General features: G+C 56.2%; 101 protein-coding genes and 1 pseudogene (2 of these 102 cut by a window edge). 46 read left to right on the top strand and 56 right to left on the bottom strand.

Features of this window, described 5'->3' with window-relative positions; all coding sequences use genetic code 11:
* The 3 genes from V6L79_RS06625 to V6L79_RS06615 all read left to right on the top strand — a co-directional run.
* Positions 1–2,328, top strand: partial view of an EAL domain-containing protein gene (locus tag V6L79_RS06625; RefSeq protein ID WP_338579973.1) — the 3' portion only. Its footprint begins 1,518 nt before the window's first position; 2,328 of the gene's 3,846 nt are visible here — the last part of the coding sequence; its start codon lies beyond the left edge, outside the window; it ends in the stop codon at positions 2,326–2,328.
* Between the two features lie 118 nt (positions 2,329–2,446).
* Positions 2,447–3,700: a serine hydroxymethyltransferase gene (gene glyA / locus V6L79_RS06620; protein ID WP_019824044.1), complete on the top strand. Its 1,254-nt coding sequence runs from the start codon at positions 2,447–2,449 to the stop codon at positions 3,698–3,700.
* A 143-nt stretch (positions 3,701–3,843) separates the two neighbouring features.
* Positions 3,844–4,398 (top strand): hypothetical protein, encoded by a 555-nt coding sequence (locus V6L79_RS06615; RefSeq protein ID WP_338579972.1) that lies wholly within the window; start codon positions 3,844–3,846, stop codon positions 4,396–4,398.
* A gap of 124 nt (positions 4,399–4,522) precedes the next feature.
* On the opposite strand, the gene V6L79_RS06610 is transcribed toward V6L79_RS06615, so the two are convergent.
* The 7 genes from V6L79_RS06610 to katB form a co-directional block, all read right to left on the bottom strand.
* A complete protein-coding gene (locus V6L79_RS06610) occupies positions 4,523–4,792 on the bottom strand; it encodes a short-chain dehydrogenase (RefSeq protein WP_321835803.1) in 270 nt (89 codons plus the stop codon).
* Positions 4,793–5,093: 301 nt separating this feature from the next.
* Entirely contained in the window at positions 5,094–6,086 is a 993-nt protein-coding gene (gene yjiA / locus V6L79_RS06605) for a GTPase (RefSeq protein ID WP_338579971.1), read from the bottom strand.
* 150 nt (positions 6,087–6,236) lie between these two features.
* On the bottom strand, positions 6,237–6,434 hold the full coding sequence (locus V6L79_RS06600; RefSeq protein ID WP_003443968.1) for a YbdD/YjiX family protein: 198 nt from the start codon (positions 6,432–6,434) through the stop codon (positions 6,237–6,239).
* A 15-nt stretch (positions 6,435–6,449) separates the two neighbouring features.
* On the bottom strand, positions 6,450–8,516 hold the full coding sequence (locus V6L79_RS06595) for a carbon starvation CstA family protein (RefSeq protein ID WP_261740888.1): 2,067 nt from the start codon (positions 8,514–8,516) through the stop codon (positions 6,450–6,452).
* Between the two features lie 214 nt (positions 8,517–8,730).
* Positions 8,731–10,098 (bottom strand): DNA repair protein RadA, encoded by a 1,368-nt coding sequence (gene radA, locus V6L79_RS06590; RefSeq protein WP_261740887.1) that lies wholly within the window; start codon positions 10,096–10,098, stop codon positions 8,731–8,733.
* Positions 10,099–10,143: 45 nt separating this feature from the next.
* Positions 10,144–10,641: an ankyrin repeat domain-containing protein gene (locus V6L79_RS06585; RefSeq protein ID WP_405046643.1), complete on the bottom strand. Its 498-nt coding sequence runs from the start codon at positions 10,639–10,641 to the stop codon at positions 10,144–10,146.
* Between the two features lie 182 nt (positions 10,642–10,823).
* Positions 10,824–12,365 carry a catalase KatB gene (gene katB / locus V6L79_RS06580; protein WP_338579969.1) on the bottom strand — a complete coding sequence of 514 codons (1,542 nt, stop codon included), beginning with the start codon at positions 12,363–12,365 and terminating at the stop codon, positions 10,824–10,826.
* 278 nt (positions 12,366–12,643) lie between these two features.
* On the opposite strand from katB, the gene mscL reads away from it, so the two are divergent.
* Complete coding sequence (mscL, locus tag V6L79_RS06575) at positions 12,644–13,057, top strand: large-conductance mechanosensitive channel protein MscL (protein ID WP_048359302.1); 414 nt, start codon at positions 12,644–12,646, stop codon at positions 13,055–13,057.
* Between the two features lie 70 nt (positions 13,058–13,127).
* On the opposite strand, the gene V6L79_RS06570 is transcribed toward mscL, so the two are convergent.
* Entirely contained in the window at positions 13,128–13,904 is a 777-nt protein-coding gene (locus V6L79_RS06570) for a ferredoxin--NADP reductase (protein ID WP_338579968.1), read from the bottom strand.
* A 375-nt stretch (positions 13,905–14,279) separates the two neighbouring features.
* Here V6L79_RS06570 and V6L79_RS06565 point away from each other — a divergent pair, with 375 nt between their 5' ends.
* Together V6L79_RS06565 and V6L79_RS06560 are read left to right on the top strand one after the other, a co-directional pair.
* Positions 14,280–14,993 carry a LuxR family transcriptional regulator gene (locus V6L79_RS06565; protein ID WP_261740883.1) on the top strand — a complete coding sequence of 238 codons (714 nt, stop codon included), beginning with the start codon at positions 14,280–14,282 and terminating at the stop codon, positions 14,991–14,993.
* 152 nt (positions 14,994–15,145) lie between these two features.
* Entirely contained in the window at positions 15,146–16,270 is a 1,125-nt protein-coding gene (locus tag V6L79_RS06560; protein ID WP_338579967.1) for a class I SAM-dependent methyltransferase, read from the top strand.
* 138 nt (positions 16,271–16,408) lie between these two features.
* Here the strand turns inward: V6L79_RS06560 and V6L79_RS06555 are convergent, their stop codons facing one another.
* Genes V6L79_RS06555 through V6L79_RS06545 form a run of 3 tightly spaced genes read right to left on the bottom strand, consistent with a single transcriptional unit; the run spans position 16,409 to position 19,081 of the window.
* A complete protein-coding gene (locus V6L79_RS06555) occupies positions 16,409–16,576 on the bottom strand; it encodes a DUF2474 domain-containing protein (RefSeq protein WP_261740881.1) in 168 nt (55 codons plus the stop codon).
* 54 nt (positions 16,577–16,630) lie between these two features.
* Entirely contained in the window at positions 16,631–17,638 is a 1,008-nt protein-coding gene (gene cydB, locus V6L79_RS06550; protein ID WP_261740880.1) for a cytochrome d ubiquinol oxidase subunit II, read from the bottom strand.
* A 3-nt stretch (positions 17,639–17,641) separates the two neighbouring features.
* Complete coding sequence (locus V6L79_RS06545) at positions 17,642–19,081, bottom strand: cytochrome ubiquinol oxidase subunit I (protein WP_261740879.1); 1,440 nt, start codon at positions 19,079–19,081, stop codon at positions 17,642–17,644.
* Positions 19,082–19,483: 402 nt separating this feature from the next.
* Between V6L79_RS06545 and V6L79_RS06540 the strand changes: the two genes are divergently transcribed.
* Complete coding sequence (locus V6L79_RS06540) at positions 19,484–20,707, top strand: MFS transporter (protein WP_261740878.1); 1,224 nt, start codon at positions 19,484–19,486, stop codon at positions 20,705–20,707.
* A gap of 174 nt (positions 20,708–20,881) precedes the next feature.
* On the opposite strand, the gene V6L79_RS06535 is transcribed toward V6L79_RS06540, so the two are convergent.
* A complete protein-coding gene (locus tag V6L79_RS06535) occupies positions 20,882–21,319 on the bottom strand; it encodes a DUF4879 domain-containing protein (protein ID WP_338579966.1) in 438 nt (145 codons plus the stop codon).
* Between the two features lie 210 nt (positions 21,320–21,529).
* Between V6L79_RS06535 and V6L79_RS06530 the strand changes: the two genes are divergently transcribed.
* Both V6L79_RS06530 and trmA read left to right on the top strand, forming a co-directional pair.
* Complete coding sequence (locus V6L79_RS06530; protein ID WP_261740876.1) at positions 21,530–22,825, top strand: NCS2 family permease; 1,296 nt, start codon at positions 21,530–21,532, stop codon at positions 22,823–22,825.
* Positions 22,822–23,910 carry a tRNA (uridine(54)-C5)-methyltransferase TrmA gene (trmA, locus tag V6L79_RS06525; protein ID WP_338579965.1) on the top strand — a complete coding sequence of 363 codons (1,089 nt, stop codon included), beginning with the start codon at positions 22,822–22,824 and terminating at the stop codon, positions 23,908–23,910. Before V6L79_RS06530 ends, trmA begins: the two co-directional genes overlap by 4 nt.
* 114 nt (positions 23,911–24,024) lie before the next feature.
* On the opposite strand, the gene V6L79_RS06520 is transcribed toward trmA, so the two are convergent.
* From V6L79_RS06520 to quiC, 9 genes are all read right to left on the bottom strand, one after another.
* Positions 24,025–25,314: a TolC family outer membrane protein gene (locus V6L79_RS06520; protein ID WP_405046642.1), complete on the bottom strand. Its 1,290-nt coding sequence runs from the start codon at positions 25,312–25,314 to the stop codon at positions 24,025–24,027.
* A 29-nt stretch (positions 25,315–25,343) separates the two neighbouring features.
* The gene (locus V6L79_RS06515; RefSeq protein WP_338579963.1) at positions 25,344–26,672 is read right to left on the bottom strand and encodes an HlyD family type I secretion periplasmic adaptor subunit; all 1,329 of its coding nucleotides are present in this window, start codon (positions 26,670–26,672) and stop codon (positions 25,344–25,346) included.
* Positions 26,669–28,414: a type I secretion system permease/ATPase gene (locus tag V6L79_RS06510; RefSeq protein ID WP_338579962.1), complete on the bottom strand. Its 1,746-nt coding sequence runs from the start codon at positions 28,412–28,414 to the stop codon at positions 26,669–26,671. The genes V6L79_RS06515 and V6L79_RS06510 overlap by 4 nt, the downstream gene beginning before the upstream one ends.
* Positions 28,415–28,566: 152 nt before the next feature.
* Positions 28,567–29,196 carry a heme acquisition protein HasA gene (locus V6L79_RS06505; protein WP_338579961.1) on the bottom strand — a complete coding sequence of 210 codons (630 nt, stop codon included), beginning with the start codon at positions 29,194–29,196 and terminating at the stop codon, positions 28,567–28,569.
* A gap of 102 nt (positions 29,197–29,298) precedes the next feature.
* On the bottom strand, positions 29,299–32,070 hold the full coding sequence (locus V6L79_RS06500) for a TonB-dependent hemoglobin/transferrin/lactoferrin family receptor (RefSeq protein WP_321835795.1): 2,772 nt from the start codon (positions 32,068–32,070) through the stop codon (positions 29,299–29,301).
* A 240-nt stretch (positions 32,071–32,310) separates the two neighbouring features.
* Positions 32,311–33,312, bottom strand: a complete 1,002-nt coding sequence (locus tag V6L79_RS06495) for a FecR family protein (RefSeq protein WP_261740869.1) — start codon at positions 33,310–33,312, stop codon at positions 32,311–32,313.
* Positions 33,313–33,398: 86 nt separating this feature from the next.
* Positions 33,399–33,905, bottom strand: coding sequence for an RNA polymerase sigma factor (locus tag V6L79_RS06490; protein WP_261740868.1), 507 nt, complete (start codon positions 33,903–33,905; stop codon positions 33,399–33,401).
* A gap of 96 nt (positions 33,906–34,001) precedes the next feature.
* Positions 34,002–34,679, bottom strand: a complete 678-nt coding sequence (locus V6L79_RS06485) for a TetR/AcrR family transcriptional regulator (RefSeq protein WP_261740867.1) — start codon at positions 34,677–34,679, stop codon at positions 34,002–34,004.
* 66 nt (positions 34,680–34,745) lie between these two features.
* Positions 34,746–36,656 carry a 3-dehydroshikimate dehydratase QuiC gene (gene quiC / locus V6L79_RS06480; RefSeq protein ID WP_261740866.1) on the bottom strand — a complete coding sequence of 637 codons (1,911 nt, stop codon included), beginning with the start codon at positions 36,654–36,656 and terminating at the stop codon, positions 34,746–34,748.
* Positions 36,657–36,900: 244 nt separating this feature from the next.
* Between quiC and V6L79_RS06475 the strand changes: the two genes are divergently transcribed.
* Together V6L79_RS06475 and V6L79_RS06470 are read left to right on the top strand one after the other, a co-directional pair.
* Positions 36,901–38,229: an MFS transporter gene (locus tag V6L79_RS06475; RefSeq protein ID WP_261740865.1), complete on the top strand. Its 1,329-nt coding sequence runs from the start codon at positions 36,901–36,903 to the stop codon at positions 38,227–38,229.
* 24 nt (positions 38,230–38,253) lie between these two features.
* Positions 38,254–39,138, top strand: coding sequence for a DMT family transporter (locus V6L79_RS06470; RefSeq protein ID WP_261740864.1), 885 nt, complete (start codon positions 38,254–38,256; stop codon positions 39,136–39,138).
* Between the two features lie 67 nt (positions 39,139–39,205).
* Here V6L79_RS06470 and pcaG read toward each other — a convergent pair whose 3' ends face one another.
* The 4 genes from pcaG to V6L79_RS06450 all read right to left on the bottom strand — a co-directional run bounded on the left by pcaG (position 39,206) and on the right by V6L79_RS06450 (position 42,592).
* Positions 39,206–39,811 carry a protocatechuate 3,4-dioxygenase subunit alpha gene (pcaG, locus tag V6L79_RS06465; protein WP_338579960.1) on the bottom strand — a complete coding sequence of 202 codons (606 nt, stop codon included), beginning with the start codon at positions 39,809–39,811 and terminating at the stop codon, positions 39,206–39,208.
* A gap of 11 nt (positions 39,812–39,822) precedes the next feature.
* On the bottom strand, positions 39,823–40,542 hold the full coding sequence (gene pcaH / locus V6L79_RS06460; RefSeq protein WP_261740862.1) for a protocatechuate 3,4-dioxygenase subunit beta: 720 nt from the start codon (positions 40,540–40,542) through the stop codon (positions 39,823–39,825).
* A gap of 98 nt (positions 40,543–40,640) precedes the next feature.
* Positions 40,641–41,570 (bottom strand): pca operon transcription factor PcaQ, encoded by a 930-nt coding sequence (pcaQ, locus tag V6L79_RS06455; RefSeq protein ID WP_261740861.1) that lies wholly within the window; start codon positions 41,568–41,570, stop codon positions 40,641–40,643.
* A 35-nt stretch (positions 41,571–41,605) separates the two neighbouring features.
* The gene (locus V6L79_RS06450; RefSeq protein ID WP_405046641.1) at positions 41,606–42,592 is read right to left on the bottom strand and encodes a YhcG family protein; all 987 of its coding nucleotides are present in this window, start codon (positions 42,590–42,592) and stop codon (positions 41,606–41,608) included.
* Positions 42,593–42,867: 275 nt separating this feature from the next.
* Here V6L79_RS06450 and V6L79_RS06445 point away from each other — a divergent pair, with 275 nt between their 5' ends.
* On the top strand, positions 42,868–43,758 hold the full coding sequence (locus V6L79_RS06445) for a neutral zinc metallopeptidase (RefSeq protein WP_338579959.1): 891 nt from the start codon (positions 42,868–42,870) through the stop codon (positions 43,756–43,758).
* Positions 43,759–44,745: an alpha/beta hydrolase gene (locus V6L79_RS06440; protein WP_261740858.1), complete on the top strand. Its 987-nt coding sequence runs from the start codon at positions 43,759–43,761 to the stop codon at positions 44,743–44,745.
* Positions 44,746–44,908: 163 nt separating this feature from the next.
* Here V6L79_RS06440 and V6L79_RS06435 read toward each other — a convergent pair whose 3' ends face one another.
* The 3 genes from V6L79_RS06435 to V6L79_RS06425 all read right to left on the bottom strand — a co-directional run bounded on the left by V6L79_RS06435 (position 44,909) and on the right by V6L79_RS06425 (position 47,022).
* Positions 44,909–45,499, bottom strand: coding sequence for an HAD family hydrolase (locus tag V6L79_RS06435; RefSeq protein ID WP_261740857.1), 591 nt, complete (start codon positions 45,497–45,499; stop codon positions 44,909–44,911).
* Positions 45,496–46,365 carry an acyl-CoA thioesterase II gene (gene tesB, locus V6L79_RS06430; RefSeq protein WP_261740856.1) on the bottom strand — a complete coding sequence of 290 codons (870 nt, stop codon included), beginning with the start codon at positions 46,363–46,365 and terminating at the stop codon, positions 45,496–45,498. Before tesB ends, V6L79_RS06435 begins: the two co-directional genes overlap by 4 nt.
* 87 nt (positions 46,366–46,452) lie before the next feature.
* Positions 46,453–47,022 (bottom strand): GNAT family N-acetyltransferase, encoded by a 570-nt coding sequence (locus V6L79_RS06425; protein WP_261740855.1) that lies wholly within the window; start codon positions 47,020–47,022, stop codon positions 46,453–46,455.
* An 86-nt stretch (positions 47,023–47,108) separates the two neighbouring features.
* Between V6L79_RS06425 and V6L79_RS06420 the strand changes: the two genes are divergently transcribed.
* A complete protein-coding gene (locus V6L79_RS06420; RefSeq protein WP_261740854.1) occupies positions 47,109–48,029 on the top strand; it encodes a histone deacetylase in 921 nt (306 codons plus the stop codon).
* A 336-nt stretch (positions 48,030–48,365) separates the two neighbouring features.
* Positions 48,366–49,607, top strand: coding sequence for a TIGR03862 family flavoprotein (locus V6L79_RS06415; RefSeq protein WP_338579958.1), 1,242 nt, complete (start codon positions 48,366–48,368; stop codon positions 49,605–49,607).
* Positions 49,608–49,706: 99 nt separating this feature from the next.
* Here the strand turns inward: V6L79_RS06415 and V6L79_RS06410 are convergent, their stop codons facing one another.
* The 5 genes from V6L79_RS06410 to V6L79_RS06390 all read right to left on the bottom strand — a co-directional run bounded on the left by V6L79_RS06410 (position 49,707) and on the right by V6L79_RS06390 (position 54,227).
* Positions 49,707–51,044, bottom strand: coding sequence for a DEAD/DEAH box helicase (locus V6L79_RS06410; protein WP_261740852.1), 1,338 nt, complete (start codon positions 51,042–51,044; stop codon positions 49,707–49,709).
* Between the two features lie 67 nt (positions 51,045–51,111).
* The gene (yedA, locus tag V6L79_RS06405; RefSeq protein ID WP_261740851.1) at positions 51,112–52,002 is read right to left on the bottom strand and encodes a drug/metabolite exporter YedA; all 891 of its coding nucleotides are present in this window, start codon (positions 52,000–52,002) and stop codon (positions 51,112–51,114) included.
* 320 nt (positions 52,003–52,322) lie between these two features.
* Positions 52,323–52,934 carry a PolC-type DNA polymerase III gene (locus tag V6L79_RS06400; RefSeq protein WP_261740850.1) on the bottom strand — a complete coding sequence of 204 codons (612 nt, stop codon included), beginning with the start codon at positions 52,932–52,934 and terminating at the stop codon, positions 52,323–52,325.
* A 28-nt stretch (positions 52,935–52,962) separates the two neighbouring features.
* On the bottom strand, positions 52,963–53,439 hold the full coding sequence (locus V6L79_RS06395) for an NYN domain-containing protein (protein WP_261740849.1): 477 nt from the start codon (positions 53,437–53,439) through the stop codon (positions 52,963–52,965).
* 125 nt (positions 53,440–53,564) lie between these two features.
* A complete protein-coding gene (locus V6L79_RS06390) occupies positions 53,565–54,227 on the bottom strand; it encodes a DUF2076 domain-containing protein (protein WP_338579957.1) in 663 nt (220 codons plus the stop codon).
* Positions 54,228–54,403: 176 nt separating this feature from the next.
* On the opposite strand from V6L79_RS06390, the gene V6L79_RS06385 reads away from it, so the two are divergent.
* The 3 genes from V6L79_RS06385 (at position 54,404) to V6L79_RS06375 (ending at position 57,055) form a co-directional block, all read left to right on the top strand.
* On the top strand, positions 54,404–55,063 hold the full coding sequence (locus V6L79_RS06385; protein ID WP_261740847.1) for a YciC family protein: 660 nt from the start codon (positions 54,404–54,406) through the stop codon (positions 55,061–55,063).
* Between the two features lie 89 nt (positions 55,064–55,152).
* Positions 55,153–56,235: an endonuclease/exonuclease/phosphatase family protein gene (locus tag V6L79_RS06380; RefSeq protein ID WP_261740846.1), complete on the top strand. Its 1,083-nt coding sequence runs from the start codon at positions 55,153–55,155 to the stop codon at positions 56,233–56,235.
* Between the two features lie 154 nt (positions 56,236–56,389).
* The gene (locus V6L79_RS06375) at positions 56,390–57,055 is read left to right on the top strand and encodes a M24 family metallopeptidase (protein WP_321835783.1); all 666 of its coding nucleotides are present in this window, start codon (positions 56,390–56,392) and stop codon (positions 57,053–57,055) included.
* A gap of 66 nt (positions 57,056–57,121) precedes the next feature.
* Here the strand turns inward: V6L79_RS06375 and V6L79_RS06370 are convergent, their stop codons facing one another.
* Positions 57,122–57,745, bottom strand: coding sequence for a hypothetical protein (locus V6L79_RS06370; RefSeq protein WP_338579956.1), 624 nt, complete (start codon positions 57,743–57,745; stop codon positions 57,122–57,124).
* Positions 57,746–57,994: 249 nt separating this feature from the next.
* On the opposite strand from V6L79_RS06370, the gene V6L79_RS06365 reads away from it, so the two are divergent.
* The 5 genes from V6L79_RS06365 (at position 57,995) to V6L79_RS06345 (ending at position 62,399) form a co-directional block, all read left to right on the top strand.
* The gene (locus V6L79_RS06365; RefSeq protein WP_338579955.1) at positions 57,995–59,197 is read left to right on the top strand and encodes a pyridoxal phosphate-dependent aminotransferase; all 1,203 of its coding nucleotides are present in this window, start codon (positions 57,995–57,997) and stop codon (positions 59,195–59,197) included.
* Between the two features lie 54 nt (positions 59,198–59,251).
* Complete coding sequence (locus V6L79_RS06360; RefSeq protein WP_338579954.1) at positions 59,252–60,148, top strand: transporter substrate-binding domain-containing protein; 897 nt, start codon at positions 59,252–59,254, stop codon at positions 60,146–60,148.
* A gap of 108 nt (positions 60,149–60,256) precedes the next feature.
* Positions 60,257–60,985, top strand: coding sequence for an amino acid ABC transporter permease (locus V6L79_RS06355; RefSeq protein WP_321835774.1), 729 nt, complete (start codon positions 60,257–60,259; stop codon positions 60,983–60,985).
* Between the two features lie 2 nt (positions 60,986–60,987).
* Positions 60,988–61,674 carry an amino acid ABC transporter permease gene (locus tag V6L79_RS06350; RefSeq protein ID WP_261740838.1) on the top strand — a complete coding sequence of 229 codons (687 nt, stop codon included), beginning with the start codon at positions 60,988–60,990 and terminating at the stop codon, positions 61,672–61,674.
* On the top strand, positions 61,671–62,399 hold the full coding sequence (locus tag V6L79_RS06345) for an amino acid ABC transporter ATP-binding protein (RefSeq protein ID WP_261740837.1): 729 nt from the start codon (positions 61,671–61,673) through the stop codon (positions 62,397–62,399). The genes V6L79_RS06350 and V6L79_RS06345 overlap by 4 nt, the downstream gene beginning before the upstream one ends.
* Before the next feature lie 507 nt (positions 62,400–62,906).
* Here V6L79_RS06345 and V6L79_RS06340 read toward each other — a convergent pair.
* The 5 genes from V6L79_RS06340 to V6L79_RS06320 all read right to left on the bottom strand — a co-directional run bounded on the left by V6L79_RS06340 (position 62,907) and on the right by V6L79_RS06320 (position 69,431).
* Positions 62,907–63,230 (bottom strand): DUF2790 domain-containing protein, encoded by a 324-nt coding sequence (locus V6L79_RS06340; protein WP_261740836.1) that lies wholly within the window; start codon positions 63,228–63,230, stop codon positions 62,907–62,909.
* A gap of 144 nt (positions 63,231–63,374) precedes the next feature.
* Positions 63,375–63,569 (bottom strand): co-regulatory protein PtrA N-terminal domain-containing protein, encoded by a 195-nt coding sequence (locus V6L79_RS06335; RefSeq protein ID WP_338579952.1) that lies wholly within the window; start codon positions 63,567–63,569, stop codon positions 63,375–63,377.
* A gap of 139 nt (positions 63,570–63,708) precedes the next feature.
* Positions 63,709–66,876 carry a CusA/CzcA family heavy metal efflux RND transporter gene (locus tag V6L79_RS06330; protein WP_338579951.1) on the bottom strand — a complete coding sequence of 1,056 codons (3,168 nt, stop codon included), beginning with the start codon at positions 66,874–66,876 and terminating at the stop codon, positions 63,709–63,711.
* Positions 66,877–66,902: 26 nt separating this feature from the next.
* Positions 66,903–68,126: an efflux RND transporter periplasmic adaptor subunit gene (locus tag V6L79_RS06325; RefSeq protein ID WP_338579950.1), complete on the bottom strand. Its 1,224-nt coding sequence runs from the start codon at positions 68,124–68,126 to the stop codon at positions 66,903–66,905.
* A gap of 87 nt (positions 68,127–68,213) precedes the next feature.
* Positions 68,214–69,431 carry a TolC family protein gene (locus tag V6L79_RS06320; protein ID WP_338580298.1) on the bottom strand — a complete coding sequence of 406 codons (1,218 nt, stop codon included), beginning with the start codon at positions 69,429–69,431 and terminating at the stop codon, positions 68,214–68,216.
* Between the two features lie 547 nt (positions 69,432–69,978).
* On the opposite strand from V6L79_RS06320, the gene V6L79_RS06315 reads away from it, so the two are divergent.
* Positions 69,979–70,653, top strand: a complete 675-nt coding sequence (locus V6L79_RS06315) for a heavy metal response regulator transcription factor (RefSeq protein ID WP_261740832.1) — start codon at positions 69,979–69,981, stop codon at positions 70,651–70,653.
* Positions 70,650–72,086: a heavy metal sensor histidine kinase gene (locus V6L79_RS06310; RefSeq protein ID WP_261740831.1), complete on the top strand. Its 1,437-nt coding sequence runs from the start codon at positions 70,650–70,652 to the stop codon at positions 72,084–72,086. Before V6L79_RS06315 ends, V6L79_RS06310 begins: the two co-directional genes overlap by 4 nt.
* Before the next feature lie 46 nt (positions 72,087–72,132).
* Here the strand turns inward: V6L79_RS06310 and hrpB (V6L79_RS06305) are convergent.
* Positions 72,133–74,103 (bottom strand): annotated as a pseudogene (hrpB, locus tag V6L79_RS06305) (ATP-dependent helicase HrpB); the annotation flags it as partial.
* A gap of 27 nt (positions 74,104–74,130) precedes the next feature.
* On the opposite strand from hrpB (V6L79_RS06305), the gene V6L79_RS06300 reads away from it, so the two are divergent.
* From V6L79_RS06300 to V6L79_RS06275, 6 genes are all read left to right on the top strand, one after another.
* Positions 74,131–76,068, top strand: a complete 1,938-nt coding sequence (locus V6L79_RS06300; protein WP_338579948.1) for a hypothetical protein — start codon at positions 74,131–74,133, stop codon at positions 76,066–76,068.
* Positions 76,055–76,975, top strand: coding sequence for a hypothetical protein (locus V6L79_RS06295; RefSeq protein WP_338579947.1), 921 nt, complete (start codon positions 76,055–76,057; stop codon positions 76,973–76,975). The genes V6L79_RS06300 and V6L79_RS06295 overlap by 14 nt, the downstream gene beginning before the upstream one ends.
* Positions 76,962–78,158, top strand: a complete 1,197-nt coding sequence (locus V6L79_RS06290; protein ID WP_338579946.1) for a hypothetical protein — start codon at positions 76,962–76,964, stop codon at positions 78,156–78,158. Before V6L79_RS06295 ends, V6L79_RS06290 begins: the two co-directional genes overlap by 14 nt.
* Complete coding sequence (locus V6L79_RS06285) at positions 78,145–78,750, top strand: hypothetical protein (protein WP_338579945.1); 606 nt, start codon at positions 78,145–78,147, stop codon at positions 78,748–78,750. The genes V6L79_RS06290 and V6L79_RS06285 overlap by 14 nt, the downstream gene beginning before the upstream one ends.
* Entirely contained in the window at positions 78,747–80,165 is a 1,419-nt protein-coding gene (locus V6L79_RS06280) for a tyrosine-type recombinase/integrase (protein ID WP_338579944.1), read from the top strand. The genes V6L79_RS06285 and V6L79_RS06280 overlap by 4 nt, the downstream gene beginning before the upstream one ends.
* A 259-nt stretch (positions 80,166–80,424) precedes the next feature.
* Complete coding sequence (locus V6L79_RS06275; protein WP_338579943.1) at positions 80,425–80,619, top strand: AbrB/MazE/SpoVT family DNA-binding domain-containing protein; 195 nt, start codon at positions 80,425–80,427, stop codon at positions 80,617–80,619.
* Positions 80,620–80,743: 124 nt separating this feature from the next.
* On the opposite strand, the gene V6L79_RS06270 is transcribed toward V6L79_RS06275, so the two are convergent.
* On the bottom strand, positions 80,744–82,948 hold the full coding sequence (locus V6L79_RS06270) for a hypothetical protein (protein WP_338579942.1): 2,205 nt from the start codon (positions 82,946–82,948) through the stop codon (positions 80,744–80,746).
* A 950-nt stretch (positions 82,949–83,898) separates the two neighbouring features.
* Between V6L79_RS06270 and V6L79_RS06265 the strand changes: the two genes are divergently transcribed.
* Entirely contained in the window at positions 83,899–84,258 is a 360-nt protein-coding gene (locus V6L79_RS06265) for a 3'-5' exonuclease (protein WP_338579941.1), read from the top strand.
* 190 nt (positions 84,259–84,448) lie between these two features.
* Positions 84,449–84,913: a helix-turn-helix domain-containing protein gene (locus V6L79_RS06260; RefSeq protein ID WP_338579940.1), complete on the top strand. Its 465-nt coding sequence runs from the start codon at positions 84,449–84,451 to the stop codon at positions 84,911–84,913.
* 112 nt (positions 84,914–85,025) lie between these two features.
* Here V6L79_RS06260 and hrpB (V6L79_RS06255) read toward each other — a convergent pair whose 3' ends face one another.
* From hrpB (V6L79_RS06255) to V6L79_RS06230, 6 genes are all read right to left on the bottom strand, one after another.
* The gene (gene hrpB / locus V6L79_RS06255) at positions 85,026–87,560 is read right to left on the bottom strand and encodes an ATP-dependent helicase HrpB (RefSeq protein WP_338579939.1); all 2,535 of its coding nucleotides are present in this window, start codon (positions 87,558–87,560) and stop codon (positions 85,026–85,028) included.
* Positions 87,561–87,659: 99 nt separating this feature from the next.
* Positions 87,660–88,082: a hypothetical protein gene (locus V6L79_RS06250; protein WP_029611212.1), complete on the bottom strand. Its 423-nt coding sequence runs from the start codon at positions 88,080–88,082 to the stop codon at positions 87,660–87,662.
* Between the two features lie 177 nt (positions 88,083–88,259).
* A complete protein-coding gene (qatC, locus tag V6L79_RS06245) occupies positions 88,260–89,528 on the bottom strand; it encodes a Qat anti-phage system QueC-like protein QatC (RefSeq protein ID WP_016779301.1) in 1,269 nt (422 codons plus the stop codon).
* Positions 89,525–90,418, bottom strand: coding sequence for a Qat anti-phage system associated protein QatB (gene qatB, locus V6L79_RS06240; RefSeq protein WP_338579938.1), 894 nt, complete (start codon positions 90,416–90,418; stop codon positions 89,525–89,527). The genes qatC and qatB overlap by 4 nt, the downstream gene beginning before the upstream one ends.
* Positions 90,399–92,270 carry a P-loop NTPase fold protein gene (locus V6L79_RS06235; protein ID WP_338579937.1) on the bottom strand — a complete coding sequence of 624 codons (1,872 nt, stop codon included), beginning with the start codon at positions 92,268–92,270 and terminating at the stop codon, positions 90,399–90,401. The genes qatB and V6L79_RS06235 overlap by 20 nt, the downstream gene beginning before the upstream one ends.
* A gap of 526 nt (positions 92,271–92,796) precedes the next feature.
* A complete protein-coding gene (locus V6L79_RS06230) occupies positions 92,797–93,246 on the bottom strand; it encodes a DEAD/DEAH box helicase (RefSeq protein WP_405046611.1) in 450 nt (149 codons plus the stop codon).
* Positions 93,247–93,344: 98 nt separating this feature from the next.
* Between V6L79_RS06230 and V6L79_RS06225 the strand changes: the two genes are divergently transcribed.
* Entirely contained in the window at positions 93,345–93,764 is a 420-nt protein-coding gene (locus V6L79_RS06225; RefSeq protein ID WP_261740829.1) for a polyribonucleotide nucleotidyltransferase, read from the top strand.
* Positions 93,765–93,793: 29 nt separating this feature from the next.
* A complete protein-coding gene (locus V6L79_RS06220) occupies positions 93,794–94,693 on the top strand; it encodes a cation diffusion facilitator family transporter (RefSeq protein ID WP_338579936.1) in 900 nt (299 codons plus the stop codon).
* Here V6L79_RS06220 and V6L79_RS06215 read toward each other — a convergent pair.
* Positions 94,687–95,778 (bottom strand): DUF6515 family protein, encoded by a 1,092-nt coding sequence (locus tag V6L79_RS06215; RefSeq protein ID WP_261740827.1) that lies wholly within the window; start codon positions 95,776–95,778, stop codon positions 94,687–94,689. The genes V6L79_RS06220 and V6L79_RS06215 overlap by 7 nt on opposite strands.
* A 406-nt stretch (positions 95,779–96,184) precedes the next feature.
* Between V6L79_RS06215 and V6L79_RS06210 the strand changes: the two genes are divergently transcribed.
* Positions 96,185–96,682 (top strand): Lrp/AsnC family transcriptional regulator, encoded by a 498-nt coding sequence (locus V6L79_RS06210; RefSeq protein ID WP_261740826.1) that lies wholly within the window; start codon positions 96,185–96,187, stop codon positions 96,680–96,682.
* Positions 96,683–96,934: 252 nt separating this feature from the next.
* Positions 96,935–97,144: a DUF2788 domain-containing protein gene (locus V6L79_RS06205; protein WP_261740825.1), complete on the top strand. Its 210-nt coding sequence runs from the start codon at positions 96,935–96,937 to the stop codon at positions 97,142–97,144.
* Here V6L79_RS06205 and V6L79_RS06200 read toward each other — a convergent pair.
* The 4 genes from V6L79_RS06200 to V6L79_RS06185 form a co-directional block, all read right to left on the bottom strand.
* Complete coding sequence (locus V6L79_RS06200) at positions 97,139–97,705, bottom strand: pseudouridine synthase (RefSeq protein WP_261742364.1); 567 nt, start codon at positions 97,703–97,705, stop codon at positions 97,139–97,141. The genes V6L79_RS06205 and V6L79_RS06200 overlap by 6 nt on opposite strands.
* Positions 97,706–97,848: 143 nt before the next feature.
* A complete protein-coding gene (gene amn, locus V6L79_RS06195) occupies positions 97,849–99,321 on the bottom strand; it encodes an AMP nucleosidase (RefSeq protein ID WP_261740824.1) in 1,473 nt (490 codons plus the stop codon).
* Positions 99,322–99,561: 240 nt separating this feature from the next.
* Positions 99,562–101,211, bottom strand: coding sequence for an acyl-CoA dehydrogenase family protein (locus V6L79_RS06190; RefSeq protein ID WP_261740823.1), 1,650 nt, complete (start codon positions 101,209–101,211; stop codon positions 99,562–99,564).
* 74 nt (positions 101,212–101,285) lie between these two features.
* Positions 101,286–103,673, bottom strand: coding sequence for a 7TM diverse intracellular signaling domain-containing protein (locus V6L79_RS06185; protein ID WP_338579935.1), 2,388 nt, complete (start codon positions 103,671–103,673; stop codon positions 101,286–101,288).
* Positions 103,674–103,959: 286 nt separating this feature from the next.
* Between V6L79_RS06185 and V6L79_RS06180 the strand changes: the two genes are divergently transcribed.
* From V6L79_RS06180 to V6L79_RS06165, 4 genes are all read left to right on the top strand, one after another.
* A complete protein-coding gene (locus tag V6L79_RS06180) occupies positions 103,960–104,757 on the top strand; it encodes a hydroxymethylpyrimidine/phosphomethylpyrimidine kinase (RefSeq protein ID WP_261740821.1) in 798 nt (265 codons plus the stop codon).
* A gap of 17 nt (positions 104,758–104,774) precedes the next feature.
* Positions 104,775–105,398 carry a thiamine phosphate synthase gene (gene thiE, locus V6L79_RS06175; protein ID WP_261740820.1) on the top strand — a complete coding sequence of 208 codons (624 nt, stop codon included), beginning with the start codon at positions 104,775–104,777 and terminating at the stop codon, positions 105,396–105,398.
* A 31-nt stretch (positions 105,399–105,429) separates the two neighbouring features.
* Positions 105,430–106,713 (top strand): glutamate-1-semialdehyde 2,1-aminomutase, encoded by a 1,284-nt coding sequence (hemL, locus tag V6L79_RS06170; protein ID WP_261740819.1) that lies wholly within the window; start codon positions 105,430–105,432, stop codon positions 106,711–106,713.
* A 223-nt stretch (positions 106,714–106,936) separates the two neighbouring features.
* Entirely contained in the window at positions 106,937–107,485 is a 549-nt protein-coding gene (locus V6L79_RS06165) for a tetratricopeptide repeat protein (RefSeq protein ID WP_261740818.1), read from the top strand.
* 2 nt (positions 107,486–107,487) lie between these two features.
* Here the strand turns inward: V6L79_RS06165 and V6L79_RS06160 are convergent, their stop codons facing one another.
* From V6L79_RS06160 to V6L79_RS06145, 4 genes are all read right to left on the bottom strand, one after another.
* Positions 107,488–108,747, bottom strand: coding sequence for a hypothetical protein (locus tag V6L79_RS06160; protein ID WP_338579934.1), 1,260 nt, complete (start codon positions 108,745–108,747; stop codon positions 107,488–107,490).
* A gap of 7 nt (positions 108,748–108,754) precedes the next feature.
* Positions 108,755–109,027 carry a hypothetical protein gene (locus tag V6L79_RS06155; protein ID WP_338579933.1) on the bottom strand — a complete coding sequence of 91 codons (273 nt, stop codon included), beginning with the start codon at positions 109,025–109,027 and terminating at the stop codon, positions 108,755–108,757.
* Between the two features lie 41 nt (positions 109,028–109,068).
* Positions 109,069–109,251 (bottom strand): hypothetical protein, encoded by a 183-nt coding sequence (locus V6L79_RS06150; RefSeq protein WP_338579932.1) that lies wholly within the window; start codon positions 109,249–109,251, stop codon positions 109,069–109,071.
* A 492-nt stretch (positions 109,252–109,743) separates the two neighbouring features.
* Positions 109,744–110,070 (bottom strand): DUF1820 family protein, encoded by a 327-nt coding sequence (locus V6L79_RS06145; RefSeq protein WP_019411970.1) that lies wholly within the window; start codon positions 110,068–110,070, stop codon positions 109,744–109,746.
* A gap of 132 nt (positions 110,071–110,202) precedes the next feature.
* On the opposite strand from V6L79_RS06145, the gene miaB reads away from it, so the two are divergent.
* From miaB to lnt, 5 genes are all read left to right on the top strand, one after another.
* Positions 110,203–111,531 (top strand): tRNA (N6-isopentenyl adenosine(37)-C2)-methylthiotransferase MiaB, encoded by a 1,329-nt coding sequence (miaB, locus tag V6L79_RS06140; RefSeq protein ID WP_261740815.1) that lies wholly within the window; start codon positions 110,203–110,205, stop codon positions 111,529–111,531.
* A 190-nt stretch (positions 111,532–111,721) separates the two neighbouring features.
* The gene (locus tag V6L79_RS06135; protein WP_261740814.1) at positions 111,722–112,741 is read left to right on the top strand and encodes a PhoH family protein; all 1,020 of its coding nucleotides are present in this window, start codon (positions 111,722–111,724) and stop codon (positions 112,739–112,741) included.
* Positions 112,734–113,192, top strand: coding sequence for an rRNA maturation RNase YbeY (ybeY, locus tag V6L79_RS06130; protein ID WP_261740813.1), 459 nt, complete (start codon positions 112,734–112,736; stop codon positions 113,190–113,192). The genes V6L79_RS06135 and ybeY overlap by 8 nt, the downstream gene beginning before the upstream one ends.
* Positions 113,193–113,232: 40 nt before the next feature.
* Positions 113,233–114,072 carry an HlyC/CorC family transporter gene (locus V6L79_RS06125; protein WP_169873169.1) on the top strand — a complete coding sequence of 280 codons (840 nt, stop codon included), beginning with the start codon at positions 113,233–113,235 and terminating at the stop codon, positions 114,070–114,072.
* 21 nt (positions 114,073–114,093) lie between these two features.
* Positions 114,094–115,343 carry the 5' portion of an apolipoprotein N-acyltransferase gene (gene lnt / locus V6L79_RS06120; RefSeq protein WP_261740812.1) on the top strand. Its footprint extends 274 nt past the window's final position, so 1,250 of the gene's 1,524 nt are visible here — the first part of the coding sequence; it begins with the start codon at positions 114,094–114,096; the stop codon falls past the right edge of the window.

Below are 115,343 nucleotides of genomic sequence, written 5' to 3'. Positions count from 1 at the left end.
CCCGAAGACGCCGAGCGTTATCACCAGTTACGCCAAGAACAACGGGACAACGGCTACAAAAACCTGATGCAGTGCCAACTGAGATTTCGCCATCACCAGGGCACTTGGCGGCGCTTCGACATCCGCGAGCAAGCCTTCGCCCGGGACACGGGAGATCAAGTCACACGTGTTGTGGGGGTGGCCAAAGACATCACTGACCAGATTGAAGCCAGCGAGTCATTGCGCGACAGCGAACAACGTTATCGGATGCTGGCCGAAAGCATCAGCGACGTTATTTTCTCTACCGACAGCACGTTACGCATGAACTACCTCAGCCCCTCGATACAGACCGTACTGGGGTACGAGGCACAATGGGTGTTCGACAATGGCTGGCAATCGATTATCGCCACCCCACAACAGCTGGAGGGTATTTTCAGCCTGATCAAGCGCGTCAGTAACGCGCTCGACAAGCCCCAGCAACTGTCGGCCCTGCGATCCCAGATGCAAACCCAGGTATTCCTGCTCGATTGCTTGCGTGCCGACGGGCATACCGTCCCGATCGAACTGCGCCTGGTACTGGTGTGGGATGAAAACGATACCTTCGAAGGCATCCTGGGTGTTGGCCGTGATATCAGTCAGCAGCGGCGTGCAGAAAAAGATCTGCGCATGGCTGCCACGGTATTCGAACACTCCACCTCGGCCATCCTGATTACGGATCCCGCGGGCTATATCGTGCAAGCCAACGAAGCATTCAGCCGGGTCAGCGGTTATGCCGTATCACAGGTGCTCGACCAATTGCCGAGCATGCTGACCGTTGATGCCCAGCAGCGCGCGCACCTCACCTATGTGCTCAAACAACTGAATCAGCACGGCACCTGGGAAGGTGAAGTCTGGCTCAAGCGCCTCAACGGCGAACACTACCCGGCCTGGGTCGGCATTACGGCCGTGTTCGACGACGAGGGTGATCTGGCCAGCTATGTATGCTTTTTCAGTGACATCAGTGAACGCAAGGCCAGCGAGCAGCGTATCCACCGCCTGGCCTATTACGATGCCCTGACCCACCTGCCCAACCGCACCCTGTTTCAGGATCGTCTGCACACCGCACTGCAACAGGCCGAACGTAACAAGTCGTGGGTTGTGCTGATGTTCCTCGATCTTGACCGTTTCAAGCCGATCAACGATTCCTTGGGCCACGCGGCAGGCGACCGCATGCTCAAGGACATGGCCATTCGCTTGCTGGCCTGCGTCGGCGACGACGATACCGTGGCCCGCATGGGTGGCGATGAGTTCACCTTGCTGTTGCAGTCACGCGTCACTCGCGAACTGGCCTTGAACCGCGCAATCAGCGTGGCCGAGCACATCCTTGCCAGCCTGGTAAAACCCTTCGTACTCGAAAGCCGCGAGTTCTTCGTCACGGCCAGTATTGGCATCGCCCTGAGCCCGCAAGACGGCAACGAACTCAGCCAACTGATGAAAAACGCCGACACCGCGATGTACCACGCCAAGGAACGCGGCAAAAACAACTTCCAGTTCTATCAGGCGGACATGAACGCCAGCGCCCTGGAGCGTCTTGAACTTGAAAGCGACTTGCGCCACGCGCTGGAACAGCAGGAGTTCATCCTTTATTACCAGCCGCAATTCAGCGGCGACGGCAAACGCCTGACCGGGGTCGAGGCGCTGCTGCGCTGGAACCACTCAAGGCGCGGCCTGGTACCACCCGGCGACTTTATCCCGGTTCTCGAAGAACTGGGGCTGGTGGTCGAGGTGGGTGACTGGGTACTGGCCGAAGCCTGTCGCCAGCTCAAGCTCTGGCACCAGGCCAAAGTGCGTGTGCCCAAAGTCTCGGTCAATATCTCGGCGCGCCAGTTCTCCGATGGCCAACTGGGCACACGCATTGCCAATATCCTCAAGGAAACCGGCCTGTCGCCTGCCTGCCTGGAGCTTGAGCTGACCGAAAGCATCCTGATGCGTGAAGTCAGCGAGGCCCTGCATATTCTCGCCAGCCTGAAAAACCTCGGCCTGAGCATTGCCGTGGACGACTTTGGCACCGGTTACTCGTCGCTCAACTACCTCAAACAGTTCCCCATCGACGTGTTGAAAATCGACCGTACCTTTGTCGATGGCCTGCCCGCAGGCGAGCAAGACGCACAGATAGCCCGTGCAATCATTGCGATGGCCCACAGCCTCAACCTTGCGGTAATCGCTGAAGGCGTGGAGACCCACGAACAGCTGGATTTCCTGCGCGAGCACGGCTGCGATGAGGTCCAGGGCTACCTGTTTGGCCGACCGATGCCGGCACACCTGCTGGTCAAGCAGCTGCGAGCGGCAAGTGATGAACTTCAAGCTTGAAGCTTGAAGCTTGCAGCTTGCAGCTTGCAACTGACGACCATGAATCGCATTCATATGCCAGATAAAACCCTTTGAGTTAGAATGCCTTCCTTTTCTGCCCCGATCCTTGAGGACCGCCATGTTCAGCCGTGATTTGACACTTGCCAAGTTCGACGCCGACCTTTTTGCCGCCATGGAGCAAGAAGCTCAGCGCCAGGAAGAACATATTGAGCTGATCGCTTCGGAAAACTACACCAGCCCAGCGGTGATGGAAGCTCAAGGCTCGGTATTGACCAACAAATACGCCGAAGGCTACCCGGGTAAGCGCTACTACGGCGGCTGCGAATACGTCGACGTAGTTGAGCAACTGGCTATCGACCGTGCAAAAGAACTGTTCGGCGCCGATTACGCCAACGTTCAGCCGCACGCCGGTTCCCAGGCCAACAGCGCTGTTTACCTGGCCCTTTTGTCGGCTGGCGACACCATCCTGGGCATGAGCCTGGCCCACGGCGGTCACTTGACCCACGGCGCCAGCGTTTCGTCCTCGGGCAAGCTGTACAACGCCATCCAGTACGGTATCGATGCCAACGGTCTGATCGACTACGACGAAGTTGAGCGCCTGGCCGTTGAACACAAGCCAAAAATGATCGTGGCTGGTTTCTCTGCTTACTCGCAGATCCTCGACTTCCCACGTTTCCGTGCAATCGCTGACAAGGTTGGCGCCTACCTGTTCGTGGACATGGCTCACGTAGCCGGTCTGGTTGCAGCGGGTGTTTACCCGAACCCGGTTCCATTTGCGGACGTAGTGACCACCACTACCCACAAAACCCTGCGCGGTCCACGTGGCGGCCTGATCCTGGCCAAAGCCAACGCCGACATCGAGAAGAAGCTGAACTCTGCTGTTTTCCCAGGTTCGCAAGGCGGCCCGCTGGAGCACGTTATCGCCGCCAAGGCCGTGTGCTTCAAAGAAGCTCTGCAACCAGAGTTCAAGGCTTACCAGCAACAAGTCGTGAAAAACGCTCAGGCCATGGCTTCGGTATTTATCGAACGTGGTTTTGACGTGGTATCGGGCGGTACTGAAAACCACCTATTCCTGCTGTCGCTGATCAAGCAGGACATCTCCGGTAAAGACGCTGACGCCGCACTGGGCAAAGCCTTCATCACCGTAAACAAAAACTCCGTACCGAACGATCCGCGCTCCCCGTTCGTGACCTCGGGTCTGCGTTTCGGTACTCCAGCAGTTACCACTCGCGGCTTCAAAGTAGAAGAATGCCGTGAACTGGCTACCTGGATCTGCGACATCCTGGCTGATATCAACAACGAAGCCGTTATCGACGCCGTTCGCGAGAAAGTCAAAGCCATTTGCGCCAAGCTGCCGGTCTACGGCAACTGAGTGTAAATAGCTAAACAAGAAGCCCGGCTTATTAGCCGGGCTTTTTATGGCGTCGGTTATTTTGAAACATATAGCGCAGCGCACCTGCACAATAACAACCTAGTCTGAACTTTATGCTTTTCATCCATTGCAGAGTTCAGACCATGACTAACGACACTCAAAAATCCTTTATCGCCACCTTACAAGTACCGAACTACAACCTTGATCTACTGGGCACACTTTACGGCCAGCCGGTAATGGTCACAGACTTGCTGGGCAGTGGCGGCGTCTTCTCCGGCCGACCGCAGACCCGCGACGACTCGGGCGCCATCGGCATACAGCCGCATGCCAACGGCGGGGTCAAGGCGCCACTCAAGCTTTACTTCCGCCATACTGCCAAGGGCTATGAAATACATATTAAACACACTGAGAAGTATGATCACCACCGGCTGGCTAAAAATCATTTAGACAATATCTATGCGAGAAGTCCGACATTAAAAGACCCTCTTGCCTTCACACTACTTAGTCAACAAAACGCCACCGTTACGGGGGACACTTTGCTTGAACGTCATACACTCATTACGTTAAAGACCCACAACAACAGGTCTATCGGCATAAAGAAAGTTAAAGGTTCCCCTTACCACTATTTAGCCGAGACAGACGAAAGAAACAAAATGGTATTTCTGTTAACTATTCTCGAAAGAAACGTGCCTTATTAATTATCAACTTATTCTTCTGTGGGAGCTGGCCTGCCAGCGATGGTTTCGACCTGGTTTATCTGAAAGACCGCATTGCCTGAATCGCGAGCAGGCTCGCTCCCACAAAATGTAGTCCGTGACATGTTTACTTAGGCTGCAAACGCCAGCCCAATACATTCAACAGGTCACAGCCGTCACGAAGCAATAGTGCCGCAGTGATGGCCAGATGCTTGATATCAACGGAGTCTGCCTGCAACAGATCGCGGCTGGAAAAGGTTTCCATCATCTGGGTGACGGCCTGAACGCGAGCAACGGCGTTGGCATGCAACACATCCAGTGGGGCGTTGCGGTCGATCAATAATGCGGGGATTGTGCAGTCGATGGCAGTTAGCGGTATGTACGGAGAATCAGTCATAAAGGGTGCTCCCATGCTTAAGGTTTGGGCCATTGATTCTCGTCGCCAAACGAAAACAGGTGGCCGCTATACGCGGGTTGGCGAACCGGTAACCTCAAGCAAAACCCGGCAGATCCGAAGATCTCCCACGCATAGCTGCCATAAAGCACAGCGAGCAAAATACACGCTCGCCCATAGATAGCAATAAGGCATTGCATTGAAGTGTTTCCAGGTCGCCAAACCCGGTCGCCTTTAGGGCGATCGCTGACTATAGGCATCGAGCTCGTGGCGCAGCAATTGGCAAAGCTGTGCGAAAAATCTGCTATTTCCGTGAGGCGAGAAAATCAAAAGCCCCTAGCTGCGCAAACCCCTCGCGAATCTTTGCCTCAGGCAAGTCATCGGCAATAAACACCATCACGCTTTCACGCGCTTCACCTTCGGCCCACTCGGTGTCCCAATCAAAGCCATACAACTTGAGCACACCCTGAAACACCAACCGGCGATCTTCGCCAGCAATGCTCAGCACGCCCTTGTAGCGCAGCAACTGCGTGCCGTGATCTTCCAGCAGTTCGTTCATAAATGCGCTAAGGCTGTCGATATCCAGCGGTTTATCGGTGCGCAACACCACACTGGAGATACGGTCGATGGACGCCGCAGGCTGCACCGGGCGCAAGCTCAGGCCACCGCCCAGGTCTGCGTTCAGGTTAAACCCGCGCACATCCAGCAACTCGGCCAGATCAATCTTGCCGTGCTCGACCACGCGAATCGGCGCTCGACGGTTGATGCGGGTCAGGCGCTCACTCAGGGCAGCAAAGGTGGCGTCATCCACCAGGTCGCGCTTGCTTACCAGCAGGCGGTCAGCAAAGCCTATTTGCGCTTGGGCAATGGTCTGGCTCAGGTGTACATCGGCGTGGGCGGCGTCCACCAGGGTGATGATGCCGTCCAGCAGGTAACGCTCGCGCAGTTCTTCGTCAATAAAGAAGGTTTGCGCCACCGGCGCCGGATCGGCCAGGCCGGTGCATTCGATCACCAGTCGGTCGAAGGCGATTTCACCGCTGTCCAGGCGTTCAAGCAGCAGATACAGCGCTTTGGTCAGGTCGGTGTGGATGGTGCAGCACACGCAGCCATTGGCCAAGGTCATCACTTGCACCGGCTCGTCGCCCAGCAACTGGGTATCGATCCCGGCATCGCTGAATTCGTTCTCGATCACGGCGATTTTCAGGCCGTGCTCGGCCTTGAGCAGGTAGCGCAACAACGTGGTTTTACCGGCCCCCAAAAAACCGCTGAGGATGGTGACGGGGATGGGAGAGGACATGCAGAGTCTCCTGAAAAATACAGCCAAAAACAAATATGGGAGCGAGCCTGCACGCGATTCAAGCAACGCGGTGTAACTAATACACCGCAGCGCCCTTCTCGCGAGCAGGCTCGCTCCCACATTAATTAAATACAGCTCACCCTTGGCGGGTTAACAGCACTTGGGCCCGCCCTTGCCGCCGTAACGAGCCTCCTGGCGTTCGCGAAAGAACGCTTCGTAGGTCATGACCGGCTTGTCCGGGTGTTTGGTTTGCATATGCTCGACGTAGTTGTCGTAGTCGGGCATGCCGACCATCAGGCGTGCGGCCTGACCGAGGTATTTACCGAGGCGACTCAGGTCATTGAACATGGTTGCAACCCTCTGTTAAGCATCCGGCATGGCTTGGTACGGCGACTCTTTATCCGTACGTTCTTTGCTGCCCCATGCAGCTATACCCACTTTGATCGCAAAGAACAGAATACTGAACACCACGAACAGAAACAGCACGGTCAAACCGGCGTTGGTGTAGGCGTTGATGATCACGTGTTGCATCTGGTCGATGTTTTTCGCCGGGGCAATCACTTGGCCTGCGTCCAGTGCAGTGCTGTATTTCTTGGCCAAGGCCAGGAAACCAACCGCCGGGTTGGCGTCGAACAATTTGATAAAGCCCGCGACGGTGGTGCAGATCAGCAGCCAGATCGCTGGCAGCATGGTTACCCAAATGTAGCGCTGGCGCTTCATTTTGATCAGCACAACGGTTGCCAGCATCAGCGCGATACCCGCCAGCATCTGGTTAGAGATACCGAACAGCGGCCACAGGGTGTTGATGCCGCCCAATGGATCGATCACGCCCTGATACAGCAGGTAGCCCCACATCGCCACACACAGGCCGGTTGCCAGCAGGTTGGCGCCCCAGGACTCGGTGCGCTTGAGTGCCGGGACAAAGCTGCCGAGCAGGTCTTGCAGCATAAAGCGACCGGCACGTGTACCGGCGTCAACCGCAGTCAGAATGAACAGTGCTTCAAACAAAATAGCGAAGTGATACCAGAACGCCATGGTGTTTTCGCCCGGCAACACGTTGTGCAGGATCTGAGCGATACCTACAGCCAGTGTCGGTGCACCGCCAGCACGGGCCAACACAGTGGTTTCACCGATGTCCTTGGCCAGCGCGGTCAGCGCATCCGGAGTAATTGCAAAACCCCAGCTGCTAACGGTCTGGGCCACAGTCACCACGTCACCGCCGACGATAGCCGCCGGGCTGTTCATGGCGAAGTACACACCCGGCTCGATCACCGAAGCAGCAACCATCGCCATAATGGCCACGAAGGATTCCATCAACATCGCGCCATAACCGATGTAACGAGCGTTGCTTTCGTTATCCAGCAGCTTGGGTGTCGTACCCGAGGCAATCAGCGCGTGGAAACCCGATACCGCGCCGCAGGCAATGGTGATGAACAGGAACGGGAACAGGCCGCCTTTCCAGACTGGGCCAGTGCCATCGGTGAACTGGGTCAGCGCGGGCATTTTCAGCTCGGGCATGGTAACCAGAATGCCGATTGCCAAGGCCACGATGGTGCCGATTTTAAGGAACGTCGACAGGTAGTCACGCGGAGCCAGAACCAGCCACACCGGCAATACCGCCGCGACAAAACCATAACCGATCAGCATCCAGGTGATTTGCGTACCGGTGAAGGTAAACACCGGAGCCCACTCCGGGCTGGCCGCAATTTGGCCCCCCAGCCAGATCGAACCGAGCAACAGCAGTACACCGACAACCGAGATTTCACCGATGCGGCCCGGGCGGATGTAGCGCATGTAAATGCCCATGAACATCGCGATCGGGATGGTCGCCATCACCGTGAACATGCCCCACGGGCTCTCGGCCAAGGCCTTGACCACGATCAGCGCCAGCACCGCGAGGATGATGATCATGATCAGGAAGCAGCCAAACAGCGCGATGGTGCCAGGCACCTTGCCCATTTCCTCGCGCACCATGTCGCCCAAGGAGCGACCGTTGCGGCGAGTGGACATGAACAGGACCATAAAGTCCTGCACCGCGCCTGCCAGTACGACACCGGCGATCAGCCAAAGCGTGCCCGGCAGGTAGCCCATTTGTGCGGCCAATACGGGACCGACCAAGGGGCCAGCGCCAGCGATCGCAGCAAAGTGGTGACCAAAAAGAATGTGTTTGTTGGTCGGCACATAGTCCAGACCATCATTGTTGAGCACCGCAGGCGTCGCGCGACCAGAGTCGAGCTGCATTACCTTGGTAGCGATAAACAAACTGTAATAGCGATAAGCAACCAGATAGATGGCAACCGCTGCCACTACGATCCACAAGGCGTTGATCGCCTCCCCTCGACGCAATGCCACTACGCCAAGGGCGCAGGCTCCTACTATTGCCAGCACCAGCCACGGAATGTGGCGTAGCAGGCTATTTTTATTATTCATTTTTAAATTCCGGCCAGTTGGACAAGAAAGACTGCTTCCGGAGTTTAGCGCTCTTGGCCCTAAAGACCAGCCCCTGACATTGATCTAGAGCCTTCTTTTGCGGATTTGTGCTGGGCGGCGCTGCACATTTTGTCCATGCAACGCCGCTGTCTGCCCCGGCCAGTTGAGCAGACACTGCGATCACCCCTTGCAGGTTTTTTTACCAATTTGAACCCTACTCGAACAACGCATCCAGCGCCTGTTCCAGACGGGTCACGCCAATCACTTTCAGGCCCGGCGGGGACTCTTTGGGGGCGTTGCCCTTGGGCACGATGGCGCGTTTGAAGCCGTGCTTGGCCGCTTCCTTAAGCCGCTCCTGACCGCTGGGCACCGGCCGCACTTCGCCCGACAGACCGACTTCACCAAACACCAGCAGGTCGTGAGGCAGTGGACGATTGCGCAGGCTGGACATCACGGCGGCCATCAGTGCCAGGTCGGAGGCGGTTTCCAGCACCTTGACCCCGCCCACCACGTTAAGGAATACATCCTGATCATGGGTGGGAATACCGCCGTGGCGATGCAAGACCGCAAGCAACATAGCCAGACGGTTCTGATCCAGGCCCAGGGTCACCCGGCGCGGGTTGGACATGTGGCTGTCGTCAACCAGCGCCTGCACTTCAACCAGCATCGGGCGGGTGCCTTCCCAGGTAGCCATAACCACACTGCCCGGGACTTCTTCCTGCGCGCGGGTAAGGAAAATCGCCGATGGGTTGGAGACTTCTTTCAGGCCCTTGTCGGTCATGCCGAACACACCCAACTCATTGACCGCGCCAAAACGGTTTTTCACTGCCCGCAGCAAACGCAAGCGACCGTCAGACTCACCCTCGAAATACAACACGGTATCGACCATGTGCTCCAGCACTCGCGGCCCGGCCAACGCGCCTTCTTTGGTCACGTGGCCCACCAGGAAAATCGCCGTACCGCTGGACTTGGCATAGCGCACCAGCAACGCCGCACTCTCGCGCACTTGCGACACGCCACCCGGTGCTGATTGCAGCTGTTCGGTGAAGATGGTCTGGATCGAGTCGATTACCATGACCTTGGGCTTCTCGACCTTGGCGGTGGCGATGATGTTTTCGATACAGGTTTCAGTCATCACTTTGAGCTGGTCCTGCGGCAACCCTAAACGCCGGGCGCGCATGGCCACTTGCTGCTGGGACTCTTCGCCGGTGACATACAACGCGGGCATGCGCGTCGCCATCTGACACAAGGTTTGCAGGAGAATGGTGGATTTGCCGATACCGGGATCACCGCCGATCAATACCACCGAGCCATCTACCAGACCGCCACCGAGCACTCGATCCAGTTCGCCGGAGGCGGTGGAAAAGCGCGGAATTTCGGCAATGCTGACTTCGGCCAGGGTTTTGATCTGGGCTTGTTGCCCGGTCCAGCCGGTGCGGCCGCTGGGTGGTGCGGCAGCCCCGCTTTCAACAATGGTTTCCACCAGGGTGTTCCAGACGCCGCACTCGCCGCACTGCCCGGCCCACTTGGGAAAGGTTGCGCCGCACTCGGTGCAGCCGTAAATGCGCTTGGGCTTGGCCATCTGAACTCCACGGAAAAACCGCGATGATAGCCCACTGAGCCTTGATCAGCGCGCAACCGGCATGCGGATTTCGCCATTGGCCAGCCGAGCGGCACTGTTGCCCAGTGCATCTTCGGCATTCAGGTCGGCGCCTTTACGTGACAAGTCGTTGAGCAGCTCGACCCGTTTAAACAGGCCCGCGTACATCGCGGCAGTCTGCCCCGCGCCATTGCGCTGATCGGGATTGCAGGCGGTCGCCATCAAGCGATGGGCGATCTTGAGTTCGCCTTTGAAAATAGCGCCCATCAGGGCGGTGTTGCCACGCTTGTCTTGCACACAGGCATTGGCACCTGCCTTGAGCAAATGTTCAACCGCCTCTGACTGGCCGTTATAGGCCGCGAGAATCAGCGCGGTGTAGCCTTTGCTGTCTTGAGTATCGAGGGCGTAACCGGACTCGATAAAGGTATCGAGTATCGCCACATCCCCGCGCCGTGCGGCGTCGAAATAGTAGCCCTGAAGCTGGCCCCCAACATTGGACTCATCGGCCAGCGCCATTGCACTCATCAGCAGCAAGGCAACAGATATAAAAATACGCATGATTACAGTTCCCCTGAATGCCACTGCACCCTGTGGGAGCGGCGGTGCGACGACTCGACGTGCTCGCGATGCAGGCGCTGCGGTCTGGCGGGCAGACTGCAGTGATGTCATCGCGAGCAAGCCCGCTCCCACAAAAGCACAGTTTTCGGTTAATCCACCAATTTGGCAGCCAGTGCCTTGACCCGACTCAGATCGCCCTTGGCGACCTTGGTCACGCCGGTGCCGTACTCGGGATCAGCCTTGTAAAGGAACGACAGGATGATGTGTTTGCTTTCGTCATCGGTTGTTGCCAACGAACCACCAAAGCTCTCAATCAGGTCCTGACGCTCTTTCTTGCTGAAGGAGCGGTAAAGATCGCCCGCCTGTTTGAAGTTTTGCTCACGCTGAATTTTCGCCTGCTGGGTGGTGCCCGACAGCGGCATTTCGCTATAGCGCGCAGCTTGCGGCTCTTCACGCGGCATCAAGCGGCTCGGCTGGTAGTTCACACCCGAAGTGCTGTGACCCAGGTTCATTGCACCGTCCTGATTGCCATTATTCACCGCTACACGTGGAGCGTTGATCGGCAACTGCATGGCGTTGGCGCCCAAACGGTACATCTGGGTGTCGGCATACGAGAACACCCGACCTTGCAGCAAACGGTCTTCAGATGGCTCGATACCAGGCACCAGGTTGGCCGGGGCCATGGCGACCTGCTCGGTTTCCTGGAACACATTGGCCGGGTTGCGGTTCAGGACCATTTGCCCGACTTTGCGCTCAGGCACGTTCGGCCAGATCTTGGTCGCATCCAACGGGTCAAAGTCGAATGACTTCAAGTCTTCAGGCTTGAGCACCTGCACGTACAAATCCCACTTGGGGAAATCACCCTTGTTGATATGAGTGACCAGGTCGTTGGTCATGTGGCTGTAGTCCTGGCCCTGAACCTGTGTGACTTGTTTCGGGTCAAGGTTGCTCAGCCCCTGCAGGCTCTTCCAGTGGAACTTCACATAACGCACGTCGCCTTTGGCGCTGATCAGTTTGTAGGCGTGAACACCGTTACCGTCCATTTCGCGGTAGCTGGCCGGTGTACCCGCGTTGGAGTACAGCTCGGTCAAGGTACGGGTGGCTTCCGGGACGTGGGAGAAGAAGTCGAAACGGCGCGAGTCGTCGTCAAGGTTGGTACGCGGGTCTGGCTTGAAGGCGTGAACCATGTCCGGGAACTTGATCGCGTCACGGATAAAGAAGGTAGGGAAGTTGTTGCCAACCAGGTCCCAGTTGCCGTCAGCGGTATAGAACTTGGTGGCAAAGCCGCGCGGATCGCGCAGGGTTTCTGGCGAGTGGTTGCCATGCACCACGGCCGAGAAGCGCACAAATACCGGCGTGGTTTCGCCAGCGGCAAACACCCGGGCCTTGGTCAGGTCACTCAGGTCATTGGTGACAGTAAACGTACCGTGTGCGCCTGTACCGCGCGCATGCACTACACGCTCCGGGATACGTTCACGGTCAAAACGCTGAAGTTTCTGCAGCAACTGCACGTCTTGCAGTAGTACCGGGCCATTGGCCCCTGCGGTTTGAGAGTTCTGGTTATCACCGACAGCTGCACCGTTATCACGGGTCAGGGTTGCCGCGTGAACCGAAACCGAAAGCAAACTGGCGCTTAAAACACATAACAGGCGGCGCTGTGAAAGCGTCCCGAAGCCAAAGTGGATGGTCATGCGTAAGTCCTCTGGTTATTGGATGTGCATAGCACTGACCAAAGGCTAGAGACCTACGGGGCAAATTCTAAATAGAAAGGTCGCAAGCCGGCGATTGAGAAAAAGGTCTGGCTTTAACCCAATCAATGGCGTATCCGCGCCAGTTGCGAGCCTGTTGAAAACTTATGGCGTTGGCGCTGGTCGATTACAGCGCCTGCGAGTATTCAACTGCGCGGGCATGATCCTGCAGGCTGATTTACACTGCACCTACCAACCTCATCTGTAACAAGGAATAACCTATGGGCGTGATAAGTGAGTTCAAGGCCTTCGCGGTCAAAGGGAACGTGGTCGATATGGCCGTCGGTATCATCATCGGCGCGGCATTTGGCAAAATCGTTTCATCCTTTGTGGGTGACGTAGTCATGCCACCGCTGGGGTTGTTGATTGGCGGTGTGGACTTCAGTGACCTTGCCATTACGCTGAAAGCCGCAGTTGGCGATGCGCCAGCAGTGGTCGTGGCATATGGCAAGTTCATCCAGAGCGTGATCGATTTTATCATCGTCGCATTCGCCATCTTTATGGGTGTGAAGGCAATCAACCGCCTGAAGCGCGAAGAAGCGGTCGCTCCTAGCGCCCCGCCATTGCCTTCCAAAGAAGAAGAACTGCTGGGCGAAATTCGCGACTTGCTCAAAGTGCAAAACAACCGGCCATAAGGGTTCACAACAAACAATGGCGCCCATAAGGCGCCATTGTTTATTTATGCCACACGCAATATAAAGCCCACTACCAGTAGTTCTCGACCGCTACTTGCCCAGGTCTGCGACTCAGGCTCAGTTGCATATTTCTCTCTTTCAGCAACTTTCGGGTGTCATCAATCATTTGCGGGTTGCCACATAGCATCACCCGTGAATGTTCGCTGCTCAGTTCAATGCCCGCCGCCCGTTCAAGCTCAGCATTTTCAATCAACGTGGTAATGCGCCCATTCAACGTACCGGGTACGTGCTCACGGGTGACAATCGGAATATAGACAAATTTGTGCCCGTATTCGGCAAGGTACTCACGCGAGCATAGCCCCGCGATCAAATCCTGGTAAGCCAGTTCGCGAGCTTCCCGGGCGCTGTAAACCAACACAATGCGCTCGAATTTCTCCCACACTTCAAAATCCTGCAGGATCGACAAAAACGGCGCAATGCCAGTCCCTGTCGCCAGTAGCCACAGATCACGGCCGTCGACAAAACGATCCAGGGTCAGAAAACCAAACGCCTGGCGCTCCACCAGCAATGTGTCACCGACGCCCAAACGACTGAGTTCGCTGGTGAACTCACCGCCCGGAACCACAATAGAGAAAAACTCCAGGAACTCGTCATGCGGCGAAGAAACCATGGAATAGGCGCGCCATACCGTGCTGCCATCGGCCTTGGTCACACCAAGCCTGGCGAATTGACCTGCGTGAAAGCGAAAGCCGGGATCGCGAGTAGTACGTAATGCAAACAGGCTGGGGGTCAGCGGGGTGACATCGAGAAGCGTCTGCTGGGTGAATTTCTCTGCGCTGGCAGTCATGGGGCACTCCATTGGCGAATGGCCCTAGTGTCGCGCAAAGGAGCCCGGAGAAACACCGGTGGTTTGTGATGGCTTTGCGACAGGCAGTCGCGCCACAAACATTATATTCAGTGCTATATGCATGACAGCAAATGAGAAGTTTTTCTTAAAACAACTCATTTAAACCAAACTCGGGCGATAGATATACATTCGAAATAGCATAATTAAACAGCGTGATTAAATTATCCTCCACATGTATAAACACCAAGCCTCCTAACCAAAAAACTTTACGCACTTATTACATAGCATTATCTGAAGTAGCACCTAAAATCATTTGATAGGACATTTCCTACAATCTTTACTAGCTTGCAGGCCGCCGGAGCGCCGGAGCGCCTTATGACTGCCCATCAGATAATAAATAAAACACAGTCCCTGGCTTACAGAAGCGAAGCAGAGCTGCGTACCTATGCACTCAAACAGATAGAAGAGTACGGCTTCGATTATTTTTTCTTTCGCATGATTCCTCGGCTTGGCAATATCACGGCGAACAGTAAAGTAATAACAAACTATCCAAATGATTATGTTGAGCGTTATGAAACTGGCCATCTTTCACAACGAAACCCACTCGTGGTGCATTGCCAGCTATCGATCGCGCCGATTATTTGGAGCTCCGAGGTTTTTCGTGAAAACCCTGACCTATGGAAGGCCACACAAACCTGCGGGCTGGCGTACGGATGGTCGCAATCGGTGCACGACCCCAATGGCGTGGTGAGCATATTGAGCCTTGGCCGAAGAAATCCGCCGCTGTCGGAGGGCGAGTTTATGGACAAGGCCGCCAATGTATTGTGGCTGTGCAACCAGTTGCACAGTGCCATGCTCGAACGCTGCCACCTTCACCATCAGTTGGAGATCCACGTCATCCGCTTGACCGACCGGGAGATTGAAATCATGAGGTGGACAGCCAATGGCAAAATCGCCTCCGACATTGGCACCATTCTGAGCCTGAGCACGCGCACGGTGAACTTCCATATCGCCAGTTCCATTAAAAAGCTGGGGGCCAACAATAAAACCTCAGCAGTCGCCATCGCTGCCAAGTCAGGCTTGTTGTAAGAGAACCCAGCCCGGTAACCGATAAACGCATCAGGCAATCTGCGGCAAAAAAAAGTAAAATCGCGTCTACCTGTAAAACCCACGGACTCCACTGCCAGCCAAGCCCCTCTCAGGGGCAGGCCGCAGCTGTCGATTCCTCAGAGTTTGTATAAATGCCTGTGCTAGAAAGCCCCTTCGCCCAACTTCGCCTGATCCGCCAACCTGAACAGCAAAGCGAGCCTTTACAGGCCTTTGATGCAGCGGATGAGTATTTGCTTAATCACTTGGCCGAACAGGCGCTGCCCGCGAACAGTCGGGTTCTGGTGCTTAACGACAGCTTTGGGGCCTTGGCGGTCAGCCTGGTCGGCTCGATGCATGTGACCAGCAGCAGCGACTCGTTTCTCGCCATGCAAGCATTGGAAAAGAACCTGGTGCGCAACGGTCATGCTTACGATGCGGTCGCGATCATTCCTGCCAGCGAGGCTTTGGTCGGCCCTTTCGATTGCGTGCTGGTGCGTGTTCCCAAAACCCTGGCGCTGCTCGAAGAGCAACTGATCCGCCTGCAAGGCCAATTGGCGCCCGGAGCACAGGTGATCGCTGCCGCAATGATCAAGCACTTGCCGCGAGCTGCAGGCGATCTGCTGGAGCGTTACATCGGCCCGGTACAAGCCTCACTGGCAGTAAAAAAAGCCCGACTGCTGATTGCCACACCTCAGGCTCTGGGCCCCTTTACTTCACCGTACCCTTCGCGTTACCAGTTGGATAAGCCAGCCATCGAGCTGCTCAATCACGCCAACGTGTTTTGCCGTGAAGACCTGGACATCGGCACTCGAGCATTCCTGCCGCACCTGCCGAAAAACCTGGGCACGGCACGGGTTGCCGATCTGGGATGTGGTAATGGCGTACTGGCCATTGCCAGCGCCCTGAATAACCCGCAGGCGCAGTACACACTGGTTGATGAATCCTTTATGGCGGTGCAGTCCGCCCGTGAGAACTGGCAGGCGGCGCTGGGCGATCGCGAGGTAATTGTGCGCGCAGATGACGGTTTGGCGAGCCAAGCACCGGACTCACTGGACGTGGTGCTGTGCAATCCGCCGTTTCACCAGCAACAAGTGGTGGGCGACTTTTTAGCCTGGCGCATGTTTCAGCAGGCGCGCGAAGCGCTGGTGGTGGGAGGCGCGCTGTATATCGTCGGCAACCGCCACTTGGGCTACCACAGCAAACTGGCCAAATTGTTTCGCGGTGTCGAGCAAGTCGCCGCCACGCCCAAGTTTGTGATCCTCAAGGCGCGCAAGTAAGCATGATTTTGTGGCCACACCTATAACTGTGGGAGCTGGCTTGCCTGCGATGCATACAACTCGGTTTAGCTGCAATACCGAGGCGATACCATCGCTGGCAAGCCAGCTCCCACAGGTGAAATCATCAAGCGTTCAAAATCAGTGGCTCTTCATGCCCGCCGCGGTCATGAACAGACGGATCAACCAGGCAAATACTGCCAGGGTCGCCACACTGCCGGTCCAGATCACCAGCAGCCAGCCAACGCGTTGCCACAGAGGCTTTTTCTCGCACTCTTGGACGTCGTGTAGATAATCCTTGCCAGCCATGTTCAGGCCTCCTCTTGGGGAAAAGGCTGTGGCCCTCAGGCCACAGCGGCGGTGCTAGTGATAACCGTCTTCGTGGGTCACCTTGCCGCGGAACACGTAGTAGCTCCAGAAGGTGTAACCGAGAATGAACGGGATGATGAACAAGGTGCCCACCAGCATAAAGCCCTGACTTTGCGGCGGTGCGGCCGCGTCCCAGATCGAGATCGAAGGCGGGATGATGTTCGGCCACAGGCTGATGCCCAAGCCGCTGTAACCCAGGAAGATCAACACCAGGGTCAGCAGGAACGGCGTGTAGTGTGCTTTGCGCGCTATCGCCTTGATCAGGCCATACATCGTTACCAACACCAGGATCGGCACCGGCAAGAACCAGAACAGGTTCGGCAGGGTAAACCAGCGCGCTGCAATCTCCGAGTGTGCCAGCGGGGTCCACAGGCTCACGATGCCCATCAGCACCAATACTGCCAGCGCCAATGGGCGCCCCAGTTTGTGCATGCGCTCCTGCAATTGGCCTTCGGTTTTCATGATCAGCCAGGTGCAGCCGAGCAATGCATAGGCCACGATCAGCGCGATCCCGCAGAACACGGTGAACGGCGACAGCCAGTCCAGTCCGCCCCCGGCATACTGGCGGTTGACCACCGGGATGCCATCAATAAAGGCCCCCAGCGCCACGCCCTGAAAGAAAGTGGCCACGAGCGAGCCGCCAATAAATGACTTGTCCCAGATATGGCGTTTTTCCGGGCGGGCCTTGAAGCGGAACTCAAAAGCCACGCCGCGGAAGATCAAGCCCATCAGCATCAGCATCAACGGCAGGTACAGCGCCGACAACACCACCGAATAGGCCAGCGGGAAGGCACCAAACAATGCCGCACCGCCCAGTACCAGCCAGGTTTCGTTACCGTCCCAGACAGGGGCGACCGTGTTCATCATCACATCGCGGTCACTCTCGCCCTTGATAAAGGGGAAGAGGATGCCGATCCCGAGATCGAAGCCATCCATGACCACATACATCATGATCCCGAAGATGATGATGATTGCCCAGATAAGTGGCAGATCAATACCCATGACTCAATTCCCCTTAGTCAGGCTGTCGCTGTGGCCTTCATCTGTACCCTCATGGGCCGCAGACAGAGGACGGGCAGGCGTGCGTTGCTGGCCTGGGCCACCGTGGGTGTCGTCATCGCCTTCGTGAGTGATCGGGCCCTTGCGCACCAGACGCATCATGTAGCCCAGACCCACACCGAACAGCGAGAAGTACACCACTACAAACATCACCAGCGTGATGCTCATTTGCGTGACACTGTGATTGGACGAGGCATCAGCAGTGCGCATCAACCCGTAAACCACCCACGGCTGACGGCCAATCTCGGTTGTAAACCAACCTGCCAGAATCGCGATCAGACCCGATGGCCCCATCCACAGCACCAGGCGCAGGAACCAGCGGTTCTCGTACAGGGTGCCGCGTTTGCGCAACCACACGCTCCACAGGCCGATAAAGATCATCAGCATGCCCAGCGCAACCATGATGCGGAAGGTAAAGAACACAATGGTCGAGTTAGGACGGTCCGCTGCCGGGTAGTCCTTCATCGCCGGGATTTGCTTGTCCAGACTGTGGGTCAGGATCAGGCTGCCCAGGTACGGCACCTCGATCTTGTAGTCCGTGGTCTCGGTTTTCATGTTGGGGATGCCGAACAAAATCAGCGGCGTCGGCTCACCGGGTTTGTTTTCCCAGTGCCCTTCAATCGCGGCGATTTTGACCGGCTGATACTCAAGCGTGTTCAAGCCGTGGGCGTCACCGATCAGTGCCTGCACCGGCGCAACCACCAGGGCCATCCACATTGCCATCGAAAACATACGGCGAATGGCCGGCGTGTTGCGACCGCGCAACAGATGCCAGGCAGCAGAAGCCCCGACAAAAAACGCCGTAGCTACAAACGCAGCCGTGGCCATGTGCGCCAAGCGGTAAGGGAACGAGGGGTTGAAGATGACTGCCAGCCAGTCCACCGGGATCACCCGCCCATCAATGATCTCGAAGCCTTGCGGGGTTTGCATCCAGCTGTTGGAGGCCAGGATCCAGAAGGTCGAAACCAGAGTTCCCAGCGCTACCATCGCGGTCGAGAAGAAGTGCATCCCGCGACCCACGCGATTCCAGCCAAACAGCATGACCCCCAGAAAACCTGCTTCAAGGAAGAATGCGGTGAGTACTTCATAGGTCAGCAGTGGCCCGGTAACAGCACCGGCGAAGTCCGAGAACCGCGACCAGTTGGTACCGAACTGATAGGCCATGACCAGACCCGACACCACGCCCATCCCAAAGTTGACGGCGAAAATCTTCGACCAAAAGTGGTACAGATCGCGGTAGGTGTCGTCACGGGTTTTCAGCCACATGCCTTCGAGCACCATGAGATAACTGGCGAGACCGATGGTAATGGCGGGAAAAAGAATGTGGAACGACACGGTAAACGCGAACTGAATTCGGGCGAGATCGAGAGCCTCCAAACCGAACATAAGTCTTCCTCTATCAGGTATCAGGTCGTTGAGGACACAGGCATCGCGCCTGAGTCCAACTACCCCGCAGCCATGGCCACCGCGAATCGCCGCTCGCTCGTTAAACCACAACGCAAAGGTTTTTGGCCGGCTGGCCACTCAGATAAAACCCGAAGGGCTTTGATCTGGATCAAGCATGGATGAAAGAGTAGTCCATTCCTGACACACGGCTAATGTGGTTTGTTGTCGCGTGACACGATGCCTCAGGGCTTGATATAGACCGTTGCAAGAACCATAAGGAATCGCGAAAAGCAGATTTTCGCGAGCCCTGGCCGAGTCGGGACTTTGTGATATTTCGAGTCATTAATTGTTACAAAACAATGATAATCTCGACCTCCCCTGCTCTCGGCCACGATCCTTCAAATGACCAGCCAGCCCCTCCAGCTACGCCATCACCGGCCATTTGTGGCCTTCTGGTTTGCCCGCATCTTTACCGCCAGCGCATTTCAAATGCTCACCGTGGCCATTGGCTGGAATCTCTACCAGCTCACCGGCAATGTGATGGATCTGGGCTGGGTGGGCTTGATCGAGTTCGCCCCGCGCTTGCTGTTTATGCTGCACACCGGGCATGTGGCCGATCGCTATGACCGGCGCAAGGTGGCCGCGCTGTGCCAGTCGCTACAGGCGATGATCGCCCTGACACTGGCCATCAGCAGTGCGAACGATCACATCACCCGGGAGATGATCTTTATCCTGGCTTTTTTGCTGGGTGCTGCTCGCTCCTTTGAAATGCCTGCCACCCAGGCCCTGCTGCCCTCAATCGTACCGGTTGAACTGTTCCCGCGCGCAGTGGCTGCGGCACAGGCAGCACAGCAGTCCGCCACCATTGTCGCGCCGGCGTTTGGCGGTTTGCTGTATGCATTTGGCAGTGTCTGGGTGTATGGCCCGAGCGTGGCGCTGTATCTGATTGCCGCAGTACTGATGAGCAACCTGCCTGCGCGCCAACTGCCACTGAACAAAGCCAAGGCCACGCTGGATTCGTTGCTGGCGGGTATTCGCTTTATTCGCAGCCGCCCGGATGTGCTCGGTGCCATCTCCCTGGATCTGTTTGCAGTCCTGCTGGGCGGAGCCACGGCGTTGCTGCCGGTGTTTGCCAAGGACATTCTGCTGACTGGCCCGTGGGGGCTGGGCATGTTGCGCTCGGCACCGGCGGTCGGGGCCTTGATGATGTCGCTGTGGCTGGCCAGGTTCCCGGTTGAACGCAAGGTCGGGCGGGTGATGTTTACGGCCGTGGGGGTATTCGGGGTCGCGACCATTGCATTCGGCCTATCGACCTCGTTCTGGTTTTCGCTGGCGGTGCTGGTGGTACTCGGCGCGGCCGACATGATCAGCATGGTGATCCGCGCCTCGTTTGTGCAGCTGGAAACACCGGATGAGATGCGTGGCCGGGTCAGTGCGGTCAACGGCCTGTTTATCGGCGCGTCCAATCAACTGGGGGAGTTCGAATCCGGGGCCACTGCCCACTGGCTGGGCACCGTTCCCGCCGTGGTACTGGGCGGGATCGGTACGCTGGTCGTCACCGGGCTGTGGATAAAACTGTTCCCTGGCTTGGCCAATCGGGACCGGATGGTGGAAGAAAAGCCATGATTCCCTTACCAATACTCGTAGCAGCTGCCGAGGAACGAAGGCTGCGTTCGACGACGTAGTCGTCGCAAATCAAGGGTCTCGGTGTGTCAGGGTTATTGAGTGCACAGGTTTACGACGGCTTCGCCGCCGAACGCAGCCTTCGTTCCTCGGCAGCTGCTACAGGTATCTGCAGCCTTACTTTATATAAAGCCGCACATCCAACCGGTTGTGCGGCGGCACCAGCGAGGCGTTACTGAATTCAAACCAACCGCCGTCCTTGTTACCCAGGTCGAAGGTATACAAGTGCCCCACCGTGGTGCCCGCCCCGTTACAGGCCACCAATCCCTCGCCCTGGTTGCAGACCGGGGCACGTACACCGTCCACTTCCTCGCCATCCAACGTCACATTGGGCTGACCACCGTAACCGCGCTCCAGCACATAGACCTTGATAGCAGGACCGTTATGGTCACAACGGGTCTGCTCGCGGCCATCCGACACATCCTCTACAGCGCAGGAAACAGACGCCACCTTGAGAATCTCGACGGTGCTCAAGGGCATTGCCGGCGCAGCGCTGACGGCGGCACTTATAAAGAAGCCGAAACACGCGAAAACAGGTTGGATGGTGCGCTTCATAAATCCCTCCGAAAGCTGGCACGCAGTATGCCTGCCACATCAAGGTTATAAAACATGGCCCCGCAGGGTAACCAAAGCAGCCATATCTACGAGCTGCTGGTATGATGCGCGGCTTTTTCCGACAGACAGAAAAACCTCAGACGGTCCGCGTCTGTGCTTTGCTGTTGAAAACGATTTAATCACGGCGCATTTGGCGCCACGGGGACTGGCATGCTGGAAAGGCTGTTTCAACTAAAAGCACACAACACCAACGTGCGTACCGAGATTCTTGCGGGTATCACCACCTTCCTGGCGATGGCCTACATCCTGTTTGTGAACCCGAGCATCCTCGGTGAGACGGGCATGGACAAAGGTGCCGTATTTGTTGCCACCTGTCTGGCCGCGGCCATTGGCTCGGCGACCATGGGCATCATCGCCAACTACCCGATTGCCCTGGCACCGGGTATGGGCCTGAACGCCTTCTTCACCTACACCGTGGTCCTGCATATGGGCCATACCTGGCAGGTCGCGCTGGGCGCGGTGTTTATCTCGGCGGTGCTGTTCTTCCTGCTGTCGATCTTTCGCATCCGCGAATGGATCATCAACAGCATCCCGCTGCCTCTACGTTCGGCCATTGCCGCCGGTATCGGCCTGTTCCTGGCGTTGATCGCCCTGGGCAACGCCGGCATCGTGGTTGCCAACAAGGCAACGCTGGTAGGCATGGGTGATCTGGCGCAGCCAAAAGTGATCCTGGCATCCCTGGGCTTTGCCCTGATCGTCGCCCTTGAGGCGATGAAAGTCCGTGGCGCAGTGCTGATCGGCATCCTGGCCGTGACCATTGCTTCGATTGCATTGGGCGTGACCGAGTTCGGTGGCGTGATGTCGATGCCGCCATCCCTGGCCCCGACCTTCCTGCAGCTGGACATCAGAGGTGCCCTGGACATCGGCCTGATCAGCGTGATCTTCGCCTTCCTGTTCGTTGACCTGTTCGACAACTCCGGCACCCTGATCGGCGTCGCCAAGCGCGCTGGCCTGATGGGCAAAGACGGCCACATGCCAAAAATGGGCCGCGCCCTGATCGCTGACAGCACCGCGGCCATGGCTGGTTCGCTGCTGGGCACCTCGACCACCACCAGCTACATCGAGTCGGCAGCTGGCGTGAGCGCCGGTGGCCGTACCGGCCTGACCGCCATCGTAGTCGGCATCATGTTCCTGCTGGCGTTGTTCTTCTCGCCATTGGCCGCCAGCATTCCAGCCTTCGCCACCGCGCCCGCGCTGATGTTCGTAGCCGTACTGATGATGAGCGGCCTGGCAGAAATCGAATGGGACGACGTCACCGTTGCCGCACCAGTGGTGATCACCGCACTGGCGATGCCGTTCACCTACTCCATCGCCAACGGCATCGCCTTCGGCTTTATTTCCTGGACCGTGATCAAACTGCTGTCGGGCCGTGCCCGCGAGCTGAATGCACCGCTGATCATTCTGTCGGTTCTGTTTGTGGTCAAGCTAGGTTGGTATCCAGCATGAGTGCTTTGCCGTTTGATTCTGCTACCTACGCCGTTGAGCTAGAGGCCAAGGCCAATCGTCTGCGCGAGCTGCTGGCGCCGTTCGATGCGCCTGAGCCGCAGGTATTCGATTCGCCTCTGAAGCACTTTCGCCTGCGGGCCGAGTTCCGCCTGTGGCGCGAAGGGGGTGAGCGTCACTACGCCATGTTCGCCCAGGATGAAAAGCGCACGCCGATCCTGATCGAAAATTTCCCGATTGCCAGCCTGCGCATCAATCAACTGATGCCTCAGCTCAAAGCCGCTTGGCAAGCCAGCTCAGCCTTGAGCCACAAGCTGTTCCAGGTCGAGTTCCAGACCACTCTGGCAGGCGATGCGATGGTCACTTTGTGCTATCACCGCCCACTGGACGAGCATTGGCAAAACGCTGCCGAGCAGTTAGCCAAAGACCTGGATATCAGCGTAATAGGCCGCTCCAAGGGCAAGCGCGTAGTGATTGGCCGCGATCATGTGGTCGAAAAGCTCGAAGTCGCGGGGCGCACCTTCACGTATCAACAGCCTGAAGGCGCGTTCACTCAGCCAAACGGCACGGTCAACCAGAAGATGCTCAATTGGGCATATGACGCGTTGGGCGAGCGATCGGATGACTTGCTGGAGCTGTATTGCGGCAACGGCAACTTCACCCTGCCGCTGGCTACTCGCGTGCGTAAAGTACTGGCCACCGAAATCAGCAAGACCTCGGTGTATGCGGCACTGAACAACCTGCGCGACAACGCTGTGGATAACGTCACGCTGGTGCGCCTGTCGGCCGAGGAACTGACCGAAGCCCTGAACGAAGTGCGTCCGTTTCGTCGCTTGCAAGGCATTGACCTGAAAAGCTACGAGTTCGGCAGCGTCTTCGTCGACCCGCCGCGTGCGGGGATGGACCCGGACACCTGCGAGCTGACCCGTCGCTTCGACAATATCCTGTATATCTCGTGTAACCCCACGACATTGGCCGAGAACATCGCCCAACTGCACGATACGCACCGGATTGAGCGTTGCGCGGTATTTGACCAGTTCCCGTGGACTCACCATATGGAATCGGGTGTTTTGCTGGTTCGTCGGTAAGCCGCTCGCATCATTTTTGTAGCCACTGCCGCAGCGCTGCGATAAGGGCCGAAGGACCTTCAAGGTTCCAGAGCCCGGGACTGCTTCGCAGTCCATCGCAGCCTGCGGCAGCGGCTACAGAAGTTCCTGAAAATACCCCGCCACCTGCCGTAAATCCCCTTCGCTCAACAAGCCCGCGTAATACTTGAGTTGCACCCGCGCCAGCAAATACGCATAGCGCGCCTCAGCCAAATCCCGCTTGGCACTGAACAACTGCTGTTTGGCGTCCAGCACATCCAAATTGACCCGCTCACCTGCGCTCACGCTTTTCTGCGTCGCCTGCACCAGGGCACTGGCGGACTCCACCGCCATTTCATAAGCCCGCACCTTGGCCGCCGCGCTGCTGTTGAGGTTGTACTGTTTGCGCAGGTCTACCAGCGTGGTTGCCGTTTGTGCGTCCAGCTCAAACTGGGCCTGGGACAGTTGCCGTGCCGCCTGCCGGGTCGATGCCGACACCGAGCCGCCCGCAAACAACGGCACCGTGAGCTGAATACCGACGCTGTTGGTGTCGTACTTCTGGTTGTAGGTACTCTCCGAATCGGAACTGGTCTGACGGCTGCTCGCATACAAACTGAGCTTGGGCAAATGCCCGGCGCGCTTGCGCTCCACTTCGTACTCGGCCGAGGTCAACCCATGGTGCTGCGAGGCCAGCTCCGGGTTATTGGCCAACGCCAGTTCGCGCCAGCTTTCAAAACGCTGCGGTTCCAGGGGCAGGATTACAAAACGCGGCGACAAGGGATCAAGCTGTTCTATTTGCAAGGGTTCGCCAAGCATTGCCTCCAACTCACGCAAGGCGGCGTCCTGATTGTCTTGCGCCTCGATCTCCTCAGCCACCGCCATGCTCAGGCGCGCCTGGGTTTCCAGCACATCGGTGCGGGTGCCCTCGCCGCCTTTCAACAACCGCTGGTTAAGCTGCAAACGCTCGGCAAAGGCACGCTTTTGCGCACGGCTCAGCTCGATCCGCTCCTGTGCCAGCAATGCCTGGCTGTAGGCACTGAGCAGACGCACCGCCAGATACTGGCTTTTGCTACGAAAACGCTCATCGGAGAACAACGCCTGCGCTGCACCTTGTCGGAAACGAGCATAGGCTTCGTAGTCCAACAGTGGCTGCTGCAAGGTCAAAGTTGCTGCATAGCTGCGGTAATCGCGGTCGGTACGGGTACTGGCCTGGGTGACTTCGGACTCGTTGCGCGAGTTGTTGTAGTTCCACGACAAAGTCGGCAATAACGCCGAGCGGCCCAGTGCACGGTTCTCCTCCCCGGCCGCCCGCTCTTCAATCGCCGCCTGAAAGGTCGGGTCGTTGCGGATCGCCAAGTCGTAGGCTTCAAGCAAGCCCAATGCCTGCGCCGGCCCCGTACACAGCATGAACAGCCCGCATAAAATCTGGCGCACGATCATTCTTCCACCAACGCCATATGGGTACGGTCAAGCAGTGGCTTGAACAGGTAATTGAGCATCGAGCGTTCGCCTGTGCGCACGAACGCCTCCACCGGCATGCCGGGGCGGATCTGCAACCCGGCCAGTTGCGCCATACCGGCTTCGCTGACTTGCGCACGCAACGTGTAATAAGGCTCGTCGGTGCGTTCATCGACCTGACGGTCCGCCGACACCAGCGTCACCTCACCCGCCACCCGAGGCGTGGTGCTCTGGCTAAATGCCGAGAACATCAGCTCGACCGGCAAGCCGGGGTGAACCTTGTCGGCCAGCTCAACCGGTACCCGCGCCTCGACCAGCAGTGGCTCGCCCTGGGGCACGATCTCCATCAGCGCCTGACCGGGCTTGATCACCCCGCCTTCGGTAAACACATCCAGCCCCACCACAATCCCCGCCACCGGGGCACGCAACTGGCTGTTGGCCAATTCAAACTCGGCCGAGGCCAGTCGATTGCGCAAATCCTCGGTACGTACGCGGGTGTCGGCCAGTTGGGTGCGGACTTCCTTTTGATACTCCTCGGCCAGTTGCCGAATCTTCAAACGCATCTCCAACACTTGTCGCTGTAACTGACCGATGCGGCCGTAGTCCTCGCTGATCGAACCCAGCACCTGGGCGTACACCCGCTCGCTGTCCAGCAGCCGGTTACGCGGGATATAGCCTTCGCGGGCCAGCTCACGCAGGCCTTGCAACTGTTCGGTCAGGGCCGTGCGTTGCAGCACCTTGCTGGCCTGAGAGTCACGCACCCCGCGCAACTGCGCCTCGGCGCCTGCAATGCTTTCGTCGATACCCTGCTGGTCCAGCAGCAAGGCCCTACGCCGACTATCGAACAGTTGCTGTTGCAAGGCGAGGTTGGAAGCCACTTCCGGGGCGGCCGCCAATGCCGTCAGCTCGGCAGGGAAGTTAACGCGGCTGGCGCCATCACCCTCGGCATCAAGCCGCGCCTCACTGGCGAGCGATCCATAGAACTGGCTGCGCAACGACTGGGCTTGCCCCAACAACGGGGTTTCCTTCAGTCGAATCAGCACCTGGCCTGCGACGACTTTGTCGCCGTCACGCACATCAATACGTTCAACAATCCCGCCGCTGGGGTGCTGCACTACCTTGCGATGGCCCGAAACCATCACCTTGCCCGACACCGCGACGCCCTTGTCCAACGGCGCCAATGCGGCCCAGCCAAGAAACCCGAGAAAGCCGCCGAGCATCAGCAGCCAACCCAAGCGCGAATAGCGAGTGTCATCCAGTTGCAGCACATTGCTGTCGCCAAGGGCCTTGGCGTTTGACTGCTTCATACCTTGCTCGCCTCTGCCGTTCCGAGCCGATAGCTCACATTCATTGCCGGTTTCGGCGCTGCAGGCTTGGACGCCGTGGGAGCACCGAGCACCTTGGCGGTCGGGCCAAAGGCTTGCAGCTGGCCATCGCGCAGGATCAAAAGCTGGTCGGTCAGGGTCAGCACATTGGGTTTGTGGGTAATCAAAATCAGGGTTCGCTTGTGCTGTTTGAGCTGGGCAATCGCCTGCAACAAGGCCTGCTCACCGGCTTCATCGAGGTTGGAGTTGGGTTCGTCGAGCACGATCACCGCCGGCAAGCCGTACAGCGCACGGGCCAGGCCGATGCGCTGCTTCTGCCCGCCGGACAACCCCGCTCCGCCTTCACCGAGGCGAGTGTCGTAGCCCTCGGGCAATTGCAGGATCAACTGATGCACGCCCGCCAGTTGCGCGGCGGCCAGCACCTTGTCGGCATCCACCTCGGCAAAGCGTGCGATGTTTTGTGCGATGGTCCCGGCGAACAGCTGAATGTCCTGGGGCAAATAGCCCAGATGCGGGCCGAGCTGGTGTTTGTCCCACTGCGACAGCTGCGCACCGTCCAAACGCACCTTGCCCGCCAACGGCTGCCACACGCCGATCAGCAAACGGGCCAGGGTTGATTTACCGCAACCGGACGGTCCAATCACGCCCAGCACTTGCCCCGCAGGCAAGGTGAAACTCAGATTGGCCAAGGTAGCGCGACGGGTGCCGGGTGCGCTGGCGCTCAGTTGCTCAACCGACAACTCGCCCTTCGGTGCGGGCAATACCATACGCTGCGGGCGCGGCGGATAGGCGTGCAACATGGCTTCGAGGCGTTGGTAAGCCAGCCGTGCCGAAGTCCATTGCTTCCATACACCGATCAGTTGGTCGATTGGGCCCAGCACCCGGCCCATCAGGATGGAGCCGGCAATCATCATCCCGGCCGTAATTTGCCCTTGTACCGCCAGCAAGGCGCCGAGCCCAAGCACCAACGATTGCAAAGCCAGGCGCACGCCTTTTGACCAGGCGCTGACGGTGGCGGTTTTTTCACTGGCAAGATTTTGCTGCGCCAAAAATGCTGTGTGCTGCGCCAACCAGCGCCCGCGCAACGTGTCGAGCATGCCCATGGCTTCGATGGCCTCGGCATTGCGCAAATGCGCACTGGCTTGCTGGGTGGCCTCCACCGACAACTCGCTGGCGGCTTTAAGCGGCGCTTGCGAAACGCGCTGATTGACCCACGCCAGAATCATCAACAGCACCGCCCCACCCAGAGCCAGCAGCCCCAGCCAGGGGCTGAACATAAAAATCACAAACAGATACACCGGAAACCATGGCGCATCGAAAAACGCGAACAGCGCATTGCCGGTGGCGAACTGGCGCAGGCTGGTCAGGTCATTCAACGCCTGCCCCGCCGCAGGGCTTCCGGTACGTAATTGCGCCTCGAAGGCAGCGTCGTAGACACGCTGGTTCAAGCGCATATCCATCTGCGTGCCGAGGCGGATCACCACCTGGCTACGCACCCATTCCAACGCGCCCATCAGGCCAAAGAGGCCGAGGATCATCAGCGTCAGCATCAACAGGGTCATTTGATTGCCCGAGGCCAACACCCGGTCGTACACCTGCAGCATGTACAACGCCGGGGCCAGCATCAGTAAATTGATCACGGCCGAGAACAAGCCAATATTGAAAAAAGCACGTTTGTAGGCCGTCAAGGCAGCCAGCATCTCGTTGGCTTTGGGCCGGGTCATGGACAGATTCCGAAGAAGTGAACCGAGTACCCTGTGGGAGCTGGCTTGCCTGCGATGCAAACGACGCGGTGCTTCTGTCAGACCGTGTCGATGCAATCGCGGGCAAGCCCGGCTCCCACAGGATTGGTGGTGTTCACTGAAGCAGGCGAGTATTACGCCGCCAGTGCCCAGTCTTGAACCAGCTCCTGCACACCTACCAGGCTGATATCAGCAGCCAGCGGTGCATCGGGGTGAGCCAGGCCGGCAGCCGCCAACTGGTCGAAGGTCGAATCGGTGCTCAGGCCGAAGCCGCTCAGCAGGTTGTTAAGCACACCTTCCAGACCCGACACGTCGCCTTTCATCAGGCCGTAGATCACGTCCTGAACAGCGTTGCCAGCACGGCCAGCATCGCTGGCGGCAGACAGGTCGAGGCCGTTGAAGCTGACGGTGTAGTCGTCCAGTGTAAAGTCGCTGCCCTTACCACCGCCAAGTACTTCACCCAACTGCACGTTATCCAGACTGCCCCACAGGAAGTGGTTCATGTTGTCGCCCGCAGACAGTTTCGGATTAAACACGTAGTTCAAACCATTATCCGTGTTGCTCTCAGCCACAAAGGCGTAGTTCGAACCATTGGCCCCCTGAGTTGCATACTGCTCGCCTGTCATTGCACGGCCGCCGGTGTTGAAACCACCGGTATTCGCGGTGCCATGATCAGCAGTGCGGAAACCGGTCGACCATTCGCTCAACACATCTTTAACCGAAATATCGCCGTACAGAGAATTATAAGTTACTGAGATAGTCATGTTTACTTTCTTCCATTGATAGATTTAGTGACAACCTGCACACGACTGCGTGCTTTTGCTCAATACGAGCAAAATCCGTTAACAACGAAAACTCGCTGTTGTTTAAAATTTGTATTCGAGCATCCCGCTTAAGGTGCGACCCCGAGCCAAACTCAAGTTATTGGCATCGCCCATGGCAACGAAATATGCCTCATCAGTGGCGTTCTCCAGCACTAATGTAAGGTTCACATCATTAGTGGGCCAATAACTTGCATACAGATCATACACACTGTATTTAGGCCAGGTAGCTTGTTCAATATCGTAGTAATTATGCGCATTCATATCGGCGCCGTTTCCGCGGCTATAGCGTAAACGAATACCCGTATCCAACCGTCGTTCCAGGAAACGCGCACCAACCGTTAAAGATCCCCGGTCTGCAGGCATATGCGCCGCGCTGCCCATGATGCCGCCGCATGCGACGTAGTTGTTCATTTCATTATTATCCAGATACTCACTCTCTCTCACCTTTCTAAAACCCATTGTCCCATCAGGTCTTACATAGCGCTCCAAATAATCTTTAAACCTCTTACCACTTTTTTTGGCGCCTCCAAGATAGTGATCATTTGCGCAAAAATCGTTAGTACCAATCATATGGGTGTAACTCAAGTTAGTATACACACGCCCCATATCATAGTTGAGCTGGTACTCAACCCCCCTGAAGCGTGTGTCATTCAAATTATTAACGTATGCCAGATCACCAAAATTATTTTGTGCTTCAGGAAGCGCGATACCGTACTGCATAAACGTGAAGTTTTTGATTCGGTTATCAAAGTAGGAGATCTTCATGCCCAGCCGATCATTGTTAAAAAACAACGATTCTTTAAATATATTAAAGCCCACTTCCCACTCTCTGGATTCCTCTGCCTTGAGGAAGGGGTTTGGGAACACCCGTTCAGGGGCATTGCCGCCATGGGGCCGCCCCGTCATCAATACTTCGGTCACCGCCGGTGGCCGCCAACCTTTGCCCCAACGTGCATACAACTGAAGCCAGTCAACGCCGGGTTTGATCGCAATACCGAACGTGGGTGAAAACTTGCCGCTTTCTTCATCCAGGTCATACGTATCTTCGACGCGCTTTGCAGGGTCCGAATTCACCACTGGCACACCATTCTCATAACGAATGATTTGTCTACGGAAGAGCGTCATGCCTGTCTTGCCTTCAAGACGATAACGGTCATACCGCAAGCCGCCATTAAGGGTCAGCCAGCCGTTGTAATCGTATTCCAGATTGCTGAACAGGCTGGCCATGGTACGTTTGCCAGAAGGGTCGGCCCCCTCAACATAAGGCTTGACCACTTCACTCAAGGCCGCAACTTTATTGCTCTTGGGCTTGAAGGTGTCCTGGTACATCTCCAGGCCATAATTCCAGGTCAACAAACCGTAGGCATCGAAGTTGAAGCGCGAGGTGTTCTCGCCTTGAATGCCCCAGGTATCCGTGCGGAAAAAATCTTTGTAAGGATCGTAGTTATTCCGTACTTCGCTCGTTAGATGCCCAGCATTGGAACGCACCAGTTCCGTACTGACGAAATACACTTTGCTCTTGAAGTCGATCAGTTCGCTGTCCGGGTTGTAGCTGTAATCGAGCCCATAGTTGGCGGTGCCAAGGTTATTTTTACTGTGCCGTCTGTACTCATAGTCCGTCTCGTTGTTGATCGCGTAAGTCCATGAGTCGTTGCTGTCGCTGTCGGTGTTCAGGTAGTTCAGTTGCACACGCTGATCATTGGGCAAGTTGAGGCCGAACTTGACCATCTGCGAGCGCGTCACACTGCCCGCATCACCCACCTCATTGTTCAGCCAGTTGTTCCAGGCTTCGCGGCGGGTTTGTTTGACGCGGATCTCATCCCCAAGGTTGTCGGCGTTTTGCCGACCGCTGCGGTAGTTGCCGAAATGTCGTTCGCTGTACGCAAACAAGGCATCGCCAATCTCATTACCGAAGGCGAACACCCCGCCACCGTTGAAGTATGTGCCGTTACCCAGTTCACCGATGCCAGTGCCGGCGCGGACACGCCCGCCGAACTCTTTGCCATCCTTCAAAAACTCACTGGCTTCAAGGGTTTTAAAAGTGGCAATACCACCCAGCACTGCCGCGCCGCCCATACCGGATTGGGTGCCTTTATCGATTTCGATGCTCGAGATCATTTCCGGATCGATCAGCATCACACCGTTGCGATGCTGGTGACCATTGACGTTGAAGTTCTGGCGCATGCCGTCAACGTTCATGTTGACCCGACCATAGTCCTGAAGGCCGCGGATGTTGACGGACAAGCCGGGGTCACGCTGGTCTACTGCCGTGTAAACGCCTGGGGTTTCTTCCAGCATGTCGGCTGTGTGACGAGGGGCGCGCTTGTTGATTTGCTCGCGGGTGATAACGGACACCGCTTCGGGGGTCTGGTACACCCAATCCCCACTGTTGCCTTCGCTGGCAGTCACGGAGGTAGTGCCCAGCGCCAGCGCGCCTGCGTGTTCTCCGCTGACGCGGGTCAGGGTGACCTGGCGTTCGCCGGTGAAGCGGTATTCCACCGGGTTGTTGCCCAGCAAGCGGGCCAGGCCTTCCTGGACGCCGAAGTCTCCGTTCAGTGCCTGTGCCTGCAGGCCGCGTAGCACCTGGCTGTCGAACAGCACTTGCAGGCCTGCCTGTTCGGCGAAGATCAGTACCGCCTTGTCCAGCGGCTGCGCCGCAATATGGAAGGCGATAAATTCCTGTTGCACCGCACTGCTGGCTTTTGGCGCAGCATGCACCGGCGTTTGCGCCGCCAACACGGCAACAATCCCGACATGAACAGCAAAGGCTAACCGACTTGCGGACCGCACCCCTTTGCGCTGACTACCGATCATTTTTATTATCCCCAGGTTGCACGAGCTGCTTTGCGAATGAATCTCAATAGCAAGACGTGTTACCGGGAGAAAGTCAGTAAAGGTTTTTGCGATTAGTTTTCAAAAAGTATTTATTCAATACGAAAGGAGGCCCCATCTTACGTTTGTAGCCGCTGCCGCAAGCTGCGATAAGGGCCAAAACAGCAGGGCCGCTGCGCAGCCATCGCAGCCTTCGGCAGCGGCTACAGGGTCAGCGCAAAGTCAGTAAATCAGGCTGACGCCCGCCAGTTCGACGCGTTTTACGTGCAGCTCCTGGGTCAGGGTTTGCAGTGCGCTGTCGAGCATCTCCAGGCGGAATACGCCGCTGACCTGTCGACTGGCCAAGGCCCGGTTGGCCAATACGATCTGGCCGGGACGATAGCGGTTGAGCTGCTCAATCACCTGCGCCAACGGCTGGCGGTCAAAGATCAGCACGCCGCGGCGCCAGCTCGTCGCCGCGCTCAGGTCAAATCCAGGCAGTTTCTGTACTCCACCTTTTGCGCTGTAGCGGGCGCTTTGGCCTTCTTCCAGGATTTGCTGCGCCGAGCCTTGCGCCGGCTGGCTTTGCAGGCTGACCGCAACGCTATGCTGCAATACACCGACCCAGGCCTGGTCTCGGTCTTCCCGGCCCACCACGAATTGAGTGCCCAGTGCCTTGGTCCGTCCACCCGCGCTTTGCACCACAAATGGCCGGGTTTCGGCGTCATCCATCGGGGCTACATCAAACACCGCTGAACCCGCCAACAGGCTGATCCGCCGTTCGTTGCTGTCGTAGTCGATACTGATTGCACTGGCCGCGTCCAGTTCTACCGAACTGCCATCATCCAGCTGAACCGTGCGAAGTTCTCCTGCGCCAGTGCGGTAGTCGGCCTGCATCTGTAACAGCGCCGTCGGGCCACTGACCCAGCCCACGGCCAGCACCAGCGACAGTACCGCCGCACGCCCGACCCAACGCAGTGGGCGCCGACGGCGAGTCATCGGCACTGTCCCAGCCTCTGCCATGCGCTGGCGGTGGGGGGTGGGCCTGCTCTCCAGCGCCAGTTCCCCCAGTGCCGCCCATGTCTGTTCGGCAAAGCGCAGCGCAGGCGCATGGCGCTCGTCGGCAGCCAGCCACTGCTCCAGTTGCGCTTGCGCCTCTTCACTCAATGCACCCGCGTGCAGACGCACCGCCCACTCGGCGGCCGCTTCAGTAATCATCTGCTGTTGGGGGCCTTGGCTATTCACGTGTGAATCTCTATTTCTCGTTATATATAAGCAGTGACGTCTTGTTGGCTGAAACTCAGTAAGCCATTCATCGACAAATGTGGAGGTTATTTCTCAGGCTCTTGTAGGCGCTGCATGACGTAGGCCAAAGCTTTCGACAGATGTTTTTGCACTGAACTGTCGGAAATTTCTAGGTGACGCGCGACTTGAGCATGGGTCATGCCCTCGATGCGGTTGAGGCGGAAGATTTCCTGGGTGCGTTCCGGCAATTCGGACAATGCCTGTTTTAGCGCCATGCGCTGTTGTTCTGCCATTGCCTGGGCCTCCAGGCCTGCCATTTCGTCTTCGATTTCGGCCAGCGCTTCGTGGGTTACCGTGTCGGTCTTGCGCCGGGTTTCCTGGCGAATGTGATCGACCAGCAAGTTGCCAGCAATGCGATAGAGATAACCGGGGGAGTTGTCGATTCGCTCCTTGCGCCCACGCTCTGCCATGCGCAGAAAACTTTCCTGCACCAGATCCGCTGCCAGTTGAGGGTCCCGTACCTTGCGCGCCAGATACCCACGCAGGGTACTGGCATGCTTGAGGAACAAGCCTTTGAGGTCCATATCCGACAAACCGACTCCCTGAGCATGAAGGAAAGGGGTCGCTATCTTACTTTTTGTCGAGAATGATTTTCAATTGATATTAATTCCCAAGGCATAACCTTAGGATCAAGCCTGCAGATAACGCAGTACTGAGTCGCAAATCATCTCACGTTGGCGCTGCTTGATTTGCGCATCAGACAAGTCGATCTGGAAAATCTCGCCGAGCGTGTACCGATTCGACACGCGATAAAAACAGAACGAACTGACGAGCAAGTGAACATCCAGCGGGTTCAGCCCAACACGGAATACCTTCTGTTCAACGCCACGCTGCAGGATGCTTTCAAGCGCCTGCACAATGGTGTCGTTCATGTCCTTGATCCCTTCCGAGCGCTTGATGTATTCACCTTTGTGGATATTTTCGATGCTGACGATGCGCACAAAATCCGCGTTCATATCGTGGTGATCGAAGGTGAACTCCACCAGCCGCCGAATCGCTTCTACCGGTTCAAGCTGATCCAGATTCAAGCGACCTTCGATGCTGCGAATTTCACCGTACAGTTTCTCCAGCACCTCGACGTAGAGCTGTTCCTTACTGGTGAAGTAGTAATAAATCATGCGCTTTGAGGTCTTGGTACGCTCTGCAATAGCGTCCACGCGCGCACCCGCCAGGCCTTGTTCGACAAACTCGACGATTGCTTCTTGCAGGATGTTTTCGCGCGTCTTCTCAGGGTTGTTCTTACGGCTTTTACGCGGTTCGACTACCGGTGCCGTGGCGCCGGTGTCGACTTCTTGGGTCTTGGTCATAAAGGCTCACGGCCATCTTGGGATGGCCGCGATTATGGGCCGCCCTGCTCTGTGAAGGAAGCCGCCTTACAGCTTTGCCTGACGTGCCGCGCCGCTGCGTGACTTGGCCATCGCAGCCAGACGCACCGCAACGTTCGCCGCGCCATACCCGGCATAGCCATTTTTGCGTTGCAAAAGCTCGAAGAAAAAACGCCCTTCAAACGGCTCGGTGTACACATGGAACAGCTCGCCGCCCTGTGCATCACGGTCATACAACACGTTGAAATAGGCGAGCTTGCTCAAGAACTCGTCATCGAAATCAAAACGCGCCGCCAGGTCGTCGTAGTAGTTGAGCGGAATATCCAGCAGCGGTACACCGGCTGCTTTGGCGCGACTGACCTCGGCGAACAGGTCGTCACATTCAAAGGCGATGTGATGCACTCCGGAGCCGCGATAACTCGACAAGGCATGTGAGATGGCGGTGTTTCTGTTCTCGGAAATATTCAGCGGCAAACGAATCGAACTGCAACGGCTACGCAGCGCTCGGCTTTTTACCAAGCCATAAGGATCTGGCAGGACTACTTCGTCATCGGCTTCAAAATCCAGCAGGCTTTTATAGAACAACACCCAGCTGTCGAGGCTATCGGCGGGCAATGCCATGGCCATATGGTCAATACGCTTGAGGCCACCCTGGGTTGAGGGAGTTGGCGCGATATTGAAGTCCGACTCGTACAGCGGCTTACCGGAGGCGTCCTTGTCCACCAGGTAAATCAAGCTGCCATCGGGGGCACGCACCGCCGCCAACTCCAGTTCATTGGGGCCGACCAGTCCGCGATAGGGCTGACCTTTGTAAGCCACCGCACGCGCCAGAGCGCTGGCGCTGTCCTGCACTCGAATGGCGGTGGCGCATAACGATGGGCCGTGGGCCTCAAAAAAGTTGTGCGCGAACGAGTACGGCTCAGCGTTAAGAATCAGGTTGATATCGCCCTGACGCAGCAAGCTCACATTCTTTGAGCGGTGTTGGCCCGCCTTGCTGAACCCCAGGCGCTCGAGCCAGTGAGTCAATTGCGCGCCCTGATTTTCATCCACGGCAAATTCGAGAAATTCAATGCCGTCGTACTGGCTCGCTGCAGGCGGCGCGAACAAGGGTTCCAGGGTCGCACCCGGTGCCGCTTGCTGCGCCAGACGCTCGCGGGTTTTCTCTTCGAGGTAGAGCAACGAGCGTAAACCGTCGGCAGCATTGGCCCGGGGCGGGGCTGCACGAAAACCGTCGTTGAAGATTTCCAGCGACAAGGGACCGGTGTAGCCACTTTGTATGATTGGAGCCAGAAAGCCCGGCAGATCAAACTCACCCTGACCGGGGAAACAGCGGAAATGACGACTCCATTCCAGCACATCCATCGCCAGAATCGGCGCGTCGGCCATCTGCACAAAGAAGATCTTGTCGCCTGGGATTTGCGCAATCGCACTCGGATCGCCCTTGAGCGACAAGGTATGGAAGCTGTCGAGCAATACGCCAAGATTTGGATGGTCGATCTCACGCACCAGATCCCAGACCTGTTGCCAGGTATTGACGTGGCGGCCCCAGGCCAGCGCTTCGTAACCTATGCGCAGGTCCCGGGCCCCTGCACGTTCGGCGAGCAGGCTCAGGTCATCGAGCAAAATCTGCCGATCCCCCACCGAGTCCGCTGCAGCGTTACTGCAGACCAACACCAGATCGGTGCCAAGCTCTTGCATCAAGTCAAACTTGCGTTCGGCGCGGTCCAGGTTGCGAGCAAGACGTTCGCGGCGGCAGCCTTCAAAATCACGGAACGGTTGAAACAGGCTAATAGCCAGCCCCAGATCGGCACACATCTGGCGCACTTCACGCGGGCTGCCGTCGTAATACAGCAGGTCGTTTTCAAAAATCTCGACCCCGTCAAAACCTGCCGCGGCAATGGCGTCCAGCTTTTCTGGCAAGGTGCCGCTCAAGGAAACAGTGGCGATCGAACGCTTCATTAATAACTCCCAGGATTGGCGCAGCCTGCAGGCAACGGCATTTCTTAATGGTTTGATTATTAAGGGCGCCCTATTATTGAGCAACCAATCTGTACCAACTGGTTAGTTTTGCGTGCGATTATCGAACATTATGGCCTATCTTGAATTGACGATTTTTCGTCCACTCGCCACCATCAAGTCCGAACTACTTGCGTCAAAAGCTGAGCAACACCACATAACAATTCCAAGAAACGGGTAAACAACCATGGTCCCCTCTCCGACTGCACGCACTACCTCTGCCCACGCTTCAAGCGCAGGGATCGGCGACAAGATCCGCGGCACCCTGGCAATTGGCAAAACCCGTTGGGGCATGCTTGCATTGGTGTTTTTCGCCACCACGCTGAACTTTATCGACCGTGCCGCCCTGGGCGTCATGCAACCGATCCTGGCCAAAGAGATGAGCTGGACGGCGATGGACTACGCCAATATCAACTTCTGGTTTCAGGTGGGCTACGCCATTGGCTTCGTCCTGCAGGGACGTTTGATCGACCGAGTCGGGGTCAAGCGCGTGTTCTTCTGCGCCGTGTTGCTGTGGAGCCTGGCTACCGGTGCTCATGGCCTGGCTACTTCAGCGGCGGGCTTTATGATTTGCCGCTTTATCCTGGGCCTGACCGAAGCCGCCAACTACCCTGCCTGCGTGAAAACCACGCGCCTGTGGTTCCCGGCCAGCGAGCGGGCTGTGGCCAGCGGGATCTTCAACGCCGGGACCAACGTCGGCGCCATGTTCACCCCAATGCTGTTGCCACTGGTGTTACATGTGTGGGGCTGGCAAGCGGCCTTTTTGTGCATGGCGGCATTGGGCGGTATCTGGCTGATTTTCTGGGGCCTGAAGTACTACAACCCAGAAGAACATCCAACCGTTAGCCAGGCAGAACTGGACTACATCCAGCAAGAAAAAGAGCCTGAGCAAACCACCGTTTCTTTCGGCACCATCCTCAAGATGCGTGGCACATGGGCCTTCGCCCTGTCCTACGCCATGACAGCTCCGGTGTTCTGGTTCTACCTGTACTGGTTGCCTCCGTTCCTCAACCAGCAATACAACCTGGGCATCAGCGTTACCCAGATGGGCATCCCGCTGATCATCATCTACATCACTGCGGATTTCGGCAGCGTCGGCGGTGGAATTCTGTCTTCGGTACTGATCAAGCGCGGTATGGCGGCGGTCAAGGCACGGCTGGTATCGATGCTGTTGTGCGCAATCAGCATCATCGGCGTGGTGATGGCTGCAGGCTCCAGCGACCTGTGGGTCGCGGTGGGCGCAATCGCTCTGGCACTGGGTGCGCACCAGGCCTGGACTGCCAACGTGTGGAGCATGGTGATGGACTACACACCCAAGCACATGATGGGCACCGTGTTCGGCTTTGGCGGCATGTGCGCCGCTATCGGCGGGATGTTTATGACTCAGTTCGTGGGCTATGTACTGACCGTCACGAACAATAATTACACCTTGTTGTTCACTATGATTCCAGCGATGTACTTCATTGCGTTAGTGTGGATGTACTTCATGGCACCGCGCAAAATCCCACAGGTTTGACGCATAGACACAACGAGGTCATCGATGACATTGCCCACGCCCCTTTCGGGGGTGAACCATCCTTTGAAGGGCATCTTGCTGATAGTGACAGCCACTGCGCTGTTCTCCAGTCACGATGCGCTGTCCAAGTACCTCAGTGGTTTTTACCCGGTAGTGATGGTGGTGTGGGCACGTTATCTGGTGCACACCGTGTTGATGGCGGGGATCTTTCTGCCGCAGTCAGGGTTGCGGGTACTGCGCAGCAAACGGCCTTTGCTTCAGGTGTTGCGGGCCATTTGCCTGTTGGGTTCAGGCCTGTTTTTCACCTATGGCTTGCTGTTCATCCCACTGGCTGAAAATACGGCGGTCAACTTTCTGGCACCGCTACTGGTAGCGGCTTTGTCAGGGCCCTTACTGGGCGAGACGGTTACACGTGGGCAGTGGCTGGCCGTGGTATGCGGATTTATCGGGGTGGTGATCATCATTCACCCCGGGGGCGAGTTGTTTACCCCGGCGGTGTTATTGCCGATGGCCGCAGCGCTCTGCTTTAGCTGTTATCAGATCCTCACGCGCAAACTCAGCGCATATGACAGCCCCACCACCAGTAACTTCTTTGCCGGGCTGTTCAATGTGCTGGTGATGAGTGCGCTGGTGCCGTTTTTCTGGCAAACCCCGACCCTGGCCCACGGCCTGCAAATGCTGGCGCTGGGCTCCCTGGGCATGACTGCTCACTTGCTGTTGACCCAGTCGTTTCGCGTGGCGGCACCGGCATTGCTGGCGCCATTCAGCTATTGCCAGATCGTGTTTTCCGGGGTTTTGGGCTGGTTACTTTTCGACCACACGCCTGACCTGGCCAGCCGGGTCGGTATTGCGATTATCTGCGTCAGCGGGTTGGCGGCGGCGTGGCAGCAAAGGCGCGGCCGCGCTTGAGTTTCGTAGCAGCTGCAGAGGAACGAAGGCTGCGTTCCTCGGCAGCTGCTACAGGTGTTGTGGTGTATTAAAAGTCGAAAAACACCGTCTCCCCTTCGCCCTGAATACGGATATCAAACCGATAGGCCGTTTTGCCATTCACTTCACAGCGATGAGCGATCAAGGTTTCGCGGCGTTGTGGCTGCTCGATCAGATTGAGCACCGGGCACTTGGCATTCGCCTCCGACTCGTCGCTGAAATAGAGGCGCGTCTGCAGGTGAATGTTGATGCCACGGGCAAACAGCGACACGTTGATATGCGGCGCCATCGGCACACCGCTCGCATTGTTCACCACACCAGGCTTGATGGTGTTGAGCGTCCACTCACCTGCATCGAAGGTGGTCGCCGTACGGCCAAAGCTGTTGAAGGCTTTTTCCGAATCAAAGTCTTCGTCATAAACCCCTTCATGGTTGGCTTGCCACAGCTCCAGAAAAGAGTCGCGCACCAGGTGGCCATTACCGTCATAGACGTTGCCAAACAGCACGATGTGCTCGCCCGCAGCGTCCGGCTTGGCCATCTCGCTCCAGATTTCTTCAGGGCGCGACGGGTTGCCGGCCGCAGCCAGCGCCAGGCCGATATGTACATAGGGGCCAGCAGTTTGCGATGGGGTTTCCGGTAGCAATTGGATAGGCATGACGGGGCTCCTCAGCAGTTTTCGAAGTGAGTCTGGCGCTGACCGCGCAGCACGATGTCAAAGCGATACGCCAGGCAATCCATCGGATTGGCCGCGCCCATGTCCAGCCGAGCAATCAGGCTTTGCACTGCCTCGGGGTTGGTAATCGATTTGACGATCGGGCACATCGGGATCATCGGGTCGCCTTCGAAGTACAACTGGGTAATCAGCCGCGTGGCTATCGAGGGGCCACTGATGGAGACGTGAATATGCGCCGGGCGCCAGTCGTTTGGCCCGTTACGCCACGGATAAGGCCCCGGTTTGACGGTGCGGAAGCTGTAATACCCTTCACTGTTGGTCAAGGTGCGGCCTACGCCACCAAAGTTGGGATCCAGCGGTGCCAGGTAACGGTCGTTCTTATGGCGATAACGACCGCCAGCGTTGGCTTGCCAAACTTCAACCAGGGTGTGAGGAATCGGTTTGCCGTACTGATCGCACACGCGACCCGCGAGGATGATCCGCTCGCCAATAGGCAAACCGCCATTGTTGAAATTGAGCAGCAGGTCGTTGTCGAACTTGCCAAATTTCAGATGGGAAAAATCAGGGCCGCTGGTTTCGCTAACCGACTGCGGGATGCTCACCAGCGCCTGGCGCGGGGAACGGGCAATCGAGGTTTTGTAGTCGGGCGTCAGGGCTTTGGGGTGCCAGTTGCGATCACGGATGATAAAACGCCGGCTGTCTGCATCAGACATGTCGATCTCCTGTTGTTTTTATAAAGGCTAGAAGCCAGTTTCAAACAACAGACGCCCAAGGACTACTGAAAAGGTCAGCCCCATACATAACCATATGGTTATGGATAAATCCCTTCCCCATAGGCCCGGCCCAATTCACGCAAAACCTCGACACAGCCCTGCGCCGCCACCGACATCGGTACGTGGGCGTTGCTGCAAATACCGATCGAGCCGCCCGGCTCGCGCTGGCCCAGGTCGATTTCCTGCAGCTCGCCACTGGCCAGGTCGAGACGTACGGCATCCAGAGGCGCGATCCAGACCGCATCGTTGCGCAGCACGTAGCGCCGACTGAGGGTAATCGACAGAGTTTCCAGCCGTTGCCGGGACTGGCTGATGCCGCACTGCACAAACAGGCTGTCGGCAAAGGCACGAATAGTGGTGTTGGCCAGCGGCAATACCAGTGGGTAGTTTTCGAGCAAACTGCGGTCAAGCGGGCCTTGTGTCAGGGGATGACCTGCACGCGCCACCAGGGTCATGGATTCGCTGTAAAGATGTTCAAAATTCATGCCCTGAATTTCCGGGCTGTCGGTCATGCGCCCCACCACAAGGTCAACATCACCTACACGCAATTGCGATAACAGATACGCACTCGGTCCAGTTACAACACTCACCACCAGCGACGAATGCCGGGCATGCAGACGCTGCACCAGTTCGGGTATCAGCAGGCTCTCCACCGTCGACAACACCCCCAGACGCACCGTACCTCCTACATATTCACCGCCACGCAAGGCATTGACCCCTTCGCGCAACGCCTGCACCGAAGGCGTCGCATAACGCAGAAACGCCACCCCGGCCTCGGTCAGAGTGACGCCGCTTTTACTGCGCACAAACAGGCTGACCGTCAGCAGTTCCTCAAGCTCCTTGAGGGTTTTTGACATGGCCGGCTGGCTCACCGCCAACACATCCGCCGCCCGCGCCAGACTGCCCTGGCGCGCCATCTCCAGAAAGCACACGAGGTGGCGGTACTTGATGCGGGTATCAATGTTCACAGGGCTTACAACTCCGGAGCGGGGATCAGGTGGGGTCACGTGTCATCTACAGGGACGTTTTGCAGATAAAACTCATGCAGCTTGGCTTGCAGAATCTTCTTGTCCGGCAGCCTGGTTTGATATTCGGCGATCAAAGCGGGCGACAGCGAGCGGTTCAGCGCGTATTCAACCACTTCATCTTCCTTGCTGGCGCACAGTAATACTCCGATTGCCGGATTTTCGTGAGCTTTGCGGTGGTGGCGGTCGAGCGCTTCGAGGTAGAAGTTGAGCTTGCCCAAGTGTTCAGGTTCGAAGCGTCCTACCTTTAATTCAATCGCGACCAGACAATTCAAGCCACGATGGAACAGAAGCAGGTCCACTGCAAAATCCCTGGTTCCTACCTGTAATGGATACTCTGAGCCCACAAAGCAAAAATCATGGCCCAACTCAGTCAGAAACTCCTTTAAACGCCCCAGCAAACCTCGATGTAACCCCGACTCGTTGTGCCCGCTGGGTAGCTGAAGAAACTCAACAAAATAAGCGTCTTTGAATACATCCGTTACACCTGCAACACGTTCCTGTAATGCAGGGGAAAGCTTGGCTGGGCGAATCACCATTCGCTCAAACAACGCGCTCCCCAACTGACGATCCAGTTCACGACTCGACCATTTTTGGACAACGGCGCTGCGCATATAAAATTCGCGCTCCTGAGCGGATTTACACTGACTCAGGAGCATCAGATGGTGAGTCCAGGGCAATTGTGTCAGCAGTGCTGACACTAAGTTTTCATCCTCTCTATATGCCTCATAAAATTGACGCATGCGGAACAGGTTGCGACGGGTAAACCCTCGAAGCCCAGGCTGGGTAGCCGCGATGTGAACTGCCAACTGCTCGACTACAGAGTCCCCCCACTCAGCTCGTTCCAGCTTTTGACTGATAAAAGCACCCACCTGCCAGTACAAACCGATTAGCTGCGTATTCACGGCAACAACGGCATTTTGTTGGGCATTTTTGATTAGTTTCACTACATGGGTGAAACCAATGGTCGAAGTCTGATGTGGCGTATTTAAAAAGTGGGAGCTCACTGAAACCTCGGGAATGCAGGACGAATAGAGCAACACACCCTACGACCCACTCCCACCCTCGTCAGTCAGCCCTTACCCACAAAAGGCCGATACACTCTGTAGCCTTCACCTGCAAACCCATCAACCCAAATGCCATACTCCTTCGCCAATTAACAAGCGTCTGACAGCCGGGCTGGCATTGTCCCAACTCAGCTACAACACTTGAATACACGATTTATCAGAGGACGACCCCCATGCTTTGGAAAAAAGGCCGACGTAGCGACAACGTTGAAGACGTACGCGATCAAGGCACCGGGGGCGGCGGGATGCGGATCGGCGGCGGTAAAGGCTTGAGCCTAGTGGCTGTGGTGGTGATTGTGGGTATCGGTCTGTTAACCGGACAGGACCCAATGCAGATTCTCGGGCAGTTAAGCGGCCAGCTTACCGAGCAATCTTCGCCCCAGGTTACCCAGCAAGCCGGGCATGCACCTCCCGCTAATGATCAACAAGCTGATTTTGTGCGGGCGATTCTGGGCGATACCGAAGACACCTGGCGGCAAATTTTTCAGCAAGCTGGTCGCACTTATAAAGACCCGACCCTGGTGCTGTTTCGCGGCCAAGTGAACTCGGCCTGCGGCTTTGCTTCGGCCGCAACCGGGCCGTTTTACTGCCCGGCCGATCAGAAGGTCTATCTGGATATGAGTTTCTTCCAGGAGATGACCCAGCGCTTCAAGGCCGGAGGCGATTTCGCCCAAGCCTATGTGATCGCGCATGAAGTGGGCCATCACGTGCAGACCCTGCTGGGTGTCTCGTCAAAAATGCAAATGGCCCGCCAACAAGGTCAGCGCATGGAGGGGGCCGGGGGCTTGCTGGTGCGCCAGGAACTACAAGCCGACTGCCTGGCAGGTGTGTGGGCCAACCATGCGCAAAAACGCCTGAACTGGCTGGAACCCGGGGATATCGATGAGGCCTTGAATGCCGCCAATGCCATTGGCGATGATCGTTTGCAGCAACAAAGCCAAGGCCGCGTGGTGCCCGACTCCTTTACCCACGGCACTTCGGCGCAACGGGTGAAGTGGTTCAAGACCGGTTTTGCACAAGGCAATATCAATCAGTGCGATACCTTCTCGGCAGCGGAGCTTTAGATGCTAGTGCGCTCAATCGCGCCAATAATAGGCCTGTTGCTGGCCTTCTCGATGGCTCAGGCGGCCGAGCACGGGGTTAAAGAACTGAGCCCCGAGCGTCTGAATATTGGCCCCGGCGAGTTGAGCGTGGGGCTGAGCCAGGACTGGAAACGGCCACTGCCACAGGTGCAGCGCGCATTGATTGTGATTCATGGGCGCCTGCGCAATGCCCAGACCTATTTACGCAGCGCCGAACAGGCTGCGACGCAAGCCGGGCAGTTATCCACAACCCTGATCATTGCACCGCAATTTCTCAATCAGCGTGATCGCACTCGCCATGCCCTGCCCGACGCGGTCTTGCGCTGGCATGCCAATGACTGGATGGCCGGTGCCCCCGCGCTGAGCCCGGCGCCGCTCAGTTCTTACGCGGCGCTGGATCAGATCCTTGAGCGCCTCAATGACCGCAAACGCTTCCCGGCCTTGCGTGAGGTAGTGATTGCCGGACACTCAGGGGGCGCGCAAGTGGTGCAGCGTTATGCCCTGACGACACAAGCCGACAAGGCTTTGCAGACAGACGGGATCAAGGTGCGCTATGTAATTGCCAACCCTTCGTCATATGCGTACTTCAATGCGCAGCGGCCGATTCCGACCTTTGATTCGGCGAACTGCCCGGGCTTCAATACCTGGAAATACGGGCTTAAGGATCTGCCCGCCTACGCCATGGGGCAAAAAAAACGACAGCTGGAGCAGGCCTATGTTGAACGCGACATTACCTATTTATTAGGTGCCAAGGACACTGACCCCAACCACCCGGCACTGGATAAAAGCTGCGAAGCCGAAGCCCAGGGCGCCTTCAGGCTGGAGCGCGCAAAGAACTACTTTGAGTATTTGCGCCAGCAGCATCCGCAGGGGCTGAATCAGCGGCTGATCGAAGTGCCTGGTGTTGGGCACAACGGCGACCAAATGTTCACCTCGCCAGAGGGGCAGAAGGCGTTGTTTGGCGGGTAAATACACCCTGTGTAGCAGCTGCCGAAGGAACGAGGCTGCGTTCGATTGCGAAGCGATCGTAAAATCTGAGTGCACGTTTTAACTGACGTACCGCGCTGCCTGGATTTACGACGGCTGCGCCACCGAACGCAGCCTCGCTCCTACGGAAGCTGCAGGTGTTAAGTCAGGTAAGTAACTGGCGCAGCTCGAAACAGTCCTTGGCATGCCAGTCGGTCAGTTCCGGCCACGGGTTTTCAGGCACATTGACCAATATGGTTTTGCTGCCTGCAGCGCGGCCACAGGCCAGGTCAAAGTGATAATCCCCCACCATCACCATCTTCGCCGGGGCCACATCCCACGCCCGCGCCAACTGAAGAAGGCCATCCGGGTCTGGCTTGTGTACGGCGTTGTCGCGACCCAGTACATCCTGGGGCGCGAAGCACTGGTCCAGGCCGATGGCCTTGAGCGTGATATGCGCCAATTCCTGAGCATTACGGGTCAGGATGCCGAGGCGACATCCCTGAGCGGCCAAGTCGCGCACCAGTTCGACCGCACCCGGAGCAGCTGTTGAAGCCAGCGCCAGCTCGCGCTCGTGCTCCAGCAGCCAGGCGTGCTTGGCTGCCGCGACTTGCGCGGGCAAGCCGTTGAGGTGAGTCAGGATATCTTCATCGGCAGGGATCTCCAGCTCACGACGAATCGCGGCAAAGTCATGCACGGCAATAGTCAGGGTGCCGTCCATGTCGAAAACCCAGTGTTTTACGTCCTTGAGTGTCATGCCCAGTCCTTGCGGTGGCGGATCAAACCTTCCTGTGTGACCGAGGCTACCAATTGGCCAGCGCGGTTGTACACGCTGCCACGGGAGAACCCGCGCGAGTTGCCCGCCCACGGGCTGTCCATTGCATAGAGCAGCCAGTCATCGGCACGCAGATCGGCGTGAAACCACAACGCATGATCGAGGCTGGCAACCTGCATATCCTTTTGCCACACGCCTTTGCCGTGGGGCAGCAACGAGGTAGTCAGCAAGCCAAAGTCCGATGCGTAGGCCAGCAGGTATTTATGCAGGGCGGGCGAATCAGGCAGTGTGCCGTCAGCACGAAACCACACGTACTTGATCGGGTCGCTAACCTGGGGGTTGAAGGGGTCTTCACCCACCACCGGACGAAACTCGATGGGCTTGGCGCACAGCAGCTTTTCACGCATCGACTCAGGAATCAGGTGCGCGCGCTGACGAATCATGTCGAGTTCCGACGGCAGATTCTCCGGTCCGACTACATCGGGCATCGGGATCTGATGCTCAAAACCGCTCTCGTCGTACTGAAACGAAGCGCTGCTGGTAAAAATCGGCTGACCCTTCTGGATCGCAGTCACCCGGCGTGTGCTGAAACTGCCGCCATCGCGCACCCGGTCAACCTGGTACACCACAGGCAGGCTCGCATCGCCGGGGCGTAAAAAATAGCCATGCATCGAGTGCACATGGCGGGCGTCTTCAACCGTCTGGCTCATGGCCGACAGCGATTGACCGAGCACCTGACCGCCGAACAACTGGCGAAAGCCCAAGTCCTGACTGCTGCCGCGAAAGAGGTTCTCTTCGATCGGTTCCAGGGTCAGCAAATTGACCAGATCATCCAACACTTGGCTCATTCAGATTCTCCTCACACAGAGCATTACCCTCGTAATCTTCGTTACGCAGGTCAAAAATTCCGGCTTTCGCCGCGTTACTGCACCCGCTTAGCCGTGCAGGGTTTCCAACCACTGTGCCCGCGTAATGCGGTACAGCACATGGGGCCTTAGCGGGTCGCTTTCAGGCAACCGAGGGTGTTCAAAGCCACCGTGCGGATCGTGTTGCATACCAATGGCCTGCATGACTTTTTGCGATGGCAAGTTCACCTGGCTGGTAAACGACACCACCTGATCCAGCGCCAATCGATCAAAGGCACAACGCAATGCCGCCCAGGCCGCCTCACTGGCGTAGCCCAAACCCCAGTGTTCGGGTGCCAGCCGCCAGCCTATTTCAACGGCCGGAGTAAAGGGCGCCTCAAACGAGACATTCATTAGCCCGGTGAAACCGATAAAAGCGCCCGTATCCTTACGCTCTAGTGCCCATAGACCGTAGCCGTACTCGGCAAAGTGACCGCGAATCCTGCCAATCAGCGCCGCACTTTCGAGGCGACTCAACGGGGCCGGAAAATAACGCATCACCTGAGGATCGGCACACATCGCAGCGAACTCGTACAAGTCTGTGTCACGCCAGGGGCGTAAGTGCAAACGGGCACTTTCGAGTTCTTTGATCTGCTCCATCGACTCTCTCCGATTTGTTACCGGGCTTTACCGAGCAGTGTACAGCGCTGTTAATATCCAGCGCTCGTTACGACGCGAAATTCCCTATGCCTGTGCCGCTGATTTACCACGATGACTACAGCCCGCAGTTCCCAGCAGATCATCGTTTTCCGATGGACAAATTCCGCCTGCTCCGCGATCACTTGGTCGAGTCCGGACTGACCCGCGATGCAGACCTGCTGCGCCCGGAACTTTGCCCTGTGGATATCCTTGCGCTGGCCCATGACCGCACCTATATCGAGCGCTACATGGCGGGCGAACTGGCCCGCGAAGATCAGCGCCGCCTGGGCCTGCCCTGGAGCGAAGCGCTGGCGCAACGCACCATTCGTGCGGTGGGCGGCTCATTACTGGCCGCCGAACAAGCGCTGGAGCACGGGCTGGCCTGTCACCTGGCGGGGGGCACCCATCACGCGCATTACGATCACCCGGCAGGCTTTTGCATCTTCAATGATCTGGCGATTATCAGCCGTTACATGCTGGAAAGCGGTCGGGTGAACCGGGTACTGATTTTTGACTGCGATGTGCATCAGGGCGACGGGACTGCACGAATTCTTGAACATACGCCGGACGCCATTACCGTTTCCCTGCACTGTGAAAAGAACTTTCCGGCACGCAAAGCGCAAAGTGACTGGGATATCGGCCTGCCTATGGGTATGGGCGATGCCGAATACCTGCAAGTGGTCGATGAGGCACTCAATTACCTGTTGCCGCTGTATCAACCGGATCTGGTGCTCTACGACGCCGGAGTCGATGTGCATAAAGATGATGCCTTGGGCTATTTGAAGCTCACCGACGAAGGCATTGGCGCCCGTGACGAGAGCGTGATGCGCCACTGCCTGGGCCGCGATATTCCGGTGGTCGGGGTGATTGGCGGCGGTTACAGCAAAGACCGCAAGGCACTGGCACGCCGCCACGGGATTTTGCACCACAGTGCGCAAAAGGTCTGGTTGTCATTGGGTTGTCACTAAGCTGTGATTTTTTACCCACAATGCCTGTGGAACTGCCTGTGGATAACCTGAGTGAAAGCACCTGCAGGCCACGGTGAGTAAGGCCTGCAGATAGCTGTATGTTTTTCGTACAGTTATTGCACTCCTCGTAGCAGCTGCCAAGGAACGAAGGCTGCGTTCGAGCGCGAAGCGGTCGTAATACCTGAACCCGCGGTGTATCTGACACTGCGCGTCCACTGACTTTACGACGGCTTCGCCGCCGAACGCAGCCTTCGTCCCTCGACAGCTGCTACAGGGGATCTGCTCCGCGCAGTCAGGTAGAATGCGCAGCTTATTTCGCCGATTTGCAGCCCTGTCATGACTGATCCCACCCCTCACCACTCCCATCACGTCGCTATTATCGGCGGTGGCCCAGCCGGTTTGATGGCCGCCGAAGTGTTGAGCCAGGCAGGCGTGCGGGTTGATCTGTACGACGGTATGCCGTCGGTGGGCCGCAAGTTTTTGCTGGCCGGGGTCGGCGGCATGAATATCACCCACTCCGAAGCCTACCCGACCTTCCTGTCACGCTATGCCGAGCGCGCACCCCAGATCGCCCCATTGCTGCGGGCCTTCGATGCCGATGCCTTGTGCCAGTGGATCCATGACCTGGGCATCGAAACTTTTGTCGGCAGTTCCGGCCGGGTGTTCCCCACCGATATGAAAGCCGCGCCGTTATTGCGCGCCTGGCTCAAGCGTCTGCGCGAAGCCGGGGTATTTATCCACACCCGTCATCGCTGGCAGGGCTGGCAAGCCGATGGCCAGTTGCGTATCGACAGTCCTGAAGGCGAAGTACAGCTCAAGCCTGATGCGGTGTTATTGGCGTTGGGCGGCGGCAGTTGGGCGCGACTGGGGTCGGATGGCGCATGGATGCCGTTGCTGGCCGAGCGCGGCGTCGAGCTCGCGCCGTTGCAGCCGAGTAATTGCGGGTTTGATGTGGCCAGCTGGAGTGAGGTACTGCGCAGCAAGTTCGCCGGTGCGCCGCTAAAGAACATCGCCATTGCCCTGGAGCACAGCCCCCCTCGCTTGGGCGAGTGTGTGATTACCGCCAGCGGCATTGAAGGCAGTTTGATTTACGCCTGGTCGGCACCGATTCGTGAAGCGATCAATCAACAGGGCGAAGCGACCATCCTGATCGACCTGTTGCCGGGCAAGCCTGTGGATAAAGTCCAGGCAGCACTGGCCAAGCCTCGCGGCTCGCGCTCGATGAGCAAACATCTGCACAGCCAGTTGGGCCTCGATGGCGTAAAAGCAGCGTTGTTGCGCGAGTTAGCACCCGCCGAATCCTTCAACGACCCGGCGCAACTGGCCAAGGCCATCAAGGCGCTGCCCCTGAAACTGATCAAGGCGCGCCCATTGGACGAAGCGATCAGCAGCGCCGGCGGTGTGCGGTTTGAGGCTGTGGATGAAAACCTGATGCTCAAGGCAGTGCCCGGCGTGTTCTGCGCAGGCGAGATGCTTGATTGGGAAGCCCCCACCGGCGGCTACTTGCTCACAGGCTGTTTTGCCAGTGGCCGTGCTGCCGGGTTGGGGGTTTTGAGCTGGCTTAAAGCGCAACACTAATCCTGGTCAGGGCCCCTGTGGGAGCGAGCCTGCTCGCGAAGGCTGTTCGCGAGCAGGCTCGCTCCCACAGTTGAAGTTTCCCCAGGGTCGGCGTCGACCTTACGGCTTGCGCTTGCGCGGGCCGGTGTTGAACACAGGGACTTTACGCACAGGCTTGACCGACGGTTCTGCCGGGGTTGCTTCGCCGCTGTCTACCCACTTGCCCAAGTTGCGCTTGCCGCCACCACCCGAGGTTTTCGGTTTTTTCGGCTTCTTCGGTTTTTTGATCACTTGACCGCTGGCATCCGTGTCGGGCACGCGGTGCTCCGGCTCGAAATCTTGCTCTTGGTGACGAGTCAAAGTCTGACGGGTCAGCATCTCGATTGCCGACAGCATGTTCACTTCGTCAGCACAGACCAGCGAAATGGCTTCGCCCTTCTGACCGGCGCGACCCGTACGGCCGATGCGGTGAATGTAGTCTTCGGCCACGATTGGCAGGTCGAAATTGACCACCAGCGGCAGGTCTTCGATATCCAGACCACGTGCTGCAACGTCGGTTGCTACCAGGATCTGCACTTCACTGGCCTTGAAACGATCCAGCGCCCGTTGGCGCGTGGCTTGCGGCTTGTCGCCGTGGATACCGTCAGCGTTGATCCCCAGACCTTGCAACTTGCCCACCAATTCGTCCACGCCGTTGCGGGTTTTGGCAAACACCAGCACTTGCTTCCAGTGCTGGGTGCGCAGCAGGTGCAAAAACAGCTCTGCCTTGCGCTTTTTGTCGACCGGGATCACCCACTGCTTGACGCTGCTGGCGGCCACGTTGCGCGGGCTGACTTCGATGCTCAGCGGGTTGTCGAGCATCTGCTCGGCCAACAGGCGAATCGCGTCAGAAAAGGTCGCCGAGAACAGCAGGGTCTGACGCTTTTTCGGCAAAGCACGGTAGATATCGCGTAGCTCTTCGGAGAAACCGAGGTCGAGCATGCGATCCGCTTCGTCGAGGATCAGGGTTTGCAGCTGGTTGAACTTGATCGCTTTCTGACGATACAGATCGAGCAGACGCCCAGGCGTTGCGACCAGAACATCAACACCTTTGCGCATTTTCATCATTTGCGGGTTGATGCTGACGCCGCCGTACACCGCATAGGTGCTCAACGGCAGGTGTTCGGCATACTGGCGGATGCTCTCGTGAACCTGTTCGGCCAGCTCGCGGGTGGGCACCAGTACCAGTGCACGCACCGAGTTGCTGGCGACTTTCGGGCCTTCCATGGTCAGCGACTGCAACAATGGCAGGGCGAAACCGGCGGTTTTGCCGGTGCCGGTCTGAGCTGCGGCCATCAGATCGCGACCAGCCAGTACGGCGGGGATCGCTTGGGCCTGAACCGGGGTTGGGGTCTTGTAGCCGAGCGTCTCAAGGGCGCGCAGCAAGGGTTCGATCAGGCCAAGGGTGGCGAATGTCATGGGGATACCGTCGAAAAAGGTCAGCGCATGGGTGCATAAGTTGCAATGGCGCGCAGTTTACCCTAATTCACGCGGGTTTCTGCTTGCGCCACTGCGGCAAACCGATCAACACCACGGCGCTGATAATGACCGCCATCGCCAGGCACTCTTCAAAACCGATGCTCTCACCCGCGAAGGCGATCCCCAGCATCACGGCCACGGCCGGGTTGACGTAGGCGTAACTGGTGGCGGCTGCCGGGCGCACGTTTTTCAGCAGGTACATATAGGCGCTGAAGGCGATGATCGAGCCGAAGAACACCAGGTACAGCAACGCGCCCCAGCCTGCGGCAGTGGGCATTTCGGTCATGCGCTCGCCACTGAGCAGGCTGGCCGCCAGCAGCATGGCGCCTGCGGCAAGCATTTCGGCAGCACTGGCCATTGCCCCAACGGGCAGTGGCAAATGGCGGCTCCACACCGAGCCAAAAGCCCAGGCGGCGGCAGCAAAAATAACCATCGCCGCGCCCATCGGGCTGGCTTGCAAGTTAGAGCCCAGGTTGAGCATGCCGATACCGACCAGCCCGAGGGCAATCCCGGCCCATTCCAGACGGGTGTTGCGTGCGCCCCAGAAGTAGCCGAACAGCAAAGTAAACAACGGCACAGTAGCCACGGCCAGCGCGGCGACGCCGGAGGCCACACCCGAGTGTTCGGCCAGTGTCACACCACCATTGCCGCAGGCCAGCAACAGAAAACCGATCATGGCCGCCGAACGCCACTGCACGGCAGTGGGTGCAGGCGCACCACGCCAGCGCATAAAGCCGTACATCAAACTGCCCGCAATCAAAAATCGCACCCCGGCCATCATCAATGGCGGCCAGGATTCAATGCCAATACGAATGGCCAGATAGGTCGAGCCCCAAATCACGTACAAGGCAAAGAAAGCACCGATCAGTTGTAGCGGAAAACGACGTGCGGCAGGCATGAAGGCAGCTCAAGGGCAGAGGCAGGGGACTGGGGAGTCTAGACAAGAGATGGAGAAATAATAAGTAACAAAACGCACCAAAAGTGACCGTACACTTTAATCGGAACCAGAAACACGGACTAGCATTGCTGCCGGGTACGAGATTTTGGTAGCAACTGCCGAAGGAACGAGGCTGCGTCCGAGTGCGAAGCGCTCGTAAACCCGTAACTCCGGGTTTGTCTGACACACGGATGAGCCTGATTTTACGACGGCTTCGCCGCCGGACGCAGCCTCGGTCCTCCACAGCGGCGACACGAGGCACGTCGCCCAAAGTTCGGGGGTTAAAACCCGCGATAACGCTTCAGATGCTCGTTGATCTTCGCCGCAGGGACTTTTTGCAGGCCGCACAGCAGGTCGTGATTGAGTTCTTTCAAGCCGTGCTTCTGGCGCAGTTGCTGGGCCAGGTGTGCAGTCAGATTGGCCGCCATTTCAGCATCGGCCATGGCCCGGTGAGCCTGGCCGGTGTGGGGCAAATCGGCAAAGGTGGTCAGGGTGCCGAGCTTATGATTCGGCGCCGCAGGCATCAGGCGGCGCGCCAGCAACAAGGAGCAGGCGAAGTTCTGCAAACGGGTGCGCTTGATGCGGCCCATTTCGAAATCCCAGAATTTTTGGTCAAAGGCCGCGTTGTGGGCCAGCAGTGGTGTGATGCCAACGAACTCGTTGACTTCGTTCATCACCTGCTCGGCCGACGGCGCGGTGCGCAGCATGGCGTTGCTGATACCGGTCAACTGTTCAATAAACCCCGGCACGCGCACGCCTGCGTTCATCAGGCTTTGGTAACGCTCGACAATGCGCCCACGCTCAAGAATCACCACGGCAATTTCGGTGGCCCGGCAACTGCTGCTCGGGGAGATACCGGTGGTTTCAAAGTCAATTACCGCAATGCGTTCCAAACCTGGTCAATCCTGTAAAAAATGAGAGTTACTTAAGCAGCAGACTGCCTTCAATCGGCACGTAACGGCTGGCAGCACGAATCAATGAGTTGGCAGTCAGGCCAGGCACGCCATAGGCAACGGTTTCAACCCCGTGCTTGCTGGCAATGCGTTCGAGCAGAAGGTCGAAATCGCCATCACCCGAGGCCAGCACCACCTCGTCCACGTTGGCGGCAACGTCCATTATGTCGATGGTGATACCTACGTCCCAGTCGCCCTTGGCCGAGCCGTCGCTGCGCTGGATGTAGGGTTTGAGTTTTACGATAAAACCGAGGTTGCGCAGGATCTGCTGAAACTGCTGCTGCTTGCTGTCACCCCGATCAATCGCATAGGCGTAGGCCTCGACGATTTCACCGCGTTTGCTGATATCAGCCCACAAGGCGGCGTAATTGAAATGGCAGCCATAGGCCTGGCGAACCGTGTAGTAGAGGTTCTGCACATCCGCGAAGACAGCGATTTTTTTCACCGGCAAACCTCAAGGCACCCATGCAAGCGGGCACGCGACTTAAAAACAAGACCGCAGTATGCCAGCCTGTCGAGTGTTTGCGCGGATAAACCGCCCGGCGTGCAGTCACATGCCGGGGGCTAAGATCAAACGTAGGAGTCGTCGTCAGAAAACAAGTCGTCGTCATCCAGACCTACGTCCTCGATACCAGAGCCGCTATTGGCAAACTGCTGATTGCCGCTGCCCCAGCCACTGTCGCTGGCGGACGTCGGTTGTTCGATGATTTCTTCGATAACTTGCGGTTGCTGATGGTGACTGAACAGGCTGCTGATGCCCTCCGCCAGCATCACCCCTCCCGCCACGCCCGCAGCCGTTTTGAGGGCGCCACCAAGAAAGCCGCTACCTGACGCCGCAGGCGCAGGGGCCGGTTGAGGGGCCGCTGCAGGCGCTGCCGCCGGGCCGTCACGCCAACCGCCAGTGCTCGACGGGGCACTGGGCGCAGCAGCAGGGGCACGATCACCACCACCGAAAAGTCCGGACAAAAAGCTGCCGCCCGATGGCGCGGGTGCCGGCGTTGCCTTTGCCTGAGCCAGTTCCGCCTGCAGTTGCCTGTTCTGTTGGTCGAGCTGCTTGAGTGCTGCTTCTTGCACCAGAATTGCCTGAGTCATGTAGTACGTCGCCGCTGGCTGACGCGCCAGATGTTCATTGATACGCGCCTGGGCCTGGGCATCTCGCGGGGCAGAGCCTGCCTCAGCTTGCTGCAACCGTGAAAACAACCCGTCAATAAGGGTTTGCTCTTCGCTGTTCATGACAACCTCGTTCGATTGCAGAAAAAACCTGCCCCATGCATTACGCAGAAGCTCAATAAAAGTTATGGGGGGGATGACAGGAAGTTTCAACGGTATTGGGTCTTCATTAACTTTTGTTCATCTTGGCGTTTCATCGGTTAAAGTGGCGCACCGCTTTTGACTGCCGACAACTGCCAATGAACCCGCTGACTGTTATTCGTGACTCCCTGTATTTCTTCCAGCGCAATCTGAGCCAGATCGTGATGCTGTGCTTGCCGCTGGTCATCCTCGAGGCCGTGCTGCAGCACATTGTTGATAACGCAGTGGGCCCTGATGCGTCGCCCGGTTATGGTCTGATTGTCGGGTTGCTGCTGTACCCGCTGTACACCAGCGCCCTGATCCTGTTTCTCGATGCCCGCAGCCGGGGCGAAAGCCCGCGCAACCGCGACCTGCTGGCACTGGCCATCAATCTGTGGCCCAAATTTGCTCTGCTCTCGGCAATCAGCACGCTGCTGATCGTGCTTGGGTTGTCGATGTTTTTTATTCCCGGCATTTTCCTGACTGTCGTACTGGCCTTTTCCGAGTACCGACTGGTGCTACGTGGCGATGCACCACTAGCCGCCATGAAGTCGAGCTTCAACCTGTCCCGTGGCCATTTCTGGCGGATTTTTGTTTGCATACTGGCTGTATTGGGGCCGCTGATGCTGCTCAAGGAGTTCAGTTACTCGCTGTTCTCAAAAGATGACAACACGCTGCTTTCGTTGGTACTCGACAGTGCCAACAGCTTTTTGCAGTTGTTTGTCTCTGTGGTCCTATTTCGTTTGTTCATGTTGATAAGCGACGCGTCTGACAAATAAAAAGAACAATACCTACATGCAGAGCCTTGGGATGCTGGGCTGCCGTCGGGTATGTTCATTCATTCCTTGTAACGTCATAAGCCGAGCCCATGCCACGTTTCTTGCGCCGCACCGTATTTGGTTTGCTGCTGATCACAACGCTACTGGCAAGCCTGATTTATAGCGTTACATGGCGACCCGATGCCAAAGAGGTACTGACACTCACGTGCCCGATCACGGCGCCTGTGCTGATACCCGGCCAGGCGCTCAAGGTCATGACGTGGAACATTCAGTACCTGGCCGGCAAGCGCTATGTGTTCTGGTACAACCTGGCCGACGGCAGCGGCCCCGATACACGCCCCACCCGAGAAGACATGGCCTTCAGCCTCGATGAAGTGTCGCGGGTCATTCGTGATGAGCGCCCTGATCTGGTACTGCTGCAGGAGGTCGATGACAACGCCAAAGCCAGCGACTACCAAAATCAATTGGCGCTGCTGCAAGAACGCCTGATCGACATCTACCCGTGCAGCACCCAGGTCTTTACCTGGAAAGCCGACTTTGTACCCGACTGGCACATTTTCGGCAGCGTCGGGCGCACGCTCGTCACCCTCAGCCGCTACCAGATCGAACACGCCGAACGCCTGCAATTGCCAGTCGCCGACGCCAACCTCATCAGTCGCCAGTTCCAGCCCAAGCCTGCACTACTGGTCAACTACCTGCCGCTCAGCGACGGCGGGCAACTGGCGGCTATCAATACGCAACTGGATGCCCCCACGCAGAACAACAGTAACCTGCGCCGACAAATGCAGGCCGTCACAGCACTGGCCGACCGGCTCGAAAGCCAGGGCACACCGTGGCTGATCGGGGGGGATTTCAACTTGCTGCCCATTGGCCAGTTCTTGCGCTTGCCCGCCCCTCTACGGCTGGGCTACTCACCGGACAGCGAGCTGCATCTGCTCTGGGAAAAGTACCCGATGATCCCCAGCAACCCTGAAGCCACCGGCATCGACCGCGAGCTGTGGCTGACCCACTTCCCCAACGATCCACGTATCGAAGCGCCCGACCGCACCCTCGACTACCTCTTCCACAGTCCAAAACTGCAGCGCATTACAGGTTATGTGCGTCAGGAAGACACGCAGACCATCTCGGATCATCTACCGGTTGTGGGGCGTTTTTTGTTGCCTGCGGACTGAGTTCCAGCCCTGCACATCCCTGAACCGACGCGGTGTTTCCAGGCTCGCTCCCACACGTTCGGTGAGCAGCATTGCGCTGGGCATTTTTAATGGGATATCGCAATATACAAAACTATACAGCGCAGACCGCGCCTTCTCGTAAAAGGAATGACAGATGACCCCGGCCTTGGGCGGCAAAGAAGCAGTAGGCGAGCATTTCGCGCTGGAATCGATGCGCTATGCGCAGCAAATGACCTGGAAAGCGGTCGAGCAGATTGCCCGTGGTATTTGCCCCGGCATGCGTGAGTCCGAGGCCCTGTTGATGGGCAAACAAGTACTGGCCGAACTGGGTATGGATCGAATCTGGCACCCGCTGCTGATCCGCTTTGGCGCCAATACACTCAAGATGTTCAAAGAGCGCTCCGATGGCGACCCGGTGTTGGGTGATGACGATATCTTCTTCGTCGACATGGGCGTGGTATGGCAGGGGCACGAAGGGGATGCCGGGGCGACGTTTACCACCGGCAGCGACCCGCAAATGGCGGCCTGTGCCGCGGCTGCCAAGGAGCTTTTTGATCGAGTTGAGCGCCTGTGGCGCAGCGAGGGTGTTACCGGCGTGGCGCTTTACGACTATGCCGCGGCTCAGGCGCAGGCCATGGGCTGGAAGCTCAACCTGGACATCAAGGGCCACCGTGTCAGCGATTTCCCCCATGCGATTTATCGTGGCGGAGACCTCGGTGATTTCGAAGCGTCTGCAAACCCCGGCCTGTGGATTCTGGAAATCCAGCTAACTCACCCAGAGCTTGCTTACGGCGCGTTCTACGAAGACTTGCTCATTTGAGCGCACAAGGCTGGCTGACCATTGGGTAAAAACGCACGCAACGATACTTCGTTGCGTGCGTGGGTTTTACTGGGCCTGGAAGTCAAATGCCCAGAGGCCATCGGTACGGCTGACGGTCACATTGAGATCGGTGGCCGTGATCGGCGCGATGTACTGGGTCATGTCAGAGAAGTTCTGCACGATGTAGGTCTGACCGATCATCGGTGGCGTCGCCACCATAAAGTAGAAGTTCGGCTCGTACTCGAAACTCACGGTCATGCACGAGTCCACCTTGGGCATGGTGACCACCGGTAAACCGTTGACATACCAATTGCTGTCGAGCTGAACGTACGGGCTGGTCATGTTGACGACCCCACACTGTTGCAGCGTGAGCTTTTCCTTGGCCTTGGAGGCCGATGCCGGTGTCAGGGAAGGCGACAACCCACCTGGGCAAATAGCCTGAAGCAAGTTGCCGGGGAGGATGGTCTGGCGCCCCGAGATAATCGTGTTGCTGGTCTGCACCCCCACCGACGTGACATCGGTTTCGATCACGGCTTCATAGACAAACGACTCGGTAGAGTGCGCTGAGCCCGTCAGCACCTGCCAGGCATGAATCAGATAGTTACGCTGGGCCTGTTGCGGCTTGAGAAACACCAGTACGGTTTTGCCTTCCATATCGTCGACTGCGAAGTTGACATTGAAAGTTGTCATCGTCCTTCTCCTTGTTCCCTGAAAGCCGCAGCAAAACGCCATGGCTTGTTACTCCAGACGGGATTCGAAACACCTTGTGAACGGCTTTTTTCAGCCAGTGCGAAGAACGACAAACGGGCCACTTCCAGGACTTTTTTCAGCGTGTCTGCTCAATTGCGCAGGCTTTTTTTTTAAGTCATACTACGTCATACAACTACAACGAAACGCTCAGTGATTCTCAGCGAACCTCCAAAGAAGGCCGGTATTTTCATGAGTTTCGAAAGTCAACGCGTCAAACAAATCTCCTCCTCCCCCAGCATGGCCATCTCCATGCGCGCCAAGGAATTGGCCAGCCAGGGCCGCGACATTGTCGACATGAGCCTGGGCGAACCCGACTTTGACACCCCGCCGCATATCATCGATGCGGCCTGCCAGGCCATGCGCGATGGCCATACCCGTTACACCGCACCGCAAGGCACCCTGGCCCTGCGCCAGGCGATCATCGGCAAATTCCAGCGCGAAAACGGTCTGACCTACAGCGTTGATGAAATCACCGTAGGCAACGGTGCCAAACAGGTGATCTTCAACACCTTCATGGCCACCCTGGAAGCAGGTGACGAGGTCATCATCCCCGCGCCGTACTGGGTTTCGTATTCCGATATCGTCACGCTCAATGGCGGCAGCCCGAAGGTCATCCCATGCGCGATTGATGTCGGCTTCAAGCTGACCGCCGAGGTCCTGCAAGGCGCACTGAGCGAAAAAACCCGTTGGCTGGTTCTCAACTCGCCCTCCAACCCCAGCGGTGCCATCTATTCCAAGGCAGAGCTGCAGGCGTTGGGCCAGGTGCTGGAGGACTTCCCCAACGTGCTGGTGATGTCCGATGAGATCTATGAGCATGTGTTGCTGGCTGACCAGCCATTTGTTTCGTTCGCCAATGCTTGCCCGCAGCTGCGCGAGCGTACGCTGCTGATCAACGGGGTCGCCAAGGCCTACGCCATGACAGGCTGGCGCATCGGTTACGGCGCAGGCCCCAAGGCACTGATCACCGCCATCAGCAAAATCCAGTCGCAGAGCACATCAGGTGCCAGCGCCATTTCCCAGGAGGCGTCCCGCGCCGCCCTTGAAGGCCCGCAAGACTTCGTCAGCCGCAGTGCCACCGAGTACGCCGAGCGCGGTCGCTTGCTGGTGGAGGGTCTGAGTCAATGCGAGGGGTTACGCCTGAGTGCTCCGGCCGGGGCCTTTTATGCCTTCCCCGAGTGCAGCCAGTTACTGGGCCGCACAACCCCTCAGGGTCAGGTCATTAATGATGATGTTGAACTGTCCGCCTACCTGCTCGATCAGGCTGGTGTGGCTGTAGTACCGGGCCTCGCGTTCGGCTTGCAGGGGTATTTCCGGTTGTCGTTCGCTACATCTCGCGACCAAATAAAAAAAGCTGTCGTACGTATCAATGAAGCCTTGAGCGCCCTGCGCTAAAGCCTTCGCCCTTCTGCTGTGCCAAAGCTGCCATAACAATAGTCGGAGATGTTCATGTTCGATCACAAAAAAAAGCTGCTTGCCCTCGTCATCGCTGCAGGTCTGTGCGCCACCGTGCAGGCTGATGACATCACCGGAACGCTGAAAAAAATCAAGGAGTCGGGCACTGTCACCCTCGGCTATCGCGATGCGTCGCTGCCCTTCTCCTACCTCAACGATGCCCAGCAGCCAATCGGCTACAGCATCGAGCTGTGCCAGAAGATCGTGGATCAGATCAAGGTCAAGGTCGGTGAACCCAACCTCAAGACTGAGTACGTCTCGGTGGTCGCGGCCACCCGTACCCCGTTGCTGATCAACGGCACCATCGACCTGGAATGCGGCGTCACCACCAACACCGTCGAGCGCCAGAAGCAGATCGGTTTCCTGCTCACCAGCTATGTGGCCAGTGCCAAATACGCAGTGAAGAAGGCCGCAGGAATCAATAACGTTGACGATCTAAAAGGCAAGGCGGTGGTGGTAATTACAGGCGGCAGCGGTGAGTGGATCACCAAAAACCTGAACCGCGAAAAACAGCTGGGCCTGAAGATCCTCAATGCCAAGGACGGTGGTGAAGCCTTCCTGATGCTGGAGACCGGCCGCGCCGTGGCCTACATCAACGACGATGTGCAGTTGATGGCGACCATTGCCCAAAGCCGCAACCCGGATGCCTACACCTTGCTGTCCGAACCGATGTCCGCTGAACCCTATGCCATCGGTATCCGCAAGAACGATCCGCAATTCAAAACCTTTGCCGACGACGTTTTGCGCAACCTGTACAGCACTGGCGTTATCGAGACCCAATACCCGAAATGGTTCCAGCAGCCGATCCCACCGAAGAACGCCGTGATCAACCTGCCAATGAGTGATGCATTGAAAGAAGCCATCGCCCACCCGAACGATACCGGCGTCTGATTCCAACCTGTCAGGCGCGCCCTGACTCCGGTCATTCAAGCCCGAGCTTGAGTGGCCAGGGCCAAGGTGTGCTGCGATTTGTATTCCCTTTCAAAGGTTGATGCTTTCATGGATTACAACTGGAATTGGAGTATTTTCTGGGAGTCCGCTCCCGGAGAGTCTTCGTCGTATCTGCACTGGCTGATTAACGGAACCAGCTGGACCTTGGCGACCACTGTTGTCGCGTTCGTTCTGGCGTTTCTGATCGGTGGCCTGGTCGGGACTCTGCGCACCACGACACTGCGCCCGGTGGTGTGGCTGTGCAACCTGTACACGGAAGTGTTTCGCAACATCCCTTTGCTGGTGCAGATGTTTATCTGCTTCTTCGTGCTGCCTGAGCTGGTGCCCGTATCGGTCGGTGACTACCTCAAGCAGGACTTGCCCTACCCCTCGTTCTTCAGTGCGGTCGTGGCCCTGACCCTGTTCACCTCGGCCAAGCTGTCCGAGTTGTTCAAGGCTGGGATTGAGTCGGTTGCTGTCGGGCAGCGTGGCGCCGCACTGGCGCTGGGGCTGCGGCCAACCCAGATGTACCTGCAAGTGCTGTTGCCGCAAGCGATCCGCGTGGTATTTCCGCCCCTGACCTCCGAAGCGCTTAACACCCTGAAGAACTCATCGGTGGCGCTGACAATCGGTCTGATGGAGTTGACCGCGCAAGCGCGCAACATCAGCGAGTACTCGTTCAACACCTTCGAAGCATTCACCGCCGCGACCGTGATTTACGTGGTCATTTCGCTGCTGGTGACTTTCGTCATGGGCCATATAGAACGTTCCCTGACCATTCGCGGCGCGACGAGGTAGTCATGTTCGATTTAGATCCAAGCGTTATTGTCCGGGCCATGCCCGCGCTGTGGAACGGCCTCAAATTCACCCTGCTGCTGACCTTCGTCGCCATGTCGGTGGGTATTGTCGCGGGCACCTTGCTGGCAATCATGCGTCTGTCGCACAACCGCGTGATGCGTGGTTTTGCCTTGGGCTATGTCACGGTCATGCGCAGCATCCCTCTGGTGCTGGTGATTTTCTGGTTCTACTTCCTGATGCCCCTGTTGCTGCAAATGGCATTCGGCACTGAACGGCCAGTGCAGATCGGGCCGGTGGTCACTGCATTCGTGACGTTCTGTATGTTCGAGGCCGCGTATTACAGCGAGATTATTCGCGGTGGTATCCAGAGCATCAGCGGTGGCCAGAAACAGGCGGCCGCAGCCCTTGGCCTGCGCCCGACGCAATCGATGATTTACGTCATCCTGCCGCAGGCATTACGCCGCATGGCACCGTTGCTGCTGACCCAGACCATCATCCTGTTTCAAGACACCTCATTGGTATACGTGCTGTCCATCGCCGATTTCACGGGTGCCGCGAGCAAGTTCGCGCAACGTGACGGCCGCCTGGTCGAACTCTATCTGTTCGTAGCCTTGGTCTATCTGGTGATCTGTTACCTGCTGTCCAGCCTGAGCAAACGCTTGAAAACAAACGTAGGGAAAACCGCATGATCCAGATGAACAACCTGAGCAAATGGTACGGGAACTTCCAGGTCCTGAAGAACTGCACCACAGCGCTTTCCCGCGGCGAAGTCGTGGTGGTGTGCGGCCCCTCCGGCTCGGGCAAGAGCACCCTGATCAAATGCGTCAACGGTCTGGAGCCGGTGCAAGAGGGTGAGATTTTTATCGAGAACCAGCCTGTCACCGGCAAGGGCGTCGACTTGCCGAAACTGCGTGCCCGGGTGGGCATGGTGTTCCAGCATTTCGAGCTGTTCCCGCACCTGACTATCATCGACAACCTCAACCTGGCGCAGATCAAGGTGCTGGGCCGCGATCGCCACGCGGCAACAAAAAAGGGCATGGCCCTGCTGGAACGGGTCGGGCTCAAGAGCCATGCCCACAAGTACCCGATTCAGTTGTCCGGCGGCCAGCAGCAACGGGTAGCGATTGCCCGCGCCCTGGCCATGGACCCCATCGCAATGCTGTTCGATGAGCCGACCTCGGCACTGGACCCGGAGATGGTCAACGAGGTACTGGATGTGATGGTCGAACTGGCTGGCGAGGGCATGACCATGATGTGCGTCACCCACGAAATGGGCTTCGCCCGCAAAGTGGCGGATCGCATCGTGTTTATGGACGGCGGCGAAATTATTGAAGACGTGAAGTCGGAAGAGTTCTTCAGCGCTCCGCGCTCTGATCGGGCACGCAGCTTTCTGTCCAAAATATTGCAGCACTGATTGTTTTTTGCCTATAGTTGTATGACGACGTATAACTATAGGCAAGCAGCACCTGTACCACGGCACATCGGAAACCCTGTAGATACCCTGTTCCAGGCCAAGCCCCCTGCTCGCGAATGATCTTCGCGAGCAGGCTTGCTCCCACGCTTGAAGTATCTCAAGCCGCTGCCCCCGAAAATTACAAAAAAGTAATGCTTCAATCATCTACGCGTAAGGTTGAGGTATCTATAATTGTTGGGAGCCAACAGGGATGTAGCCAGCGCATCTGGCGATGCCCTCCAAGGATAAGTAACACGTCTGTAATCATCTAGGCTCACGGCGGTAAAGTTTAAATAACCGGCATCTTTGGAAGCGCTATTACTTCTTGATGATGTTGGGCATTATGACGTCCTTCGGGGCGTCTTTTTTTGCAAGCACCTTCTTCATCGCAATCGCTCGACACGCCTGCATCCGAATGACTAACCGTCGTTATTAATTAACCTGACAGAAACGCAGTGGCGGGCAACCTTATTTCTTACAGTGACCTGCCACGGTATATTTAAGCGTATTCAGTTGCCCCTGGGTATCTTCATAAGTCATTGCCGCTGGCACCACTGCGCAGACATTCGCAGGCTGCACGACACTGATTATCTTTACGACATCCAACTTCATTCCGTATGTGTAATGCTTCGCTACAGGGGCACTCTTTCCCTGGCTGACAGCATACGCCTCCATGGCTTTGGCATTCGCAATCATTTTTTTCTCAAAAGCCTTGTCCACTCCAACGCCTGCAAGTGCGCTGAAAGAGATCGCCAGTGTGCTTGCGAAAGCGAGGGTGATGATGAATTTCATATTTTTTGCACCTGATACAATCATGCCTTAACGCGGCCAACTTCAAGAGTACGGCGTTCGATTTACGAATATGTAATGAACCTTTTTATAAGTAACCCGCCTCACAAAAATGGGACGGGTTGTTTACACTCAACGCTATACGCGTTATTTATCCGCCTCAACGCGACTATCGCTTGATACTAGCGTGGGACTCCTTACTTCATTGGCAACATACTTTTCCATGACCTGATCAGTCGCTTGCGTGGCTTTGGCAAACGTCCGGTCTCCGCCACCTTCCGCCAAGGCAGCGGAAGAAAATAACAACACGCCTGCAAGCGCGAAAATCCGAGTAATGTTCATAGTGACGCCTCATATTTATTCAGCCACTAGCGTATCAATCCGAACCTAACGTCACGGTGGCACCCAGATTACATACCGGTCATCTTTGCCAACTTTAAAGCCCGCTGCCGGATAACTTCAGCGGGCCAGTTGAAGGCATCTAAACGTTGGCTTTTTTGTTCTCTTGCACTGCATCCTCGTCCCGACGGTGCGCCCAGTGATACAACGCAGGCAATATCAACAGGGTTAACGCAGTTGAAGACAGGATGCCGCCAATCACCACTGTCGCCAGCGGTCGTTGGACTTCAGCCCCGGTTCCGGTGGCCAAAGCCATAGGAATAAAACCCAGAGAGGCCACCAGTGCAGTCATCAACACCGGGCGTAGACGTGTCAGGGCTCCCTCATTGATAGCAGAGCTCAACGAATACCCTTCCTCACGCAGATTGCGGATGAAAGCGATCATCACCAGCCCGTTCAGCACCGCCACACCTGACAACGCAATAAAACCAACACCGGCCGAAATTGACAGTGGAATATCGCGCAGCCACAAAGCCATGACTCCACCCGTCAGCGCAAAGGGAATCCCGGTGAACACCAACAATCCATCCTTCAAATTGTTGAACATCATGAACAGCAGGGCGAAGACCAGGAGCAAGGCCACCGGCACAACGACTTGCAGGCGTTTGGCAGCGGATTGAAGTTGCTCGAATTGCCCCCCCCAACTGGTCCAGTAACCCGCAGGGATCGGCACCTCCTGATCAATGGCCTTTGTGGCTTCCTTTACGAATGAACCAATATCCCGTCCACGCACGTTGGCGCTGACAATAACCAGACGTTTACCGTTTTCACGACTGACCTGATTTGGCCCCAACACCAGATCAAGGCTCGCCACCTCTGAAAGAGCAATAAACCCAATCTGGCCTGCATTGCTGCCAAGCAGCGCCGGGACCGGGATCAAGAGTGTGGACAACCCATCCAGATCCTTGCGCATGGCGTCAGACAAACGCACGACCATGTCAAAGCGGCGATCGCCTTCATACATCGTACCGGCCTGGCGGCCACCGACTGCAACCGCAATGGTGTCTTGCACATCCCCAACGTTCAGGCCGTAACGCGCAGCTTTGTCACGATCGATGTTGATGGTCAGCACCGGCAGCCCTGTCGTCTGCTCGACTTTGACCTCAGAGGCGCCATCAACACTCTGCATGGACGCGGCAATTTTCGCAGCGGTGCTGTTAAGCACCTCCATGTCATCGCCAAAAACCTTGACCGCCACATCACTGCGCACGCCTGAGATCAATTCGTTAAACCGTAATTGAATCGGCTGGGAAACCTCATAGTTGCTACCGGGCATAATGGCCGCAGCTTTCTGGATCTCGTCTATCAACACCTCCCGGGATTTCCCCGGATCTGGCCATTGATCCTTCGGCTTGAGCATCACATAACTGTCAGAGATGTTAGGTGGCATTGGATCTGAGGCAATTTCTGCGGTACCGGTACGAGCAAGCATCCGCTCGACTTCCGGCACCTTTTCCAGCACCAGCTTTTCCAGGCGCTGCTGCATTTCCACCGATTGCGTCAAGCTGGTGCCGGGAACCCGCAAGGCTTGCAGGGCAAAATCACCTTCGCTCAAGCTCGGCACAAACTCGCTGCCCATTCGACTGGCGACGCCAGCACACGCAGCGATGACGACCAAAGCCATGGCAAATGCCAGTGATCGATGGCGCATGACCCAATCCAGAGCGGGTGCATACACCAGACGCGCCCCACGCATGATCACGTTCTCTTCTTCCTTGACCTTGCCCGTCACGAACATGGCAATTGCAGCAGGAACAAAGGTGACGGACAGCAGCATGGCGCCAAGCAAGGCGATCACGACGGTAAACGCCATAGGGTGGAACATTTTCCCTTCAACGCCGGTCAGGGCGAAAATTGGCAGGTAAACAACCATGATGATCAACTGACCAAAAATCAGCGGTCGACGGGCCTCCCTGGCGGCAGCAAACACTTCGTGAAAGCGTTCGGAGCGCGTGAGGATGCGTCCGTGACGCTGCTGAGCATGAGCAAGACGCCTGATGGCATTCTCGACAATCACCACCGCTCCGTCGACGATGATGCCGAAGTCCAGAGCACCAAGACTCATCAGGTTGGCACTGACTTTGTTGGCGAACATACCCGTGAAGGTAAACAACATCGCCAACGGGATGACCATCGCCGTGATGAGTGCAGCGCGAATGTTGCCCAGGAACAGGAATAGAACCGCGATTACCAGGATCGCACCTTCAATCAGGTTCTTCTTGACCGTGGCAATAGCCTTGTCCACCAGGTTGGTGCGGTCGTATACGGGAACTGCTGCCACCCCTTTGGGCAGTGAACGATTGATTTGCTCCAACTTGGCGGCAACCGCCTGAGACACGGTACGGCTGTTCTCGCCGATCAGCATGAAGACCGTACCGAGTACAACTTCACGGCCGTTTTCGGTCGCCGCTCCGGTGCGCATTTCACGACCAATATCCACGGTCGCCACATTCTTTATACGGATGGGCGTGCCATCGACGTTGGCCATTACGATATTGGCGATGTCTTCAGTGGTCGCCACCTGGCCGGGAGCACGGATCAGCAGTTGCTCACCGCTGCGCTCAATGAAACCGGCGCCAACATTGGCATTATTGCGCTCCAGCGCTGTCACTAGGTCAGTCAGAGTCAGCTTGTAAGCCGCCAGGCGTTTTGGATCGGGGGCAATCTGGTACTCCTTGGCAAACCCGCCAATGGTATTGATTTCAGCGACGCCCGGAACGTTACGCATCTGAGGTTTGATGATCCAGTCCTGGATCACCCTCAAGTCCGTCGGTGTATAGGGATTCCCGTCCTCCTTGACGGCTCCTTCCTGGGCCTCGACCGTCCATAGGAAAATCTCCCCCAGGCCAGTAGATATCGGCCCCAAAACAGCTTTCACACCTTCGGGCAGTTGTTCCTTGGCCACCTGTAATCGCTCATTGACCAATTGCCGGGCGAAGAATAAATCGGTGCCTTCCTTGAAAATTACAGTGACTTGCGACAAACCCGAGCGTGATAGCGAGCGGGTCTGCTCTAGAGCTGGCAGGCCGGCCATAGCGGTTTCAATGGGGAACGTGATGCGCTGCTCGGTCTCCAGTGGCGAGAAACCTGCCGCCCCCGTGTTGATTTGCACCTGGACGTTGGTGATATCTGGAACGGCGTCGATTGGCAGCTTCTGGTAGCTTGAAATACCAAGGCCGGCCATAAGGAGAACCGCGAGCAGCACGATGATGCGCTGCTCGATGGCAAATTGGATCAGGCGTTCGAACATGAGAACCTTCTCGTGGAAGTGGCAGATCAGTGAGCGTGTTCAGCGGAGGCTTTACCCAGCTCTGACTTCAAAATGAAGCTGGCCCCAGCGGCAACTTGAACACCGGGTTCCAGCCCTTGTGTGATCTCGACCAACCCCTGCGAACGGCCGCCGGTCTGCACTGGCTGAGCCTTGAACCCATCATTGGTGCGGACGAAAACCGTTTGTTTGTCCTCAACCGTCTGGACAGCGGCTTGCGGTACCGTGACCTTTGCTTGCCGGGTATCCGTGGCAACTCGTACGTTCACGAATAACCCAGGACGCCAGGCGCCTTGTGGGTTGGCCAAGGTCACCCGGACCGTTGCAGTTCGGGTTTGCTCGCCCAACAGGCTGCCAACATAGGCCACGGTCCCAGTAACTTCGGCGTTCAGTTCCGCAGCCATGACCGTGACCGTGTTTCCCACCAGTACCCTGTTCAAATCCTTGGGCGAGACCCCAAAGGTCACCCACACCCGTGACAGATCCGAGAGGATGAAGGCGTTGGTTGTTTCGCTGACAACCTCGCCAATGCCCAAGTGTTTCTCAACCACAACGCCATCGAACGGCGAGCGCAACTCATATTGGTTACCGCCGCTGACCACCGAGCTGCCGCTGAGTGCACTGATTTTCTGACGAGCATTAGTGAGGGCTATTTCGGCTTCTTGCAAAGCCTGCCGGGCTTGCAGGAAATCCTGTTCGGCAGAGATCTTGTCCTGCCATAGCTGTCGCTCGCGCTCGTAAGTGGTGCGCGCCAACTCCAGGCGACGTTGTGCGGAGGCTTGCTCACTGCGCTGATCCGAAATTTGTTGGCTGGCGATAACGGCAAGGAGCTGCCCTTTTTTCACCTGTTGCCCGAGATTGACATGGACCGACTCGACGACCCCGGCCACTCGGGGCACCACATGCACCGTTCGGTCTTCATCGAATCGAACTTCTCCGGGAAAGGACAATGAGAGGCTAATGCTCCGAGCCTTGGCTTCGACTAACTGGATGCCAGCTGCAGTGATCTGCTCTTCACTTAGAGTCAGGTTTCCCTCTGACGCCTCACCTTCGGCATGTTTGCCCTCAGCCGATTTATTACCCTCGGCTTCATCGCCGTGATCGTCATGGCCCTTGTCTTCCAGGGCTTGAACTTCCGTCGACGGAGCCAAAGGGCTGCCTATCCACAATGAGCCGATAGCGATACCCACCGTCAAAGTCAGTGCAGTGACGATGCTTAGTTTTTTGTCCATGGTGACTCCTTCCACCGCCCAGTCGACAGTCACGGATTGACCGTGACGAACGATGTAGAGCCGCGGTAAAAAAACGTTTTATGAAATTCAAGGGGTACGAGTGATCGGAGCGATATCACCGAAAATTCGCTCGATGCGCACCCAGGCGTTGGTCGCCTCGGTAATGGCCTGGATGTATTGGGTGCGGGCACTGATTAAGGTGCGCTGTGCATCAAGAACGTCCAGAAAGTTGAACTTGCCCATTTCGAAGCCGCGCGTAGCGGTATCGACGGCACTTTGCGCGGCAGGCAGGATGGTTTGATTAAACGAAGCAACTTCCGTATTGGCAGTCCGCCATTGATCCAGCGTGGTCTGGATTTCTGTGCGCAGACGTAGCTCGCTGGCGTTGCGAAGATCACGGGCTTGGTCGGTACGGCGGGCAGCGGCCAAAACATTGCCCTGGTTACGGTTAAACAATGGGATGGGCATAGACAGCCCCACGACATTCACCCGCTCGCGCTCGAGCGCATCGTATTGGCTGCCTACACTTACCGTCAGATCCGGAATACGTTGCGCCCTCTCCAACTCAAGAGAGGCTTCCCGTTGATCAATTTGCAGCGCTGCCAATCGCAGCTCTGCGGTCCTGTCGATGCGATCAAGCAGCAATAACGGGTCCGGTACCGCTGGCATGGACCGGCTTGAATCACCCACGACCAGAAATACTGGCAAAGGCGCCCCCATGACTAGAGCGAGCTGCTGGAGCGCACTGGCCTCATCCCGCTCAGCTCGCCGCAGCTCCAGGCGCACTTCTGAAAGCTGAACCTCTGCGCGCGTACCTTCAACAGGGGAGGTTTTGCCACTCTTGATGCGACCTTGGGCAACCCGTAAACCGCGCTCCGCCAGTTCAAGTGATTGACGTGCCAAGAGCACTCTTTGCTGAGCCGTTGAGGCGCTGGAAAATGCCTGGATAACATCGGCACGCAGTACATTGCGCTTTCGCTCCAATTCAATCCCGACCGCATCCTGATTTCGACTGGCCAAGTCGACCCTGGCTCCGCGCTTGCCCCCAAGCTCGATCTGCTGATTGATCAGCACCGTCGTAGTCCGCGAATTTCTCCGCGTATCTTCAGCCTCCCAGGAGACCTGCGGGTTTGGCATCAACCCCGCCTGCTGCAAATCTCCTTGAGCAATGCCAATGTCCCACTGTGCAGCCGCCAATTCAGGATTGTTTGAAAACGCGGCCTCAAGTGCTTGATCCATGGTCAGGCTTTGCAAAGGTGAAACTGCAACCGCAGGGGGGCCGACCAGTAAAAGTGCACAACCAATACTGACTACCAGGAAGGTCTTTATTGATGCAGCTATTTCTTTATGCCGATGCAATTCAATAGTTCCTATAACGCTAAGTTTCAGTGTTCAACACTTTAAAGCCAGCACTTATCAACAACGTGACTGAAGAATTACAAATACGTTATCTTGAGATTCGGCTGTGTTTTTACTCTAAAATCAAAGGCATTAGAAAACAGATCAACAGGTCGCCAGTTTTACGAGCCCCCCCTCAGCCCGCATATCCCAAATAACATTTACCTCCGTCACTCAAGTACTTTTGCCCTTGTCACTCGCGGCTGGAATCAGGATTTACCGCCGCGACAAATTGTCGCAACACACTGATTTTTATAGCTCAATCACGCAGCCATGACTTGACCCTATAGTCGCTACAGGCTTTAGGCTGATCCGTATTCGCTAACATCTGGACCGTACGCCCACACATAACCGAGTTATTTAAACGCCGTTTTTATTTCGATCAGAAAACCATAAGAAAAATAATATTTTCTCTGAACCAACTCATTATTTTTATTAACAGTGGTGACCTATCATGCGAATCCTTGTCATTGAGGACGAGCCTAAAACTGCCGAGTACTTGCACCAAGGCCTGACTGAAAGTGGGTATGTTGTGGACCACGCAGCAACGGGGACAGATGGACTTCATCTGGCGCGCCAACATAGCTATGACGTGGTGATACTTGACGTTAATCTTCCAGAACTTGATGGCTGGGGAGTACTTGAACGTCTGCGTCAGAGCAGTAATGCGCGGGTCATGATGTTGACGGCACGCGGGCGCCTGGCGGACAAAATTCGCGGGCTGGATTTGGGTGCCGATGACTACCTGGTGAAACCGTTCGAGTTTCCTGAGCTACTGGCCCGCGTACGAACCCTGATGCGGCGCAGTGAGCACACTCCGGTTCCACAGGTGCTCAAGGTCGCCGATCTGGAGCTTGATCAAGGACGCCATCGGGCTTTTCGTGGTGACCACCGTATAGACCTTACGACCAAGGAGTTTGCGCTTCTGCACCTGCTGATGCGTCAAACCGGCGAAGTGCTCTCGCGCACCCAAATCATTTCATTGGTTTGGGACATGAACTTTGACTGCGACACTAACGTTGTCGAAGTCTCAATTCGTAGATTGAGAGCCAAAATTGACGACCCGTACGATAACAAACTGATCCATACACTCCGCGGTGTTGGCTACGTACTGGAAGCGCGCGAATGAAGCCGGTCAGTCTGTCAATGCGACTAGGTTTGACCGTAAGTATTTTGGGGGCGTTGCTGGTTGTATCGTTGGCTATCCTGGCTTTTTTCGCGTTGACACATGAGCTGGATACGCTAGCCAGAAGCAGCCTGGACAAGAAATTGCAGCAGGTTGAACAGCACCTCTCAATGTACGACGACACGGCCGATGTAAGCTCTAAACCTCACTCGTTGCTGGACCAGGTCATGGGGCATGACAATCTGAACCTGACCATTTATGACCTGACAAACCTCAGAAAGCCCTTACTGAAGTTCGGCTCTGGCTTGTCGGATTTTCGGGTTGAGTTGAAAGAAGCGAGCGCGACCGGCGACAAGATCACCTATTCCACTTATACCGATGACGAGGGTCGACACTTTCTTACTGCGTCCAAACTTATCCGGTTAAAGAACGGAGTGAGCGTTCCCGTATTGCTGTCGATGGACTGTGCAAACGATGAAGCGCTACTAAACGCCTATCTTCGCTCGACGATTATTGCTCTGCCGCTTTTACTGATATTCATCGGGATTAGTGCTTGGGCGGTGGTGCAACGAGGACTTTCGCCACTGAGAGAGTTCCGCAAAGTCGCCGCCATGATCTCGGCTCAAGACCTCAGCCACCGACTCTCCGTCGTCAAAATGCCTCAGGAACTCAGTGAACTGGCACATGCAATCAACTTCATGCTGCACAGACTCGACAGCGGCGTTCAGCAACTGTCGCAGTTCTCCGATGACTTGGCCCACGAACTGCGATCTCCTATCTCCAATTTGATGGGCAAGGCCCAAGTGACCCTGACTCGGGAGAGATCGGCACAAGAGTACAAAACGGTGCTGGAATCCTGTACCGAAGAACTGGGGCGCGTCACCCGAATCGTTGCGGACATGCTCTTCCTCGCTCAGGTCAGTCACCCGGCAGCGCTTGTCCCGTTCGAGACAATTACCCTGGAGGATGAAGCGCTGAAGGTCATCGATCTGTTTTCGCTGTCTGCGCAAGAAAAACAGATAAGCCTGAACGTCACCGGAAACGGCAAAACCATTGGCGACAGATTGATGATTCAGCGAGCTATATCAAACCTGGTATCCAACGCGATACGGCACTGCCCCGCAGAACATTCCATCTCGGTTGTTATCGAAAAACATGCCAAACACATCTCGCTACTTGTAGCCAACCCAGGCCCAGGGATCGAGTCTCAGCATCTGTTGCACTTGTTCGACCGTTTTTATCGAGTCGACACTAGCCGATCGCGAGGGGAAGGCGGTACCGGTCTTGGCCTGGCAATTGTCCGGTCGATCATGAGCCTTCATCAGGGTACGGCGCAGGTCCAAAGTGTGACTGGCGAAATCACCGTTTTCAGCCTGCACTTTCCTGATATTGCTGGGCAGACCACCTGGCAACAAGCAAGAAAGGCTCAAGCTTGAATTGAACCGCCCGCATGACGGCTCAACGATAGGGGCAGAAACCTGACTATGTCCCTTTCGGCTTTACCCGTGCAGTAGCTTGCGCGACCAAAGGGTCGTCAGGCCAAAAATGCTTGGGGTATCGGCCTTTGAGGTCTTTCTTGACCTCGTCGTATGTCGACTTCCAGAAGTTGGCCAAGTCCTGGGTCACTTGCACCGGACGCCTGGCAGGCGATAACAGGTGCAACTTGACCACTTGCCGACCACCGGCGATACGCGGGGTATCCGACAGCCCAAACAGCTCTTGCAGGCGTACCGCCAGAATCGGTGGGTGCTCGCTGTAATCCAGCCGCACCGAAGAGCCCGACGGCACTTTGATGTGATGCGGCGCCAGCTCCTCCAGGCGCTGGGGTAGCGGCCATTTGAGCAAGTTATGCACAATGCTGGACAGGTCGAGGTTGGCAAAGTGGCTCAACCGCGAGACACGCCCCAGGTACGGCGCCAGCCAATCCTCAAGCCCAGCCAGTAATGCAGCATCGCTGACGTCCGGCCATTCACTCTGGCCTTGAGCCTGCATATCAAGCTGACGCAGCAACGCCACGCGAGCCTGCCATTGGCGCAACTCCGGCGTCCACGGCAACAGCTCCAGCCCCTTGCGCCTTACCAGATTGATCAGTGCTTGCGTGCGCGCTGCTTCGTCCAGCCCGGTTAGCGGTTCGCGGCTGAGTACCAGCTCACCGACCTTGCGCTGACGCTCAGCGCGCAACACGCCTTCGCGCTCGTCCCAGTCAAGCTGATCGACAACGCTGACCTGCTCGCTCAATACGCCATCCAGCAACCCGGCGTCGAACTCGGCAGCCAGGTAGATGCGCTCTTCACGTTGGCCTTGGCGGCTACCCAAATCAGCGATCACCAGCCAGGGATGTTTCATCAGCACATCACTTTCGGTAAATACAGCAGCACGCCCGTTGGCCAGCCGGTACTCGGCACCGCCGGGTTTGCGTTGCAGGGCGATGCGGTCGGGGTAGGCCAGCGCCAGCAAGGCGCCCAGCCAGCGCGGGTGATCTGGGTCAGTGACCGGTTGTGTGGCTTTGCCGCGCAAGTAGCCGCGATATTGCCGGGCCAGTTGCTTGGCGCGCTGCACCCCACCCTGCCCGCCTCGCGCCGCGCGGCTTTCGCCCGAGAGCAGGGCCAGACGGCTGTGCACGTCCGCCCCGGCGCCGCGCAAAATATCTCGCTCACCCAATAGCGCCGCCACGTCACAGGCCATGTCGGCCAGCCCCAAATCCTGCCCGCGAATCAGCAAATGTGCGATACGCGGATGCGCGGGGAGCTCGGCCATCGCTTGACCGTGAGACGTCAGCTTTTGCTCGCGCAAGGCGCCCAGGCGTTCCAGCAATTGCTGAGCCTGTGCATAACTTGCACCGGGAGGCACGTCGAGCCAGATCAGTTGCTCCGGCGTCACGCCCCAGCGCGCCAGTTGCAGCGCCAGCCCGGCCAGATCGGCCTGGAGGATCTCCGCGCTGCCATAGGCGGCCAGTTGCGCGTGTTGATCTTCGGACCACAACCGGTAACAGACACCAGGTTCCAGCCGCCCGGCGCGACCGGCACGCTGAGTGGCACTGGCGCGGGAAATACGCTGAGTGTCGAGACGGGTCATGCCGCTACCCGGATCGAAACGTGGCACCCGCGCCAGCCCGGCGTCGATCACCACCCGCACGCCGTCAATGGTCAGGCTGGTCTCGGCGATATTGGTGGCCAACACCACTTTGCGCAGGCCCTTGGGCGCGGGCTCGATGGCTGCACGCTGGGCCGCGAGGTCCAGCTCGCCATGCAACGGGCAAATCAAAACATCGCTGCGCGACCCCAGCGCGTCGGCCAATTGCTGATTAACCCGGCGAATTTCTGCCTGCCCGGGCAAGAACACCAGCAGGCTGCCACTCTCATCATTGATGGCATCGAGAACGGTTTGTACCACCCGGGGCTCGATAAATTCACCGGGCACAAATGGTCGCCCCCAGCGCATGGTCACCGGGTAGCCGGCTACGTTAAAGGGGTTCAACCGATGACTTGGTCGCGAGCGGAGATCCCGTTCTACGAACAGGCTTGGAAAACATGCAAGAGCAAGATCAACCAAAATACCGTGACTTTTTGGAATTGCTGGAAGGTTAAAGGCAAGAAGGGAAAGCCAGTTTTTTTGAAGTTGGTTGACTTGTACTTATCTCATGGCTCTGAATTTACTGCAGAATTTCATGAAGCGATCCGGCGCGACTCCTTGAAACGTTGCAAAGTACAAAGCAACATGATTAACAAATTAGCCAGTTTCATTTCAGAAAACGCGTACCGCTTCCCTCCACAGGCTTTTAAGTCACCGGAAATAATGGAGGAGTTGTTCAAGGATTATTTTTGGCATTACCAAACCACGGAATGGGAACGTAATCAGGAAGAAGGCTTGAATATTCGCTCCTGGCGTGCTCTGCGACTAATCATTATCAGATCCTTTATCAAGCCAGGAATTTGGAATGCTGAAGAAAGGGCACTTGTCATTCCCCCTAGCAAACTCAAAGCAGGTGCCGAGCTCAATATCAGGACGAACAAACACGGAATCGAAATTAAAGACAAGTTACTGACGGAAGTCCCGCTTCATGTAACTGATATTCAAGCAATTGACCTACTTTATGGCGAGATCAAAAGTGATTTGCGCTGCGTAGAGAAATGGGGGTTATCGGAAGCGTTGAAATTACGCCGAGCACAGCGCATTAGGATTAGAGAAGCAAAGCTTGGTAAAACTCTTGACATTCGCGGTCAAAACTCACGCGATTATTACGATTTCGATAAAGTCGGCATTCAAAATATTTTCCATACTTTCGAATCCGAAGGTATGTGTGTACCAGATGAAGCGCGCAACCGTTACACTATAGGGCTACCAGCATTGGCATCTCTGCTCGGGTTGCCAACCAGCTACTCCCTATTTCCGTTTCAATGCCTTCTTACACTATATCATCCTGAGATCACTACAACTTTCTTAGAGGACTTGGATATATGGGAAGGAAAAAAAAGAGTCTCCTTCATAAAAGTTGATAAAGGGTACGAATTAATCGGCTTCAAAGATCGGCGAGGAAGTAAGCACTCCGAACAAAAGATTCTGCTATCGCCTCGAGCGGCAGCGCTTGTTCGTATGGTAGAAGACATCACTAATCCTCTCCGCGCTTATCTGAAGAAACAACGCGATCCCAATTGGCAAAAGCTGTTTCTTACATCCGGCAGCGGCTTCAACTACCCAACCGTTGCGGACACCAACATATTAAACCGGTGTGCAGTCAAGACCCGACGAACTCTCAGAGAGAACTTTATAGATAAACTGTCCCCATTTACTCACAAAAGGGATGCAGAACTGGTTGAATTCATAGAAAAGCTTTCAATTTCTCGAGTTCGTTCCCAATCTGCGGTGGCTGACTATATCCAGAACCACAGCCTGACCCGCCTGGCCAAAAAACTTGGGCATGCCCATTACTCGAGAGATCTACTTGAATCGTACTTACCAAAAGCAATCTATGACTTTTTTGCCACGCGGTATGTCAGGATTTTTCAAAAAGGCATCATTTGTGAAGCTATGAAGGACAGCAAATATTTCCTTCAAGCAACCAAGTTTGACAATTTTAATCAGTTACATGATTTCCTGAGCCGGTATGCACTGAAAGAAGTCCCAGAAAATCTTAAAACCATGGAAGAGAACAGGTTGGCAAACGGAGAGGTTGTGGAGGTTGGTGTCTCAGTCTCGACTGAGAGCATGACCGCGTTGCTATCAATTAGAGAGGCCATCAAGGCTAGCCAAACGCCAACCAATGTTAGGGGGCTCGCGAGGTATTGGTCTTCGATTTGCGATATGGTCGAAAAATTCATCCTTAAAAGCCGTGATAAAGTACTGCACAGTCATTTGAATGAAGCGATTAAAAACTGTAATCCAGACGCTTACAAGGGGATGATCCATGCAGCATCCTGAACACCTCGCACATTTCGCCAACTTGTTCAAAAAGCGTGATTTGAGTGACTTCATGAATGCGCCATGGCTCGTATCGAGCTACGAAAGCAGTAACTGGAAATATAACTTTGGCTACAAACTAGACCAAGAGCTGGATTGGAGCGTTCGCTTATATGATGGCTCGTTCTTGGTAGAAGACAAAAACTCAGATTTGCTCAAAGCTTTTAAAAGTTGGTTGATAGCAGCAACACAAAATGCTACAAGTCACATGCACTCCAATAGCATGGATGCGCAGGCAGCTGACTTTCGGAGGACACTGACTCTTATTGACCACATTCTACAAAGCGCTGAAAAGCTAGAACTTATAGCGTATGGCCTTAGCGCGCTAACTTATGAAGTAATGTGTGACATCCTAGAGCAGGTCGGCACCAGCAGTCACGTTGCGGTTAGCACCTATGACTGGAATAATCGCCTGACAAAATATTGTATTGAAATCTTGAAGAACACTGCCCCCTCGGATATCGACCGTTGTATCCAAGAAAATCCGTCTATCTCAGACATCACGCCCATCCAGCTGGAAGATAACAAGTTAGAGATCCCAATTGAGCTTATCCCGCGCATTCGGGCGGCACTGTATTTGAAGAAGATGTACCAGGCTATTCCCACAGGTGGTTACAACGTAAACTCAGTAAAAATCAGCGCCCAAATATATGCAAATACCCTTGCAGGTAAAAAACGCCTTAAACCTATGCATAGCATATTGGGTTTCGCAGGGAGACAGGATCGTTTCATCCGTGAACTTGACGGTGTGCCAGTCACGAATGGAAATCGTGACTGTATGACAACGCGTGATCTAGTGCTTTATCGGACATGCTTCGCATCCCTGCAGAAAATCATCCATTCGGGATTGCCGATTGCCATTACCTAGCCTAACTGATGTCAGAGAAATTGCTACTCTTAAAATTTCAGGCTCTGCTATGGGCAGGTTCAAGAATGTACCTACCCCTATTATCTTCAAGGCACTGAAGAACGGAATTGAATTTTATATTGAATATGGCCATCAGCTATTAAATAGCTACCTGAATATAACCAAGTACGCTCTTAAAAATAAAGTCAAGATCACCAGCATCCCGGATGACATTATAGTCTTATTGCTTGAACCTTCTATTGCCAAACTTGGAGTTCAGCACCTAGGCATTTCCACCCGTTCCTTTGGGAGAGGGCCTGGGACAGATTTAAAGATTAATAAAGCATTGTACTTTAAAAAATTGCGAAACAACTCCGGTTTACTAGAGCTGATTGCTGTCTTTTTCGGAGCAGTTCAGCTAGTGGTAGGTGCAACAATGGCGAAGCGGGGATCTGAACTACGCAGCCTCGACCCTAAAACATGCCTAAGCGACGACAAAACATGGCTAATAGCACCACTTGCGAAATCCACTCGGGGTTTACAAGGCCGACGGTCAAAGAACGCCAGACCGATTGATCCATTGGCCGCTCAGATGATTCAGACGATCATAGATTTCCAGAGAGAGCTAATCCACATTGGCTTCATCGATGAGCACCTCCTCCTATTTTCTTCCCCAGGCATCATCGGCACCAGCACGTTGACGCCGTGCGATGTCTATCTTTACTACAAGAATATTGATCTTTTCTGCGATTATTTCCAGGTAGATGTTGATGGCCTGTGCCGTCGTTACTACATCCGGCAACACCAACTGAGGAGATTCTTTGCGTTGGTCTTCCTCCACTGCGGCTACGGGGCAAGCGAGGGCATCTTGCAATGGATGTTTGGCCATACAGACCCAGCTCACATCTGGAACTACATAACGGAGGAGCTTCCGGGCAAGGAGCTTCGAAACACCTTGGCACAAGCACTCAGTGAGCGCATAGCCACTGCTGGCACTACTCACTATACTGACGTGATTGATCTGGTTGAGGAAAAATTTGGCACTCGAAATGTGTCAGTAATGGACTCTGAACAACTTGCCGGCTACTTTGACTTTCTCTTGGAGGGCGGCCAAATGACCATCGAGCCTCTTTTTCTGGAAAGCGATACTGGCTTCCGCGTTGAAATACTAGCAGTTGTGAGGAAACAAAATGAAATGGAATGAATTGAAAGAGATTCAAACATCTTCAATTGAACATACGAGAAAGCTACTCCTAGCCATAATTGCTACCCCCTCTAAATTCCTCGACGACGCACTGATAGTTGAATCGCTTGTAAGCCAGGCATCACTTGCTAAACTAGACTTGCAAATAATCGTCCATGACGAGTGCCTAAACATATCACCTATAAGTCTGAATACATTCAAGCAAAGGAGTGAAGAACGAATATCTGGTGGGTTCGCTGCGATAGATAGCTTACGCAAAAACGCAGTTTTGGTTGTCCGCAAAGAAAAAAACAAAACACCCACCAGAAACAACAGAACTAAAGAAGCAATGACCGAACAATTGGCGGAGCTCAAACTCAACCTCGACGTGCAAAAACGCTCTAACTTAATACTACTGCAAACTTTATTGGACGTTCGTAGTAAGTTGGATGGCGTCGTCAGCGCCCAAGATGAAGTCACTCGCAAAATTCGTGTTACGGAAATACTAAAGCGAATAACTGCTATCACTAGCCTTAATCCTGAAGCCTACCAACTACCACCAATTCAAAAAGCGCCAGTCATATCCATTAAGCCCAGGAACAATAAAAGATGACTGACGAATTCCTGGTGGAAACCCTAGAGCATGTTAATCTTTTCCAAAGAGTTTCGAGCGGCAAAGTAAGCAAGCATTCATTTTACAGGTTCCCATACATCAAGTGGCCGAACAAAGAACCATGCCACATTGCCAACCTCTACCTATTAAAATGTTCCAAGAAGCATAAGCAAATTTCTGCCGACGGTCGAAGACAGGATAGCAAGGGCGGAACATTAGGCCAGTACGCAAGCAATATCAGTCAACTTATAAGACGCTGCTGGTATCACGGTATCGACCCTTACCATATAACCGATAAATTTTTCGAAGATTTCATCATTGAGTTAATCGAGGAGCCCGATCCGAGAAGACCTGGAAAACCAAGGAGAAAAGACAGAACAACCATCAACATTGGAAGGGAGTGCTTGAATTTTTTATCTTGGCTTGGAGAGTTTTATGGCGATCCGAATTTTGTTTCCGAGAAAGGCACTATCAAGCTGACGACAGAAGAAGTCGTTCGAACATTCAACAACCAACACAAAGTTATAACTACAAAGTCACATCACTCCTTTCCACTCCCTTTTCGTGAGCACTCAAGGGGGCCGATTCCTGAACACAACATTGAGAAAATGGAGCAAGCCGTTAATAACAGCTCCAATTCCAACTTCCTCAAGGCACGGCACCTTGCACTCATAACTTTGCTTCAACATACAGGTGCTCGCAGAGCCGAAATTGCGTCAATCACTTTGGCTGCGCTCCGAGAATGCCAGCTCATGAAGTACCCAATGCTAAAGTTTTTGACACTCAAGCGCGGTGACGCCTTTATCCGAGAGGTACCAGTCAATGCGATTGCTTTGAATGAGGTAAAAAAATATATCGCCGAAAGACAAAAAGTCATTAAGATCCACCCCGAAAACAAAAATGACTTTCTCTTTATTTCAGAAACTACTGGACGCCCTATAGCCATTGAAACCATAACGTCCATCGTTTCCAAAATTCGATTAGCCGCCGGGATTGAAGAACAGGCATGCGCACACATGTTTCGTCATGCATTTATAACCAACCTTTTCACACTTCTTGTGGAACGGCACAAATTTGAAAGCAAGGATGAGTTTGAGTCCGCACTCATTAGTGACAAAGAGTTTTTGAGGAAAGTTCGGGAGTGGACAGGCCACAAAAGTATAGAATCACTTAGAGAATACTTAACTAAGGTTTTCGAAGATAACAGAAGTATTGGCTCTGCCGCTGAAAGCGTCCATACAACCAGCACCTTGACTTTATACCAGAAAAAATCCGACGCACTTTATATTGAATTTAAAAGCAAAAAAATAACGCAAGAAGAGTTCACGACGCGTAGTGACGAGCTAATAAGACTCCGAGATTTGGAGCTATCAAGATATTCTGGAAAGGCCAAACCGCTTCCTCCTGCATCCTAGACAAGCTCCTCGCTCAAGTCGGCCCCAGAGACATGAAGTCCGTGAAGAAAAACAAGTCCAGCATCAATTAATTGCCATTTTCCACAATGAGTAAAGGTGCTTATAGAAACCGCTTACCGGGTGGAGTAATTTCCCTAATCAGAAAAATTTATTTACTGCACTGCCACCATGATTTATTCAAGGAATTTAATTCTGTAAACTGCCGGGTAGTCACCACAGGCTGAGCTCACCAGGGAGAAAACACGCGAGAAAGCCATCGATGAAGATCATGATTGAAGAATGGGATGATGACGTTGCGATTCGAATTCCCGATGAAGCGTTGCAGGAGCTGGAACTCGATGTTGGCGACGCGGTGTATCTGATCAAGGGGTTCGTCGGCAATGCGCGCTGCCTTATCCTATCAAAAACGCCTCAGATCGCGGATCGCATCGACGAACTTACTGAAGCTTGGTAACGCCGAGGTGAAATAAAGCAGTCACTCGACGAGCCGGGCCTAAGGCCCGAATAAACGATCAGATTCCACAGCGCCTGAACTGTTCAAAAAATGTCGCAGGCGCCGTGGTAACAAATGCACCGCCCTACAATGCCGCGGAGCATTCTTGCTCGACAGGTTGAGGCGGCTCATTTTCGACCGGTTTTTCGATCACCTGATTGACCGAGCGAGCCGGGCCTTTGTTGAATCGATCGGGGAAGAAGGACTGGATTTTCCGAATCGCAAAGCTCAGGTATTCATCTCTCTTCGCATAGTCTTTGCTGTAACGACCCGATTCCGAGTTGACTTTCCAGACAGGTTCACCCGAAGAGCGATCCAGGATCATCTCACCCGCAATGCGAGCCGGTTGCATACCGGTCATGCTCGGATGCCCTAAGACAACGGGCTCCGAGATGTCTTCCGCCACGAACAAGCTTCCGTCCTTGCCAACCGCCCAGATCAACCATCGATTCGGATCCCCTGCAACTTCGGGATACAAGGAGACCAGCGATTCGTCCTGCGGGTCGAAGAAGCGAAGCATCGTTTCGTTGGTGCCCTCCCCGGTCTTCGAAACCTCATCTGGCTTGATGTAGTTCGGCGCCCGGATAGCACCGTAGTGACTGTTCAAATGATCTTCGTAGTGGTCGTGTCGACGCTTCAGCGCTTTGAGGAAAGCGTTGTAGAAGTGCTGCTCGCCAATGTCGACAGTGACGCTACCTTTCAGGACTTGCTCATCGAACCCCTGCAGGATGAGATCAGCATACACAGGGTCGAAGCGATAGACGCCTGAGATGGCGTTCCCCAAAGGTATATCGGTCGCATCAAGCAACACGCGGAAGACATGTCGATTCCCCCAGTGAAAATCCAATTGCCACTGTAGCCTGGCGAGATGATTCGTGAGGAAGCGCACTTTTTCTTCAGCCCACATCTCCATGCGAAGTGCGTCGACGACATGGTTGCCTTCCAGCGTCGACTCTCCCGCTTGATAGGGGGCTTTGTGCTCCAGCACATCATCACGCACTCGATGGATCGAGGAAAGCTTGATGTCGCAGCGGAATTCCTCGGCAGTGATAGTGACCTTTTCCATCCAGGCTTCTACCTCAGTGATGATCCGATCGGCCGTTGCGCGTGCGAAGGCATATTGCAGCCGCGCCTTCCTATCCACCGGGACGATGGAGACGTCTGGGACAATGACCTCTTCCCATTCCTCATCGAGATTTCGCACACGCATCACCAAGGCACAACGATTCCTCAACTTGCGTTCGGCACCAGGGCCGACGAGCTCACCCACGGTGGTCAGCTCAGCGCGGGCGTAGGGGCCGATCCTGTCATCGTGCACGTACACCCAGTCCGAATCGCCTCGGAAATCGTACCCGAGAGTAGTGATCGCATGCTGGCCCATGAACACCAGTTTTTTTCGGGTGACTTCACCGCTCTCGTTTTTCACCACCTTGAGCCTGTAAACGTCACCGGTCAGCATGACGGACAGGTCACTATCTATGTATGCAGAGACAAAACCACGGAACCATGCCGGGGTTCGAGACGTAAGATTGGCATCGTGGTAACGGATCCCTTCTACATCCAGCGCTCGCAAAATCTGCTTGTTACTCAGTCCCTGATTGGGGAAGCCGTTGCTCGATCCGCGAACGTAATTGAGCGCTGCAGTGGTGATTTCGCTGCATGAGCGTATACCTTTGACGCATCGGCCAGGCAAGCTATGTAAGGCTGTCCAAATGGCGGTAGTCGCACAAGCGGCCACCACTTTGTCCTGCTCCTGGAAGGCAATCGAATTGACGTGAAGCTTCACGCCGAACAAGTCGACATCGTACCGCTTCGAAAGCTTGCGCTTGGTGCCGGCACCCTCAGCAGTATCACCCAGGTGACGCAAGCAGGTTTTGCCTACGAATGTCTTGGTTAAAGGCTTGATGATCATGAAGCCCAGGTAATGCTTCTGCAGCCATGCGGCATCTTTGTCTTTCTTGGGCTCGCCGTGCAGGATGGCATTGACAATCTCATGCTTCAGCGAGCAGCTGAAGAAATGCAGGCGCGCGCACTGATACCCGTCGTTACCGAAGCGACCTACATAGAAGTTTGAATAGTCCTCCATGAAGTCGCGATCAATGTACTTCGGTTCTAGCAGGATCGTGCTCTCCGCATCCTTTTCAGGGGTTGGATTGAACTGCGCGAGGTACCGAAAGATGTAGTTGATCTGCGGCTTGTGGAAGATGTCAGCGTGATCGTAGCCGAAACACTCATGGATCAAAGCAGCAAGCGTCGGCTCAGCGAATTTGGAAATGAGGTATGGAGTCATTATGGTCGCGCAAAAAAAAGCAGCCTGTCGGCTGCCTTTTTCGTAGAGGTCGAGATTATAGGCTGCAGGTCTTGGCTAGCAGCTCGCGGGTCACTTCTTGTGTTTTGAACTCGTGTGCCAGACGCTTGTTGAATGCATCAGATCGTTCACGCGTTTGACGGAGGCGCTCCTCGCGGTTTTCCCCCATGCGGCCACGTGCTTCTGCTACCAATCGCTCTAAGCTCATCTTGAGTCTCCCCAACGGAAAATTTCGCTGCCTGCGGTCATCGCCCCCCTAGGCGACAACCAAAAACTCACTACTCAACACACGGCTGTCACCGACATGCTTAAGCTACGTGACGTCAGACCGAGCATGCGCTTCCAGGTTCAAACGACAACGTAAGGAGATTTCAGGCTGAATCCCAACGGCTGATTGGTTCACTTCGCTAGCGTGGTCTTGCCCCATCAAGGATGGGCGGCTAGGAACCAAGCACATTGGATAAGGTGATTGTGGCACAGAGCCTTCAACCAAGGCGAGAGAATTTATACAGCTACACTGTAAAAAATTATACGCTTTTCTACTGCCACATCCACACCGCTAGAAGATTTTAACAACATATTGAAGATTTTCAAAGACAATTAGGTCGACACCGCCATCATAAATATTCGAAACAAGCCGTATTTGATATTCACTGATACCGATATCGATTGGCAACCCAATCTAGCTTGCTAACGTATTCAGCAGGGAGTGGCTACTTACAATAGACCGTCCAGAGCTCGCCCATACGGGTCGTGAAGCTCTAGGCCATCATCTCCCCAAGTCGCCGGATCATCAGGTACGCTAGCCAACCTCATCACCACCCTAATCCGTCAGAACATGGCTGTATGCACGTGTCGATGTATCTTGGACAAATCAAAGTAAGGAAATCCTGCCATGAGCAGCAACGCCGCTCGCAGTCGTCCCTGATCAGATGGAAACGATTGAGATTGGCTTGGTGGTAATCGATTTGGAATCGCTTGAGATCGTCGATGAGTTCCAGCGCTCCGTTCGACCGCAGATCAATCCTGTCCTCACCGACTTCTGCAAACAGCTCACATCAATTCAACAAGCAGATGTGGACAGCGCAGGAATCTATGCCGATGTTGGCCAGGAGTTAGGAGTGTTTATTGCGCGATATCCAAATGCAGCTTGGGCTTCGTGGGGTGACTATGATGCAAGGCAGCTTGAGCGGGACGCAGGGTTTGCTGCGTGCCCTTCCCTACTCGAAGGCTTACCCCATTTCAATGCCAGGAAATGGCATGCATGCTTGTATGACAATCGACCAAAATAACTTAAGCAAACGGTAGAGTCGTTGGGCTTGGTTTGGCTGGGTAGGGAAGCTGCTGAAGCATCCCCAATTTGCGGGTCAGCGCGCCGCCCATTGAATGGACATGATAAGGAAGCAGCCCACCAATAACAACAAATGATATTTGGTAGGCCTGCACGACTGTGGCTCTATTCTTCCTTTTGAGATACTGAACGTGAAGGAAGAGCTAGCCATCACCCTACGCACCATCCGGAAACTGAAAGGATTAGGTTATGAAGCCCTAGCAGGGACTATCAGCCAGAGCAACCTAAGCTTGCTGGAACAAGGGAAAATTCAGGCTACGCTACCGACCCTTGTAAAAGTGGCCGAGACGCTCGGTATCAACCTTCTTACGCTCATGGCGTTGTGCTTGGCGATCCGTGACAAAGAATCTCCCGAGTCCGAGTTGAAAAAGGCGCAAAAGGAACTCCTTTGCTTCATAGACTCGGGGGGGCTCAATATCATGGAGGATCAAATGCAGGATGGCGCGTTGAAAAAGCGCGGTCGTGGCACTCGAGCGAACGCCCAGAGCGTCAGTGCTGTGATTAACCTGAGAAAGCAGGGCAAGACCCAAGCGGAAGCTGCCCGTGAACTAGGCCTGCCCACATCGACGGTTCAGCGGTATTGGCAGAAGGACTGATCCTTCGGGGGCTGACCTTTGACTTCGCCACGCTCTATCAACTGCCAACCGGTAAACAAGCTCTCATTTCGCAGAGTTAAAATACGATGCCTATATATTGCCTGAAGCCTAGCTATGTTCCTCTCGGTTTAGCTCGTGCGGTAGCTTCCGCTATCAAAGGGTCATCAGGCCAAAAATGCTTTGGGTACCTACCCTTTAAATCCTTCTTCACCTCGATGTAGGTCGACGCCCAGAAGTTCGCCAAGTCCTGAGTAACCTGTACCGGACGGCGTGCCGGTGACAGAAGATGCAGCTTGAGCACCTGTCGTCCATTCGCAATGCGTGGCGTATCCAATTGCCCGAACAGCTCCTGGAGTCGCACTGCAAGAACCGGAGGTCGCTCACTGTAGTCGATTCGAATATTCGATCCAGACGGTACCGAAACCGTCTGGGGCGCCTGGGAATCAAGCTGCTGCGGAAGAGGCCAGAGCAGAAGGTTGCGCAGGACGGACGATAAGTCGAGCTGGCCAAAATGACTGAGGCGAGTGACTTTACCGACATATGGCCCCAACCACTCTTCCAGGGACTGCAGCAATGCCTCATCACGTAGGTCGGGCCACTCACTTCGGTTACCCGACTCTTCATCCAATATGCGCAGCAACTCCACCCTCGCCTGCCACTGGCGAAGCTCGGGCGTCCAGGGCAAAAGCTCCAAACCCTTACGACGAACAAAGTTAAGCAACGCCTGTACACGAGCCTCATCGCCCAGGTTGGCCAGTTGTGAGCGGGACAAAATCAACTCCCCTACTTTCGCTTGTCGCTCAGCGCGCAAAGCACCCTCCCGCTCATCCCAGTAGAGCTCGTCCACCTGGGTAACCTGTTCTTTCAGCACAGTCTCGAACAATGCTTCGTCCAAGTCGGCCGCGAGGTAGATTCGCTCTTCCCGCTGCCCCTGTCGGCTACCCAAGTCAGCGATCACCAGCCACGAATGCTTCATCAGCACGTCGGTCTCGGTGAACATCGCCGCACGACCATTCGCCAAACGATACTCAGCCCCGCCAGCGCGGCGCTGTTGCGCTACCCGATCGGGATAGGCCAAGGCCAGCAGGCAGCCCACCCATTGAGGGTGGTTTGAATCAGCGACTGGCTGCGATGCTTGGCCGCGCAAGAATGACCGATATTGCCTAGCGAGTTGCTTAGCGCGTTGCCCCCCCCCTTGCTCGCCGCGCTGTGCTCTCTGCTCACCAGACATGATGGCCAAACGGCTGTGAAGGTCTGCTCCACCACCACGCTGAATATCGCGCTCGCCGAGCAACGCTGCAATGTTACACGCCGTCTCAGTCAGACCCAGCTCGTGACCTCGCAACAGGAGATGAGCAATCCGTGGATGACTCGGCAGCTCTGCCATAGCTTGCCCGTGCTTTGTCAGTTGCCCATCTGGTTGCAACGCGCCAAGGCGCCGAAGCAAATCGCTCGCTTGGGAGTAAGCAGCTGCGGGCGGAGCATCAAGCCACTTCAGGTCACCCGGCTGCACGCCCCACTTCGTCAATTGGAGAGCTAAGCCTGTGAGATCTGCCTGCTGAATTTCAGGTGAACTGAAAGCGGGAATCTGATCATGCTGGGCTTCAGACCAGAGTCGATAGCACACACCTGGCTCGATTCGGCCTGCTCGACCAGCGCGCTGAGTTGCACTTGCTTTGGATATGCGTTGAGTGTCCAAGCGGGTCATACTGCTGCGAGGGTCGAAGCGAGGAACCCGCTCAAGTCCTGCATCGATAACGACACGCACACCGTCGATGGTAATACTCGTCTCAGCGATGTTCGTTGCCAGTACTACCTTCCGCTTTCCTGGTGGGGCAGGATCAATCGCAGCCCGCTGCTGATTCAGGTCGAGCTCGCCGTGAAGAGGGCAAAGAAGTACGTCAGGCTGAAGGGATGGAGAGTTGCTCAGAGCCTCTTCCAAGCCCGTCACGACTCGACGAATCTCCGCTTGGCCTGGAAGGAAGACCAGCACGCTGCCGGTCTGTTCAGCGAGCGCATCCAAGCACGCACTGATGACTCGCGGCTCGATGTACTCACCCGGCTGTTGGGGCTTGCTCCAGATCGTCTTAACCGGAAACATCCGGCCCTCGCTGGTCACGATTGGAGCATCATCAAGCAAGCGCGATAGCCTCTCCCCTTCAAGTGTTGCCGACATCAGCAGCACCTTCAGTGGTGCATCATCGCGGAAGAGTTCGCGGCTATTGAGAGTCAGAGCTAGGGCTAGATCCGCATCCAAATTTCGGAGGTGGAATTCATCGAAGATCACCAAGCCGACACCGTCGAGAGAAGGATCGCTCTGCAGACGGCGCGCCAGGATCCCCTCTGTCACCACCTCAATTCGCGTCTTCGGCCCGACCTTACTATCCAGGCGAATGCGGTACCCAACGGTCTCACCGACCTTCTCACCAAGCTCACTGGCCATTCGCTCCGCAGCTGCGCGCGCTGCAAGCCGTCGTGGCTCGAGCATGATAATCGTCTGCCCTCGCAGCCAAGGCTCGTCGAGCAAAGCGAGCGGGACGAGCGTCGTCTTACCGGCACCTGGCGGTGCTTGGAGCACCACTTCATCTCGTTTGTGGAGGGCTTCAAGAAGAGCCGGCAACGCGGCATTGATCGGCAATGAACTCATGTGTACTCCTGCGACATGCGGGGCAGTATACAAAGGTTCGTCTGGTAGCGGCTCTGCGTGGCAGATTACTGGCCAAACCGGCCCGTTACCCGCCATTCTTCAGTTGCTGAAGAAGCCTTTTGCCACATCCAGAATCCCGCCCGAAACAAACAAACCAATAATGATCTGCTTATGCTCGGCGAAGAAACTCCACTCATTCAGTCCTAAGCCAACCCCGAGAAGAAGGCTCGTAATGAGCATGTATCGCCACGTTGGAGCGAAGATCTTGACGAGATTTGCAACCGAAGTGTGCTTGATGAATTCATCGACATGCTCATTGTAAGCACGCCCCAGGATGACAGCAGTCACAAGCAGAGCACCGGCCAATCCAAGTGCCATCCACTGGGTTAGCGGAACAAAAAACAACGCACCACTCCCCACAAAAAGCCATTTACCAAGCGCGGCGAGCTTCTGGCTGTAATCCTGCGCGACCTGCTCAAAGCACCACGGCATACGCGGATCGAAAAACCCAGCATCCAACATGCACTTCTCCACAGATCTCATTACTGTCGTAAAAAGGTACTCCCTAGCTGACTTACCAGCGCACATCAGCCTTCACGGCCTTGTAAAGGTCAACCCGTGAGGTTACCTATGTCGATGCCGCACTTGAAGCACAGCATCGACTCGCACTGAGCTTTACGAGGCGTTGCGATGAATCAGCTAGGTGATTTGGTAGGCCCGGTGCAGGTGGCCAAGCTCGTTCAATCCTCTAGCAAGCATCGCATTGTAGCCAGCTCGATCCTGGATAAAGGGCGAAAAGAGACAATGTCCCAGCCAGTGCTCAAATCCCTCTTGGGCAACATTGGCTAACGCCATGCCAACAGATCGGACGTCCTCAAACTTCCCGTGCTGCAGATCATCCTGACTTAGGTTGTCGTAAACATACCGGGTGTCGTCGCCTATCGCAGCCCAGCGTTTGAAGGAAGCACGCCGCACCTGGCAAGGCACACACCGCCCACAGTGCTTGTAGCCGAAACGTTGGAAACGCCCGCAACTGGTTGAGGCCACAGCATGCTCTTTAAGCAGCTCTTGGTTTCGGCATGCGGCGAGCATTTCACCCTTGGTCATTAGGGCATAAGGGTTTCGGATTTGCACATTGATGCTGGCAGCATCAAAGATCTGTTGGAGCCGTCCAAGGTACTCAGGATGTGCTGTTCTTGTGCTCAGGCTCCCCAACCTCGACATCGTTAAGGGAGGGTTAATGGCAATGAAGCCGTTCTCACAGATGTAGAGTGGGACTGTCTCACCCCGATGGTAACGATCAAGCGAGGTCGCCACCGCTAGTCCAAATGCCAAGAAAATGATTGAGCGCGCACGCTGCGAAGGCTCTTGTTGGCCAGGGGACTTGGTAACGTGATTGAGGCCAATCCGGTTCAAGCCCAGGCTCTTCGCGAAGGTGGCCTGCTTCTCTCCATCGCCTCTCACAATCTGGCTAACCGCGTAAGGCTTCACGCCCTGCTCCACCAAGTCGATGGCACCAATCAAGCTGTCTAGCCCGCCCGACAGCAGCACCACTGAATCTTCGCTTGGGTGCAAGGCCTGCAGCTGAGCAGGAGGGCCAAAACCGCCCGCATGGAAAGAAAGCGTCCAACGATCCGTGGTGAGGAAACGCAAAGCCCCTTCAAGTGCTCGCGCCTGGCTATTCCAGAAAACCGTATCCTGAACGGCGATCTCGAGATTGATCACGCGCGTCCAAGCATCAGCGCTCTTTGCCCGAATAGCAGTGAAGTCTGCCGCCACTACCGCAAGCGCAATGCTTAGGAAATCCCAAGCTTGGGGATTGATCTCCAGGTGGGCTTTCTCCAGAAGCTCTCGAGCATAACCACCTACGCTTACCTGCCCTTTCTCTGCCTTGCCGTAGATCACCACCTGAATGGCATCTTCGGCGCCCGGCACACTGAAGCCAACTGGGCCGCACACGAATTTCATTCTACGTACCCCTCAAACACTTCAAAGGTGTCTTGCAACGCTTGCGTGACCATCTGGGATATTCGACCCGTGGTCAAACGCGCACTCGATGCAGCGATCTTGCGGAACGATGCGGAGACGCACTCTCTGATGTAATCCTTGATCTCCTTCAAGCGACGCACTGCAATGGACGCCGACTTGGCCTTTTCCTGGATAGTTTTGCCTAGGTCGAGCTCAAACCGATGGAACACGTCCATCGCAGTAAAACGCTCGATGGCAAACTCCCGCTGCTCAACCGACAGATTGAGTAGATCGGCATCTGGATAACGCACTAGAACATCAGAAAGCGAGCCTCGAATGGAAGCACGCTCGGCCTCTGCATCTTGGGTACCGTCCACTGGACGCACCGCTTCAACCAGCGCATCCATGACCTCAGAAGCAGATTTGCCCTGCCACAGGGCAGGATCAAGCACGGCTGGGCCGGTTTGATTATTACTACCAGCGACAGCTTCCAGCGTGTTGCCAAACACACCCGCGATCGACGCAGTGCCGCCAAAGCGAGCAGTGGTGGTTTTGGCGCCGCCGTACCCATGACGCACATACTCCCGAAGGCTCTTGCGCAAGCTACCGCGATCACCATTGCTCGCGTAGTCGCCAAGGCCACGTCGGGCACCACCGAATCGCCCTGGCGGCGCTAGGGGTGGAGGTGCCTGCGGCATTGGCCTGGGATCATCGACAACGTCATCGCCGTCTTTAGGCTCGTCCTTATCCGGTTCAGGTGGCCCATCGTCATGAGGGTCATCCTCCGGAGGCTCTGGCGGCTTAGGAGGTAACGGCGGCAGCGGAGGTGTCCACGGCGGTACAAACGGCAGGCCTTTTCCAGGCCCATCGTTATTTTGTGAGGTTCCCATCGAATTTCCTTATTGCAGCCTTCACCGGCCCGCTGACGTCAGCCGTCAGCCAGAATTCGTACACCGACTTTGCCCATGTTTCATCGGTTAGCTTCGGCACAATACCCGCTTGGATTTGGGCAGGCGGACGCTCCTTCAGAAATGCAGCCAGTCGATGCCCCTGCTGGGCATCAAGCCGTCCAACAACCAGCAAAGCTTCAAGAATGTCTGGCACGCCCCACTCTTGCTCACCGCCCGCCTTATCCAGGAGGCGATCCATCAGCACGTTGATCTCGACCGGTGCGATGAGCGCCAACCGGCTTTTGAGATGCATGGCCATTCCCGGCGTTTCGAGTAGCGCGGTCAGCAACTCCGCTGCTTCCGACGAAAGCCGATCTTCGTCCGTAATGATCGGCGCATGCTCACGACTGACGTAAATCGCTCCACGCAGGTCTTTGTCCGCCAATGCAGGAGGCAGAGCTAGCCACTCTTTCACGAAAAGCTGATCCCAGGGCTGCAGCAGTGACAGATTCTTGCCTTTTTTGATATCCGCTTCCCACTCGCCGAGCATGGCTGGCTTGCCATTTTTGTCGGTAGCCACGGCCTTCATCAGTTCCTCGTAAGCCTTGGGATTGCCGCTTCGCTCGAACAGCATCAGCTTAACCAGCACAGCCTCGTCGACACCGACACCTTGGGCGCGAGAGATGCTCATCCGGATAGCTAGGGCGTTCAGGAAACGCTTGATGAGTCGGGGATTGCCCTGGATACCAGAAGCCGACGTCATGACAGCGGCCAGGCGCTCAGCAGTGTCAAACTTGCCGATCAGCTCTGTTGGGTAGTCGTTGTACAAGCCTTGCATAAAGGCGCGATCTACCCGACTACCCTGCCAAGTTGTCCGAAGCTGCCCGCGTACTTTGATACGGATTTCTTCGAGCACGTCCTTGGGGAGCGTGCTGTTCTCCAAGAACAGCATCATCATGTAGGCCCTGACTTCCTGGGTGCCCAGAGGAGGAACCCTAATCGGCACCTGAATCAGCTTGTCGAAGTAGCTGGTGACGAGGACATCGTCAGGCACACCGCTGAAGTGCTTGCGAACGGCGTGCTTGATCATCTCGTTGTCAGCGGCAATCACGAATGCCGTGTTGCGCAGGAACAGGAAGAGTCGGATGGCTTCCAGTGTAGAAATCGTCGTTTCGGGTAGACAGCGATCCAAGTCGTCGATCAGCACGACCAGCGTAACACCCAGCTCATCCAAGATAGCCTCAAAATTATCCCTGAGCGCTTGAATCTCTTTCGGTGGAGACTTCTTGGGAGGCGCGCTATGAAAGAGTTTCTCAGCCTCCTGCTTGGCCTGCTCAGCAGTGTCGTGCAGTGTTTCAATCGTGTCCTGATCAACCGTTCCGGATCGAAGTCGATCAACCAGCCCGATGATCTCGCCCAGCAGCCCAGGTGTCGGTGCACCAGTCGCAAACGAAATGGCCGTGCTGCTGGCGAGCTTCGCAGCACGCAACCAATCGACACGTGATACCAACTCAGCTGCTTTTTGCAGCCCCTTTGCTCGCTTCTGGGCCTCAGCCTCTAGGCGTGATGCGATCACATCCATTAGGGCGGCTCGGGCGTCGTCGTAGCCCTGGTATAGCCACGCATTGAACTCGACGAACACGAAGTCCTTAGCCTGCTTCTCATTGCGCTCGGGCGGGTCTTTAAGGGACGCCTGGATCAGCTTGATCATCGACGACTTGCCCGCTCCCCAAGCACCGGACACGCCGATGGAAATTGGACGGCCGTTCGCCTGATAGACGATCTCGGCAACTGTGTCAGCAACCCCAGAGAAATTAAGGAAGTCTACTTCCGTCTCGTTATCAACCCACATAGCGACCCTCCCTGGAAGTCTTTGACGTGAAGCGATGGCAACAACGCGCCATAGTAGCCCTCGTGCTGAGCAATTGGCCACTACCACAGCGTTTCGGGTTGTGAGTTCTCAGCAAGGTTGTTCAGGGTGAGGTAACAACCCACTTTCAGCGTTCGTTCAGCCTGAAGATGGCGAGAGTAGTATCGCTTGAGATTACTCAAATGAGGGCGGGGGCGGGATGATGACAGGGTGTGACTGCGGAATTTGGAAGGGAAGGTGAATTATAGGTGCGTCAGGACGGGATTAGGACGTCGTCACTCTATGGGGTGACCGTGCTGAACCCGCATCCGCCTTCTTCCCTCCAGATCTTGCCTTTGTCATCCACTTGTCATCCACTCTCAAGTTCATGAATTTCAATCTGCTGCTGATCCAAGGAAATCACTCGGATTGCGACGACATAGCGCACCCTACTTCACCTAGCATATCGGGGAGGTGGGTAAAGAAATCGCAGGATGATGGAGCTAAAGGGGAAGAAGGAGCAGGAGCATCAATGCCTTGTGGGCGGTGATTGATTATCCTGATAAGCAAAAGCAGAAACAGAACAAATCAGCAAATCATGGAACTCGTCGAAAATCAGCAGGCCCACCCCCTCCAGTGCCGGGTCGTGCTGCAAGCGACGGGTGAGGATGCCTTCGGTGACGACTTCAATGCGGGTATTGGGACCGACTTTGCTTTCGAGCCGAATCCGATATCCTACGGTTTCGCCGACTTTTTCACCCAGTTCGCTGGCCAGACGCTCGGCCGCTGCACGGGCAGCGAGACGCCGGGGCTCGAGCATCAGGATCTTCTGACCCGCGAGCCACGGCTCGTTGAGCAGGGCCAGCGGAACACGGGTGGTCTTACCTGCGCCTGGCGGGGCTTCAAGCACGGCTTCGTGGCGCTCGGCCAAGGCCAGACGCAGCGCAGGTAAAACTTCATCAATCGGCAAAGAAATCATGGTGGCTCCAGAACAGAGCGACGAGTATAACGGCGAACAGTTGGGCATTAAGCGCGGTCTTAATGATCCACTCCTTTAAGTGTCCTTGAGGTTTTTGTATGCGAATGTCTTCCCGTGTGATCGGCGGGGTCGTGGTTGCGGCCCTGTTCACCCAATTGACTGCCTGCGGCAGTATTTTCTTCCCCGATCGTCGCGGTCAAATCGACGGCAAGATCGATCCGATGATTGCGGTGCTCGATGCCGTAGGCCTGCTGTTTTATGTGATCCCGGGCTTGATCGCATTCGGTGTCGACTTCGCTACTGGCGCGATTTATTTCCCACCGGGAAAAACCGCACAAATCGCCCCGGAAAAACTGCGCGAAGCCATCGGTGCAGACGGCAAAGTGGATAACGCCAAGCTTCAGGCCATTCTCGAAAGCGAGCTGGGCCGCAGCTTCCCGTTGAATGACCCGCGCCTGATCCAACACAAGGGCAGCGCACAGCAGTTGGCCATGTACGGTTTGCAGCCGGCCGCCTGAAGCCGTTGCCAGCAAAAAAAGGAAGCTCTATGACCAGCAGCCCGGAACACGCTCGCCTGTTACGTCTGGCCACCCGCGCGTCGGTGGCGGTGGCGGGTCTGTTAATCGTGACCAAGGCCGTCGCCTGGTGGCTCAGCGGTTCGATCAGCATGCTCGCCGGCCTGACCGACTCGCTGCTTGATGGCGTGACCTCGTTTCTCAACTTGCTGGCTGTGCATTACGCGCTGCGCCCCGCCGATGAAGATCACCGCTACGGCCACGGCAAGGCCGAATCGCTGGCGGGCATGGCGCAAGCGCTGTTTATCGGTGTGAGTGCGGTGTTGATTGCCTTTCAGGCCTTCGAACGACTGAAAAACCCCGAGCCTGTGGGCGCGCCCTGGATCGGGATCGGCGTCATCGTATTTTCGCTGGTGATGACCGTGGCATTGCTGGTGCTGCAACATCGGGTGGTCAAGGCCACGGGCTCAAACGCAGTGCGCGCAGACTCGCTGCATTACCGCTCGGACTTGATGCTCAATGGCAGTATTTTGGTGGCACTGGTATTGGCCAGTGTGGGTTTCCCGCAACTCGATGCATGGTTTGGTCTGGGAATCGCGGTGTATATCCTCTGGAGCGCCATCCAGATTGCCCGTGAGAGTTTTGCGGTATTGATGGACGAAGAGTTACCGAGCAACGTCAGCGATGACATGCTGAAGCTGGCCTGTGGGGTGCCCGGCGTGCTCGGCGCTCACGACCTGCGCACACGTATCTCGGGCAACATCTGGTTTGTGCAGTTGCACCTTGAACTGCCAGGTGAGCTGACGTTGTCGGCGGCCCACACCATTTGTGACCGTGCCGCCGAAGCCATTGCAAAGGTCTACCCTCGGGCCGAGGTGCTGGTGCACGCCGACCCGCAGGAAGTGGTCAAACCCCAACCCGTCCCTCAATAATTGACCTGATACCCGCGGCTGCTCAGGCAGTTGCCTTGCGCCTGCCGGTAGGTTTGCACCACTGTCGGTGAAGGTGCATAGGTCACTTTGGCCGGGTCAAAGCCGCTTTGAGTCACAGCCCAGCGATAACATTCGTAGCCATCCTGACTGACTTGCGCAGGGCTTTGGCCGTTCGCCGGGTAGGCCACGACGTCATAGCCGTTGCTCACCGGTTGCGGGGCTGCAGCCGGGGGCTGGACCACAATGTAATCCTGAGTCGCGGGCTGATACTCGTAATAGGCGCCAGCGGCCAGAAACATCAGGGTGCTGCCGATCCACAGTTCTTGTGCATAGTCGGGCAAATACCCTACGCGAATCCCGTACGGTGGCTGAACCACGATGTAACGAGGCCCTTGTGGGCGATACCAGTAGCCGCCTGAAAAGAAGTAATTCTGACCACGATAAGGCACTTGCCAGTGCCGATCGGGGAACCGGTCGACCATATAGCCCGGGCGATATTTCGGCCCTGAACCCCAGCCATTGCCATGTCCGGACGGACGACCGGCCCAGCGCTGGTCATTGGGATGGCTGTTATTGGCTCCCTGGTTGTAACCCGGTCTTGGGCCTGGCGTTGGGCTAGGAGTTGAACCACCGCCATGCCAATTCTGATTGCCGCCGCGGTTCGGGGCTTCGGTTTGCTGCACGGCACTGGGACGAGGCTGGATCGGCAGGTTATTGACCGGTGGGGCCGGATGGCCCTGGCCATTTACCTCCTGATGCGCACGCCCCTGCCATTGCCCAGCAGGCGGTTCGCTACGCACAGGGTTGGGCTGAATGTGCTCTACACGCGGTTGATTATGCTCCACAGCAGGCTGAACATGCTCCCTGCCAGGCTGGTTGCCGGGGTTGCCTTGCGGGCGGCCCTGTTCACGCTCCGGGCGCGGCTGGTTATTACCACCCTGCCCTTGCGGCCCGTGTTGCTGCCCGTTATTAGGGTGAGCGTGAACCGGGTTCTGCTCACCTCGCGGCTCTTCGGCCAGCACCTGGCCACTGACACTCACAAAGAGCAAGCCAACTGTAGCCAAACGCCAGATACGCGATTTCATGCTGATTCTCACTGCGAGATAGGGCCTAAATATAAGACTGGAAATTCGAGAACCGGTTCTACGCCAAGCACGCTGCAACGCAACTTATTTTTGGCAGACGAAAAAAAGGGCGACCCGTCGGTCGCCCTTTGCTTCTTCAAAAAATTTCGTCCTGGCTCAACACTTGTGATGTTGGCTCACCTCGCGCCGTCTTCTGGACAGTGCGTAGCCCGGGGGCCGGGGCAACCCTATGGGGTTGGCGGCCGCGGCTGGCCTGATTCGGCGGGCCGCTGTGGACTCTATGTCCGGGCAGTGATTCTGGTAATAAGAATAGGCCTGAGGCCGCAGCAGGCGATTGCGAAGATTGCTGGATAAAACATCACTTGCGCAATTTTTGACTTAAGGTGGATACTTTCACGCAATAGTTATGACAAAGGGTAACTTCGTGAGCAAACTCGACCGGTACGACCTGAGCATTTTGGCGGAATTGCAGCGTGACGCACGCATCTCTAACCAGGAACTGGCCGAGCGTATTGGCCTGTCGCCTTCCCCCTGCTCACGCCGTGTCAAACAGCTTGAGGATGACGGCTACATCACCCGTCAGGTGGCGCTACTCGACCGCAAGCTGCTGGGCTTAAGCCTGACGGCCTACGTATTGATCGGCATGGACCGACACACGCCAGAGCGTTTCGAGAATTTTGAAGCCTGTATCCGCAACCTGCCGCAAGTGCTGGAGTGCAGCCTGGTGACCGGCATGGACGCGGACTATCAGTTGAAAGTGGTGGTAGCCGACATGGACCACTACCAAAAACTGCTGCTGGGCGAACTGACCCGCATTGAAGGCGTGACCAGCGTGCGCTCGAGCTTTGTGCTCAATCAGGTACTCAACAGCACCGAGCTGCCGTTGACTCATCTGCGAACCTGACAAACCTGTAGCAGCTGCCGAAGGAACGAGGCTGCGTTCGATGGCGAAGCCATCGTAAGATCAGAGTGCGCGGTATAACTGAAAAATCGCGTGTGCTGATTTTACGACTGCTTCGCAGCCGAACGCAGCCTTCGTTCCTCGGCAGCGGCTACAAGTTATGCGAACCCCTATCACCCTCCAGATCAATATCTGCCCGCACTCACTGGCGTATACTCCCCCGGCCTTTACTCCCGATGACGCTGGAGAACACTGATGGATCCTGCCGTACTTGAAGAATGGATGATGACGATTCTGGTCAGCGTGCTGATCATTTTCATGGCCTTTATCGTCTGGGATCTGGCGAAAAAGTCCAAAGCCGGGCGCTTCGGCTCATTTATTCTGTTTTTCGTACTGGGCCTGGGCGTAGCTGCGTTCATCATCAAAAGCGTGGTCATCGCACTGATCGAGTCCGGCGCGCTATAGCCGCGCAGGCACTTCCTTGTATTGCCCCTGCTCAAGCCCTTCAATCGACCAGTCACCAATGCGTACTCGCACCAGACGCAGGGTCGGCAGCCCTACAGCTGCGGTCATGCGCCGCACCTGACGATTACGCCCTTCGCGAATCACCAGTTCCAGCCACGACGTCGGAATGCTTTTGCGAAAGCGCACGGGCGGATTGCGCGGCCAGAGCTGCGGCTCTTCAAGAGCACGGGCTTGTGCGGGCAGGGTCTTGCCATCATTGAGCTCTACACCGTCGCGCAACTGCTGCAGCTGTTCTGGCGTGGGCTCGCCTTCCACTTGTACCCAGTAGGTCTTGGGCAGCTTGTGCTTGGGATCGGCAATCCGCGCTTGCAACTGGCCATCGTTGGTCAGCAGCAGCAAGCCTTCACTGTCCCTGTCCAGACGCCCGGCCGGGTAAATTCCCGGAATCGGGATAAAGTCCTTGAGCGTCGCCCGCCCACCTTCGTCGCTGAACTGGGTCAGTACATCAAAGGGCTTATTGAATAGATACAGCTTGGGATCAGACGGTGGCGCCTTGGCCACACGGCGACTGGCAGCTTGAGGTGTCGGACTTTTCGATGCCGGACGGCGTGGGGCGGGACGAACAGGACGGGACATGGCAAAAAGGACATCTAACGATCAGGGCCTGTAATGCTAGTGCCCTGATCGCTAAATGACCATGTCTATCAACGGAACGGTGGTTCGTCGAAGCTGCGCAATTTGCGCGAGTGCAGAGAGTTGAGCTGACTGCGCATCAAATCCACGGCGGCAATACCGATTTTCAAGTGCTGGCTCACGGCCCGCTCATAGAAGGCATTGGCCGAACCCGGCAGTTTGATTTCGCTGTGCAGCGGTTTGTCCGATACGCACAGCAACGTGCCATACGGCACACGCAACCGATAACCCTGAGCGGCAATGGTGCCGCTTTCCATATCCACGGCTACGGCACGGGACAGATTGATCAGCGGACGTTCCTGAGCCCAGCGCAGCTCCCAGTTACGATCGTCATAGGTCAGTACGGTGCCGGTGCGCAGGCGCTTTTTCAGCTCATCGCCACGTTCGCCAGTGACCTGTGCGGCAGCTTCCTGCAACGCCAGTTGCACTTCAGCCAAGGCCGGGATCGGAATATTCGGCGGTACAACCCGGTCGAGAATCCCGTCACGACGCATGTATGCGTGGGCCAACACGTAATCGCCGATGGTTTGCGACTGGCGCAGGCCGCCGCAGTGACCAATCATCAGCCAGCAATGCGGACGCAGCACGGCCAGGTGATCGGTGATGTTTTTCGCGTTGGACGGGCCGACACCGATGTTCACCAGAGTCACGCCATGACCATCGTTGGCCTGCAAGTGATACGCCGGCATCTGGTAGCGGTGCCACACCACACCGGCCGCAATGGCCTGGGCCTCGCCGTAGTCCATCGACTTTTCGATGATCACGTTACCCGGCATCACCATGCGCACAAAGCGCGGGTCATCACGCAGTTGCTCAAGGCCATGGAGGATGAACTGGTCAACATAGCGGTGGTAGTTGGTCAGCAGAATCCACGGCTGCACATGGCGCCAGTCACTGCCGGTGTAGTGCACCAGACGGCGCAGCGAAAAGTCGACCCGTGCCGCGTCGAACAGCGCCAGCGGCAACGGATCGGTGTTTTCCCAGTCGTACAGGCCATCGGCAATGCCGTCGGTGGCGGCGGACAAGTCGGTACTCGGGAACACACGCGCCAAGGCCGCAGCGGTCACACCGGAGCCGGCAAGTTCATCGCCTTGTTCAACCACATAGGGGTACGGGATATTTTGCTGGCTGACACCGACCTCCACCTCAACGGTGAAGTCGCGCATCAACGGCACCAACTGCTCCAACAAATAGTTACGGAAGGAGGCGGGATGAGTGACGGTGACGCTGTAGGTTCCCGGCAGTTGGACCTTGGCATAAGCGCGAGTGATAGTCGGCACGTCGCCATGACTACGGTAGGTCAAACGCAGTTCCGGGTAGCGAAACAGTGCGCGTTCCTGTGCAGAGGGTTCAGCTCGATCCTTGAGATAACGCTTGAGCGCCTGACTCAAGGCCGTAGTTGCGCGCTCGTGCAAGGCAGCAAGGCGGTCGACGGCCTCTTCAGCGGTGGAAACGACAATAAAAGCTTCAGTCACGGTAAGCATCCTGTCTTCTGAACGGGCAGGCCTTTATCTTGCCTGCATCGCAAAGCAAAGCACAGCGGCTACAACAACTAGAAACTGCGTAGCAGCTGCCGAGGAACGACGACTGCGTCCGGCGGCGAAGCCGTCGTAAAACCTGAACACTCAATAATTCTGATACACCGAGGCGCTTGATTTGCGACGACTGCGTCGTCGAACGCAGCCGTCGTTCCTCGGCAGCTGCTACGAAACTCTACAGTTATTTCAAATAACCTGAGGGGTTGAGCGAGCAACGATCACCGCCACATTCACCCCCCGTGGCAAGGTGCCATAGACCCGGCCGCTGCCTTGCAGGCGACTGGCGATAAAGGCGTCGCTCACATCGCTATTACCTGCCTCCAGCAGCAGCTTTGCCTGTAGGCCCAAGGCGATGTGTTCAGTCAGTTGCCGCGCACGGTATTGAATGTCATCCGTGTCTTTAAACGCAGCGTGAAGCTGCGCAATGTGCTGCGCCAAATGCCTGTCGCCATGCCCGTCGCCCAATTCGGCAAACAAGGCATCGAGTACGCCCGGTTCCTTGGACAAGGCGCGCAGCACGTCCAGGCACTGCACATTGCCCGAACCCTCCCACGTCGAGTTCACAGGGGCCTCGCGATACAGGCGCGGCAGGATGCTGTCTTCCACATACCCGGCACCGCCCATGCATTCGGCCGCTTCGTTGATCATTGCCGGGGCCCGCTTGCAGATCCAGTACTTGCCCACTGCCGTCACCAGCCTTGAAAACCGGACTTCTTGCGGGTCATCCAGATGGTCCAGCGCGCGGCCCATACGCAAGCTCAGGGCCAGTGCGGCCTCACTTTCCAGAGCGAGGTCGGCCAATACGTTTTGCATCAACGGCTGATCTGCCAACACCCGCCCACCTACAAGACGATGAGCACAGTGATGGCTGGCTTGGGTCAATGCCTGACGCATCAGAGCGCTGGAGCCGACCATGCAATCGAAGCGGGTCATGGCAACCATTTCAATAATCGTCGGTATGCCGCGCCCTTCTTCACCGATCATCCAGGCCAGCGCCCCACGAAACTCGACCTCACTGGAGGCGTTGGAACTGTTGCCCAGTTTGTTTTTCAGGCGCTGGATATAGAGCTCGTTGCGGCTACCGTCCGGGCGATGGCGCGGCAGCAAAAAACAGCTCAGGCCCTTGTCGGTTTGCGCCAAGGTCAAAAAGCCATCGCTCATCGGTGCCGAGCAAAACCATTTGTGCCCCAGCAGTTCATAAGCTTGCCCCGGTCCCTTTGCCCCCACCGGGTAGGCCCGCGTGGTATTGGCCCGCACGTCGGTGCCGCCCTGTTTTTCGGTCATGGCCATGCCGAGGGTGACTCCGGCTTTTTGGCTGATGTCGACATTACGCGGGTCGTATTGGGTGGCAAGAACCTTGGGCAGCCACACCTCGGCAATTTCCGGTTGCAGGCGCAAGGCGGGAACACTGGCAAAGGTCATGGTCAAGGGGCAACCGCTGCCCGCTTCGGCCTGGCTGTGCAGATAGGTCATTGCCGCACGAGCAACATGGGCGCCGGGTTGCGGGTCGGTCCAGGGCAAGGACGGCAAGCCGTGTTCAATCGCGGTGCGCATCAGCTCGTGATAAGCCGGGTGAAACTCCACCAGATCGATCCGATGACCGTAACGGTCATGACTGACAAACTGCGGTTTGTTTTCATTGGCCAAAAAACCCGCAGCCATCAACGGGCCGCCCGCCAGTGCCCCGTAATGATCAATCCGCGGCTGCGCCCAACCGGCTCCAAAATGCTGGCTCCAGTACTGCAACGGCAAGTCGATGCGGAACAGGTTCGCGCCGTCCAGCGACGGCGGTTGATTGGTCACCTGATGGGTTTCAGCGTATTGATGCAGGTTCATTGCGCGAGCTCCAGTGGATCATGCCAATAAGCCAGTGAAGCACGCATCTACGTCTAAACAAGTGGCATAACCGCCTAAAATTCGGCGCCTTTGTCACTTTCTTGCAGCAACAGTCGCTGTGACAAGGTGTGTTGCAGCTCTTCAAAACGCAGCGGTTTGAGCAAGTAATCGGTGATGCCATCAACTTGCTCACGGGCTTGGCGAGCCTGGGCTTCAGAGTCGAACAGCGCCAGCACCGGCAACTGCGCGCACGCAGCCAGAGTCAGCAACTGATTGCCCATCGAGGTGCCCGATACCTGAGCCAGCGGGCACGCCAACAACACCGCATCCACCCGCTCGCGGCGCAGGGTTTCGATCGCCGCCTGCCCAGAGTCAACACTGAGCACGCGGTAACCCAACTTGAGCAACATGCCGCGCACCATTACAGGATTATCGGGATCCTCGACCAGCAGAACGACATACTCACCCGGCGCTCGGCTGAGCACCGAAGCGGTAACCAACTCCGGCAGGGGCTTCGGGGTTTGAGTCACTGAATCAAGCTCCAACAACAGCTGGAACTGGGAGCCCTGCCCCGGCTGCGAATGATGGGTCAAGCGCCCGCCAAGCAGCTCCACCAGGCGTCGGCAAATCGCCAGACCGATGCCCAGGCCACCGTACTCGCGGGTCATGGAGCCATCGACCTGAAAGAAGTGCTGATACAGCTCGGCTTCCTCCTGGTGAACAAAACCGATGCCGCTGTCGATTACATTGAAGGCCAGCGCCCAACGTCCCGATTCTGCGAGCTTGCCGGTGACACGCAAAATCACGCCCCCTTCACAGGTGAACTTGACGGCGTTATCCAGCAAGCACTCAAGGCACTGACGAATTTTCTCGGCATCGCCTACCAATTGATCTGGCAAGTTGCGCGTTATTTCATACGAGAATTCCAGCCCTTTGCCACGTGCAGCTGGCCCGAACTGATCGTCCAGGCCCCGCAGCAGCTCATTCAGACTAAACGGGCGAGGACGCGCAGTCAGGCGACCCGCTTGCAGTTCTGTCAGGGCCAGAATGCCATTGACCATGTGCATCATTTCTCGCGCAGAGCCTTCAGCAGTCTGAGTGTACTGCTCAAGCTCTGGCCCCATGTCCAGGGTTTTGATCAACTCCAGAGAGCCAATCACACCGTTCATCGGGGTGCGCAACTCATGGGTAACGGTCGCCAGAAATTCGTCTTTAAGCTGGTTGGTCCGAGCCAGTTGCTGGTTCATGGCCGCCAGCTTTTGCCCGGACTCTTGCAGCGTGCGCGCCTGCAGGTCGCGCATGGCATTGATACGGTCAGCAAGCGCCAGCGACAGCAGTCCCACTTCAATCGCCGAGCCGATCTGGCTGGCATACATGGTCAGGAACACGTTTGGCAGGTAGCCCAGCACCATCAGCGTATTGACCAGACCACCGAGCAAAAACGCCGACCAGGCAATCACGAAATAGCGCGCAACGCGCAGGCCCCGAACCCAGGCCACCACCCCGGCAGTGAAAATGGTAACGATAAACGCCAGCGCCAGGCCTGTGGCCAGACGCAACGACACGGCATAGCTGGTGGTCAGTGCAAGCACCATGACCAGCGCGCCCACTGCCATCAGCAGTATCAGGGCACGGTCAAGCCAGCGACTGTGGGAAGCGGTGTGCAAAAAGGTACGGGCGAACTGGCAGCCGAAGAACGCCGATGCACCAATTAAAAATGGCGTGGACGCATTGGCCCACCACGGGTTGTTCGGCCAGAAGTACTGCACCGCCGCGCCATTGACCGACAGCTGGTACAAACCGAATGAGGCGATATAGAAGATGTAGTAGAGGTAACTGGTGTCACGCACGCTGAGGTAAATAAACAGATTGTAAACCAGCATCCCCAGCAACACGCCATAGATCAGGCCCAGGATGTAAATCCGCACAGGCTGCTGTTCGAGGTATGACTGAGCAGACCACAGCGTTAATGGCGCCTGAACCGAGCCCTGGCTGGCCAATCGCAGATACACCGTCTGGCGTTGTCCGGGACTGAAGTCGAGTTCAAACAGGTAGTTATTTTCTTTGATCGAGCGACGGTCAAAAGGCAGCGCATCGCCCGTGTGCTCGGCCAGCCGATAGCTACCTGCGGCATCCGCCAGGTACAACTCGATGGAGTCCAGCGGCGGGTAGGCCAGCTCCAGCAGCCAGGTGCGTTGCACTTTCGGGTCTTGCGGCTGGTAGCGCAAATCCACTTTGACCCAGAAGGCCGAGTGCGAATAGCCCTCGTTCAGCGTGCCTTTAGTGTGTGGTTTGAACAGCTCGTCGCGGGCCGTGACATCGGCCAGAGTAGCCTTGCCACCTACGTCTTCGAACACCTGCATCACGCGGCCCAAGGGCAGGCTTTGTGTGGTTTCGTCAAAAGCGACTGCGCTGGCCAGCATCGGTAGCCAGCCCAACAACATCATCAGCAAATAGCGCATACAGCCCCAACGTGGTTCAGTCGATCACGTGTGCAGCCTCATATTCCCTCTGAGACCACGGCGACCGAATGACCTGTTATTAATTTGCAGTCACTTTAACATAGCCATTAATGGCACATACACAGTACGTACAATATCAACTAAAAGGCTCTAGATAGGGCATTACAGCGAAGAACACGAGATTGGCTGGATAACAATTTCGGGGCAATCAAGCACTTATAAACAACATATAGAGCAATACGGACCAAGCGCCCCAAAAAACCGTTTGGTGGTAAGCTCGCGCACCATGAATATCTACAGTTCTCGCCCCGTTGTCCTCTGTCTCTCCGGCCATGACCCCAGTGGTGGTGCCGGCTTGCAGGCAGATATCGAAGCCCTGCTGGCTCAAGGTTGTCACGCCGCCCCGGTAGTGACCGCCCTGACTGTGCAGAACACTGTCAATGTCAGCGATTTCCGCGTGCTGGATCGTGAGTGGGTACTGGCGCAAGCCGATGCCGTGCTCAGCGACTCCACCGTTGCGGCGGTCAAGTTGGGCATGCTCGGCTCACTGGAGATGGTCGACACCGTGGTCGAACTGCTTCAGGCCCACCCGCACCTGCCAATGGTCTGCGACCCCGTGTTGCGCGCGGGCGGTGGCGGACGGCTAGGCAAGGACGAAGTGGGCTACGCCATGCGCGAACGCCTGCTGCCGCTGGCAACCATTGCCACCCCCAACCTTCCCGAAGCCCGCATCCTGGCCGAGCTGCCCGATGGCAGCGCCGATGAGTGCGCAGAAAAACTCCTGCCTTTTTGCCAGCACCTGCTGATCACCGGCGGTCACGGCGATGAACACGAAGTGCATAACCGCTTGTACAGCCGCGACGGTAGCCGCCATACCTTTACCTGCCATCGCTTGCCTGGCAGCTATCACGGCTCGGGCTGTACCCTGGCCAGCGCTTTGGCCGGACGATTGGCCATTGGTGAAGAACTGGTCAGCGCCGTGCAAACCGCGCTTAATTACACGTGGCGTACCCTGCGCGATGCCGAGCAACTAGGGCAAGGCCAATTTGTGCCGCGCCGATTGCCGCTGGACTTCTGCTCGTAACGAATGAGGCATGACCCATGACACTGCGCGGCCTGTACGCAATCACTGATAGCCAATTGCTCGCGGGCAAACTGCTGCCCTTTGTTGAGGCGGCCCTCGATGGTGGCCTGACGCTGTTGCAATATCGCGACAAAAGCAGCGACGACGCCCGCCGCCTGCGCGAAGCCGAAGCCTTGCGCGGTTTGTGCGAGCGCTACAAGGCGCACTTGATCATCAACGACGATGCCGAGCTGGCCGCGCGCCTGGGTGTTGGCGTCCACCTTGGGCAAACCGATGGCCCGTTGACCCCGGCCCGGGCACTGCTTGGGCGCCATGCCATTATTGGTTCGACCTGCCACAGCCAGATTGAGCTGGCCGAGCAGGCCGCCAAGGAAGGCGCCAGTTATGTCGCCTTTGGCCGGTTCTTCAACTCCAGCACCAAACCCGGCGCCCCTACCGCGACCCTGGATGTGCTGGACCAGGCACGGGCTCGTCTCAGCCTGCCAATTTGCGTGATTGGCGGCATAACCCTGGATAACGCCGCGCCACTGGTTGCCCACGGTGCAGATCTGCTGGCCGTGGTACATGGCCTGTTTGGCGCCGAAAGTGCCCAGGAAGTTACTCGACGCGCCAAGGCATTCAACACCTTGCTGTCTATTTAAATACCGAATCCTGATTCAGAGAGAGCCCAGCATGTCTCGTTCCGAAACCCTGTTTGCCAATGCCCAGAAACACATCCCCGGCGGCGTGAACTCGCCTGTGCGTGCTTTCAAGAGCGTGGGCGGCACCCCGCTGTTCTTCAAACATGCCGAAGGCGCCTACGTAACCGACGAAGACAACAAGCGCTATGTGGATTACGTAGGCTCGTGGGGCCCGATGATTTTGGGTCACAGCCATCCAGAGGTACTGGACGCCGTGCGAGCGCAACTGGAGCACGGCTTGTCGTACGGCGCCCCGACCGCCATGGAAACCGAGATGGCCGACCTGGTATGCGCCATTGTGCCGTCGATGGAAATGGTGCGCATGGTCAGCTCCGGCACTGAAGCCACCATGAGCGCTATCCGTCTGGCCCGTGGTTTCACCGGTCGCGACAACATCCTCAAGTTTGAAGGTTGCTACCACGGCCACTCCGACAGCCTGCTGGTCAAGGCCGGTTCCGGCCTGCTGACTCAAGGCGTGCCAAGCTCAGCCGGGGTTCCAGCTGATTTCGCCAAACACACCCTGACCTCTGCGTTCAACGATATCGACGCGGTTGAAAAACTGCTGGGCGAAGTCGGCGACACCGTGGCCTGCATCATCGTCGAGCCGGTGGCCGGCAACATGAACTGTGTACCACCGGCGCCGGGCTTCCTTGAGGGCCTGCGCAGCCTGTGCGACAAGCACGGCGTGGTGCTGATTTTTGACGAAGTGATGACCGGTTTCCGTGTTGCCCTCGGCGGTGCTCAAGCCCACTACGGCGTAACCCCGGACCTGAGCACTTTCGGCAAGATCATTGGCGGTGGCATGCCGGTCGGCTGTTTTGGCGGCAAGCGCGAAATCATGCAGCACATTGCGCCACTGGGCCCGGTCTACCAGGCAGGCACGCTCTCCGGCAACCCGTTGGCAATGGCGGCAGGCTTGACCACCTTGCGCCTGATCAGCCGCCCGGGCTTCCACGCCGAGCTGAGCGACTACACCACACGCTTGCTGGATGGCTTGCAACAACGCGCCGATGCTGCCGGCATTCCATTCGTCACCACCCAGGCTGGCGGCATGTTCGGCCTGTACTTCAGCGGCGCGGATGACATCGTCACCTTCGATGACGTGATGGCCAGCGACGCCAACCTCTTCAAGCGCTTCTTCCATCTGATGCTTGAAGGTGGCGTGTACCTGGCACCAAGTGCCTTTGAAGCCGGTTTCACCTCGATCGCCCACGGCGAAACCGAGCTGCAACTGACCTTGGACGCTGCAGAGCGCGCATTTGCCGCACTGAAGTGACCAACAAAAACGGCAAGGGTTAATGCCCTTGCCGGTTTTTATGCCCGTAATGACCTGATCTTTTACCCCGCCCGTCCAAAATCGTCTTAAATCAATGGATATCGCGGTCACGCAGCAGAAAAACGAGTAAAGACTTTGTAAGGTTGCCTCTGCTTATTTCATAATGCGCGCCTATATATCCCACGGTCGGGTTAACCCGTCTTTCAGAGGTACGTCGATTCCCATGAACCGCACCGGCCGCGCCCTTGCACTGGGCTGCCTGTTGCTCCTACAACCGCTGCTTGTCCAGGCAGGCGGTAACTCGTTGTTGATCCCAGCGATGGGTCGCTGCACCCTCAATACTCAGCCTGAAGACCTCGCCGAGGCGCTTGCGGCATGCGTAGAGGCAGCGAAAACCGGGGATGCAGAAGCCGAATACGAGTTAGGCGAGTTCTATTACGACGGTAAAAACACACCTCGCGACCTGAATCAGGCCCTAAGTTACTTCGAGCAGGCATCGCTGCAAGGCCACGCCATGGCCCAGTTCCAGCTCGGCACCATGTTCTTCAAGGGCGAAGGCGTACCGGCCAATAACATTCAGGCGTATATCGTGCTGAAAATGGCCGCAGTAAACGGCGCCGAAGACGCATTGGACACCGCCGACCTGGTGGCAGAGCAAATGCCTCGTGACCAGCTGGAAACCGCCACCCAGATCCTGGGGCAGATTTTCCGCAAGTACCTGCAAGAACTGCAATCGACCGACGCCCGCTCGCCGTTTTCGCCGTTGCCTTGACTTCAAACCGTGGCTGGCTTGACCGTTTTGACGTGCATATGCCAGATACGCAGTTGCAGTAAAATAAAACCCGTGAACAGGCCTGCACTTTGCAATCTGAGGTAAAAATGGATATCGGCTGCCTCGGAACTGACGAAGTAAATAATTGGCACCAAGACGCTTAACATAACCAGATTCATCATCAATTGAGGCGCAAGGGTATCGCGCAGACCGCGCAAATGGGAGGTACTCAGGGATAAAACCGAACTACTCACCAACAGATAGCCGACTGATATAAAAGCATCACGATTGAACGTAACTATTTTCTCGCCCAACCAAAAGAAAAGAGAATGGCCTACCACTAACAGTGCACAGAGCAGCAGCACAATCAACATCAACAACCCCAACTGACCTTTCCCATAAGAAGTTAAACGTTGCTCGACGTGCCTGCTGACATAAAGACTATGAGCCTGGCAGTACGCAACAACAGGAATCATAAACAGCCCCACCACCGACATATAAACCGATAATTGAGCTACCCGCGCAGACGCTTCTGCCGCCAACCTTTCATTCAATAAATAAAAATACAGCTTCTGCCCTGCCAATCCAAAAGCGATTGGAAAACCCAACCTGATAACATTTCGCACTGTCCGCTTACAATACATCGGACAAAAGTCGAAGTTGCACTTCCATGAAAGCCATAGCAGACAGAGCAGCAACAAGGCTTCACCGAATAAAAAATACCCCATTGCCCAATAAATAAAATTTTCGACACCTGCAGCAAAAGAAGCCAATCCTACATACAAACCCGAACACATCGTGACACCCAATCTTATTATCGAACACACTCGAGCATGTCCATTCGCCTCATGAAAAAAATGGAGAAACGTATTAATGACCAATAACGGTATCGCACCGAGATAAATAACCGCCAACGAATGAACCTTATCAATATTCATTTGGGCTCCCGGCAAATCGGCAATCAACTCGAGTATTACGAAGCCAATCAATAGTGATACCACAGCCATTACTAGTGAAACGCTGAAGCCACCGCGAAACAAATGCGTTTTTTCCTGGTCGTCATCCGAATGCTCCGCGATTAAATTACCCGTCGCCCCCAATGACATTGACAGCATCACGGCCACTACAGAAAAAATCGCCAGTACGTAAGAAATCAACGCCAAGTCACTCGCGTGCTTGTGAGCCACCAAGGCCAGCAAGAGTGTTATCCCGCAATATGGCATGATTCGACTGGTGATGAGAGGTACTAAAGAGCGACGCATGAATCTTTCATAGCGCATCACTTACTCCCCACACAGAAATCATTTTCTTACCAAACTCAACTTCATGCAGCGCCTGCATGACCTCAAACGCTACGTGCAGGTTAACTTCGTCCTCTGCACTTCGCACTCCGAAGTATGGATAGTGATGAAAAAAGTAACCAAATATTTTTTCACAGTCATACTTATACTGCCGAGTGTCCATTATATGATGATGCCACACCTCATCCACCTCAAGTAAAGGAGGGAGAACAGGATACAAGTGAGCATATTTTTTGTTCAAAAAAAGAAAATTCTTGTAATACTGTATCGCAATCTCAACCTCTAAAGGCACCCACTTCCGACACAACAGCCTATCACCCGACATAAGTTTGTTTTTATCAGATTGAAATCCATACCGTTAATATGCGCCACGGCTTCTTCCAAGGTTGGCAGCACCCTATCGCCAACAACAACCTCCATTGAATGAGGAAGTGTTTTAACAATATCACCGTATTTTTTGGCCATAAAAGCCCCTCCATTAAGCTGCCGACATTTAAGCCGGCAGCAACACCTTATTACCAGTTACCATCACCTCCGCCCTGACAATGACCGCCACTTCCATTATTGTTCACAGTGGCAAGCACCTTCATGGCCTCGACAGATAGTTTCTGAGCGGGCTTAACTTGATCTACGGTCGATACTTTACTAGAAGCTTTCATTTCAATATCTCCACATAAATATCAATGGCCAGCCGAATAGCTGACAACAAAAAAATACACCCAAACGAAAAGACAACTCAACAAAAATCCTAGACAGACGAATACCAATTTCTCGCAAGCAATTTCCTACATATACACTCGAAATTTCAAATACAAAACGCACCCAAGCTAAAGAGCTGATTGAACAGCAACTTTGTTAGTAACGGATAGCTCAAACTTATTTATAGACGTGCACGTTGAGCGGATAGAAGCACCCAACGCTATACAAGAGGAGAGGACGCGCTAAAAAGTAGAGACCTTACTTTTCCGGCATCGGAAACGGGAATGGCATTACGTTGCTGACGCCACGGGCTTCGCTGATTTTCGGCGTACCCAAGCGTTCAACCTCGTCGATACGCACAATCGAGTGCATCGGCACAAAGCTGCGCACCACGCCTTCGAATTGAGCTTTGAGTTTTTCTTCGCTCGGGTCGACGACCATTTGCGTACGCTCACCGAAGACGAATTCCTCTACTTCCAGGAAGCCCCACAGATCACTTTGGTAGATCTGCTTGGCGTACATTTCGAACACCTGGCCCTGGTTAAGGAAAATCACCTTGTAGATTGGAGCTTCACGTTTGGTCATGGTGGGCGGGTAAGCATCTGGAGGTATAAAAGAGGGCGCGAACTATAGCATAGCCGTCGGACGCACAATGCTAGGAAGCAACGGCTATGACCCCTATAATGCGCGGTTCTTTGAATCACTTGATGAACACCCATGGCCAAGAAGCTTTACATCGAAACCCACGGTTGCCAGATGAATGAGTACGACAGCTCGCGCATGGTCGACCTGCTGGGTGAACATCAGGCCCTGGAAGTCACGGCGCGCGCCGAAGACGCTGATGTCATCCTGCTTAATACCTGCTCGATCCGTGAGCGAGCCCAGGACCGCGTGTACTCGCAACTGGGCCGCTGGCGTGAGCTGAAATTGGCCAACCCCGACATGGTGATTGCCGTGGGCGGCTGTGTTGCCAGCCAGGAAGGTGCGGCGATCCGTGATCGCGCCCCTTACGTGGACGTGGTTTTCGGCCCGCAGACCCTGCACCGCCTACCGGAAATGATCAACGCTGCTCGCCTCACCAAGCTGCCGCAGGTCGATGTGTCGTTCCCTGAAATCGAAAAGTTCGACCATCTGCCAGAACCGCGTATCGATGGCCCAAGTGCCTATGTCTCGGTGATGGAAGGTTGCAGCAAGTACTGCACGTTCTGCGTGGTGCCTTACACCCGCGGCGAAGAAGTCAGCCGCCCGTTTGATGACGTATTGGCCGAGGTGATTCACCTGGCTGAAAACGGCGTGCGCGAAGTCACCCTGCTGGGCCAGAACGTAAACGGCTATCGCGGTCTGACCGAAGGCGGCCGTCTGGCGGATCTGGCCGAGCTGATTCGGGTAGTGGCCGCAATCGACGGCATCGAGCGCATCCGTTACACCACCTCTCACCCGCTGGAGTTCTCCGACAGCCTGATCCAGGCTCACGCTGAGGTTCCGGAGCTGGTCAAGCACCTGCACTTGCCGGTGCAATCGGGCTCGGACCGCATCCTGTCGGCGATGAAGCGCAACCACACGGCTCTGGAATACAAATCCAAGCTACGTAAACTGCGCGCGGCCGTACCGGGCATCTGCATCAGTTCCGACTTCATTGTCGGTTTCCCTGGCGAGACCGAAAAAGACTTCGAACAGACCATGAAGCTGATCGAAGACGTGGGCTTCGACTTTTCCTACTCGTTTGTCTACAGCCAGCGCCCGGGCACCCCAGCAGCAGATTTGGCTGACGACACGCCAGAAGAGCGCAAAAAAGAGCGTTTGAACGCGCTGCAACATCGCCTCAACCAGCAGGGTTTTGAGATCAGTCGCCAAATGGTCGGCTCCATCCAGCGGATTCTGGTGACGGACTACTCGAAGAAAGACCCTGGCGAACTGCAGGGCCGCACCGAGAACAACCGCATCGTTAACTTCCGCTGCGACAACCCGCAGCTGATCGGGCAATTCGCCGACGTACACATTGATGCAGCCCAACCGCACTCGTTACGTGGATCGTTGCTGAACTGACAGACAACCTGTAGCCGCTGCCGAAGGCTGCGATGGGATAGCCTTCAAGGCCTTGGCCCACTTCGTGGGCTATCGCAACCTACGGCAGCGGCTACAGGTTTTATGTCGCATCAGTAAGTCCTTTCACCCATGACCTGCTAGCGTTATCCTTGATTTCATCTCAATTGCCTAAGGGCGGCTAAATACGACCTTGAACGCACCCATCGAACCACATCGTTTTCTTCTCGAGCCATTTGAGGCTCGCCGTTTCGCCAATCTGTGCGGACAATTCGACGAGCATTTGCGCCTGATCGAACAACGCCTGACGATCGAAATCCGCAATCGCGGTAACCAGTTCGAACTGATCGGCGACCCAAAAACCACCTCTTCAGCAGAACACCTGCTGCGCCGCCTGTACCGCGAAGCCAAGGCTTCCGAGCTTTCGCCGGACATGGTGCATCTATTCCTGCAGGAATCTGCCGTAGAAGATCTCGCCAGTAACCCGGTGGCTGAAGCCAGCGTTTCGCTGCGTACCAAAAAGGGCATGATTCGCCCTCGCGGTATCAACCAGCAACGCTACGTCAAAGAGATTTTGGGCAACGACATCAATTTCGGGATTGGCCCAGCGGGTACGGGTAAAACCTATCTGGCCGTGGCCTGCGCCGTTGATGCACTGGAACGCGAGCAAATCCGCCGCATCCTGCTGGTACGCCCGGCGGTAGAAGCTGGCGAAAAGCTCGGTTTCCTGCCCGGCGATCTGTCGCAAAAAATCGACCCATACCTGCGCCCGCTCTACGACGCGCTGTATGAAATGCTGGGCTTCGAGTACGTGGCCAAGCTGATCGAGCGCCAAGTGATCGAAGTTGCACCGCTGGCTTATATGCGCGGTCGCACGCTGAACAACAGCTTTATTATTCTCGACGAAAGCCAGAACACCACCGTCGAGCAAATGAAGATGTTCCTGACCCGTATCGGCTTTGGCTCCACCGCCGTGATCACCGGTGACATCACCCAGATTGACCTGCCAAAAGGCACCAAGTCCGGCCTGAACCATGTCATCGAAGTGCTCAAGGATGTACCGGGCATCAGCTTTACCCACTTCCAGTCCAAAGACGTCGTGCGCCACCCGCTGGTGCAGCGCATCGTAGAAGCCTATGGCCGCTACGAACAGGAAGCCGCAGACAAGCTGGCCGCACTGCCCGCTGCAAAGGATTACCGTCACGATGCTTGAGCTTGACCTGCAACTGGCCACCGAGGCCAAAGCCCCCAGCGAAGACCAGTTCCGCCAATGGTGCGAACTGGCTCTGCGGCAGCGCACCGCCGATTCGGAAATGACCATTCGTCTGGTAGACGAGGCCGAAGGTCGTGAGTTGAATCACACCTGGCGCCAGAAAGACTACGCCACCAACGTGCTGTCCTTCCCGGCTGATGTGCCCGACGAATTTCTGGATATCCCGTTGCTGGGCGATCTGGTTATTTGCGTAGCAGTGGTTGAACGCGAAGCCGCTGAACAAGGCAAAAGCCTTGAGGCCCACTGGGCCCATCTGGTGATTCACGGCTGCTTGCATCTTCTGGGTTACGACCATATAGAAGATGAAGAAGCCGAAGAAATGGAAGCACTGGAACGAACGTTGCTTGCAGAACTGGGTCATCCTGATCCGTATGCAGACGACGAAACTTGATACACCCACTGAAACTACCAAGGGATACGAGTAAATCGCTATGAGCGAAGACCGATCGAGCAACGGGCAAAAGTCATGGTTAGGTAAGCTGACCCAGGCCTTTGCCCATGAGCCGAAAAACCGCCAGGAGCTACTTGAGCTGCTGCGCGAAGCACACCAGAACAAACTATTGGACAGTGAAGCGCTGGCCATCGTCGAAGGCGCCATTCAAGTGGCTGACCTGCAAGTACGGGACATCATGGTTCCGCGCTCGCAGATGATCAGCATCAAGGCGACCCAGACCCCCCGTGAATTTCTCCCGGCGATCATTGATGCCGCGCACTCGCGCTACCCGGTGATCGGCGAAAGCCACGACGACGTCCTGGGCGTCCTGCTGGCCAAAGACCTGCTGCCGCTGATCCTTCAAGAGAACGGCGACAAGTACAACATCAAGGATTTGCTGCGTCCGGCGACTTTTGTCCCTGAGTCCAAGCGCCTTAACGTGTTGTTGCGTGAGTTCCGCGCCAACCACAACCACATGGCCATCGTGATTGACGAATACGGCGGCGTGGCGGGTCTGGTGACGATTGAAGACGTTCTGGAACAGATCGTCGGCGATATCGAAGACGAGCACGATGTCGAAGAAGACAGCTACATCAAGCCGCTGCCCAGCGGTGATTTCCTGATCAAGGCTCTGACCCCGATCGAAAATTTCAACGAGTTCTTCGATACTGAATTCTCCGACGATGAATTCGACACCGTTGGCGGCTTGGTCATGAGCGCGTTCGGGCACTTGCCAAAACGCAACGAAATCACTGAAATCGGCCCATACCGCTTCCGCATTCTGAATGCTGACAGTCGCCGGATTCACTTGATCCGCCTGACGCCTATTGCCCGCTAAACCTCAACACCAAGGATTGAAATGCGCTGGATAACCTCCCCCGGCTGGCCCGGTAACTTGCTGGCTGTGGTGGCCGGCGCACTGACAACCCTGGCGTTGGCACCTTTCGACATCTGGCCAATAGCACTCGTTGCCTTGGCCGTGTTCTACCTCGGCTTGCGCGACCTGACTCCCAAACAGGCATTGGGTCGTGGCTGGTGTTTCGGCTTCGGCCTGTTTGGCGCTGGCACCAGCTGGATCTACTACAGCATTCACCATTTCGGCGGCGCGTCCGTGATGCTGGCCGGACTGCTGATGCTGGTGTTCACGGCAGCGATTGCCTGGTTCTTTGCCCTGCCCGCCTGGTTGTGGGCGCGCTGGATCCGCCGTAACGAAGCCCCGCTGGCCGACGCACTGGCGTTTGCTGCCCTATGGGTCGCCCAGGAAGCCTTCCGCGGCTGGTTCCTCACCGGTTTCCCGTGGCTGTACTCCGGCTACAGCCAGCTCGACGGCCCACTGGCCGGGCTCGCACCATTGGGTGGCATGTGGCTGATCTCGTTCACTCTGGCCCTGACCGTAGCCCTTCTGTGCAACCTGCCACGCTTGATCAAGACCCGACGTAAAGCCTTTGTCGTGGCTGGCGTAGTGTTGCTGCTCGGTCCTTGGTGCATTGGCTTGGCGCTCAAGCACCATGCCTGGACCAGCCCTTCGGGTGACCCACTAAGCGTGGCTGCGATCCAGGGCAATATCGAACAAAGCATGAAATGGGATCCGGCGCAGCTCAATGCGCAGTTGGCCCTGTACCGCGACATGACCTTCAGTTCCAAACGTGCCGATCTGATCGTTTGGCCCGAAACGGCTATCCCGGTGCTCAAAGAAAATGCCGAAGGGTTTTTGACCATGATGGGCCGGTTTGCCGCTGATCGAAATTCAGCGTTGATTACCGGTGTACCGATCCGCCAGGAAGTGCGTCACGAGTCGCGATTCTTCAACGGTATTACAGCCGTCGGTGAAGGCGATGGCATTTACCTGAAGCAGAAACTGGTGCCATTTGGCGAATACGTACCGCTTCAGGATGTTCTGCGCGGTGTGATCGCATTCTTTGATCTGCCGATGTCCGACTTTGCCCGCGGCCCGGCCGAGCAAGCCATGCTGCAAGCCAAGGGTTATCAGATCGCACCACTTATTTGCTATGAAGTGGTGTACCCGGACTTTGTGGCCAGCCTTGCTGCCCAGAGCGACATTTTGCTGACCATTAGCAACGACACCTGGTTCGGCACCTCGATTGGCCC

This window comes from Pseudomonas sp. ML2-2023-6 (assembly GCF_037055265.1).
Taxonomy (GTDB): domain Bacteria; phylum Pseudomonadota; class Gammaproteobacteria; order Pseudomonadales; family Pseudomonadaceae; genus Aquipseudomonas; species Aquipseudomonas kulmbachensis.
This window is presented reverse-complemented; position numbering and strand designations above follow the sequence as displayed.

Bases quoted from the DNA above. Each gene is read 5' to 3' on its own strand.
- glyA (WP_019824044.1), top strand. From the start codon at position 2,447: ATGTTCAGCCGTGATTTGACACTTGCCAAGTTCGACGCCGACCTTTTT.
- V6L79_RS06615 (WP_338579972.1), top strand. From the start codon at position 3,844: ATGACTAACGACACTCAAAAATCCTTTATCGCCACCTTACAAGTACCG.
- V6L79_RS06610 (WP_321835803.1), bottom strand. From the start codon at position 4,792: ATGACTGATTCTCCGTACATACCGCTAACTGCCATCGACTGCACAATC.
- yjiA (WP_338579971.1), bottom strand. From the start codon at position 6,086: ATGTCCTCTCCCATCCCCGTCACCATCCTCAGCGGTTTTTTGGGGGCC.
- V6L79_RS06600 (WP_003443968.1), bottom strand. From the start codon at position 6,434: ATGTTCAATGACCTGAGTCGCCTCGGTAAATACCTCGGTCAGGCCGCA.
- V6L79_RS06595 (WP_261740888.1), bottom strand. From the start codon at position 8,516: ATGAATAATAAAAATAGCCTGCTACGCCACATTCCGTGGCTGGTGCTG.
- radA (WP_261740887.1), bottom strand. From the start codon at position 10,098: ATGGCCAAGCCCAAGCGCATTTACGGCTGCACCGAGTGCGGCGCAACC.
- V6L79_RS06585 (WP_405046643.1), bottom strand. From the start codon at position 10,641: ATGAGTGCAATGGCGCTGGCCGATGAGTCCAATGTTGGGGGCCAGCTT.
- katB (WP_338579969.1), bottom strand. From the start codon at position 12,365: ATGACCATCCACTTTGGCTTCGGGACGCTTTCACAGCGCCGCCTGTTA.
- mscL (WP_048359302.1), top strand. From the start codon at position 12,644: ATGGGCGTGATAAGTGAGTTCAAGGCCTTCGCGGTCAAAGGGAACGTG.
- V6L79_RS06570 (WP_338579968.1), bottom strand. From the start codon at position 13,904: ATGACTGCCAGCGCAGAGAAATTCACCCAGCAGACGCTTCTCGATGTC.
- V6L79_RS06565 (WP_261740883.1), top strand. From the start codon at position 14,280: ATGACTGCCCATCAGATAATAAATAAAACACAGTCCCTGGCTTACAGA.
- V6L79_RS06560 (WP_338579967.1), top strand. From the start codon at position 15,146: ATGCCTGTGCTAGAAAGCCCCTTCGCCCAACTTCGCCTGATCCGCCAA.
- V6L79_RS06555 (WP_261740881.1), bottom strand. From the start codon at position 16,576: ATGGCTGGCAAGGATTATCTACACGACGTCCAAGAGTGCGAGAAAAAG.
- cydB (WP_261740880.1), bottom strand. From the start codon at position 17,638: ATGGGTATTGATCTGCCACTTATCTGGGCAATCATCATCATCTTCGGG.
- V6L79_RS06545 (WP_261740879.1), bottom strand. From the start codon at position 19,081: ATGTTCGGTTTGGAGGCTCTCGATCTCGCCCGAATTCAGTTCGCGTTT.
- V6L79_RS06540 (WP_261740878.1), top strand. From the start codon at position 19,484: ATGACCAGCCAGCCCCTCCAGCTACGCCATCACCGGCCATTTGTGGCC.
- V6L79_RS06535 (WP_338579966.1), bottom strand. From the start codon at position 21,319: ATGAAGCGCACCATCCAACCTGTTTTCGCGTGTTTCGGCTTCTTTATA.
- V6L79_RS06530 (WP_261740876.1), top strand. From the start codon at position 21,530: ATGCTGGAAAGGCTGTTTCAACTAAAAGCACACAACACCAACGTGCGT.
- trmA (WP_338579965.1), top strand. From the start codon at position 22,822: ATGAGTGCTTTGCCGTTTGATTCTGCTACCTACGCCGTTGAGCTAGAG.
- V6L79_RS06520 (WP_405046642.1), bottom strand. From the start codon at position 25,314: ATGCTGTGTACGGGGCCGGCGCAGGCATTGGGCTTGCTTGAAGCCTAC.
- V6L79_RS06515 (WP_338579963.1), bottom strand. From the start codon at position 26,672: ATGAAGCAGTCAAACGCCAAGGCCCTTGGCGACAGCAATGTGCTGCAA.
- V6L79_RS06510 (WP_338579962.1), bottom strand. From the start codon at position 28,414: ATGACCCGGCCCAAAGCCAACGAGATGCTGGCTGCCTTGACGGCCTAC.
- V6L79_RS06505 (WP_338579961.1), bottom strand. From the start codon at position 29,196: ATGACTATCTCAGTAACTTATAATTCTCTGTACGGCGATATTTCGGTT.
- V6L79_RS06500 (WP_321835795.1), bottom strand. From the start codon at position 32,070: ATGATCGGTAGTCAGCGCAAAGGGGTGCGGTCCGCAAGTCGGTTAGCC.
- V6L79_RS06485 (WP_261740867.1), bottom strand. From the start codon at position 34,679: ATGACCAAGACCCAAGAAGTCGACACCGGCGCCACGGCACCGGTAGTC.
- quiC (WP_261740866.1), bottom strand. From the start codon at position 36,656: ATGAAGCGTTCGATCGCCACTGTTTCCTTGAGCGGCACCTTGCCAGAA.
- V6L79_RS06475 (WP_261740865.1), top strand. From the start codon at position 36,901: ATGGTCCCCTCTCCGACTGCACGCACTACCTCTGCCCACGCTTCAAGC.
- V6L79_RS06470 (WP_261740864.1), top strand. From the start codon at position 38,254: ATGACATTGCCCACGCCCCTTTCGGGGGTGAACCATCCTTTGAAGGGC.
- pcaG (WP_338579960.1), bottom strand. From the start codon at position 39,811: ATGCCTATCCAATTGCTACCGGAAACCCCATCGCAAACTGCTGGCCCC.
- pcaH (WP_261740862.1), bottom strand. From the start codon at position 40,542: ATGTCTGATGCAGACAGCCGGCGTTTTATCATCCGTGATCGCAACTGG.
- V6L79_RS06445 (WP_338579959.1), top strand. From the start codon at position 42,868: ATGCTTTGGAAAAAAGGCCGACGTAGCGACAACGTTGAAGACGTACGC.
- V6L79_RS06440 (WP_261740858.1), top strand. From the start codon at position 43,759: ATGCTAGTGCGCTCAATCGCGCCAATAATAGGCCTGTTGCTGGCCTTC.
- V6L79_RS06435 (WP_261740857.1), bottom strand. From the start codon at position 45,499: ATGACACTCAAGGACGTAAAACACTGGGTTTTCGACATGGACGGCACC.
- tesB (WP_261740856.1), bottom strand. From the start codon at position 46,365: ATGAGCCAAGTGTTGGATGATCTGGTCAATTTGCTGACCCTGGAACCG.
- V6L79_RS06425 (WP_261740855.1), bottom strand. From the start codon at position 47,022: ATGGAGCAGATCAAAGAACTCGAAAGTGCCCGTTTGCACTTACGCCCC.
- V6L79_RS06420 (WP_261740854.1), top strand. From the start codon at position 47,109: ATGCCTGTGCCGCTGATTTACCACGATGACTACAGCCCGCAGTTCCCA.
- V6L79_RS06415 (WP_338579958.1), top strand. From the start codon at position 48,366: ATGACTGATCCCACCCCTCACCACTCCCATCACGTCGCTATTATCGGC.
- V6L79_RS06410 (WP_261740852.1), bottom strand. From the start codon at position 51,044: ATGACATTCGCCACCCTTGGCCTGATCGAACCCTTGCTGCGCGCCCTT.
- yedA (WP_261740851.1), bottom strand. From the start codon at position 52,002: ATGCCTGCCGCACGTCGTTTTCCGCTACAACTGATCGGTGCTTTCTTT.
- V6L79_RS06390 (WP_338579957.1), bottom strand. From the start codon at position 54,227: ATGAACAGCGAAGAGCAAACCCTTATTGACGGGTTGTTTTCACGGTTG.
- V6L79_RS06385 (WP_261740847.1), top strand. From the start codon at position 54,404: ATGAACCCGCTGACTGTTATTCGTGACTCCCTGTATTTCTTCCAGCGC.
- V6L79_RS06380 (WP_261740846.1), top strand. From the start codon at position 55,153: ATGCCACGTTTCTTGCGCCGCACCGTATTTGGTTTGCTGCTGATCACA.
- V6L79_RS06375 (WP_321835783.1), top strand. From the start codon at position 56,390: ATGACCCCGGCCTTGGGCGGCAAAGAAGCAGTAGGCGAGCATTTCGCG.
- V6L79_RS06370 (WP_338579956.1), bottom strand. From the start codon at position 57,745: ATGACAACTTTCAATGTCAACTTCGCAGTCGACGATATGGAAGGCAAA.
- V6L79_RS06365 (WP_338579955.1), top strand. From the start codon at position 57,995: ATGAGTTTCGAAAGTCAACGCGTCAAACAAATCTCCTCCTCCCCCAGC.
- V6L79_RS06360 (WP_338579954.1), top strand. From the start codon at position 59,252: ATGTTCGATCACAAAAAAAAGCTGCTTGCCCTCGTCATCGCTGCAGGT.
- V6L79_RS06355 (WP_321835774.1), top strand. From the start codon at position 60,257: ATGGATTACAACTGGAATTGGAGTATTTTCTGGGAGTCCGCTCCCGGA.
- V6L79_RS06350 (WP_261740838.1), top strand. From the start codon at position 60,988: ATGTTCGATTTAGATCCAAGCGTTATTGTCCGGGCCATGCCCGCGCTG.
- V6L79_RS06345 (WP_261740837.1), top strand. From the start codon at position 61,671: ATGATCCAGATGAACAACCTGAGCAAATGGTACGGGAACTTCCAGGTC.
- V6L79_RS06340 (WP_261740836.1), bottom strand. From the start codon at position 63,230: ATGAAATTCATCATCACCCTCGCTTTCGCAAGCACACTGGCGATCTCT.
- V6L79_RS06335 (WP_338579952.1), bottom strand. From the start codon at position 63,569: ATGAACATTACTCGGATTTTCGCGCTTGCAGGCGTGTTGTTATTTTCT.
- V6L79_RS06330 (WP_338579951.1), bottom strand. From the start codon at position 66,876: ATGTTCGAACGCCTGATCCAATTTGCCATCGAGCAGCGCATCATCGTG.
- V6L79_RS06325 (WP_338579950.1), bottom strand. From the start codon at position 68,126: ATGGACAAAAAACTAAGCATCGTCACTGCACTGACTTTGACGGTGGGT.
- V6L79_RS06315 (WP_261740832.1), top strand. From the start codon at position 69,979: ATGCGAATCCTTGTCATTGAGGACGAGCCTAAAACTGCCGAGTACTTG.
- V6L79_RS06310 (WP_261740831.1), top strand. From the start codon at position 70,650: ATGAAGCCGGTCAGTCTGTCAATGCGACTAGGTTTGACCGTAAGTATT.
- V6L79_RS06300 (WP_338579948.1), top strand. From the start codon at position 74,131: ATGACTTGGTCGCGAGCGGAGATCCCGTTCTACGAACAGGCTTGGAAA.
- V6L79_RS06295 (WP_338579947.1), top strand. From the start codon at position 76,055: ATGCAGCATCCTGAACACCTCGCACATTTCGCCAACTTGTTCAAAAAG.
- V6L79_RS06285 (WP_338579945.1), top strand. From the start codon at position 78,145: ATGAAATGGAATGAATTGAAAGAGATTCAAACATCTTCAATTGAACAT.
- V6L79_RS06280 (WP_338579944.1), top strand. From the start codon at position 78,747: ATGACTGACGAATTCCTGGTGGAAACCCTAGAGCATGTTAATCTTTTC.
- V6L79_RS06275 (WP_338579943.1), top strand. From the start codon at position 80,425: ATGAAGATCATGATTGAAGAATGGGATGATGACGTTGCGATTCGAATT.
- V6L79_RS06270 (WP_338579942.1), bottom strand. From the start codon at position 82,948: ATGACTCCATACCTCATTTCCAAATTCGCTGAGCCGACGCTTGCTGCT.
- V6L79_RS06265 (WP_338579941.1), top strand. From the start codon at position 83,899: ATGGAAACGATTGAGATTGGCTTGGTGGTAATCGATTTGGAATCGCTT.
- hrpB (WP_338579939.1), bottom strand. From the start codon at position 87,560: ATGAGTTCATTGCCGATCAATGCCGCGTTGCCGGCTCTTCTTGAAGCC.
- V6L79_RS06250 (WP_029611212.1), bottom strand. From the start codon at position 88,082: ATGTTGGATGCTGGGTTTTTCGATCCGCGTATGCCGTGGTGCTTTGAG.
- qatC (WP_016779301.1), bottom strand. From the start codon at position 89,528: ATGAAATTCGTGTGCGGCCCAGTTGGCTTCAGTGTGCCGGGCGCCGAA.
- qatB (WP_338579938.1), bottom strand. From the start codon at position 90,418: ATGGGAACCTCACAAAATAACGATGGGCCTGGAAAAGGCCTGCCGTTT.
- V6L79_RS06235 (WP_338579937.1), bottom strand. From the start codon at position 92,270: ATGTGGGTTGATAACGAGACGGAAGTAGACTTCCTTAATTTCTCTGGG.
- V6L79_RS06230 (WP_405046611.1), bottom strand. From the start codon at position 93,246: ATGATTTCTTTGCCGATTGATGAAGTTTTACCTGCGCTGCGTCTGGCC.
- V6L79_RS06225 (WP_261740829.1), top strand. From the start codon at position 93,345: ATGCGAATGTCTTCCCGTGTGATCGGCGGGGTCGTGGTTGCGGCCCTG.
- V6L79_RS06220 (WP_338579936.1), top strand. From the start codon at position 93,794: ATGACCAGCAGCCCGGAACACGCTCGCCTGTTACGTCTGGCCACCCGC.
- V6L79_RS06215 (WP_261740827.1), bottom strand. From the start codon at position 95,778: ATGAAATCGCGTATCTGGCGTTTGGCTACAGTTGGCTTGCTCTTTGTG.
- V6L79_RS06210 (WP_261740826.1), top strand. From the start codon at position 96,185: ATGACAAAGGGTAACTTCGTGAGCAAACTCGACCGGTACGACCTGAGC.
- V6L79_RS06205 (WP_261740825.1), top strand. From the start codon at position 96,935: ATGGATCCTGCCGTACTTGAAGAATGGATGATGACGATTCTGGTCAGC.
- amn (WP_261740824.1), bottom strand. From the start codon at position 99,321: ATGCTTACCGTGACTGAAGCTTTTATTGTCGTTTCCACCGCTGAAGAG.
- V6L79_RS06190 (WP_261740823.1), bottom strand. From the start codon at position 101,211: ATGAACCTGCATCAATACGCTGAAACCCATCAGGTGACCAATCAACCG.
- V6L79_RS06185 (WP_338579935.1), bottom strand. From the start codon at position 103,673: ATGCGCTATTTGCTGATGATGTTGTTGGGCTGGCTACCGATGCTGGCC.
- V6L79_RS06180 (WP_261740821.1), top strand. From the start codon at position 103,960: ATGAATATCTACAGTTCTCGCCCCGTTGTCCTCTGTCTCTCCGGCCAT.
- thiE (WP_261740820.1), top strand. From the start codon at position 104,775: ATGACACTGCGCGGCCTGTACGCAATCACTGATAGCCAATTGCTCGCG.
- hemL (WP_261740819.1), top strand. From the start codon at position 105,430: ATGTCTCGTTCCGAAACCCTGTTTGCCAATGCCCAGAAACACATCCCC.
- V6L79_RS06165 (WP_261740818.1), top strand. From the start codon at position 106,937: ATGAACCGCACCGGCCGCGCCCTTGCACTGGGCTGCCTGTTGCTCCTA.
- V6L79_RS06160 (WP_338579934.1), bottom strand. From the start codon at position 108,747: ATGCGTCGCTCTTTAGTACCTCTCATCACCAGTCGAATCATGCCATAT.
- V6L79_RS06150 (WP_338579932.1), bottom strand. From the start codon at position 109,251: ATGGCCAAAAAATACGGTGATATTGTTAAAACACTTCCTCATTCAATG.
- V6L79_RS06145 (WP_019411970.1), bottom strand. From the start codon at position 110,070: ATGACCAAACGTGAAGCTCCAATCTACAAGGTGATTTTCCTTAACCAG.
- miaB (WP_261740815.1), top strand. From the start codon at position 110,203: ATGGCCAAGAAGCTTTACATCGAAACCCACGGTTGCCAGATGAATGAG.
- ybeY (WP_261740813.1), top strand. From the start codon at position 112,734: ATGCTTGAGCTTGACCTGCAACTGGCCACCGAGGCCAAAGCCCCCAGC.
- V6L79_RS06125 (WP_169873169.1), top strand. From the start codon at position 113,233: ATGAGCGAAGACCGATCGAGCAACGGGCAAAAGTCATGGTTAGGTAAG.